Annotated in this window: 98 protein-coding genes, 1 pseudogene and 1 riboswitch (1 of these 100 only partly in view); of the genes and pseudogenes, 78 read left to right on the forward strand and 21 right to left on the reverse strand. The window is 41.0% G+C overall.

Annotation, left to right across the window (positions count from 1 at the left end):
* The first annotated feature begins 80 nt into the window (after positions 1-80).
* The 11 genes from MHH86_RS14615 (at position 81) to MHH86_RS14665 (ending at position 12,610) form a co-directional block, all read left to right on the forward strand.
* Entirely contained in the window at positions 81-1,208 is a 1,128-nt protein-coding gene (locus MHH86_RS14615) for a 5-methyltetrahydropteroyltriglutamate--homocysteine S-methyltransferase (protein WP_076316212.1), read from the forward strand.
* A gap of 165 nt (positions 1,209-1,373) precedes the next feature.
* Positions 1,374-2,096 (forward strand): YebC/PmpR family DNA-binding transcriptional regulator, encoded by a 723-nt coding sequence (locus tag MHH86_RS14620; protein ID WP_036678376.1) that lies wholly within the window; start codon positions 1,374-1,376, stop codon positions 2,094-2,096.
* Between the two features lie 7 nt (positions 2,097-2,103).
* Positions 2,104-2,166, forward strand: a riboswitch (Fluoride riboswitch).
* Between the two features lie 67 nt (positions 2,167-2,233).
* Positions 2,234-3,544 carry a voltage-gated chloride channel family protein gene (locus MHH86_RS14625; protein WP_076213290.1) on the forward strand — a complete coding sequence of 437 codons (1,311 nt, stop codon included), beginning with the start codon at positions 2,234-2,236 and terminating at the stop codon, positions 3,542-3,544.
* A gap of 445 nt (positions 3,545-3,989) precedes the next feature.
* The gene (locus MHH86_RS14630; RefSeq protein ID WP_076316213.1) at positions 3,990-5,555 is read left to right on the forward strand and encodes an ABC-F family ATP-binding cassette domain-containing protein; all 1,566 of its coding nucleotides are present in this window, start codon (positions 3,990-3,992) and stop codon (positions 5,553-5,555) included.
* A gap of 95 nt (positions 5,556-5,650) precedes the next feature.
* Positions 5,651-6,940, forward strand: coding sequence for an amidase (locus MHH86_RS14635; RefSeq protein ID WP_342479756.1), 1,290 nt, complete (start codon positions 5,651-5,653; stop codon positions 6,938-6,940).
* A 16-nt stretch (positions 6,941-6,956) separates the two neighbouring features.
* The gene (locus tag MHH86_RS14640; protein ID WP_076213304.1) at positions 6,957-7,487 is read left to right on the forward strand and encodes a GNAT family N-acetyltransferase; all 531 of its coding nucleotides are present in this window, start codon (positions 6,957-6,959) and stop codon (positions 7,485-7,487) included.
* Positions 7,488-7,598: 111 nt separating this feature from the next.
* Positions 7,599-8,189, forward strand: a complete 591-nt coding sequence (locus MHH86_RS14645; RefSeq protein WP_076316214.1) for a sigma-70 family RNA polymerase sigma factor — start codon at positions 7,599-7,601, stop codon at positions 8,187-8,189.
* Positions 8,167-9,792, forward strand: a complete 1,626-nt coding sequence (locus MHH86_RS14650; protein WP_076316215.1) for a DUF4179 domain-containing protein — start codon at positions 8,167-8,169, stop codon at positions 9,790-9,792. The genes MHH86_RS14645 and MHH86_RS14650 overlap by 23 nt, the downstream gene beginning before the upstream one ends.
* An 89-nt stretch (positions 9,793-9,881) precedes the next feature.
* Positions 9,882-10,109 carry a hypothetical protein gene (locus MHH86_RS14655; RefSeq protein ID WP_036678084.1) on the forward strand — a complete coding sequence of 76 codons (228 nt, stop codon included), beginning with the start codon at positions 9,882-9,884 and terminating at the stop codon, positions 10,107-10,109.
* Positions 10,110-10,238: 129 nt separating this feature from the next.
* Complete coding sequence (locus MHH86_RS14660) at positions 10,239-11,399, forward strand: DHHA1 domain-containing protein (RefSeq protein ID WP_076316216.1); 1,161 nt, start codon at positions 10,239-10,241, stop codon at positions 11,397-11,399.
* A 68-nt stretch (positions 11,400-11,467) separates the two neighbouring features.
* Positions 11,468-12,610 carry a copper amine oxidase N-terminal domain-containing protein gene (locus MHH86_RS14665; protein ID WP_076316217.1) on the forward strand — a complete coding sequence of 381 codons (1,143 nt, stop codon included), beginning with the start codon at positions 11,468-11,470 and terminating at the stop codon, positions 12,608-12,610.
* Between the two features lie 74 nt (positions 12,611-12,684).
* On the opposite strand, the gene MHH86_RS14670 is transcribed toward MHH86_RS14665, so the two are convergent.
* Positions 12,685-13,485 (reverse strand): polysaccharide deacetylase family protein, encoded by an 801-nt coding sequence (locus MHH86_RS14670; RefSeq protein WP_076316218.1) that lies wholly within the window; start codon positions 13,483-13,485, stop codon positions 12,685-12,687.
* 330 nt (positions 13,486-13,815) lie between these two features.
* On the opposite strand from MHH86_RS14670, the gene MHH86_RS14675 reads away from it, so the two are divergent.
* Both MHH86_RS14675 and MHH86_RS14680 read left to right on the forward strand, forming a co-directional pair.
* A complete protein-coding gene (locus MHH86_RS14675; protein ID WP_076316219.1) occupies positions 13,816-15,357 on the forward strand; it encodes an ABC transporter ATP-binding protein in 1,542 nt (513 codons plus the stop codon).
* On the forward strand, positions 15,350-17,113 hold the full coding sequence (locus MHH86_RS14680; protein WP_076316220.1) for an ABC transporter ATP-binding protein: 1,764 nt from the start codon (positions 15,350-15,352) through the stop codon (positions 17,111-17,113). Before MHH86_RS14675 ends, MHH86_RS14680 begins: the two co-directional genes overlap by 8 nt.
* A gap of 26 nt (positions 17,114-17,139) precedes the next feature.
* Here MHH86_RS14680 and MHH86_RS14685 read toward each other — a convergent pair whose 3' ends face one another.
* On the reverse strand, positions 17,140-18,036 hold the full coding sequence (locus MHH86_RS14685; protein ID WP_076316221.1) for a LysR substrate-binding domain-containing protein: 897 nt from the start codon (positions 18,034-18,036) through the stop codon (positions 17,140-17,142).
* A gap of 133 nt (positions 18,037-18,169) precedes the next feature.
* Here MHH86_RS14685 and MHH86_RS14690 point away from each other — a divergent pair, with 133 nt between their 5' ends.
* The 6 genes from MHH86_RS14690 (at position 18,170) to MHH86_RS14715 (ending at position 23,202) form a co-directional block, all read left to right on the forward strand.
* Positions 18,170-19,399 (forward strand): MFS transporter, encoded by a 1,230-nt coding sequence (locus MHH86_RS14690; RefSeq protein ID WP_036678069.1) that lies wholly within the window; start codon positions 18,170-18,172, stop codon positions 19,397-19,399.
* A 55-nt stretch (positions 19,400-19,454) separates the two neighbouring features.
* Positions 19,455-19,856 (forward strand): NUDIX domain-containing protein, encoded by a 402-nt coding sequence (locus MHH86_RS14695; protein WP_036678067.1) that lies wholly within the window; start codon positions 19,455-19,457, stop codon positions 19,854-19,856.
* 190 nt (positions 19,857-20,046) lie between these two features.
* Positions 20,047-20,472, forward strand: coding sequence for a DMT family transporter (locus tag MHH86_RS14700; RefSeq protein WP_036678064.1), 426 nt, complete (start codon positions 20,047-20,049; stop codon positions 20,470-20,472).
* A 40-nt stretch (positions 20,473-20,512) separates the two neighbouring features.
* Entirely contained in the window at positions 20,513-20,971 is a 459-nt protein-coding gene (locus tag MHH86_RS14705) for a DMT family transporter (protein WP_036678062.1), read from the forward strand.
* Between the two features lie 201 nt (positions 20,972-21,172).
* Positions 21,173-22,852, forward strand: coding sequence for a biosynthetic-type acetolactate synthase large subunit (gene ilvB, locus MHH86_RS14710; RefSeq protein WP_038570837.1), 1,680 nt, complete (start codon positions 21,173-21,175; stop codon positions 22,850-22,852).
* A 32-nt stretch (positions 22,853-22,884) separates the two neighbouring features.
* The gene (locus tag MHH86_RS14715; RefSeq protein ID WP_036678055.1) at positions 22,885-23,202 is read left to right on the forward strand and encodes an iron-sulfur cluster biosynthesis family protein; all 318 of its coding nucleotides are present in this window, start codon (positions 22,885-22,887) and stop codon (positions 23,200-23,202) included.
* A gap of 103 nt (positions 23,203-23,305) precedes the next feature.
* On the opposite strand, the gene MHH86_RS14720 is transcribed toward MHH86_RS14715, so the two are convergent.
* A complete protein-coding gene (locus MHH86_RS14720; RefSeq protein ID WP_038570842.1) occupies positions 23,306-23,914 on the reverse strand; it encodes a TetR/AcrR family transcriptional regulator in 609 nt (202 codons plus the stop codon).
* A 258-nt stretch (positions 23,915-24,172) separates the two neighbouring features.
* On the opposite strand from MHH86_RS14720, the gene MHH86_RS14725 reads away from it, so the two are divergent.
* The 8 genes from MHH86_RS14725 to MHH86_RS14760 all read left to right on the forward strand — a co-directional run bounded on the left by MHH86_RS14725 (position 24,173) and on the right by MHH86_RS14760 (position 33,046).
* Complete coding sequence (locus MHH86_RS14725) at positions 24,173-24,940, forward strand: SDR family NAD(P)-dependent oxidoreductase (protein ID WP_076215439.1); 768 nt, start codon at positions 24,173-24,175, stop codon at positions 24,938-24,940.
* Positions 24,941-25,150: 210 nt separating this feature from the next.
* Entirely contained in the window at positions 25,151-25,951 is an 801-nt protein-coding gene (locus MHH86_RS14730; protein ID WP_076099297.1) for a GNAT family N-acetyltransferase, read from the forward strand.
* 35 nt (positions 25,952-25,986) lie between these two features.
* On the forward strand, positions 25,987-26,670 hold the full coding sequence (locus tag MHH86_RS14735) for a response regulator transcription factor (RefSeq protein ID WP_036678046.1): 684 nt from the start codon (positions 25,987-25,989) through the stop codon (positions 26,668-26,670).
* Position 26,671: 1 nt separating this feature from the next.
* Positions 26,672-27,673 carry a HAMP domain-containing sensor histidine kinase gene (locus tag MHH86_RS14740; protein ID WP_038570849.1) on the forward strand — a complete coding sequence of 334 codons (1,002 nt, stop codon included), beginning with the start codon at positions 26,672-26,674 and terminating at the stop codon, positions 27,671-27,673.
* Positions 27,674-27,768: 95 nt separating this feature from the next.
* Positions 27,769-28,452, forward strand: coding sequence for an ABC transporter ATP-binding protein (locus tag MHH86_RS14745; protein ID WP_036678042.1), 684 nt, complete (start codon positions 27,769-27,771; stop codon positions 28,450-28,452).
* Complete coding sequence (locus tag MHH86_RS14750) at positions 28,449-31,052, forward strand: FtsX-like permease family protein (RefSeq protein ID WP_342479757.1); 2,604 nt, start codon at positions 28,449-28,451, stop codon at positions 31,050-31,052. The genes MHH86_RS14745 and MHH86_RS14750 overlap by 4 nt, the downstream gene beginning before the upstream one ends.
* A gap of 144 nt (positions 31,053-31,196) precedes the next feature.
* Positions 31,197-32,591 carry a protoporphyrinogen oxidase gene (locus MHH86_RS14755; RefSeq protein ID WP_342479758.1) on the forward strand — a complete coding sequence of 465 codons (1,395 nt, stop codon included), beginning with the start codon at positions 31,197-31,199 and terminating at the stop codon, positions 32,589-32,591.
* A gap of 188 nt (positions 32,592-32,779) precedes the next feature.
* Positions 32,780-33,046, forward strand: coding sequence for a CD3324 family protein (locus MHH86_RS14760; protein ID WP_038570858.1), 267 nt, complete (start codon positions 32,780-32,782; stop codon positions 33,044-33,046).
* A 384-nt stretch (positions 33,047-33,430) separates the two neighbouring features.
* On the opposite strand, the gene MHH86_RS14765 is transcribed toward MHH86_RS14760, so the two are convergent.
* Positions 33,431-34,234, reverse strand: coding sequence for a DUF2935 domain-containing protein (locus tag MHH86_RS14765; RefSeq protein WP_036678028.1), 804 nt, complete (start codon positions 34,232-34,234; stop codon positions 33,431-33,433).
* Between the two features lie 404 nt (positions 34,235-34,638).
* Here MHH86_RS14765 and MHH86_RS14770 point away from each other — a divergent pair, with 404 nt between their 5' ends.
* Both MHH86_RS14770 and MHH86_RS14775 read left to right on the forward strand, forming a co-directional pair.
* On the forward strand, positions 34,639-35,190 hold the full coding sequence (locus MHH86_RS14770) for a GNAT family N-acetyltransferase (RefSeq protein ID WP_036678025.1): 552 nt from the start codon (positions 34,639-34,641) through the stop codon (positions 35,188-35,190).
* A 20-nt stretch (positions 35,191-35,210) separates the two neighbouring features.
* Complete coding sequence (locus MHH86_RS14775) at positions 35,211-36,050, forward strand: GNAT family N-acetyltransferase (protein ID WP_340940145.1); 840 nt, start codon at positions 35,211-35,213, stop codon at positions 36,048-36,050.
* Positions 36,051-36,097: 47 nt separating this feature from the next.
* On the opposite strand, the gene sleB is transcribed toward MHH86_RS14775, so the two are convergent.
* Positions 36,098-36,691, reverse strand: a complete 594-nt coding sequence (sleB, locus tag MHH86_RS14780) for a spore cortex-lytic enzyme (protein WP_235219404.1) — start codon at positions 36,689-36,691, stop codon at positions 36,098-36,100.
* Between the two features lie 223 nt (positions 36,692-36,914).
* On the opposite strand from sleB, the gene MHH86_RS14785 reads away from it, so the two are divergent.
* Entirely contained in the window at positions 36,915-37,466 is a 552-nt protein-coding gene (locus MHH86_RS14785) for a YdhK family protein (RefSeq protein ID WP_076179849.1), read from the forward strand.
* Between the two features lie 91 nt (positions 37,467-37,557).
* On the opposite strand, the gene MHH86_RS14790 is transcribed toward MHH86_RS14785, so the two are convergent.
* Together MHH86_RS14790 and MHH86_RS14795 are read right to left on the reverse strand one after the other, a co-directional pair.
* The gene (locus tag MHH86_RS14790) at positions 37,558-39,192 is read right to left on the reverse strand and encodes an MDR family MFS transporter (protein ID WP_076179850.1); all 1,635 of its coding nucleotides are present in this window, start codon (positions 39,190-39,192) and stop codon (positions 37,558-37,560) included.
* A 29-nt stretch (positions 39,193-39,221) separates the two neighbouring features.
* Positions 39,222-39,650, reverse strand: coding sequence for a MarR family transcriptional regulator (locus tag MHH86_RS14795; protein WP_036678010.1), 429 nt, complete (start codon positions 39,648-39,650; stop codon positions 39,222-39,224).
* 257 nt (positions 39,651-39,907) lie between these two features.
* On the opposite strand from MHH86_RS14795, the gene MHH86_RS14800 reads away from it, so the two are divergent.
* From MHH86_RS14800 to MHH86_RS14830, 7 genes are all read left to right on the forward strand, one after another.
* Positions 39,908-40,969, forward strand: coding sequence for a MoxR family ATPase (locus MHH86_RS14800; RefSeq protein ID WP_036678009.1), 1,062 nt, complete (start codon positions 39,908-39,910; stop codon positions 40,967-40,969).
* A gap of 2 nt (positions 40,970-40,971) precedes the next feature.
* The gene (locus MHH86_RS14805) at positions 40,972-42,771 is read left to right on the forward strand and encodes a peptidase (protein ID WP_342479759.1); all 1,800 of its coding nucleotides are present in this window, start codon (positions 40,972-40,974) and stop codon (positions 42,769-42,771) included.
* A 40-nt stretch (positions 42,772-42,811) separates the two neighbouring features.
* Entirely contained in the window at positions 42,812-43,270 is a 459-nt protein-coding gene (locus MHH86_RS14810) for an NUDIX hydrolase (protein ID WP_342479784.1), read from the forward strand.
* A 72-nt stretch (positions 43,271-43,342) separates the two neighbouring features.
* Positions 43,343-44,413 (forward strand): stalk domain-containing protein, encoded by a 1,071-nt coding sequence (locus MHH86_RS14815; RefSeq protein WP_052097024.1) that lies wholly within the window; start codon positions 43,343-43,345, stop codon positions 44,411-44,413.
* 171 nt (positions 44,414-44,584) lie between these two features.
* Positions 44,585-46,450 carry an acyltransferase family protein gene (locus MHH86_RS14820; RefSeq protein ID WP_342479760.1) on the forward strand — a complete coding sequence of 622 codons (1,866 nt, stop codon included), beginning with the start codon at positions 44,585-44,587 and terminating at the stop codon, positions 46,448-46,450.
* 90 nt (positions 46,451-46,540) lie between these two features.
* Positions 46,541-47,047 carry a sigma-70 family RNA polymerase sigma factor gene (locus MHH86_RS14825; protein ID WP_038570883.1) on the forward strand — a complete coding sequence of 169 codons (507 nt, stop codon included), beginning with the start codon at positions 46,541-46,543 and terminating at the stop codon, positions 47,045-47,047.
* A gap of 1 nt (position 47,048) precedes the next feature.
* Complete coding sequence (locus MHH86_RS14830; RefSeq protein ID WP_342479761.1) at positions 47,049-47,936, forward strand: RsiV family protein; 888 nt, start codon at positions 47,049-47,051, stop codon at positions 47,934-47,936.
* Between the two features lie 341 nt (positions 47,937-48,277).
* Here MHH86_RS14830 and MHH86_RS14835 read toward each other — a convergent pair whose 3' ends face one another.
* Positions 48,278-48,862, reverse strand: a complete 585-nt coding sequence (locus MHH86_RS14835) for an AAA family ATPase (protein WP_341430435.1) — start codon at positions 48,860-48,862, stop codon at positions 48,278-48,280.
* Between the two features lie 232 nt (positions 48,863-49,094).
* Here MHH86_RS14835 and MHH86_RS14840 point away from each other — a divergent pair, with 232 nt between their 5' ends.
* The gene (locus tag MHH86_RS14840) at positions 49,095-50,651 is read left to right on the forward strand and encodes an ABC-F family ATP-binding cassette domain-containing protein (protein ID WP_036677991.1); all 1,557 of its coding nucleotides are present in this window, start codon (positions 49,095-49,097) and stop codon (positions 50,649-50,651) included.
* Positions 50,652-50,757: 106 nt separating this feature from the next.
* Here MHH86_RS14840 and MHH86_RS14845 read toward each other — a convergent pair whose 3' ends face one another.
* The 3 genes from MHH86_RS14845 to MHH86_RS14855 all read right to left on the reverse strand — a co-directional run bounded on the left by MHH86_RS14845 (position 50,758) and on the right by MHH86_RS14855 (position 53,893).
* Positions 50,758-51,081 carry a DUF5823 family protein gene (locus MHH86_RS14845; protein ID WP_235219403.1) on the reverse strand — a complete coding sequence of 108 codons (324 nt, stop codon included), beginning with the start codon at positions 51,079-51,081 and terminating at the stop codon, positions 50,758-50,760.
* A 44-nt stretch (positions 51,082-51,125) separates the two neighbouring features.
* The gene (locus MHH86_RS14850; protein ID WP_038570889.1) at positions 51,126-51,995 is read right to left on the reverse strand and encodes a helix-turn-helix domain-containing protein; all 870 of its coding nucleotides are present in this window, start codon (positions 51,993-51,995) and stop codon (positions 51,126-51,128) included.
* Between the two features lie 236 nt (positions 51,996-52,231).
* Positions 52,232-53,893, reverse strand: coding sequence for a ribonuclease J (locus MHH86_RS14855; RefSeq protein ID WP_038574458.1), 1,662 nt, complete (start codon positions 53,891-53,893; stop codon positions 52,232-52,234).
* A 129-nt stretch (positions 53,894-54,022) separates the two neighbouring features.
* Here MHH86_RS14855 and MHH86_RS14860 point away from each other — a divergent pair, with 129 nt between their 5' ends.
* From MHH86_RS14860 to MHH86_RS14885, 6 genes are all read left to right on the forward strand, one after another.
* Positions 54,023-54,499 carry a GNAT family N-acetyltransferase gene (locus tag MHH86_RS14860; RefSeq protein ID WP_038570891.1) on the forward strand — a complete coding sequence of 159 codons (477 nt, stop codon included), beginning with the start codon at positions 54,023-54,025 and terminating at the stop codon, positions 54,497-54,499.
* A gap of 116 nt (positions 54,500-54,615) precedes the next feature.
* Positions 54,616-55,149, forward strand: coding sequence for a TetR/AcrR family transcriptional regulator (locus MHH86_RS14865; protein WP_036677976.1), 534 nt, complete (start codon positions 54,616-54,618; stop codon positions 55,147-55,149).
* A gap of 13 nt (positions 55,150-55,162) precedes the next feature.
* Positions 55,163-55,489, forward strand: coding sequence for a multidrug efflux SMR transporter (locus tag MHH86_RS14870; protein ID WP_038570894.1), 327 nt, complete (start codon positions 55,163-55,165; stop codon positions 55,487-55,489).
* Positions 55,490-55,506: 17 nt separating this feature from the next.
* Positions 55,507-55,866: a multidrug efflux SMR transporter gene (locus tag MHH86_RS14875; protein ID WP_038570897.1), complete on the forward strand. Its 360-nt coding sequence runs from the start codon at positions 55,507-55,509 to the stop codon at positions 55,864-55,866.
* 290 nt (positions 55,867-56,156) lie between these two features.
* Positions 56,157-59,615 carry a discoidin domain-containing protein gene (locus tag MHH86_RS14880; RefSeq protein ID WP_342479762.1) on the forward strand — a complete coding sequence of 1,153 codons (3,459 nt, stop codon included), beginning with the start codon at positions 56,157-56,159 and terminating at the stop codon, positions 59,613-59,615.
* A 292-nt stretch (positions 59,616-59,907) separates the two neighbouring features.
* Positions 59,908-60,249, forward strand: coding sequence for a DUF1801 domain-containing protein (locus MHH86_RS14885; protein ID WP_036677965.1), 342 nt, complete (start codon positions 59,908-59,910; stop codon positions 60,247-60,249).
* Between the two features lie 81 nt (positions 60,250-60,330).
* Here MHH86_RS14885 and MHH86_RS14890 read toward each other — a convergent pair whose 3' ends face one another.
* On the reverse strand, positions 60,331-60,753 hold the full coding sequence (locus tag MHH86_RS14890; RefSeq protein ID WP_169744822.1) for a MarR family transcriptional regulator: 423 nt from the start codon (positions 60,751-60,753) through the stop codon (positions 60,331-60,333).
* Between the two features lie 276 nt (positions 60,754-61,029).
* On the opposite strand from MHH86_RS14890, the gene MHH86_RS14895 reads away from it, so the two are divergent.
* Positions 61,030-62,553 (forward strand): MDR family MFS transporter, encoded by a 1,524-nt coding sequence (locus MHH86_RS14895; protein WP_076099282.1) that lies wholly within the window; start codon positions 61,030-61,032, stop codon positions 62,551-62,553.
* Between the two features lie 78 nt (positions 62,554-62,631).
* Here MHH86_RS14895 and MHH86_RS14900 read toward each other — a convergent pair whose 3' ends face one another.
* Positions 62,632-63,717 carry a helix-turn-helix transcriptional regulator gene (locus MHH86_RS14900; RefSeq protein WP_076099281.1) on the reverse strand — a complete coding sequence of 362 codons (1,086 nt, stop codon included), beginning with the start codon at positions 63,715-63,717 and terminating at the stop codon, positions 62,632-62,634.
* Between the two features lie 128 nt (positions 63,718-63,845).
* Here MHH86_RS14900 and MHH86_RS14905 point away from each other — a divergent pair, with 128 nt between their 5' ends.
* The 10 genes from MHH86_RS14905 (at position 63,846) to MHH86_RS14950 (ending at position 75,087) form a co-directional block, all read left to right on the forward strand.
* Complete coding sequence (locus MHH86_RS14905) at positions 63,846-64,925, forward strand: saccharopine dehydrogenase NADP-binding domain-containing protein (protein WP_342479763.1); 1,080 nt, start codon at positions 63,846-63,848, stop codon at positions 64,923-64,925.
* A 35-nt stretch (positions 64,926-64,960) separates the two neighbouring features.
* On the forward strand, positions 64,961-65,527 hold the full coding sequence (gene cysC / locus MHH86_RS14910) for an adenylyl-sulfate kinase (RefSeq protein WP_076134916.1): 567 nt from the start codon (positions 64,961-64,963) through the stop codon (positions 65,525-65,527).
* Positions 65,528-65,694: 167 nt separating this feature from the next.
* Positions 65,695-66,465, forward strand: coding sequence for a flavodoxin family protein (locus tag MHH86_RS14915; protein WP_342479764.1), 771 nt, complete (start codon positions 65,695-65,697; stop codon positions 66,463-66,465).
* 76 nt (positions 66,466-66,541) lie between these two features.
* Positions 66,542-68,926 carry a polyprenyl synthetase family protein gene (locus MHH86_RS14920; RefSeq protein WP_342479765.1) on the forward strand — a complete coding sequence of 795 codons (2,385 nt, stop codon included), beginning with the start codon at positions 66,542-66,544 and terminating at the stop codon, positions 68,924-68,926.
* 166 nt (positions 68,927-69,092) lie between these two features.
* Entirely contained in the window at positions 69,093-69,590 is a 498-nt protein-coding gene (locus MHH86_RS14925; protein ID WP_036678355.1) for an RNA polymerase sigma factor, read from the forward strand.
* 17 nt (positions 69,591-69,607) lie between these two features.
* A complete protein-coding gene (locus MHH86_RS14930; RefSeq protein ID WP_342479766.1) occupies positions 69,608-71,089 on the forward strand; it encodes a DUF4179 domain-containing protein in 1,482 nt (493 codons plus the stop codon).
* A 58-nt stretch (positions 71,090-71,147) separates the two neighbouring features.
* Positions 71,148-71,774 (forward strand): HAD family hydrolase, encoded by a 627-nt coding sequence (locus MHH86_RS14935; RefSeq protein ID WP_342479767.1) that lies wholly within the window; start codon positions 71,148-71,150, stop codon positions 71,772-71,774.
* 222 nt (positions 71,775-71,996) lie between these two features.
* Positions 71,997-73,364, forward strand: coding sequence for a Na+/H+ antiporter NhaC (gene nhaC, locus MHH86_RS14940; RefSeq protein ID WP_036677940.1), 1,368 nt, complete (start codon positions 71,997-71,999; stop codon positions 73,362-73,364).
* 94 nt (positions 73,365-73,458) lie between these two features.
* The gene (locus MHH86_RS14945; protein WP_342479768.1) at positions 73,459-74,679 is read left to right on the forward strand and encodes a GNAT family N-acetyltransferase; all 1,221 of its coding nucleotides are present in this window, start codon (positions 73,459-73,461) and stop codon (positions 74,677-74,679) included.
* An 84-nt stretch (positions 74,680-74,763) separates the two neighbouring features.
* Entirely contained in the window at positions 74,764-75,087 is a 324-nt protein-coding gene (locus tag MHH86_RS14950) for a hypothetical protein (protein ID WP_036677934.1), read from the forward strand.
* A 44-nt stretch (positions 75,088-75,131) separates the two neighbouring features.
* Here MHH86_RS14950 and MHH86_RS14955 read toward each other — a convergent pair.
* Positions 75,132-75,719 (reverse strand): annotated as a pseudogene (locus tag MHH86_RS14955) (TIM barrel protein).
* A gap of 113 nt (positions 75,720-75,832) precedes the next feature.
* The gene (locus tag MHH86_RS14960; RefSeq protein WP_076099276.1) at positions 75,833-76,864 is read right to left on the reverse strand and encodes a M23 family metallopeptidase; all 1,032 of its coding nucleotides are present in this window, start codon (positions 76,862-76,864) and stop codon (positions 75,833-75,835) included.
* 191 nt (positions 76,865-77,055) lie between these two features.
* Here MHH86_RS14960 and MHH86_RS14965 point away from each other — a divergent pair, with 191 nt between their 5' ends.
* From MHH86_RS14965 to MHH86_RS15000, 8 genes are all read left to right on the forward strand, one after another.
* Entirely contained in the window at positions 77,056-77,811 is a 756-nt protein-coding gene (locus MHH86_RS14965) for a response regulator transcription factor (RefSeq protein ID WP_341031650.1), read from the forward strand.
* Positions 77,808-79,559, forward strand: a complete 1,752-nt coding sequence (locus tag MHH86_RS14970; protein WP_342479769.1) for a HAMP domain-containing sensor histidine kinase — start codon at positions 77,808-77,810, stop codon at positions 79,557-79,559. The genes MHH86_RS14965 and MHH86_RS14970 overlap by 4 nt, the downstream gene beginning before the upstream one ends.
* Before the next feature lie 196 nt (positions 79,560-79,755).
* Positions 79,756-80,622: an SDR family oxidoreductase gene (locus MHH86_RS14975; RefSeq protein WP_339825810.1), complete on the forward strand. Its 867-nt coding sequence runs from the start codon at positions 79,756-79,758 to the stop codon at positions 80,620-80,622.
* Between the two features lie 211 nt (positions 80,623-80,833).
* Entirely contained in the window at positions 80,834-81,379 is a 546-nt protein-coding gene (locus MHH86_RS14980; protein WP_036677924.1) for a CueP family metal-binding protein, read from the forward strand.
* Between the two features lie 412 nt (positions 81,380-81,791).
* On the forward strand, positions 81,792-82,304 hold the full coding sequence (locus tag MHH86_RS14985; protein ID WP_076099273.1) for a DinB family protein: 513 nt from the start codon (positions 81,792-81,794) through the stop codon (positions 82,302-82,304).
* A gap of 279 nt (positions 82,305-82,583) precedes the next feature.
* The gene (locus MHH86_RS14990) at positions 82,584-83,492 is read left to right on the forward strand and encodes an NAD(P)/FAD-dependent oxidoreductase (RefSeq protein WP_076144173.1); all 909 of its coding nucleotides are present in this window, start codon (positions 82,584-82,586) and stop codon (positions 83,490-83,492) included.
* Positions 83,493-83,792: 300 nt separating this feature from the next.
* A complete protein-coding gene (locus tag MHH86_RS14995) occupies positions 83,793-85,274 on the forward strand; it encodes an Lsa family ABC-F type ribosomal protection protein (protein ID WP_076144171.1) in 1,482 nt (493 codons plus the stop codon).
* 180 nt (positions 85,275-85,454) lie between these two features.
* Positions 85,455-88,244 (forward strand): glycoside hydrolase family 3 C-terminal domain-containing protein, encoded by a 2,790-nt coding sequence (locus MHH86_RS15000; RefSeq protein WP_342479770.1) that lies wholly within the window; start codon positions 85,455-85,457, stop codon positions 88,242-88,244.
* Positions 88,245-88,333: 89 nt separating this feature from the next.
* On the opposite strand, the gene MHH86_RS15005 is transcribed toward MHH86_RS15000, so the two are convergent.
* Positions 88,334-91,813, reverse strand: a complete 3,480-nt coding sequence (locus MHH86_RS15005) for a sugar-binding domain-containing protein (protein ID WP_342479771.1) — start codon at positions 91,811-91,813, stop codon at positions 88,334-88,336.
* A gap of 470 nt (positions 91,814-92,283) precedes the next feature.
* Between MHH86_RS15005 and spoVB the strand changes: the two genes are divergently transcribed.
* Positions 92,284-93,840 (forward strand): stage V sporulation protein B, encoded by a 1,557-nt coding sequence (gene spoVB, locus MHH86_RS15010; RefSeq protein WP_036677910.1) that lies wholly within the window; start codon positions 92,284-92,286, stop codon positions 93,838-93,840.
* A gap of 948 nt (positions 93,841-94,788) precedes the next feature.
* Here spoVB and shc read toward each other — a convergent pair.
* The gene (shc, locus tag MHH86_RS15015) at positions 94,789-96,681 is read right to left on the reverse strand and encodes a squalene--hopene cyclase (protein ID WP_076144166.1); all 1,893 of its coding nucleotides are present in this window, start codon (positions 96,679-96,681) and stop codon (positions 94,789-94,791) included.
* Between the two features lie 121 nt (positions 96,682-96,802).
* Positions 96,803-97,249, reverse strand: a complete 447-nt coding sequence (locus MHH86_RS15020; RefSeq protein WP_076144165.1) for an OsmC family protein — start codon at positions 97,247-97,249, stop codon at positions 96,803-96,805.
* A gap of 190 nt (positions 97,250-97,439) precedes the next feature.
* Between MHH86_RS15020 and MHH86_RS15025 the strand changes: the two genes are divergently transcribed.
* From MHH86_RS15025 to MHH86_RS15075, 11 genes are all read left to right on the forward strand, one after another.
* Positions 97,440-98,075 carry an SUMF1/EgtB/PvdO family nonheme iron enzyme gene (locus MHH86_RS15025; RefSeq protein ID WP_176462527.1) on the forward strand — a complete coding sequence of 212 codons (636 nt, stop codon included), beginning with the start codon at positions 97,440-97,442 and terminating at the stop codon, positions 98,073-98,075.
* Positions 98,076-98,116: 41 nt separating this feature from the next.
* Positions 98,117-98,446, forward strand: a complete 330-nt coding sequence (locus MHH86_RS15030; protein ID WP_256717299.1) for a 2-keto-3-deoxygluconate kinase — start codon at positions 98,117-98,119, stop codon at positions 98,444-98,446.
* Between the two features lie 220 nt (positions 98,447-98,666).
* Positions 98,667-100,022 (forward strand): extracellular solute-binding protein, encoded by a 1,356-nt coding sequence (locus tag MHH86_RS15035; protein WP_036677903.1) that lies wholly within the window; start codon positions 98,667-98,669, stop codon positions 100,020-100,022.
* Between the two features lie 58 nt (positions 100,023-100,080).
* The gene (locus MHH86_RS15040; RefSeq protein ID WP_036677901.1) at positions 100,081-100,980 is read left to right on the forward strand and encodes a sugar ABC transporter permease; all 900 of its coding nucleotides are present in this window, start codon (positions 100,081-100,083) and stop codon (positions 100,978-100,980) included.
* Entirely contained in the window at positions 100,980-101,819 is an 840-nt protein-coding gene (locus tag MHH86_RS15045) for a carbohydrate ABC transporter permease (RefSeq protein ID WP_076105666.1), read from the forward strand. Before MHH86_RS15040 ends, MHH86_RS15045 begins: the two co-directional genes overlap by 1 nt.
* 104 nt (positions 101,820-101,923) lie before the next feature.
* Entirely contained in the window at positions 101,924-103,690 is a 1,767-nt protein-coding gene (locus MHH86_RS15050) for a sensor histidine kinase (protein WP_076105667.1), read from the forward strand.
* On the forward strand, positions 103,680-105,284 hold the full coding sequence (locus MHH86_RS15055; protein ID WP_076144163.1) for a response regulator: 1,605 nt from the start codon (positions 103,680-103,682) through the stop codon (positions 105,282-105,284). Before MHH86_RS15050 ends, MHH86_RS15055 begins: the two co-directional genes overlap by 11 nt.
* Before the next feature lie 203 nt (positions 105,285-105,487).
* Positions 105,488-105,853: a hypothetical protein gene (locus tag MHH86_RS15060; RefSeq protein ID WP_051490998.1), complete on the forward strand. Its 366-nt coding sequence runs from the start codon at positions 105,488-105,490 to the stop codon at positions 105,851-105,853.
* Positions 105,840-106,325, forward strand: coding sequence for a nitroreductase (locus tag MHH86_RS15065; protein WP_036677894.1), 486 nt, complete (start codon positions 105,840-105,842; stop codon positions 106,323-106,325). Before MHH86_RS15060 ends, MHH86_RS15065 begins: the two co-directional genes overlap by 14 nt.
* Before the next feature lie 18 nt (positions 106,326-106,343).
* Entirely contained in the window at positions 106,344-108,083 is a 1,740-nt protein-coding gene (locus MHH86_RS15070; RefSeq protein ID WP_076144162.1) for an ABC transporter ATP-binding protein, read from the forward strand.
* Positions 108,070-109,935, forward strand: a complete 1,866-nt coding sequence (locus MHH86_RS15075; protein WP_076144160.1) for an ABC transporter ATP-binding protein — start codon at positions 108,070-108,072, stop codon at positions 109,933-109,935. The genes MHH86_RS15070 and MHH86_RS15075 overlap by 14 nt, the downstream gene beginning before the upstream one ends.
* A gap of 238 nt (positions 109,936-110,173) precedes the next feature.
* Here the strand turns inward: MHH86_RS15075 and MHH86_RS15080 are convergent, their stop codons facing one another.
* Positions 110,174-110,719, reverse strand: a complete 546-nt coding sequence (locus MHH86_RS15080; protein ID WP_076144159.1) for a TetR/AcrR family transcriptional regulator — start codon at positions 110,717-110,719, stop codon at positions 110,174-110,176.
* Between the two features lie 168 nt (positions 110,720-110,887).
* Here MHH86_RS15080 and MHH86_RS15085 point away from each other — a divergent pair, with 168 nt between their 5' ends.
* Both MHH86_RS15085 and MHH86_RS15090 read left to right on the forward strand, forming a co-directional pair.
* Complete coding sequence (locus tag MHH86_RS15085; RefSeq protein WP_076144157.1) at positions 110,888-111,634, forward strand: SDR family oxidoreductase; 747 nt, start codon at positions 110,888-110,890, stop codon at positions 111,632-111,634.
* 12 nt (positions 111,635-111,646) lie between these two features.
* Entirely contained in the window at positions 111,647-112,372 is a 726-nt protein-coding gene (locus tag MHH86_RS15090; protein WP_076144156.1) for a RibD family protein, read from the forward strand.
* Between the two features lie 76 nt (positions 112,373-112,448).
* Here the strand turns inward: MHH86_RS15090 and MHH86_RS15095 are convergent, their stop codons facing one another.
* Positions 112,449-113,579, reverse strand: coding sequence for a glycosyltransferase family 61 protein (locus MHH86_RS15095; RefSeq protein WP_081390244.1), 1,131 nt, complete (start codon positions 113,577-113,579; stop codon positions 112,449-112,451).
* 714 nt (positions 113,580-114,293) lie between these two features.
* Entirely contained in the window at positions 114,294-115,157 is an 864-nt protein-coding gene (locus MHH86_RS15100; protein WP_076144153.1) for an AraC family transcriptional regulator, read from the reverse strand.
* A gap of 143 nt (positions 115,158-115,300) precedes the next feature.
* On the opposite strand from MHH86_RS15100, the gene MHH86_RS15105 reads away from it, so the two are divergent.
* Positions 115,301-115,343: the beginning of a glycoside hydrolase family 43 protein gene (locus MHH86_RS15105; protein WP_076144151.1), read on the forward strand. The gene runs 1,454 nt beyond the window's last position; the window shows 43 of its 1,497 coding nt (coding positions 1-43); its start codon is at positions 115,301-115,303; the stop codon falls past the right edge of the window.

The raw sequence follows: 115,343 nt of genomic DNA on the forward strand, positions 1-115,343 counted from the left end.
AGGAGTTACCCTGTCCTGATTGTACAGTGCTATAGTGAATTCAACAGAAAAGCACAGACAATGAAGGAGGACGAACCCCTATGAGTACCATCCAAAAAGGAAATCAAAGAACTGAAGTGCCATTCAGAGTAGATATCGTGGGCAGCTTCTTACGTCCGGAAACGATTAAGAGAGCTCGTGTCCAATATCAAAATAATGAAATCTCCTCTGATGAATTGCGCAAGGTTGAAGATACAGAGATTACCAGAGTCGTGAAAAGACAAAAAGCGGTCGGATTAAAAGGTGTAACGGATGGAGAGTTCCGCCGCTCTTGGTGGCATTTAGATTTTATGTGGGGCCTTGAAGGGGTAACAAAGAAAGTCAGCCCAGTGGGCTACCTGTTTAATGGTGTAGAGACTAGAGCGGAAACTGCAGAATTATCCGGAAAAATCCGTGGGACTAACCATCCGATGATCGCTGACTACAGACAATTGGTTAGCATAGCGGGAAATGATGTAGTAGCTCGCCAAACGATTCCTTCGCCAGCGCAGTTCCTTGCTGAACTTCAGCGCAATCAAAAGACTACTGTAGCGGTTTACAACAACCAGGATGAACTAGTGGCTGATATTGCTGCAGCTTATCGTGAAGTTATTCGCGACTTCTATGAGGCAGGTTGCCGTAATCTGCAATTGGACGACTGCACATGGGGGATGCTCTGTGATAAAGGATATTGGGAAGCTCGTCAAAAAGAGGGTGTAGATGTTAACGAAATCGCTAAGCTATACGCATTTGTAAATAACGAAGCGATAAAAGATCATCCAGCAGATATGGTAATTACGATGCATGTATGCCGTGGGAACTATGCGTCCACTTGGGCAGCATCCGGCGGATACGAGCCTATCGCAGAAGTGTTATTCGGAACGGTGGATGTAGATGGTTTCTATCTGGAGTTCGATACGGATCGGGCCGGAGATTTTGCACCCCTTAGATTTATTAAAGATCAACAAGTGGTTTTAGGTTTGTTCAGTTCGAAGTCAGGTGAGCTTGAGAATAAAGAAGAAATCATAGGACGGATTAAAGAAGCTTCGCAATATGTGGATATCAATCAGTTGTGCCTGAGCCCACAATGTGGTTTTGCCTCTACGGAAGAAGGAAACCATCTGACAGATCAACAACAATGGGACAAACTGCAGTTTATTAAAGGGATTGCAGATGAAATATGGCAGTAATCTATAAAAAATTAGCAGGCTCCTGATTGAATCAGAAGCCTTTTTCTATGCGTATTGTGACAGCTTAGAGGATTAACCTACTACTGCACTTTACTAGAGCTATCGAAGAAGGGTATAATAAGTAACAATTGTTTTTAATTCATGTTGAAAGAGAGCGGGAACAATATGGGTCGTAAGTGGAATAATATTAAAGAAAAGAAAGCTTCCAAAGATGCAAACACAAGTCGTGTTTATGCAAAGTTTGGTGTTGAGATTTATGTAGCAGCAAAGAAGGGTGAACCCGATCCAGAAGCGAACCGGGCTCTGAAAGTTGTATTAGAACGTGCAAAAACTTACAATGTACCAAAAGCGATCATTGACCGTGCGCTTGATAAAGCTAAAGGCAGCGCTGAAGAAAATTATGAAGAGCTTCGTTATGAAGGATTTGGACCTAGCGGTTCAATGATCATCGTTGATGCGCTCACAAATAACGTTAATCGGACAGCTCCATTGATCCGTTCAACCTTCAGTAAGAATGGCGGAAATATGGGTGTCAGCGGATCAGTAGCTTACATGTTTGACTCTACGGCCGTTATAGGTGTGGAAGGTAAAACTGCTGATGAAGTAATTGAAATGATGTTTGATGCAGAACTTGATGTGCGCGATGTGCTGGAAGAGGATGATGCAGTTATTGTTTATGCAGAGCCTGATCAGTTCAATGCAGTGCAAGAAGTATTCAAAAATGCAGGCATCACTGAATTTACTGTTGCTGAGTTAAACATGCTTCCACAAAACTATGTGGCACTCCCAGAAGATGCTCAAGCTCAATTCGAGAAATTGATTGATGCTTTGGAAGACCTGGAAGATGTTCAACAAGTGTATCATAACGTAGATTCAGAAGAAGAATAATTTAAGTTTTATAAAGGGCGATGGAGTTCGCCATAACTGTCTCTCTGAGACTAATGACTCCTACCAGTGTGAGCTTCCCTGGTAGGGGTCTGTTTTATTGTTGAGACTAATTTATTTTGTCCTTAGGAGCTGTCGAGATGAATCCATGGTCTACCCGATGGTTTGAAATCACTAAGAAGCGAAGTTATTTTGCACTTTGGAGTACTTTTATCAAATGGATTGTGCTTGGTAGTGTGGTTGGCATTTTATCCGGCACCGCCTCTGCTTTTTTTCTGAAAAGCTTGGATTACGTTACAGATGTACGTTTAGAGCATCCGTGGCTACTTTATTTGTTGCCTCTTGGGGGAGTACTTGTTAGTTTCTTATATATGCGATATGGCAAGAACAGTTCTAAAGGCAATAACCTCATTCTAGAACAAATTCAGGACGGACAAGAAACCATACCTTTGCGAATGGCTCCATTGGTGTTGTTCGGAACATTAGTAACCCACTTATTCGGTGGATCCGCTGGGCGTGAAGGGACAGCTGTTCAAATGGGCGGAAGCCTTGCGGAATGGTTCGGAAAGCTGATTAAAATCAGTCCTATGGATCGCAAAATATTGTTAATGTGCGGAATTAGCGGTGGTTTTGGATCTATATTCGGCACTCCACTAGCAGGAACTTTGTTTGGTCTAGAGGTAGTAACCATTGGACTTATTAGTCAACAGGCATTACTTCCATGTTTTGTGGCTAGCTTTGTTGGTGATCTGGTCACCACTCGATTGTGGGGCGTTCATCATACACACTATGTAGTGAATGAATTTCCAGCCTTAAGTTTAATGATTATTCTAAAAGTGGTATTGGCCTCTGTAATTTTTGGTCTCGTGAGTATGCTTTTCAGTGAACTGACTCATTTTCTAAAAAGAACCTTCACCGCCATGATAAGCAATCCAATGATAAAAGGTGCAGTAGGTGGATTAATTATCATTGCCTTAGTATTCCTTGTAGGGTCTCGTGATTACTTAGGCCTCGGAATTCCATTAATCAAGGATTCTTTTGAGGGAGATATCTCACCGTTCGCTTTTTTATGGAAGCTGATCTTTACTGCCTTTACCTTAGGAACAGGATTTCAGGGTGGTGAGGTTACTCCGTTATTTGTGATTGGTGCCACACTAGGCAATGCTTTGGCTGAAATATTACATGTGTATGGACCCTTTTTAGGTGCCCTCGGTTTTATTGCTGTCTTCTGTGGAGCTACTAGCACGCCTATCGCTTGCTTTTTAATGGGGATCGAGCTGTTTGGTTCGGAAGGAGCCATATACATGTTTATCGCTTGTGTGGTGAGTTATTTATTCTCCGGACATAGTAGTATTTATACTTCACAGCTTATCGGTGTATCGAAGAGCCAGTTCATTACAATTCCTCAAGGGACTAGGATCGGTACGGTCAAACGCACCCGCAAAAAATAAGAGGACCTCTCGGATGATGGTTGACAAGTAACGGCATGCGTTTTAAACTGTTACCAAACGAAGGGATGGTTCAACATGATTCATGTGGAAACTGAAAAATTATATACCAGAAGCTGCTCCGAACAATCGGATACAAACGATGAAACGTTGTCCGGAGCTTAATCAAAAAGCGAATCGCTTTTTATATCATCGAAAGATAGCTAGGTCATTTTAGTGTGATTATTCATGCTTATTTGATTACGCCATCTTCCGATGTTAATGATTAAGAGGCTGTAGACAATTTTCGTCTACAGCCTTTTGTGTTTATAATGTTCAGTTTCCAAACTGACAATTATCTATTTGTGCCGTCTATTCGTGCACGGATAAGCAGAAGGCTTGCGCCCAAGGGCGCGGTGTCTTCTGCTTTTTTTGTGCTTAAAAACAATTATAGAAAAGAGGAAAGTAAATGAGTTTACTTGAGGTTTCTAATTTATCACATACTTTTGGAGATAAAGTGCTGTATAAACAGGTTTCTTTGGAAGTCTACAAAGGGGAGCATGTAGGTGTGGTGGGTCAGAATGGAACAGGGAAAAGCACATTAATTGGTATTCTGACGGGCGAGGTGATTCCTGATGGTGGAACGATTAAATGGCAGCCCAATATCAAAATAGGCCATCTTGATCAATACGCGGTTATTGATGGGTCAAGTACAGTTCAAAGTTATTTAAGGCGAGCGTTCACTGAATTATACAAAATGGAAGAAAAGATGAATGCACTTTATGCGGAATGTGCAGTTACTGGCAATGAAGTGCTTTTGCAGAAGGCAGCAGACCTTCAACAACGACTCGAGGCGCTCAACTATTATTCTATCGAGAGCAATATCAGTAAAGTGGTTACGGGGCTAGGATTAAACGCAATGGGGATGGACCGTCCTATTGATCAGCTTAGTGGGGGGCAGCGAACCAAAGTTATATTGGCAAAGCTGTTGCTTGAACAACCTGATGTGTTATTGCTCGACGAGCCCACCAATTATCTTGACACCACGCATATTAACTGGCTTGCTGAATATCTGATAGCGTTCGATCAAGCCTTCATTGTGGTCTCTCATAACTATGCTTTTCTCGATAAAATATCAACAAGCATTTGCGATATTGAAGGGGAAACGATTAAGAAATATCATGGCAAATATGCTGATTTTTTGAGACAGAAGGAGCATTTTCGCGAGAGCCATATCCGGCAGTACCATGCACAGCAGAAGAAAATTGAAGCCACTGAGCAATATATCCGGAAAAATGGTGCTGGTGTTAATTCTAGAATTGCCCGTGGCCGTCAGAAGCAGCTGGATCGTATGGAGAGAGTCGCTGCACCGACGTTTGTCACTAAAGCATCTATCCGTTTTCAAGAGCTTCCTGCTAATGCACAAGTAGCGCTTAGAGTAGACCATCTTGTGGTTGGTTACGAGAAGCCGCTGCTGCCAAAATTAAAATTCTCGATTCGAGGAGGACAAAAGATAGTCATTACAGGCTTTAACGGCATCGGAAAATCAACATTGCTGAAAACATTAGTTGGTCAAATCCCCTGTGTTGCCGGGGCTTTCCGCTTTGCCGAACAAGTCTCTATTGGTTACTACGAGCAAGATTTAATTTGGGAAAACGATAACATGACACCTATTGAAATCGTCTCATCGTTTTATCCAAAATTGACTATTAAGGAAATACGTCGTCATCTAGCATTATGTGTTGTAAAAGATAGTCACGTTACACAGCCTATCCGTACACTCAGCGGTGGCGAACAATCTAAAGTTAAGCTGTGTCTTTTATTGCTTACAGCATGTAATTTCTTAATCTTAGATGAGCCCACCAATCACTTAGATGCCGAAACGAAAGATGCTTTACAGAAAGCTTTAATCCAATTTAAAGGTACAGTGATTCTGGTTTCTCATGAGGAGCAATTTTATCAAGGGTGGGTGGATCGTGTAATCAATATTGTGGATGAAAATAGAAATAGAGAACTAAAGTATAGCCATAGATAAGGTTAACTAGTAACATGAAGCTGTTCCAAATTAATACAATCGTCTTCAAATGGCTTCCTGGTTTAAGTGAATATTAAGGAGGGTTCCAATCAGACATGTACATTAATAAATCTTCGTTAGCTCAGTTTGCTCAGGGCAATAAGACCTCAGATGTAACCATGGATAGATATCTTACACAATATTTAGATCTTTACGATAAGGTAGAACCACACGTGCGTGCTTTTGTGCTAGAGGAGAACCGAGCAGATAGAATAAAAAATGAAGTGGCTGGGGTAAGAGAGAAGTATTCAGAAATTCCTAAACCATCGCTATATGGAATACCTGCTGGAATCAAAGATTTAATTCACTTAGATGGGTTGCCTACCCGTGCAGGGTCGAACCTCCCCCCACAAGCTTTGACGAAGTCTGAAGGCAGTTTTATTCAAAAGCTTCGGCAAAAAGGGGTTTGGTTCACCGGCAAAACAGTGACGGAGGAATTTGCTTATGCCGGACCTATCACAACCCGCAATCCTTATCAGCTGGAACATACGCCTGGCGGTTCTAGTGCAGGCTCTGCTGCTGCGGTTGCCGCGGGCATCTGTCCATTTGCGATAGGTACACAAACCTTGCGTTCTGTTATGGCACCTGCTTCATTTTGCGGAGTGGTCGGCTTTAAACCTAGTTATGCGCGTATCCCTATAGATGGTGTCCAATTGATGTCGCCATCTTTTGATACGTTTGGATTTTTCACTCAGGATATGGAGGGTATGGACTTTCTCGCCGCTGAGCTTGTAACGGGATGGAGACCTTTTAAAGAAGCTCGTAAACCTGTACTGGGGATACCCGAAGGTGTATACATGACATTATTGGAGGATGACACCAAGATAACCTTTCAGAAGCAGCTTAAGAAGCTTGAGGAAGCAGGGTTCAGCATAAAAAAAGTTGCGATGCCGTGGGAAGATAGCTTTATCTACGGAGATGCCATGGTGCGGTTTGTACATGGAGAAATGGCGCAAGTCCATGATCCACTATTTGATGTTTATAAAGATCTTTATGATGATACCGTACGGCAGGCTATTTTATCTGGACGAACCATTACTGAGGAAGAACTGGAAGGATATCGTAGCGGACAACTCAAGCTCAGAAATGATCTATTAGATGTGCAGAATTCACAGGGGATTGATCTGTGGGTTTCGCCGGCTCAGGCAGGAACAGCTCCGCTGTGGGGAACACGAACCGGATGGACCGGAATGACGGCCATTTGGTCATATGCTGGAGCGCCTGCGGTGAGTATTCCAGCTGCCACTATAAATAACATGCCATTAGGGTTTCAATGTATCGGGGCATATGGTAGGGATGAAGAGTTAATTTATTGGAGTAAAGATGTTTCTTTAGCGCTTCAGTGATTTTATTGCTGTAGAAATGGAAGGTGTTAAGTTGAACAGTCAAAGTGTTGTGTTTCCTGCGTTGCATACAGAAAGAATTGAATTGCGGATTTTAAATCTAGAGGATGCAAATGTAGTCTTTAGACATTTTTCTGATGAAGAAGTAACTAGATATATGGACATTGAGCCCTGCAAAGATCTAAAAGAAGCTGAAGAGATCATTCAGTATCATTTGGACGATTTGGGTTGTAGATGGGGAATGTTCGAAAAAGCGAATAATGAGTTTATCGGCACCTGCGGATATCATTATTTAAGAAGAGTAGGCAATGAATTTACAGCAGAGGTAGGCTATGATTTATCCAGAGCGTTCTGGGGCAAAGGCTACATGTACGAAGTGATGAAAGAGATTATTGATTTGGGATTCTTGAAATTGGGGTTTACTAGTATTGACGCTACAGTTGAGCCAGAGAATGTTAGATCCTTAATGCTGCTAGAGCGATTAGGGTTTGAGCAGGACGCTGAACTTCGTGATCAATTGTTGTATTTTGTTCTAAAACGTAATCGGTAGATTACACAGTAGGTCTTCGTTTTATTTGAAGATCTACTTTTTTTTGTATAAAGTGAGAGTTTTTTAAATAGGGATCGTCTATAAAGTATCGTGCTTCAAGGAGGCTTCAGGGTGAAGGGACATGTATCGAAAGTTGAAAAAGAGGATGAGAGGCTATGGATCCAAAATATTCTCGATGGACATAAAGAAGACTATTCGTATCTTGTAAATCGATATAAGAATAAAATTTATGGGCTTATGCGAGGAATGGGAGCCAATCATCAAGATGCACAAGACATAACGCAGGAGACGTTTATTAAAGCTTACCGCAAGCTGGCCTCACATGATTTGGATAAGAATTTTGCGGCGTGGCTATATGCTATCGCGACTAATTTACTGAAGGATTTGTGGAAAAAAGACCGACCGACAGCGTGTTTGCCGGACGACAATGCCGAACATTCTCTTTCGGATAATCCAGAAGAAGAATTAATGCGATCTGAGCATCGCACAGAGCTGCTTCACCTGATGCAGAAGCTCCCGTCTAATTATCGTACGGCTTTATTGCTTCGTTATACCAATGATTTAAGCTATGAAGAAATGTGTATGGTTCTAGATGTTCCATTAAGCAAGATTCAAAATGATTTATACCGGGCTAAACAGCGTTTGAAGCAGCTAATTACACTCCAGGAGGTGAAGACCGATGAGGTGCTTAAATTCCTATGAGATCGAAGAATATATTTTAAGCAAATCTATCTTACGAGATCAAGCCGTAGCTGAACATATGGCAACTTGTACGCAATGTAATATGATCTACGAAGCAGAGCTTGAAGAACAAGCAGAATGGTCGCAGGCTATGTATGAAGAGCGCTTACCAGATTCATTTACTGCTCAAGTAATGGCTTCTTTGGAACAAGTAGAGCTAGAGGAATTTACTCCAACACAAAGGAATCGCAAGCATCCGAAGCGCAATAAGTTGCTGAGATTATTTATGGGTGCGGCGTTGTTACTGGTTGTGCTAAGTGCCGTGATCTTATATTCCGTTCCTACACTGGCAGAGACTTTACGTTCTCTTTTTGTAAAAAACAACATGGACATTGGCCTTCTACGAGCACAAGAATTTGGGTTAGTAGAACATCCTAATATTAAGGTGAAGGATAAGGGCTACACTATCAAAATAGATGAAGCGGTGGCAGATCCTACACGGGTAATTGTTGCGTTACAGTTGTTTGGACCGGATGGAAAGCATGATAAAAAACGCTTGGTCCTTAATGATGGGAACAGTATTGCGATTAAGGATGATCAAGGGAAGGTTGTTGGGGAGTTATACGATATAGGATTTACCAGTGACTTTTACTATTTGATCGCTAATTTCACAGAACCTCTGCAAACTGATCGAATTACGGTCGAAGGTCATATTACTGAACTGGGAATTGAACACAAGAACATTCCTACTCTTAAAGGGGATTGGAATTTCAATTTTTCTATGGATATGACAGAAGCGAATAAACAAACGACCTCCATGCCACTAACGGGTAGCTACACCTCCCCGGACGGTTTAACTGTGACCTTGAAAAAATTAACTCATATGGTGCAAGGTGTTCGTTTTGAGTTCGATACTCAATTGAGTGAAGAGGCGTTGACCCGTTCTCCAGGCGAACTATGGAAGCAACAAGGTTTGAAATTCCATTTTGAGGATACAGCAGGAGAAGAGATTCACAGTGTTAATGCTAGAAAGTTTCCTAATAAGAATAGCGTGATGTCCTACTCTAATGTTCCCGGGGAAACAAAGGGACTTATGCACTGGAGCTATACGTTTAAATATTTACCACAGGATACGCCTTATACTTTCGTATTGGATGGATATTTCATCCCAGAGAAGGATGGTTCTAGTGTGCAATTTGAGCCTGCCAAGTTGAAAGAACAGCCGATTCCCTTTGCATTTGACGGGGATGAACTGATGTTAAATGATTTTACAGTGGAATCGTCTCCCGATAACAATGTATCAGCGAAGGAAGGAGTATTACATTTTAGCGGAAGATTGAGAAATGAATTTATAAATAGTGAATGGATATTTAAGACACTAGATGGCAAGGAGTACAAACTCACTGAACAAGGAGCTTTTACTACCAAAGGGGGAGGATGGAAAGATGGTTATATTGAATTTATCGAGTCTCAGTCAAATAATCAAAAGAAATATTTCCAATTCCGTGCCGATGGCCTTACACAAATTCCCGAGCAGCTTCAATTAGTACGCACGATAAACAATCGAATGTATACTAATGTAGACTGGTCCGTTCCTATCATGGAAGCTAGCAAAAAAGAGTAAATATAGTTATTTGGTTTCCGGATTGTACAAGCAAATAAGGGGGAATAAGCATCTCATATACTATCACAATCGAAAAGAGGTGGTAGTTTATGACTGCTGCAGAGAAGAGAAAAATTCAAAGAGCTTTGAACGCATTGCGTAAGCAAAGAGTGATTCTGAAAGAAAGTCTTAAAAGAATTGAAGCCATTCTTTGCAGGTTGCCTATTGGCAGTCGTGAAAGATTTGAATTGTTAGCAGTAAGAGACTCAATAGTAGAAGCGCTTCGACTAAATGCAATTGCCATTAGAAATTTAAAAGATGCTACTTGTTCTTGTTAATTACCCTTATACCAGTTCTACGCAGTTTTTGCGTGGAGCTGGTTTTTTTGAAATAATAAGATTCACACTATCCGTTATGATACTATAAACTTAATATGTCGATAACGTAAAAAAGAGAGGAAACCATTTATGACCAACAAACTATACTACAATTCTACATACCTGACTGATTGGCAAACCCGTGTGACTGAAACCATAGAACGAGAAGATGGTCTTTATGTTCTTTTAGAGGAGACGGCTTTTTATCCGCATGGTGGTGGACAACCCTGTGATCTTGGAGCTATTCAGGGAATTCCTGTACTTGATGTAATCAGTGAGGAAGAGCTTGTACTGCATAAGCTGGAACGTTTACCTAATGAGGAATCGGTAACTTGTCAGATCGATTGGAATAGAAGATTTGACCATATGCAGCAGCATAGTGGCCAGCATTTGCTCTCAGCGGTTTGTCTAGAAAAACATAACTTTATGACCTTAAGCTTTCATTTAGGTGAGGACTATTGCACTATTGATATAGAAGTGCCAGAACTGTCTGCTGATCAACTGTACTCCATAGAGAGAGAAGTTAATCGGCAGATTTACTTAAATCACAATATTCTCAGCTATTTCGTAACAGGGGAAGAGGCTTCACAGCTTAAATTGGTTAAACAGCCAAAAGTGACAGAGAACATCCGGATTGTTGAGATCAAAGATGTTGAATACAACGCTTGTGGGGGGACACATGTGTCCTCAACGGGTGAAATTGGAATGATTAAGCTTTTGAAAGCTGAGAAAATAAAAGCGAACACGCGGATTTATTTTAAATGTGGATATCGTGCTTTAGAGGAATTTAATACCAGTCAGCAAATCCTTGATACACTGTCTTCCAAATTCAAGACAGGCAAAGATGAGATTATTGATCGAATTGAAAAATGGGAAAATGAACAAAAGCTGCTGCAAGCTGAAATTAATCTGCTTAAAGAAAAAAATGATGATTATGTCTTGCAAGAGCTTTTAAATGAGCAAACCGGAAAGATGATCGCACAAGTATTTGAGGATAAATCGCTAAAAGATCTACAGAGCTTAGCTAATAAGCTGACTTCGAAATGTGATCTTCCTGTATTATTAGCTACTTCTGCGGAGAATAAGGTTGTGTTTGCGCAGAATGGGAGCACGGAGATTTCCTGTGGAGCTTTTTTCAAAGCTCATCTAGGCAGCTATAATGGTAAAGGCGGGGGCAGCGATAAACTGGCGCAAGCAGGATTCCCAACTTGGGAGGATGCTTTGGCATTTTATGAGTTTGCTAGAGGGTGAGAAGAAACTTTTTCCATTATCTTCCGTCTAATAACATATGATTATAATGTCGAAGGAGACGGATAGAAATGAATAAATGGAAGGTAACACTAGGGATCTTTGCCGTTTTGATTTTAAGTACTGGATATGGACCGGTATCTGCGCAAGCAGACAAGCAAATTCAATTTAACTATAAAGAAATTGGAATCAGCAGTAAACAATTCATCGCGGAGAATACAACTTTTGTACCCTTGAAATCACTTGCAGATGCTATGGGTTATACGTTATCGTGGGATCAAAAGTCCAAAATGGCCAAGCTGGTACGTCCAGAGCGTGAAGTCATCTTCACCGCGGGTGCTGCAACGTCAAAAGTGAACGGGGCAGCGATGGCATTAACAAAATCTCCGCGTATCATAAAAGGTTCGTTGTACATGCCCTTGGTCTCTGCAGTCAGTGTACTTGGGGGTAAAACCGCGTTTAATAAAACGGATGGGGTTATCCAAATCGTAGATGAACCTAGATTTGTTGCTGCTTCTGTAGAAGGTAGATCCTATTGGATATCTCAAAAAAACGCAAATTTATATTACCGGGCTACGGCAGCTGGGAAACCAGTAATTATTGGCCAACTGCCACTTAAGGAGTCAGCTTACAATCATGGATTTGAGATTAAAAAACTTGGAAATGGCACGGACTTACTTCAATTAACGGACAATCATTATGCAATGTTTTATGATTTCAACAGCATCTATCAGGTACTAGTTCAAGCAGGTACAATAATTAAGCAAATGGATTATCAATATATGATTCCGGCTTATCCACACGCGCCTCAAGTGCCTTCCACTCAGGTGTATATGACCGATGGGAAGAACGTTCAGTATATTACTAAGGATGGCGGTTTGGGCAAGTTGTTTGAGATGGAGAAATTAACCGGGGCAACCGGTGATTTCATAGTGGAGTACGCCGCGGAGGATGTGGCACTCGTTCGCTTATTAGATACAACTCAATTATATATTGTCTACAGCAGTACAGGAGAAATCGTCAATCTCAGTGAACAACTGATTACTAGTGAGGATCGTAAAGAATGGGATAAAGTAAATGATGGCAGAGATCAATACATTCTGAGCAGAATGTTAGGGATGAAAAGCCGTAAGGGGAATGTACTGACATTCACCTATACGCCAATCCTTGAAGAAAAAGCAAAAACAGTGACATATACACTTCAAGCGAAATAATTCGGAAGCACATCAATATAATTAGTACAAAAAAAGAGCGATGTTGAACATCGCTCTTTTTTATGTATTTATGATTATTTCGTTGTCATCATACTTCCACCCTTAATCTGAACGGGTTGATCATTTATAGATACCCAAACATCTATGGCAGAATTGTTGCGGATAATCGTTTTGTCGGCACTTAATTTCAGTGAATACAGGGCAGTGACATAATCATAAATCTCAATATTAGTAGCGTACCAAATATCTGAATGTCCACCTGCTTGTTGGCAAAAAGTTTCGATTAGCTCCCAATTGTTCTGCTGTGCGAACTCATAGCTATGGCCCCAAACATAGCAGAGTCTTAGTTTCTGGGAGGGTCCTTCCATTGTGAATCGCTCCCAAACCTGATGCAGATCTTCAATATGGTGGCAGGTTGGATGCCATTCCATGAAATTAAGAGGCATATCAAATTGTTTAGTAGAGTGAACAGTGCGGCTGTATTCAATTCCAACGGACTGAAGTGGTGCAATTATCTCCTGAAAGTATGTACCGTAGGGGTAGGACATGCCTCGCACTGGATAATCCACCAGCTTTTCCAATCGTTTACGGTCTTCGAACAGCTCTTCAATTACCATCGGTAAAGGAAGACGCTCTAGATGTGGGTGAGTAACGGAATGGGCGGACACTTCATGATTCCTGAGCGAATGCTTAACATCAGCGGGCGATAAGAACCCAGGTGCATTGATCATTGCACTATTTAAATGGAAGGTCCCTTTGATTCCATATTGATCAAAAATACCAGCCAAGCGGATATCGTGTTTCTGGCCGTCATCATAGCTCATAGTGAGCGCCTTAGATAATCCGCCTGGGAATAAGTTGAATTGAAGTTTCATGAATTCACACTCCTATAATTTGGTAATCTCGAAATTACTTCTTCCAATTATAAACAATTAACGTTATAATCAGATTCCACGTTTAAAAATGAAAGAGTTTTCAGTGAAAAATATACACTTAAGGAGAGATGCTATCTGCCTGACTTTCTCTACGTTGTAAAACTACTCTATGTAAAAGACAAAAGAAACTCACTTTTATATTTTATCACTAACCTGCTGAGCCCACCAATTCTATTTGCAGAGCTGTTCATAACGAAATATGTGGTTGACCTCATTCAGAACTTCACGACTAACGCCTACCTACATATCTTACTATTGGTAAGTTCACTGATGTTAATTTTATATCTGGCTGGCATCAATGGTTCTCTTCGAGCCATTTCTGTAACCAATTTAACGGCAACCAGTATTTATGAACTGGAACATAGTATTTTGGCTAAGACCTCTAAATTATCGACGGCTTTATTGGAAGACCCCGCAACAAAAACGATTAGAGAAAAAGCAAAACGGCTTTCCCTGATCGATTTATTAGATCAATGGACCGGAGTGACAATCCACTTTATAACATTAATCGCACTAATCGTAGTTCTATCCTGTTATGGCTTTTATATCCTGGCAGTGTTCATTTTAGTTGTACAAATTCTGCAGCTTTACCTCATGAGATGGATGTCTCGGAAAGTAGAGGCCATTTCAGCGAATCAAACCTCCTCTATACGAATGATTAATTATATCGTTGATTTGCTGGTTAGTAGAAATACCCTCCCGGAAGTAAGAATGTACGGAATGTCCTCCTACTTGGTTACCACAATGAAAGAGCTCTTCAATGGAAATTTCAAACAAATGCACCGAAAAGTTATTTTATCTGAGACCTTAAGCTTCTCCCAAAGTATAATAATGACTTTATTAAACGGGCTTACGATTGCTATTTTAGCAATTACGCTTGGAGGTAGCGGGCAGAGCGCCGGACTTTTCGTATTATTACTTCAGATATCTAGTCAATTATTTATTGTCATTCCTGCACTATCAAGGATGTATTCTGATCTGACCAAAAGTCGCTTGCGCTTCAATGAGTATAGTGCGTATTTGGAACTTGAAGAGCAAGTTCAAAGAGATCCGGAAGATTCCATAAGGAATACCGATGCGATGCAGATCACAATTCAGCAGTTGAATTATCGTTATGCAACCAATGCACAGGACACGCTTAAAAATATAAACATGACCCTCAAACCTGGTGAACGAGTTGCTTTTGTAGGTGAGAATGGTTCAGGAAAATCCACGCTCATCAAGCTAATAGCAGGGTTATATCATCCAACAGCGGGAAACATCCAGTGGTTTAATGGAGAGCAGGAAGTTTTGGCTCATAACGTCACAAAGGGTGTGAGAGTTGTATTTCAGGACTTCACTAAATTACATAGACCAATTCGAGAAAACATAGCCATGGGGAATATTGCTGCCATGTATAACGATTCAAGATTATTAGCTGCGATGAGAAAAGCAGAAGCCGATTCTTATGGTGTTGCGTTGGACACTTTAGTAGGTCCACAGTTTGGGGGGATCGATCTGTCTGGTGGACAATGGCAAAGACTTGCGATTGCACGTGCTTATCTCAACAACGGCTCGCTTACGATTTTTGATGAACCTACTGCAGCCCTCGATCCTTACGCGGAACAGCAGGCGTTTGAAACCTTTATGAAATTAGGAGAGCAGCAGACCTCCATTATTGTGACACATCGGCTATATATGTCCAAATTTGTTGATAGAATTTTTCTGTTTGAGCATGGAGAAATCGTTGAAAGTGGAACACATGAAGAATTAATGAAGTTGGATGGTAAGTACAGGGGAATGTTTAACCGCCAGTCCTCTTTATATGGCTGAGAAAGGAGAGATTCTGCTGAGAAGAGACCTTAAGAATATTTTAACGATACTGGCACGGATGATTGGAAAAAGTCCCGTAATCTCAACAATAACGATCATAGTTCCTATAATCAGTGGATTATTAACTTTTTACTCGTATTCTGTTCAAGTTCATATCATTAATGCAGTAGCTGCTGGTGCGATAACCTTTCTTCCGATTCTATGGTTTGTTTTAATTCATGGGGTACAAGCCTGTTCAGTGAGTATAACCAACATAATGAAAAGTCGAATGAATGCGGAACTAACTCTCGCTTTCCAATCCGAGCTGATAGATATTGCAAACCAAGTTGACTTTGAGGATTTTGATGATGAAGAGTTTGGGAACAAGCTGCAAAGAGCTAAAACAATAGTTGGAGAAGATTTAGAGGGAATTACTGGTTTTTTGCTGTCCAGTGTAGGGAATGTCTCAGGACTTATAAGTATCATCTGGTTATCGGCTACAAGTGGATATTTTTTAGTCACACTGGTGGTGGGTTTAATGATCGTATCTACTTTATCTTTTCGAATGTTTACAGAGATTAAAGTTAGAAGAACAGGGCGAGAGCTTACTTTTGACGGAAGAATGGGAGATTATCTAGCTGTAACTTTGGAAGATCCTAATGCGATTAGGGAAATGCGAATCTATAACTCTATCTCCTATTTTACGGATCTCTGGGCAAAGCTTATGAAAAAGCAGCATGATAAAAGGTATAGTGCCAGGAAATTCGAGATCAAAACAGGGATGATTGTGGCTATGGTTCAGACGAGTGCTATTTTTATCGTATTGATCTATCTGTTAAGTAAAATGGGGGAGTCAAATACAGTTACTGTGGGGACAATCTCAGTGTTATTTCTGGCTTTGTTAACCTGTGGTGGTAAAATCATGAGTTTGACCTGGCCGCTAAGCAAGCTTTACATCAGCAGCAGTAAATTATATGACTTAAATGAAGTGCTTACCTATAAAAATAGAGATTTCCGAAAAAATAATATCAATAACAGCTCTGAAGCTATGCTTCCTATTACCGTTTCAAATGTCTATTTTAAATACGCCAAATCCAGTAAGTATGTTTTATCTAACATCAATATGGTCATAAAGCCCGGTGAGAAAATAGCCATCGTTGGAGAAAATGGAGCAGGAAAGTCTACCTTGATCAAATTGTTATTAGGGCAGTACACTGCTAGTTCTGGATCTATTTACTGGAAAGACCGTCCAGAACCTCAAGGTAAAGTATCCGTCGTTTACCAGCATTCTATTAAATTCGAAATGACACTAAGAGAAAACATCCTGTTGGGTGATGCCAAATCTTCGCCGGACGATGTGAAAATACTAAGTATTCTGGAAAAATGTGAGCTGATGGATTTGTTTTACGAATTAGGGGGACTAGATGTTAGGTTAGGTCAAATGCTTGAAGGAAGCAGGCAGCTATCAGGCGGACAGTGGCAAAAGCTGGCGATTGCGCGTGCGTTATATAATGATGCGGATCTTCTAGTGTTTGACGAACCTACTTCTGCGATTGATCCGAATGCTGAGATGCAGATCTATACACAATTATTAGATATCTGCCAAGATAAAGCTGCCATCTTCATTTCACATAGACTGGGCTGGGCGAAAAATGTTGATACGATCTATGTTATTGATAATGGAAGTATAGCTGAAGTGGGGCAGCATCAAGACTTAATAAATAATAAAGGGATTTATGCAGATATGTACGCTTTGCAATCATCTTGGTATAACTAAAAATGCTTAGCATAGTAGTTTTCACGTTAATTATATTCATGAGGTTTACTAAAAAAATCCACAGCAAATTTCCGGAAATGTATAGCTGCTTGCGATAAAAAGTGCTTTCTGCTCCATGCGATGCCAAAAGAGCGTTGACATAGTGGTTCTGTTATTTTTAATTGAACAATTTCTGTATTTTGACTTCTTCTGCCTAAGGAGAGAGGGAGGGTGAAGGTGATTCCTAGTCCCAGTTCTACTAGGGTTTGAATGGCGCTTACTTCTTCAAGCTCGAACGTAATTTGAGGTTCAAATCCAGCTTGTCGGCAAAATTCATCTGAAATTTCACGGAAATTATATCTAGAAGATAAAGAAATGAAATTCTCACCTGCAGCTTCTATCAAAGAAATACTCTTTCGATTAGCAAAGCGATGATTCTTGGGCACAGTTAAACATAATTCTTCTTCTGCTAAGGTATGCCACTCGATATCTGGTCCAGTAACAGGTGTAGATGATATGCAAAAATCAATCGCTGCACTCTCTAAATCATTTCTCATTTCTAACGCAGAGCCAAGCTGGCGTTGGATAATCCGTACATGCGGATGAAGGGTAAGAAATTCTTTTAGTAAAGTGGGCAATACATACGGGAGTGTGGCCGCAATAGAAATTACACCATGTTCAAGTCCAGCCATATCTGTGAGCTCACGCTGTCCTTCTTCAAGTTCCATAAAAGCTTGCTCGACACGTTGCAGATAGGTTTTGCCGAATTCGTTCAATTTTATATTTCTGCCTTGTCGCTCGAATAAGGGAACACCTAAGTTTTTCTCTAAACGCTGTATGGAATTACTAAGGGAGGGCTGAGATACATTTAATTCTTTTGCGGCCTTAGTCATGTGTTCATGGCGTGCAACTGCCTGGAAATATTGAAGCTGAAGGAATTCCATAACAAAAACCTCACTTTACTTATAACTCTAATGTGATCTATCGATCATATAATATGTATTTTACTTAATTAATTTTCAGTCCTATACTATTGTAACATATAAAAAGTTATAGGTAGGATGGAGAGAGTCTGTTGTGATTAGAGAGAAAATATGGACCCGGAATTTTATTGTTGTTTGCTTAAGTAGTTTTTTTATGTTCCTGACCTTTTACATTCTGGCAACTGCATTCCCGTTATACGTTAAGGAAAGCTTACACGGGAATCAGCAGCAAATGGGGTTAGCGATTACTATCTATGTAATAGGGGGAGTATTGATCCGTCCTTTTTCGGGACAATGGGTCGATAAATTCGGCAAAAAGAAAATGGCGGTTATTGGGCTAACCATATTTCTAATCGCCTGTATTGGTTACTTCGGATCTAATGGAATTGTATTATTCCTGGTAATTCGTTTCCTTCACGGAATGAGTTATGCTGTTGCCTCGACAGCTACTAGTACAATAGCCTCGACGCTAATTCCTTATTCACGTCAAGGAGAAGGCATCGGTTATTTTAGCATGTTTATGAGCATTGCTATGGTCATTGGACCCGCATTGGGTCTTTTTCTCTGGAAAGATGAGAATATTAATGTACTACTGTTAGGCGTGTGTGTGATTGCCGCTCTTTCGCTGTTATTCACGTTAGGTGTTCGGATGCCAAAAGAAGATAAGGCTAACGTTATTGAAGCTGTTAAGGAACCTGCTAAGACGCGAAAAGGGCTTCGCTGGAGAGACGTAATCGAGCCGAAAGCCTTGCCGATATCACTTGTCGGATTTACGCTTGCTTTTTCCTACAGCTCCTTGTCTGGATTTATAGCTTCTTTTACGAAAGAAATTCATCAATCACAGCTTACTGGTTATTTTTTTGTGGCTTTTGCAATTATGATTGTATTGTTTCGCCCGGTTATAGGTAAAGTATTCGATAAATATAATGAGCATATTCTCATCTATCCCGGAATTCTAATCTTCGCAGTTGGATTGCTTAGTTTAAGTCAAGCTCGGTCTGGTTTGATGTTAATGATGTCTGGTGTCATTATGGGAATTGGATATGGTGCACTTATGCCATGTTTCCAGACTCTTGCGCTTAAATTAGCGGCTAAAGATCGTAGAGGTAGTGCGAATGGGACCTTTTTCTTGTTATTTGATTTGGGTTATGGAGCGGGCTCGTATTTCATGGGTTTAATTGCTTCTTATACGGATTACCGAATGATGTATGAGGTTGCGGGGGGAGTAACACTTCTTTCTCTTGCTGCGTACTATTTGCTTCATCATGTACCTCAGGCCAAAGCTAAGCTGCACATACAAAAATCAAATATAGACGTTGTATAAATAGATGGTCTTGGCTGTATGATATAATTATCAGAAAAAATATGGGGAGAACTGTATGACTACTATCATTGATAAAATTGCATGGATTCATATTCAGAATGGACAAGTTTTGTGTGCGCGTTCCACAGGGAAAGATACCTATTATTTGCCTGGAGGAAAAAGAGAAGCTGGAGAAACAGACGAGGAGACGCTCGTGCGCGAAATCGAGGAAGAGATCTCTGTTCGTATTAAACCAGAAACCATCTCCTATTTTGGAACCTTTGAAGCGGAAGCTCACGGTAAAGAGGAAGGCGTAATAGTTAAAATGACATGTTATATCGCGGATTTTGAAGGTTCACTTAGTCCTGCGTCGGAAATTGATGAGTTATCCTGGTTATCTTATAAGGATCGAAATCGTGTTTCAGTCGTTACACAGATCATTTTTGATCAATTGCATGAGCATAAATTACTTTCCTAATCTACAATTTAAAGTTCTGAAAGCCCGTTTTAAGCCTAAGAGATGGCTTGAGGCGGTCTTTTTTTTGAAAACAGACGAAAGGCTTATAGGGTCAACAACATTGTTTATTTTGGTTTAGGACAGATGTCCTTTTTTAAAGGCCTGAATTGCTTTTTAATATGTAAGAGATCGAAGTTGAGGAGAGAGAGAAATGAGAGGAATTATATTTGCGTTTTTAGCGGGGGCTTGTATCACTCTGCAAGGAGTATCTAATGCTCGAATTAGTCAAGATATTGGGACTTGGCAAGCTGCGACAATTACACAGCTAACTGGGTTTATAATGTCCTTATTAATCCTGCTGTTCGTCCGAGATGGCAAATCACAGGGCTTTAAACAGGTAAAACCTTTATATTTGATTGGCGGCGCCTTTGCCGCAGTCATTATTTTCAGTGAGGTAACAGCTATTCAGCAGATTGGTGTAACGTTTACGATATCCACATTGCTGATTGCTCAGCTATGCTTGACCTTCATCATCGATATTAAAGGCTGGTTCGGGATGGAAAAACGAAAGATGAGACTGCCACAATTTATCGGTATCGCGTTAATGATTGCTGGCGTCGTGATCCTGAAATTCTAAATGATCCTGATGGACAATCGATAAATGGAGGAGTGAAGTTATGATTATAGGTTTGATATTAGCGCTTATCGCGGGCTCACTAGTGAGCCTGCAAAATATATTTAATACGAAGGTTAATGAGAAGGTTGGATCTTGGGCTACAACGACATTAGTGTTAGGCATGGGATTTCTGGCTTCTTTTATCATGAGTCTTATCTTTGAAGGCAACCGTATATTTACTTTGCGAAACATGGAGCCCTGGTATTGGATCAGCGGATTGATCGGAGTGGGAGTTGTAATCTGTCTCGTGCAAGGGACCAAGCGGCTTGGACCAACCTATGCGATCTCTATCGTGTTAATCTCTCAGCTTGGATTCGCTTTATTGTGGGATTCCCTCGGCTGGTTAGGGCTTGAGAAGGTTCCTTTCACTTGGAAGCAGTTGGTCGGAGTACTTGTGATTGTTGGCGGTATTCTAGTGTTTAAGCTAGGCGGTGCCCGGGAGACTCAAAAGTCGGCTTAAATCAATCCTCTAAATAGAGCTAATAAATTTGTAAGCGTGGACCCATAGGGTTCATGCTTTTTTTTGTTATGAATAACCTATTCTCGGACGCATGACTGTCAAATTAGAAGTGATGGCAGTCACACGAGAGGAGAAGAAAATCGATTTATACTTTGCCAAAGCAGTAAATCTGGAGCATAGAAGGAAAGGAGAAATTATCTAATGTCGGGAGCAGAATTGTTAGTAGACTTGTTATTGAGGAAGGGTATTTCAACGATTTTTGGTTACCCCGGTGGGGCTGTACTGCCTGTATATGATGCATTGTTCGATTGTGAAGGATTAGAGCATATTTTAGTACGGCATGAACAGGCTGCAGTACATGCCGCAGATGGTTACGCGAGAGCGACAGGAAGTGTAGGCGTTACACTCGTAACTAGTGGTCCTGGAGCCACCAATGCTATAACTGGGATAGCGACAGCTTTTATGGACTCCATTCCACTGATTGTACTAACTGGTCAGGTCCCCACGGATATGATTGGATTAGACAGCTTTCAGGAGGTTGATATTTATGGCATGACCATGTCCATCACGAAGCATAATTACATAGTAATGAATAAGAGTGATCTCCCACGCATCATTGATGAAGCTTTTTATTTGGCAACTACAGGACGTCCTGGCCCAGTTCTTATTGATCTGCCTAAAAATGTTATGATGGACACAACTCCAATAATATACGAAATTCCCGAACAACAATCATTTGTTTCTATTCGTGGATATTCAGTTGCTAATCAGTCTAATGGGAATGACTTGGATACGATGGCGGAGAAACTTCGGAATGCTGCCAGACCCTTACTATTGATCGGCGGGGGATGTGTAGCAGGTGAAACCCCTTCCTTATTGCTTAATTTGGCAGAACGCCTCGATCTTCCAGTTGCTTCTACTCTGATGGGTATAGGGGCGTTTCCATCTGATCATCCATTGCACTTAGGAATGGTAGGTATGCATGGAACGGTGGCCGCGAACCGCGCTATACAAGCAGCTGATGTTCTAGTTTGTCTCGGCGTCAGATTTAGTGATCGTGTAACAGGAAAACGCAGAGCGTTCTCTCCTCATTCGTATAAAATCCAAGTGGACATAGATGAAGCTGAATTTGATAAAAATATAGAGATGGATCTAGCTCTTTGTGATTCTATAACAAACGTATTACAGGAAATGCTTAATCGCTTATCAGATAGAAAGATTCCTGAATGGCATGACCAGATCAATAAATGGAGCAGATGTCCAATTCAACCATTTAGAGATCATCATGAATCGAGATTGACACCTCAAGACGTTATTCGGTACGTTGATCATGCAACTGTCTCCGATGCTATTATTTCCACGGATGTAGGACAACATCAAATCTGGACAGCACATCACTATAATTTTAAAAAGCCGCGTACCTTTCTAACCTCTGGAGGATTGGGTACTATGGGTTACGGGTTTCCTGCAGCTATTGGAGCAGCAGTTGCTTTTCCGGAACGGCAGGTTGTATGTATAAGTGGGGATGGAAGCTTTCAAATGAATATGCAGGAAATCATGACAGCTGTAGATTTGCAGCTCAATGTAAAAGTAGTTATTTTGAAAAATGGTTATTTAGGAATGGTGCGTCAGTGGCAGGAACTATTCTTGAACAAAAGATACTCAGCCGTACAGATTAGTTCACCTGACTTTGCCGCACTCGCTAAATCCTTTGGTGCACAAGGTTATCAAGCCAGCACTAAAGAAGAGGCTAAAGCCATAATCCAACATGCTATGAATACCGAAGGTCCTGCTATTATGGAATTTGATGTCATCGAAGAAACAAATGTCTATCCAATTGTCCCGCCTGGGGCAAGCAACGATGAATCGATTGAAGGGTAGTCTAAATTACAAAATAAGGAGTAGAGTATCTTATGCACATAGAACTAAACGCACTAACAGTAGATAAGTTAAAAGAGAACCTTGGGGAACGGCCAGGTGATTTTAAATTGTTCTTCGATACAGAGGGTTGTGGTTGTAATGGCGTGATCGTAATTCAGATCATTAGTGAACCCTATGCTACAGATATTGAAATTCAGAAAGAGCCTTTTACATTTTTTGTTGATCGTCAACAGGAATCTTTATTTGATGAACAGATGCGACTTGAAGCAGATGCAAATTACCCTACATTTAAATTAAGTAGTGATGCCAGTCTGTTAGGAAATAATATTCGAGTAAAAGATATTCGCTGAGTATAGCACTGCTACACTAAAAAACCAGAGCATTTGAGATCATCTCTCAATGCTCTGGTTTCTTGAATTTTTGTTTCCGTATTAGCTGCTTGCGTTTCGTTTCTTATCCATTTGATTTTTTCATAAACGCTATATGGTCTATTTTGCTGTTAACCAGTGTAATTAACTGTTCTGCCATATAGCTCGCCGAATATTTGAAATTGACTTCAGCCCAGTGCATAATGACACCTACTGTAGCAGACATTTGGTAACTCAACATAATTTCATAATCCACGGGAGCAGCATCAGCTTCTATCTCAATACGCATATCCTCACGCATGGATTCCCGTAAACGGTCGAACAGTTCAACAGTCATTTTCCCTCGTTCCACTGCGGATAAGGCCAAAAACTCAGCTTTATGCCCCTCAATATATTCGAACAATTGCAAAATGGAAGGGAAAACCTCTGTTGCCTCAATACGATCCAATCCCTCATAAGGGTCTATTAGCGCTTCACCTATGCCCTGTAGAAATTCATCATGTATTTCCTTAAGCAAAGCCTCTTTACTCTCAAAATGCTTATAAAAAGTCCCTCGATTGTAATCCGCTCGATTAGTCACGTCCAATATCGTAACTGAATCATAACTATTTTCCAATATTAGTTCAACGAATGCAGATTTCAGAGCTTGGCGTGTTCTTCTGGTTCTTCTGTCTTCATGCTCTTCCTGTATCAAAAAAAACTACCCCCAGCTATGATCTTTTTATCGTTCATTTATAATTCTTACTTTAAAAGTAACAAAAGATCAGCCAATGTTCAAGATTTAGACATAAGTAAACACAGAGATCAGTTCTGTTGGTTAGGCGACATTGATTAAAATTCTGATTATTGAACAGATTAACTAATGGGGTGTACTCTAGTAATAGAGATAGGTTATCTCATCTCCTAAGACTATAATATATAGCCAATTCATAACAAAGGATGCGAATATACAATGAGTGAATCATATGTAAAAACTGCTGTAATTACTGGAGCTGCAGGAGGAATCGGTAAGGAGCTTGCCCGTCGATTGTCTGATCGTAAACTGAATCTTGTACTTGTCGATCTGAATGAAGAAGCGATAAAAAATGTTATCCAAGATTTAGGCTTAAATGAATCTAACTCTTTAGCTGTAGCTGCGGATGTCTCTAATGAAGAAGACGTTCAGAATTATGTTAATAAAGCGGTAGAAAAATTTGGTGCCATTGATTATTTTGCAAACAATGCCGGAATTGAAGGTCCAGCAGGTCAAATCGAAGAGCTTAACGTCAAAGCACTTGATCTTGTATACAACGTCAATGTACGTGGTGTATTTCTTGGACTACACTATGTAATTCCTGTGATGAAAAAACAAAACTCAGGTGCTATTCTGAACACTTCTTCTCTGGCAGGACTCATGGGCGCACCAGGCATGGCCCCTTACATTATGTCTAAGCATGCTGTAATTGGTCTGACTCGCGTAGCTGCAAATGAGCTTGCACCACTTGGCATTCGTGTTAATGCGGTACTGCCAGGAACGATCAATACACAAATGATGCGTAAAATTGAGAATAATTTCAGAAGTGCAGAAGAATACAAGGCAGCTAACGAAGCTGCAACACCAATGGGTCGCTACGGTGAACCGCAAGAAGTTGCCGCTGTGATGAACTTCCTTCTGTCGGATGAGGCTTCATTCGTAACGGGTTCTCTATATACAGTCGACGGTGGTATGATAGGTCAATAATGCAAGCTGATTTCGGTCATTATGGATACTCCAAATAAAGGATTGGGCCTGTGCGTTAAGCATTGGGTTCAATTCTTTTTTATTTAGGATACCCCGATCGGATTTAATAATAAGCAATCTGTTGAATTATCTTATAGAATATACAAAGGGGAATTATTCTTTTAAGTATTGCTCAGTTATTTAGATAAATTGTTGTCGAGGAGTGTTCATATGCTTGAATTATCTCAACAGGATTTTATTGAAGTGAAACCGTTACTTACAGGTGCTCCTATTCATCCTGAAATTCTCTCCATCATCGAGGGAAATAATCCGGGCTGGATTTTTGTAGATCAACTTGTAACACCGAAAAGCGCGTTGGTATGGAGTAAGGGGATGCAAGGATTTTATATTATAGGCGATCACACCAATGAGATATTTATCAAAAGCTTAGATAGTTATGTATCCAGTCATATTGCACCGAGGATGAAAAAGCTTGGGCTGGAGTATTTTGAAGTCTCAGGTCAACACGATGAATGGAATCTGGCATTGATGTTTCCTTCTAGGAAGCTATATCCTTTTGAACAAATGGTGTTCAAGTTATTCCACAAGCCCGCTGAGTCCCTTAATAATGGGATTAGAACTATAAATCTTAAAATACAGGATTGGGAGAACTTAGATTTAAAGCACATGGAATTTGTACATGAGAATATTGATTTATTCTGGTCATCGAAAAAAGGCTTTAAGGCAACAGGCTATGGATATGCTGCTATTGAGGGAGCTGAGATCATTGGTGTATGTTATTCTAGTTTCGTTACTGTGGATACTCATGCTATCGGAATTGAAACCCTCTCCAAGTATCAGAATAGAGGAGTGGGGACCCATTTAGCGGCTTTAGTAGCGGGAGATATACTTGCAAATGGTTTTACACCTTATTGGGACTGTTCATTAGATAATGAAGCTTCCCAAAAGCTAGCTCTTCGTTTAGGATTTCAGCAAATTCATCAATATAAGTGTAGCGCTTTTTCAATATGACGGTTTCGCAAATTATTAGGTTAGGATGAACATATATGAAAATATTGCTCGTAGAGGACGATAGAACCATTGCGTCAGGACTTGAATATTCCTTGCAGCAGGATCATTTTGAAACTATTTTATGTTATGATGCAACCTCTGCTAGGAGGGTGTTGGCGGAGCAGATATCTGAAGTAACACTTTGCATTTTTGATCTCTCTCTACCGGATGGCAGCGGATATGATCTGTGTAAGATCGTGAAGGAGCGGAGCGATATTCCGGTCATCTTTTTAACTGCGATTGATGATGAGGTCAATGTAGTGATGGGACTTGATATGGGAGCAGACGATTACATAACTAAGCCATTTCGGATTCGTGAGCTGTTATCACGCATTAAATCGGTGTTAAGGAGATATAACAAGCAGGCTCAGACCCCGTCTAATTTTGAACTAGAGAATGTACGGATTAATACGCTAGAAGGAAAAGTGTATAAGAACGGCAATGAAGTTCTGCTAACAGCATTAGAATATCGTCTGCTTCTGATATTTGCTAATCATGTGGGACAAGTCCTTTCCAGAAATCAATTGTTAGAGCGGATTTGGGATGTCGCCGGAGAATTTGTAAATGATAATACATTGTCTGTGTATATTAAACGCTTACGGGAAAAGTTAGAGGATAACCCGCAAGAGCCCACCTTAATCAAAACAGTACGCGGTTTAGGGTATAAGGTTGGTGATTAGGATGTTACGTAACAAAGAATTTAGATGGTTATTACTAACGATGTCTACGATCAGCCTTCTGGCGATTATAGTAACGGCATTTATTTCATCAGGGGCGATGGGGATCACGGCGGTAACTTCAGTTCTGCTTATAGGTTGTTGTTTATTATTTACCCGCTGGAGATACCGCGAAATTGAGAAGCTTTCAGGGTATCTACGTCAAATTAGCAGCGGTAATTATTCGCTCGATGTTCGTGATAATCAGGAAGGCGAGCTTAGTATTCTGAAAAATGATATTTATAAGGTGACGTTGATGTTATCGGAGCAGCGTTTGCTGTTGCAAGAGGATAAAATAAAGCTTACCAATGCGATCTCCGACATCTCCCATCAGCTCAAAACACCACTTACCTCCATGACCGTGATGGCAGATTTATTAAGCGACCCTGAACTGAACGTTGAGAAAAGAATGGAATTTACGCGGAAAATCAGTCTTCAGCTCGATCGGATTGGCTGGCTGGTTTCTTCATTATTAAAGTTCTCAAAGATCGATGCCGGAACCATTCAATTTAAAAAAGATTCAATAAAAGTAAAGAGGCTTGTTCAGAAATCTATGGAGCCCATACTGATTCCAATGGATATTAAGGAGCAACGGATCCAAATCGAAGGAGAAGACGCTACCTCATTCATAGGCGATTACAATTGGACAACTGAGGCGATGATTAATATTCTGAAAAACTGTGTAGAGCATACACCTGCTGGGGGAGTGATCACGATTTCTTTTGCAGAAAACACGCTGTTCACGGAAATTGTCATTACTGATAATGGCAAAGGAATTCCTAAGGCAGAGATCCCCTATATTTTCAAACGATTCTACAAGGGGACAAATGCAAACGAAGACAGCATTGGAATTGGACTTGCCTTGGCGCAAAGTATTATCACTGAACAAAACGGAACGATTGATGTGATGAGTGAAGTAGGGAAGGGTACACAATTTCAGATCAAATTTTACAAGCAAGTGATTTAACACTTATAGCTTAGTGACTAGAATGTCACTTAAGAGTCACTGGAGAGTCATTGTAGACAGATATACTGATCTCATCAACAAATGGAGGTCTAACAATGGATATTTTAAAGATTGAACATCTGTCTAAAACATATGGTAAAGGCGAGACTGCAGTAAAGGCTCTGGATGACGTATCGTTTTCAATTAAAAAAGGTGAATTCGTAGCGATTATCGGACCATCCGGCTCAGGAAAATCAACCATTTTGCATTTATTAGGTGGAGTGGATAGACCGACAAGCGGCAAAGTATTTGTAGATAACACGGATATTTACGATTTGAATGAAACACAACTGGCGATCTTTAGACGCAGACAAATTGGTCTGATTTATCAGTTCTATAATCTCATACCGGTGTTGACGGTCGAAGAGAATATCACACTACCGTTACTGCTCGATCAGCATAAGGTGGATAAGAAACAGTTTGCGGATACCGTGAAGGCGTTGAATCTGGACAATCGTTTAAAACATCTGCCGAATCAGCTATCAGGCGGACAGCAGCAGCGGGTATCCATAGGCAGAGCGTTAATTAGTAATCCTGCAATTATGCTGGCAGATGAGCCAACTGGTAATCTAGATAGCAAGAATAGTAGTGAAATTATTGAATTATTAAAAATGTTTAATAAAACGTATAATCAAACACTTATTGTTATTACTCACGATGAACGTATTGCCTTGCAAGCAGATCGGGTCATTACTATTGAAGATGGAAGGATCGCTAAAGATGAGGTGATTCGTCCGTGAATATCGTAAACAAATTAACTATAAGACATTTGAAACAGAATAAGCGAAGAACATTGGTTACTATCATTGGAGTCATTATTTCTGTAGCTATGGTAACGGCTGTCGCGACCTTAGGTTTTTCTTTTATGGAATTAATGAAGAAGCAAAGTATCTCGACAAATGGAGAATGGCATGTCCAATATAGAAATGTTACTAAAGCTCAGCTCAAAGCGATAGAAACAGATGATGCGACAAAAGCACTAGTGATCTCCAACGATCGTGGTTACGCCCCTTTAGAGGGTGGGAAGAATGAGAATAAACCTTATTGGTATATCAAGGAATATAATGCAGCTGGTTTTAAACAATTTCCGATTGAACTGCTGGAAGGTAGACTCCCGAAGACAAACCACGAAGTAGTCATTTCTGAGGAGATTGCAAAGAATGCAAAAGTCACTTACAAGATGGGGGAAACTTTAACGCTTGATGTTGGTGAACGTGTCACTAGCGATGATGAAAATAGTGGCCAACCCCTATCTCAGAATGAACGATTACGGACTGAAGAGGACACCCTGCTTGAAAAGATTATTCATAAAAAAACAATGAACTATACGATTGTGGGAGTGATAAAGCGTCCTACTTGGGAACCAACATGGTCTCCGGGCTATACTGCCTTAAGTTATGTGGATGAAAGCTTGATTGGAGCAGCCGAAAAAACCACAGCGACGGTAGTATTAAACAAGGTGGATAGCTCCATATACAAGCATGCAGAGGAATTGGCAAAAGAAAACAATATCGAGTCGATCTCTTATAATAATAGTCTGCTCCGCTACTATGGTGTGACGAATAACGATGGCTTACGTAACACACTTCTTTCATTGTCAGTGATCATTATGGTTGTGATTATCATTGGTTCCGTTTCATTAATCTATAATGCTTTTGCGATCTCTGTCTCGGAGCGTGCACGTCATTTAGGGATGCTCTCCAGCGTAGGGGCTACAAAGTGGCAGAAGCAGAATTCAGTGTTTTTTGAAGGAATGATTATCGGTTTAATTAGTATCCCCATTGGGATCATTTGCGGAATAGCAGGCATCGGGATCACTTTTATGTTTATCAATTCAATGATTCAAGATGTATTAGGCATAACAGAAAAATTAACGTTAGTTGTTACACCTCTGTCTCTACTAACCGCTTGTTTAGTTTCAATACTGACAATTTTTATATCCACTTATCTTCCAGCCAGAAAGGCTTCAAAGATCTCGGCTATTGATGCGATCAGACAAACAACCGATGTTAGGCTCTCTGGTAAAGCTGTGAAAACATCCAAGTTCGTGCGCAGATTGTTTGGTATTGAAGCAGAAATTGGTTTGAAGAATTTAAAGAGAAATAAACGCAGGTACCAAGCAACCGTGTTCTCACTTGTCATTAGTATCGTTTTGTTTTTATCTGTATCAGCGTTCACTTCTAATATGACAAGGTCGGTAGAACTCTCACAGGATGGGTTGAACTATGATATCCAAGTATATATGGGGACTGAGGACGCTCAAAAAGTGGATCGGTTGACGAAATCGATATCCAAATTACCTAATATAACGGAATATAATGTGACTAGGGAACTTAGTGTGAGTTCATGGATTGATGAAAAAAATATGGCGAAAGAATTGCAAGAGATTGTGCAGGCGGATAAGAGTGTTCTAAAGAACGGGAAATATCCTTACTACATTCAGATTTATGCACTAAATGAACAGAGTTTGAAAACCTATGCAGAAACGGTCGGCACAAATTATGAACAACTAACGAAGCTTGATCAGATGACTGCTATTGTGAATGATACGGTTACTTTTGAGGATGAGAAAGCCAAAAAAATTGTCGAGACCAAAGCTTTTCACTCTGAAGTCGGCCAAAAGCTTGATCTTTTTTATACGGATTGGGATACAAAAAAAGAGACGGATTTATTACCCGTAAAAATTGCCGCTCTAACTGATAAACGTCCCATGGGTGTACATTCAGCAATGGTTGGTGGAATAAACATCATCGTCTCTGAACAAGTCTTCGATAAACTAACAAATGATACGATGAGTAAAGATATTCAAAGTCGGCTTAACTTGAACAGCACAGACCCATTAGCGACACAGCAAGCCATAGAGGAAATGAAAGAGCGTAATATCTATGTTCAAAATGTGTATCAAAATAGACAAAATAGTGAGCAGATGATCATGTTAATGTCTATTTTCACCTATGGTTTTATTGCTTTAATTACTTTAATATCGATTGCGAACATTTTCAATACGATATCAACTAGCATATCCCTTCGAAAAAGAGAGTTTGCGATGCTGAAGTCTGTAGGGATGACGCCAAATGGTTTTAATAAAATGATTAATTACGAAAGTGTTTTTTATGGAATAAAGTCATTACTTTATGGGCTTCCGATTAGTATAGTTATTATGTACTTGATCTATAGATCAATGATGAATAGCTTCTCTTATGGATTCACACTTCCGTGGATGAGTATCTTGTGTGTCATAGCGGCTGTATTTATCATCGTTAGCGCAGCCATGTTATATTCAAGCTCAAAAGTGAAAAAAGAGAACATTATTGATGCATTAAAACAGGAAAATATATAATTATTAGCCCATCATTGCCGCGTTTAACGCGGCTTTTTTGTGTCATATCTGACACGTTGGGATGTAAATTCTTATAAATTCCTATGATATAATGTACACAATTGAATTGATACAGATTATAACCACGAGGTAGGTGTCAACGAATTGAGAACAGTTGTCGTGATTGGCGGGGGAATTACTGGATTGTCTACCGCTTACTATTTACAGAAATCTATAGAGCATAACAAGCTAGATGTAAAAATCATTTTGGTTGAAGCCAGCGATAGACTGGGAGGCAAAATCAGAACACTAAAACAAGAAGACTTCATTATGGAGTCTGGGGCAGATTCTATTGTCACCCGTAAAACGAATGTTGCACCTCTGATTGAAGAGTTGGGTATACAAAATGAGGTTGTATATAACGCGACAGGAATATCCTTTATTTATACAGAAGGTAAACTGAAGCAAATTCCTAAAGATGCAGTCTTTGGCATTCCGCTCAGTATGGAGTCGCTTGCTACAACAGAACTGATCTCAGCTGAAGGAAAGGTTGAAGCACTCAAAGATTTCTACACTCCCAATAATAAGTTTACGAAAAACGATTCCGTGGGTGATTTTCTAGAAGCATTCTTTGGAAAAGAACTTGTCGAGAAGCAAATTTCACCGGTTCTTTCAGGTGTATATTCCGGGAAGCTAAGCGAACTTACAATAGCCTCAACGCTGCCTTATTTGATTGATTATAAGAATGAATACGGCAGTATTATTCAGGGTTTATCCGCTAATAAAGCCAAATTTCAAGGAAATGGCGATAAGAAGTTCATGTCATTCAAGGGAGGTGTATCTGCCTTGATCGATTCTATGGAAGAACATCTTTCTAATTCGGAGATCATCAAAGGGATTCGTGCCGAGAGAATTGAGAAACGTGGAGAGCAGTACCGGGTAACTTTGGCAGATGGACGAATCATAGACTCCGATGTTGTCGTACTTGGAACGATGCATTCTACTGCACAAGCGCTACTTCAAGACGAAGAACTAAATGAAGATTTCAATCAGTTATATAATAGTTCAATGATTAGTGTATATTTAGGATTTAATATCCCTGATAGTCAGTTGCCTGCGAATGGCACAGGGTTCATCACTGCCAACAGCGATGATGTTCTATGTAATGCGTGTACGTGGACAAGTCGCAAGTGGGAGCATACGTCAGGACAACAGCGTTTGCTTGTCAGACTCTTTTATAAGAGCTCAAACCCTCATTATGATTCGTTGATCAAGCTATCTGAAGAGGAACTATTGAAGGTGGCTTTGAAAGATATACAGACCAGTCTCGGGATAACAGGACAGCCAGCTACCTATGATGTGACCAAATGGCATGATGTAATGCCAAATTACCATAAACTTCATCATCAAATTGTAGTATCCTTAGAGAAGAAGATGACAGATAGGTATCCTAATGTTATCCTTGCCGGATGCTCTTATTATGGAGTTGGTATTCCGGATTGTATTGCGAATGGAGAAAAGACAGCTGAGCGTATTTTGGAACAAGTAACTACACAATAAAAAGGAGGGTGTACAATCGTGAGAAGATTAGCGATCAGCTCTATGCAAAGTCTAGACTTATAAACAACGGCGGTTGTTTGTATAGAGCGAAAAATTGAGTTTACCGCTAGTGCAGTGTGCATGGGTTGTTTACAGAATAGACTTTGCTACCTTCAAACTCATTAAAAAGTTTAAGGAGCAGAGCGATTATGAAATATGTAAATGCAGATACGATTTTCCCAAAAGAATTATTAGAGGAAATTCAGAAATATATCAACGGTGGTATGGTTTATATCCCTAAGCCTGAAGAATCACATGTAAAGTGGGGCGAAAAATCAGGGAGCAGAAAATACTTAAGATCTAGAAATATCGAAATCTGTCTAAGATTTGCTGTTGGTGCAACGGTTGACCAGCTTTCAGATGAATATTGCCTTTCTAGAGATAGTATCAAGAAAATTGTTTATTCAAAAAAATAGCTTATCATCCAAAAAAACCACGTTAGAGGAAACTCTGACGTGGTTTTTGGAATTTGATTATAATTTAATCTTAAATACCATAATAGAGCAATAACCATAGTGCATAGTATCAAATATCGACCAAACCTTTTCATTTTCAATCATCCTTATCTATTGATTTTGTATTTACTGGTAGCAATCCCGTATTCCATAAACTTACTATTCCTCCCTGAGTTTTACTATAAAGTGTTTTTTCTCAAATACCAACTACTTTTTGTGCTTAAATCTCTATACATCGATTGGGAATGGATTACTGAATTAAATGAAGTCAAATATAAAGATAGATAGGGCGACAACCTGTATTTTTTGATACAAGTTGTCGCCCTATCCATTAAATATGTAATGCTATACGATTTGTTTATTCATATTCAAAGAGGCTTCAAATGCATCAATTATATACAGGAATCGTTCTGCTTCTCGGAATACATGATCCGCAAGCAATGGATGGATGATGCTCTTTATTCGACATTCCTCAATAAGATCTCGTGCCGTTTTCTTAAAGTCACGGAGAGATTTAACTGAGACTTTATTCTCGTCAAGTTGCTGACTGAGCAGGGGTTTGGTTTGGGATTGAGGACGCATGGAGCTAAGATCAATAGCTTGATACAGCAAAACATCAAAGTCATGGCTGAAATTTCTTGCTTGTTCAACAAGTTGACGTTCAGAGGGGTCCAATAAATGACCAATGAATTTAGCATGGTCTGCCATTATACGTAGGAAGAATACATTTTCATTAATAATTGCGTCTGGTAAAGGATCTAACCTACCCTGATTCAGTTCTTCCAGTCGATTTCGAAAATAGTTGGCTTCCCTACTGACATGATCCACTAATAAGGGGAAGTTCGTTCCGCCTGGAAGCTTACATTGTAGAATTAGACCTAGTATTTTTCTTTTGAACGCCCAGATATGTGAAGCTGCACTATGAACTTCCTCATTAAACTTCCGTATTACTGCTGGATCAGAATCCACAGTAAATCCGAGTGATCTATTCTCTATGGCTTCGAATGTGGCATAGAAATGGTTTGCTTCATTAATTAGTTGCGTGTCTTCACAACGAAACCCTAATTTAAGAAAAAAAGAGTGTTCTTTCATGATTCGTGACCAGAATCGTATTTCATCTAGAGATCTCGAAACAAAAGGATCCGGCATATCTGAGCACACCTCCCATTTTTATACAATTATAATATGCTAGAGGTTTGTACTATATCCGCAGAAGTTAAGGCGAGTCGAGTATATAGAAGTACAGGTACGCTTAACTTAATTATCAAATATAAATGGTGACATTATATAAAAATTAATTCTAATCGAATATGGCATATAACTAGAGCGAGGTCGTAATTATACTGAGAAAAGAAGTAATTATTGAGAAGAAATTGTGGGGGATGATGGAGATTAAGTTTGTTCCTGAACCGTTGAAGATAAAAAGTTATTCTGCCATAATATTTTAACGGAAAGTACTTACAGAGTATACAAAAGATAATGATACAGAATGTTATTTGAGTGATCTCCATTAATATATTCGAAAATTCGATAGAAGGTAGGAAGGTAACGATATGAATATCACAATAACCTTAACTGATAGTGCCTCGAAGTTTATTATTAACAACCTCTACCCACTATACTTACACGATCTATCAGAAATATGGGGGACGATTCCTAATCAATACGGGGTATTCGAGGAGGACGAGACACAGACACTGAAGGAACAGAATAAAGTCTTCGACATTTGGTGGGAGAAAGCTGGCGTTTTGTATCCTTATTTAATAAAAGAAAATGATATTCCAGTAGGGTTTGCATTAGTTGCTACACCGCCTTACACACCGTCTGCTTGTGAATTCTATTTGAATGAATTTTTTATTCTACGGCCCTTCCGTGGTAAGGGAATTGCTGAATATGCAGCTAAGGAAGTCTTTAAGCTTCATTTGGGTAACTGGGAGTTGCAAACAAATCCCACGGGCACAAATGGGAGAGCACAGCATTTTTGGAGGAAAACTTTAAAAGAATACACTGGTGATAGTTATTTAGAGGAATGCGGGAAGTCATATGATGATGAATTAAAGATGATTTTTACATTTAGTAACCAATCAAAATTATCGAATCCATAAAAGGGGATTATTTCGAAGTTATGTTTAAGAATTCATTCCTAAAAGCGAAAGCTTATAAGTATAGTTCTTTGCAATATTTGGATGTTGAAGAGCTGGAACTACAGGCGCCTGAGGATATTCTTATTGATGAACCTGGTGTGTTTATATTATGTAAATCGGTTGATGAGGGTCATAATATTCACTGGGCTGCCGAGTCTACAGAATTATTTAGGACTGCACTAATAGATCTGACCAGTAAGTTTATTCAATTACCTGTGGGTGGAACTCATAGAATGTATATCGAATTTATACATCCAGATCTCATGCCAGTTATGGAGTCTTTGGGGTTCAAGGTAGTTAGTCAATTTATTGATTTCTGGAATGAGGATATCTCAAAGAAGATCACCGATCAAGCAGAATCACCATTCATAAGAAACATTGAGCCTAAAGACTATTTACAGGTTAGTATGATCACCAAAGCATGTATAAATCTTTCAAGAGGTTTCTATGGTGAAGAGTTGGATTTCATACAAACATGGAATGAATCGGATCATTCTTGTATTCTTGTAGCAGAATTGAATAAAAGCATTGTTGGAGTATGTTTATTGAACATCTACGGATTTGAAAATGAAATGGGACCTGTGTTATGGATTAGAGAATTAGCTGTAGATCCGAAATATCATAACCAAGGTATCGGACATAAGTTAGCTGTTGAAGGTATACGCTGGGGGAATAACAATGGTGCTAAGCGGAGTTTTCTAGCAGCAGATAAAGAAAATCGAAATGCGATCAGAATCTATAATAAATTGGGGTATAACCATAAGGACGAAGTAGGGCAGATTAATATGGCTTTAGTGCTTGGAATTGAAGAGCCGATCTAACTATCATAGTTAGATCGGCTTTTGTTGATCTTAGCTATTTGATGCGTTTAACTTGCAAATATATGCTTACCAATTTTTAAGTTTTGCGGACGTGACCAGATCCATGCACTTGTTGCTGTATCCGGATTGAAATAATAGATTGAATGGTTTGTGGGATCCCAACCCCGAACAGCATCAAGAGCAGCTAAATAAGCTGTCTGATTTGGTGTAAGCCAATACTGACCGTCAGATACGGCTGTGAAAGCTCCTTTTTGGAATACAACTTCTTTAATATTATTTGGAAATTGACTTGATTGTATACGATTCATGACTACTGCACCCACTGCAACTTGTCCAACATAAGGCTCACCGCGAGACTCACTGTAGATAACTTTAGCCAAAATATCCATTTCATTAATATTAAGCGTGTGTTTTTTTAAAATATTCCAAGTTTTTGTCCCCGAAATTCCATCAGCGCTTATTCCATAGGCCTTTTGAAATCTAGCAACCGCTGCTTTCGTTTGTGATCCGTATACCCCATCTAAGGGCTCAGTGTAGAAATCAAGGGTTTTTAATCTATATTGTAGATCCCATACATCTCCTGAAGAACTTCCTATGGTTAATACCGGAGCTGCATTAGCAGAACCGATCATAGTAGCCATGCTCACCAGACCCAAAAGAAGCAACAAAGTGAATATTTTAGTCTTCATTATAGTAGCCTCCTTTCAGAAAACATTATAAATATAGTTTAATCATTGAGACAACACTCATTTAATGGAAAATAAATTACTGTTTTACAAACTGTGAATCCTTAGTTCCGTTTGTGATTTTCTGAAATGGGTAAAATAATACTTATAGGCAGATAAAATTTCGGAGGTCTTTTATATGAAAAAGCAATTATTTCTACTAGTCGTCGCAGTTGCTTTCAGCTTAAGTGCTTGTAGTAATGACAATAGCTATGGCAATCAAATGTCTTCTAACGATACACAAATGGAACATAACTCACATTCAAGTTCAGGTGAAGTTCCAAAAGATCTGCGGGTAGCGGAGAATCCTACTTACAAAGTAGGAAGTGAAGCTGTGATCCAAACTGACCATATGGAAGGGATGAAGGGAGCCATTGCGACAATTGTGGGAGCTTATGAGACGACAGCATATAATGTTTCCTATAGACCTACTACAGGAGGTCAGCCGGTCACAAATCATAAGTGGATTATTCATGAAGAAATAAAAGAAGCAGATGATATATCCTATCAACCAGGCTCAGAGGTTATTATGGAATCTGATCATATGAAGGATATGAAGGGTGCAACGGCTCAGATTAACTCCGCAGAAAAAACCATTGTCTATATGATTAATTACAAACCTACTACGGGTGGAGATGAAGTGAAAAATCATAAGTGGGTAACAGAAGATGAGCTTTCACCTGTAAAATAATAGATCAACACAAAAACTGCAACTTACTCAGTTACGCATGAGTACGTTGCAGTTTTTGTTGTTTTATAGTCAGCTTCAAAGTAATTTGCGGTTAGGTTTTATCCACTGCAAGTTTTGAAGATTTCATGTTTGACGGGTCCTGTTCAGCTTCTTCAGGAACTGGCATTTGGTTAGAAGTACGAAGTGGAAGCTCCTTCAGGAAGAAGACAAGCACGAAAGCTACAACAAGCACAATGGTCCCGGTTAAGAACACGGATGACAATGTCTGTCCTAAAGCGTCACGGATCCCCTCAATCATTTGTAAGAAGATAGGCTGTACATCGGTTGGCAGACTAGCTTGAGTCTGTTCAAGCAATGGTTTGTTCATTAATGCCTGTGGATTAGCGAAGGAGAGCATTTGCTCAGCAAGTTTTGGATCTATCTGTGTGAAATCCGGTGCTGATGACGATTGCAGAGCTTCCTTCAAGTTTTTGGTAAGACTATTTGACATAACGGTACCCATGACTGCGATACCGATCGTACCGCCTAAATTACGGAATAATTGTGAGGAGGCCGTTACTACACCCAGTTCGGTGTGTGAAACCGCATTTTGAGTAGCTAGTGAGAATACTGGCATTCCCAATCCTAACCCAAGACCAAACACAATCATACTTAGGACAGCCATCGGTACATTATTCATAAATACCATAATTGTCATACCAGCAATCATAATGGGTATTCCAATTAATGCGTAACGTTTATACTTCCCTTTTTTCGCCATCTTTTGTCCGGTAAGGGCACTGGCTACAACCATAACGATCGACATTGGCATAGTAACATACCCTGCATATGTCGCGGAGATCCCCAGAACACCTTGTACGAAGAAGGAAAGATAGATCATAGCTCCCATCATACCGAAGTTCATAATAAAACCAATAATATTAGATATGGTAACTACGCTATTCTTAAATAGATGAAGCGGAAGAATTGGATTTTTAGCTTTGGATTCGACCAAAATAAAGAGAAGTGCCGAAACGACCGTTCCCGCCAACAGGCCGAGAATTTGCGAAGAACCCCAATCATATTCTGTACCTGCCCAGGTGAAGGCAAGCAGTAGAGGCACTATGGTAGTTGTCATTAGCAAGGAACCTAAATAGTCGATGCTGGTTGACTCCCCGCGTTTGCCTTTAGGAAATAAGGTAAGAATCATCACGAAGGCTACTACACCAAGCGGTAGGAAGATCCAGAACAGCCAATGCCAATCCATATTGTCAATCAAAAAGCCTCCAAGCGTTGGTCCAAGCACACTGGAGAAGCCGAATACTGCCATCATCAACCCCATCCATTTACCACGTTCACGCGGAGGGAATAAGTCACCTACGGCAGTAAATGCGGTGGATTGAATAATACCTGCACCTACCCCTTGAATCCCACGGTAAATGATAAATTGATAAACATCGGAAGATGTACCTGTCAGAAAAGCCCCAACCATAAATAAGAGAATACCTGCTAATAGAAAGGGTTTACGTCCGAACATATCAGATAACTTACCGACAAGAACGGTTGCTATTGTTGATGTTAATAAATAAATGTTAATAGTCCAAGTATAGTAATCCATGCCATCAAGAATTGCGATTATACGCGGCATAGCAGTACTTGTAATTGTCTGATTAATCGCTGCGAACAGCATTGCAGCCATTATTGCTATCATAATACTAAGTTTTCGTTTGCTGGATAAATGTTCCATTCGATTGTTTCCCCGCCACTTTTTAAATTTTATCTCTTGTCTAAATCAGAAATTATTACTGCGAAAATTCTTCTTAAATGCTCAATATCCTCATCGGGCAGTATCTTAAAGTAAGATTCCATAAGTTCTTGATGGCGTTCCTGCACCTCTTTAATCGTTGCTTCTCCTTTCTGCGTAATGGTGATGTGGACAACCCTTCGATCATCTTTGGCGCGTTCCTTATTTACGTAATCTTCAGCGATTAATTGGTCTGTTACGCCTGTAATTGCTGCTGAGGTAATACCCAGAGCTGCAGCAATCTGTGATACGTTTTGTGGACCGTTCTTAGATAAAGTCCTGAGGGTTTTGAACTGTGTAATATTTAAGGGGTAGTCTTGTTTGTTCCAATCTTGGGAGATTCCTTTTAAAAAGGATTTGAACATAGTAGAAATCTGAAGAAAATCTTCATTATTAGCCAAATCACGCCTCCTAAAGTTATGAAATAGGGCGGAATAAGTAATTCCATTAAATTTTAGATAACAACTAAATGATTAACTACTTAATTATTAAAGCGTGAAACAATATATCATCCTTTTTTATATCTCGTCAAGAAAAGGTTTGTTTTTTTCGAATGAAATAGAGTGTTGTTGTTGAAGTTCGTTCCTGAGCTAATGAATTATTTGTTATACTGTGTATAGTTATCTTTATTATTATTTCATTAAAAAGGAGCATTTATTTGAATCTAGCAACTCCTGTAACACCTATTCAACTTATGCAAGTACTTCTAAACGTTTCTGTGATTCGCCCTGTTTTTATCTGGGGGGCGCCTGGTATTGGGAAATCTTCGCTAGTAGAAGCTTTTGCTGATCAGGTGGGTCTTCCTTGTGTGTCACTATTAGGTTCTCAATTAGCACCTGAAGACATCATTGGAGTCCCGCAAATCGTTAACGGTAAGAGCCAATTCTGTCCTCCAAAAATGATTGCTCGGGATGAACCATATTGTTTGTTCCTAGACGAGCTTAATGCCTGTTCTCAAGAGGTGCAAAAAGCTTTTTATAGTCTCATCCACGAACGCCGCATCGGCGATTATCACCTACCTGAGGGCTCTATAGTAATAGGAGCTGGTAACCGTGCACAAGATAGTGCAATTGTTAAACCTATGTCCTCCGCGCTTATCAATCGGATGTTCCATATACAGTTAAATGTATCGTTTCAGAATTGGATCTCTTGGGCATATGAGCATAGCATTCATCCTATGGTTATTGAATATCTGGAATTGCGTCCCGATCATTTGTGGAGTGCACCTCCAAAGACTGAAGAGCCTTTCTCCACGCCACGCTCTTGGCATATGCTTAGTGATGCACTACATGAGTTTGGCGATGATATAAATGTGGATACCGTGGGGATTTTAGCGAATGGTTCACTGACACCTTCTCACGCCACACAATTCAGGGCTTTTTATAAAAATCTAACTGGAAAATATGAACTTAATCAAATTATAGATGGTAAATCCTCATTTCCAACGGCTCCAGAAGATCGGGATCTCCTGTATTTTCTGGCGCAATCCTTGCGTGCCCAGATTATCAAAGAACTCCCTCCGATTAAAGATAACGTACGAGATGGACATCGCCAATTTGCACATACGGTTAAAAAGCTGATTAAAGACCTGTCCGTCATTAGCTTTGAAATTGCACAGCTAGTAGTTGCTAAGCAGGAGCAAAGTGATAATATTCCAGATTGGTTAATGGTTGAAATTGTACGTGATTTACCACGTCTTGCAATAAAAGAGCGGGGGTAAATATGGCTAAAAAAACAACTCCAGATAATCCCGCTTTGAAAAATTTTAATGAAGCATGTTCGTTAATCGCGGATCATCCTATTTTTGCGCCGTTATCTGTTCGAGCTTCGATTATCCATAATGAAAATAGTCCCTATCCTGAAGACGGCTGGGCAATTGTCACTAATAACGGTTATATTTACACTCATCCTAAACGGCGTGGCGAGGTTGCTGAATGGATGTACGTTTTGGCACATTGTTTTCTTCATTTAGGTCTTGGACATTTAAAGATTAAAGAGAATCAAGTGGCGTGGAACGTTGCATGTGATGTGTACATAGCAAAGTTTTTAAATGACTTGAAGCTTGGGAAAATACCCGCAGATATGGAGTCGCGAATTGATCTTACAATTAAAGATGAACAACAGCTTTACGAGCAGTTTATGATAAAAGGAATTCCGGACAACTCCAGATATTTTGGGACTGCGGGTGTTTCAAAACTGGATATGAATGTTAGAGATGCCACCAAAAGATACTGGGGAAAAGCACCGGATTGGGAAGCCTATTTTACTTATGGGTTATCTAATGCTGTGACGAATGCAGTAAGTGTTGCTGGAGGACATGCTAATACTATTAGTGACCCTGCACTTTCTTTAACAGCTCCACAACGGGCAAAACGATGGTTTATGGACAGATATCCTTTATTAGGAGCGCTTGCCGCCGGCTTTGAGATTATAGAAGATCCAGCGATATGTCGGCGATTAGATATTTCCATAGCTGCCATTGACGTTATTGATCGCAAAATATTCATGAACCCTGCAGCTGGACTAAACGATGAGGAGTGTATTTTCGTGATGGCGCATGAGCTTCTGCATGCGGGGCTTCAGCATCACGAGCGATGTCTTGGCCGGGATCATTATCTTTGGAATGTGGCTTGTGACTACGTTATAAATTTATGGCTAGTGGAAATGAGTGTAGGGGAGTATCCGCGAATTGGACTCTTATTAGATCCTGAGCTTAAAGGTTTATCTGCTGAAACGATTTATGATCGTATGGTCGGAGATATCCGCACTTATAAGAAACTGGCAACCTTGAGAGGGAATGGACTCGGTGACATTTTAGATAACGGTTCATCAAGTTTTTGGGATGCGAGAGAAGGACAAACGTTAGATGATTTCTGTAAAAATGCTATGCAACAGGGACTTATGTATCATGAAGAGCAAAGTCGCGGTCTTTTGCCATCAGGCCTAGTTGAAGAGATTAGAGCGCTGGGCCAGCCACCTATTAAATGGGATGTAGAGCTTGCACGGTGGTTTGATCATTATTTTTCACCGCTTGAGAAGACCAGATCTTATTCACGAATTAGCAGACGTCAATCTTCTACGCCTGATATCCCTCGACCACAGTGGGTTCATAGCGGTGCTGCAGATGATGGCCGTACTTTTGGAGTTATTTTAGATACCTCAGGCTCAATGGATAAAAAACTTCTGGCCAAAGCATTAGGGGCTATTTCAAGTTATGCGCAGGCTCGTGATGTTCCTTTTGCACGGATTATCTTTTGTGATGCTTGTCCTTATGATGCAGGTTACATGCCCCCCGAGGCTATCGCGGATCGGGTACAAGTGAAGGGAAGAGGGGGAACGATCTTACAACCAGCTATTGATTTGATTCAACAAGCTGAGGATTTCCCGAAAAAAGGACCGCTTCTAATTATTACAGATGGTTATTGTGACAAGCTGATCCTTAAAAGAGACCATGCTTATATTTTGCCCAAGGGTAATGACTTGCCTTTCTCACCCAAAGGACCTGTATTCAGAATTAATTAGGGCTTAGAATAAATTTAGAGCGAGGTAACAATGGATATGAATCCCCCCCAAACATATTCTTTCAGCAGCTACAGTTGTATTCAATGATCAAGAAGAAATCTTATTAATAAAAGGTCCACGCAGAGGCTGGGAGATGCCAGGCGGACAGGTTGAAGAGGAGGAGTCCCTTATAGAAGCAGCAATCAGGGAAGCCAAAGAAGAATCGGGCATTGATATAGAGATTAATAAGTTCTGCGGAGTTTTTCAAAATGTTGATCGATCTATTTGTACTAACCTATTTCTAGGGAATGCCATCGGCGGCGAACCTGCTACTAGTTCCGAGAGCTTAGAAGTTGGGTTTTTCTCGATAGAACAAGCATTAGAAATGGTCACATGGAAAAACCTCAGACTGCGGCTGGAGTATTGTCTAAATGATGAGGTACAGCCTTTTTACGTAGAGTTACGGGGTACAGAAGTTGAAGAAATTATATTTAAATTAGAAAACCAGCAAACTTTTTAGAGGTCCTCCTGCGTCCTAGCTAATGAGTGTCATCGGAAGGCACTTATAAATAGAGATGGAGGATGACGAGATATGAACAAAAGAACAAAAAATCTATTTAAAATGAGTGCAGTGGGATGTGTAGCCATTATGGGAGTGAGTGCAGCTTCTTTACCGGTTCATGCTATGGTTTCCACACAAGTAACAGCTAATGTTTCTGCGGCTTTACCGTCCAAGATACCAGCCCTTGCTGGCATTAAAGTACAAGAAAAAGTACTTAACACAACAAGTAAATACCTGATTGCAGATTTAAAAGTACCTCAGCTAACAGGAATGCTGGATACTCATTATCAAGATGAACTGAACGATATTATCCTCTCTCATGCTGAAAAGGATCTGGCACAGTGGGAGAAAGACGCTGCAGAAATGGGCAAAAAAGCACAGGCTGATCAAATGGAATTTCATCCTTATACTCTTTACATTACTTATGATCTGAAATCAGATGGAACAGGTTCTCCAGCAGGCGTTATCTCCTTGACTGTTACTACTGAAGGTTCTGAAGGTGGAACAAGCATGCCGCGGATCGATACTTATAATGTGAAAAATATAGCTGAGGCAGAACCTGTTACACTAACGGATCTACTGGGCGCTAACTACAAAGAGAAGCTCGATGCAGACATTCTGGCAGAAATTAAAAAGGATTCAGATAAGTATTTCTTAGAAGAGTACACAGGAACTTCAACTGAGCAGTCGTTCTATATCGATAAAGGTAACTTAGTAATCGTATTCCCTAAATACAGCATTGCACCAGGTTATGTAGGTTCACCAGAGTTTCGGTTCAGCTTAAATCATAGTTCAACGGATACAACCAAGCTAGATTTGAAAAAAGTAGCTACTTTCACGAATAAGAAAGGCGTGCTCATGGTATCGCTTCGTGATGTGGCCAGTCAACTAAACTATGAATTGAAATGGAATCAGTCTACCAAAACCGCTGAATTGATGAAAGGTGCACAGTGGACAAGTGTTACGCTTAACAAAGATTCATACTTCTTCGCAAAAATGACTCCTAAAGCTTTAGGTGCTGCACCTGTTCTACAAGATAACAAAACCTATGTACCTGTTCAATTCGTATCAGAAATTCTACAGGTTGAAGTTCAGAAATAACCTTTTAGAAGTTTGTGAAAGTAGTTAGATTTTTTAAAAACATCCCGCAGGGTAATTCTTGCGCGGGTGTTTTTTTACTTTTGATAACAGAATAGCCAGTTAAAAGAACTTTTTGTGCTACTCCTGCGTCCTGCCTATGAACAACAAATTAAGGGTAAGGACTGAAACAGAATGAATGACAACAAGCGTTATATGCCTGGAATTGATGGACTAAGAGCTTTTTCTGTACTCGCTGTTATAGCCTATCATTTGAATTTGAAATGGGCTGGGGGTGGACTGCTGGGAGTGGGAATCTTTTTTGTGATCTCGGGTTATCTCATCACAGACCAAATCATTAACCAATGGGAGCGTCATCGAAGATTGGACCTTCTGGACTTTTGGATACGTAGAGCACGGAGGTTGCTGCCGGCGACGATAGTCATGCTGATCGTTGTCACCTTATGGCTCTTAATCATAGATCCCACGAGATTAAATGGGCTGACAGGAGATTTCATGTCATCACTATTTTACGTTAATAACTGGTGGTTAATATTTCATGATGTTTCGTACTTCGAAAGCTTTGGACCTCCTTCACCGATCGGACATTTATGGTCACTTTCTATTGAAGAACAGTTTTATATTCTATGGCCGCTGCTGCTCGTATTAGGACTAAAGATCATACCTCGTCGAGGTAAACTTACTGCCTGGATTCTGGCTTGTGCTGCTGTCTCAGCTTTAGCCATGGCTATGTTCTATGTACCGGGCACAGATCCAAGCAGGGTCTATTATGGAACAGATACTCGCATATTTGCACTTCTAGTTGGAGCGGCGCTTGCCGTTGCATGGCCTAGTCAGAAACTTAAAAATACAGTCACAGAAAGATCTCGTTATATGTTTGATATCATTGGTGCTCTGGGACTGCTGGTATTAATGGTGCTAGTTTACCGGATTAACGAATTTGATGAATCACTATATCGTGGTGGATTTTTGATCATCTCTATCATTACTGCAGTAGTGATTGCCGTGCTTGCTCATCCTGCCAGTTCTCTTGGCCGGAAAATAGGCTGCAAACCTTTGCGATGGATAGGTGTACGTTCATATAGCTTATACCTTTGGCATTATCCCGTAATTATTCTTACCAGCCCTAATGGGAATCCAGATGAGAGCGGCGTGCTTCGTATTATCCTTCAGTTAGCAGGAAGTTTTCTACTGGCAGCCTTATCATACAAATATGTGGAGGAGCCGCTCCGGCGGAAATCATTAAGAAACATTTGGAACCATTGGAGTGCGAAACAACGCCGCAGCTACCGCCCAGTCTTTCTTATGACCATGATCTTTTTGATTCTTATTCCGATTGCCTGCAATGGATATTTATCCAATGCTGAATCTGACACGCCTACAATCGAAGTTGCAGATAAGCAGAATGTACAGCAAGAGGGAACAGCGCAAGATCCAATAGATCACAACTCATTGGCACCACCCGTAGAAAAAGATACGACGGATGTTGAGAAGCAAAAACCTGACACTGAAGAGAAACAAGCTGAACCAGAAAGAAACATAGCGGTAACCGAAAAAAATCAAACCGGAAAGAATATTACGGCCATTGGCGATTCTGTCATTTTGGATGCGGCACCATTTTTGGTAGAAAGTCTCCCTGGTATTGTTATCGATGGAAAGGTCGGCAGACAGATGATGCAGGCACAGGAGGTGGTTGATCAGCTTAGAGCACAAGGACGGTTAGGGAAGCGGATGATCATAGAGCTGGGGACGAATGGAGCTTTTAACTCCAAGCAATTACGTAAACTATTAAACTCGTTAAGCGATGCGGAGCAGATTATTTTGGTCAATACACGTGTGCCGAGAAAGTGGGAGCAGACTGTGAATTCCACCCTTTCAAAAGTTTCCAGTGAATTCAGGAATACGACCATAGTAGACTGGTACTCAGCTAGTGAAGGAAAAGACGACTACTTCTACAAAGATGGTGTTCATCTGAAACGTGAGGGTGCCAAGTATTATGCATCAATTCTAATTAAAGCTTTGGAAAAAGAAAATAAATAATTTATTTGGAATCTCCAAACTTTTTTATACTCACCAAACGTCTTACTCCTGTTACAACACCAGATCACAAACAGAGAAGGATAATCGACCATGTTGAATAGGAAAACCGAGAAAATATTGACGCGATGTATCAAAGAAAACAAAGAAAATGTATACCGGCTTGCTTACAGTTATGTGAAAAACAAAGAGGATGCCCTCGACATTGTGCAGGATTCTATTTATAAAGCGATGACACGAATGGATTTGCTAAAGGATCACGATGCCGTGAAAAGCTGGTTTTACAGGATTGTCGTGAATACCTCTTTAGACTTTTTGCGCAGAAACAAGAAGGTTCAGACGATGGAGCCAGAGATAATAGAAACCTATAGTCCGGCTGTTGAGGATAACTATACAGATATGGATTTGAAAAGAACACTGGAAGAGCTGCCGGCGAAATACCGAAGTGTGATCGTGCTTAGATATTTTGAGGATATGAAGATTAATGAAGTGGCTGAAGTTCTTAATGAGAACACCAATACAATAAAGACAAGGCTGTATCAGGCCCTTCAGTTATTGCGAGTGAAGCTGAATGATGAAGCCTTAAAGGAGATAAAGTAAGATGGACGAAAGAATACAAGAATTACATAAAGAGTATACCGATATTCCCATTCCGGATGAACTTGATTTGATTGTAAACCGCTCTATAAAGCAGTCACTTAAAGCCAATAGAAAAAAACACACAACAACTAAGTGGGTGGCTAGTGTTGGCGCGGCCGCAGTTATTTTTCTAGTAGCCATAAACACCAGTACAACCGTAGCTAGTGCATTATCTTCCATCCCAGGCGTTGATCGGATAATAAAAGTGCTAACTATTAAAGAATATGTTGTAGAAGAAGAGAACTACGATGCTAATATCAAAGTTCCAGCCGTTACGGATATGGAGAACAAAGAACTGGAGCTTGGATTGAACAGCAAATATTTAAGTGAGAACAAAGCACTATACGAAAAGTTCCAAGCGGAGATCGAAGCGTTGAAGGAACAAGGTGGGGGCCATTTGGGGCTGGATGTTGGTTATGAAGTGAAAACGGATAATGAGCATATTTTCTCCATTGGCAGATATGTTGAGGAAACCGCTGGTTCATCTTCAATGGAAGTTACTTTTGATACGATAGACAAAGAAAATCAGATCATTATTACATTACCAATGTTATTTAAAGATGATCAATACATTGAGCGCATCAGCGAAAATATTAAAGAACAGATGATTGCTCAAATGAAAGCAGACTCTGAGAAAGTTTACTGGATCCCTGAGTATGGCGATGATGTGCCAACGGATCAGTTTACATCCATTACGAAGGATCAAAGCTTTTATATCAATACCGAAGGTAAGCTTGTGATTGTGTTTAATAAATACGATGTCGCACCGGGTTATATGGGCTCCGTTGAATTTGTGATACCAACCGCGGTGCTTGCTGATGATTTGGTCAGTCAGAAGTATATTCAATAAAGAATTTTGGGAATAACGTCATCTGCGGTCCGAAACTCTGCGCAAAAGTTGATAAATGTGGAACTAGCGTCATCTGAGTCCAAAAGTTTAGCCAAAACTCTTTGTCAAAGCCTTAAACATCGTTTGATGTCATTATTTTACGGGGGACGCAGCAGCTATCGGACTCAGCTGACCCTAAACGCAGCATTATCGCACTTTTGCAATCCTAACGGACCGCATCGTCGCTATTGGCACGAAAAACACTCCCCAAGCACTCTTTTCTAACGAATAGCTGCACTGGGGTCCGAAACTCTGCGCAAAAGCTGATAAAAGCGGAAATAACGTCATCTGGGTCCGAAAGTTTAGACGTAAATAAATCGCTCTACTGCCGCAACGGTAGCATTAATATTCGGGTTAGAATTATCGATCAACGCAATATTTTCAGCCGGGAGCGGCCATGCTACCGTACGGTTGCCAAGAGAAGTGCGGAATTCATTCCAATGCTGGAACTTCCATTCATCTAGTGGTGATTGTCTGTCTTGAATTCGTTCCCGGTACAATTCCTCGTTGGCTAAACCTACCAAGACAACCTTGACTTCAACATCAAGGAGGGAACGTCCGATCCGAACTAACTCATTGCTGATCCAGTCAGGATTGGCCGCCTCTTTGGTGAAGGGACCAACCACAAAAGCATCGACGTCCAAGCCTATATTATCCAGCGCAGCATCCATAGTGATTCGATAACCTAAATCGCGGCATAACCTTTTGTACTCTGCTGAGTCTCTATCTGCCGGATCCAGTCCGTGTAAAGTCATTATGGCGTCGGCAGCAGGCCGTAGCAGAATATCCATATCGAAAAATGGTATTTTGCGCCGCGAAGCAATCGCTTTAGCTAACGTTGTTTTGCCTGCTCCAGCTGGACCAAGAAAAAATACAAGTTTATTCATTTCTAATTCTCCTTAGTTCTCAAGTCAACTCCAAAGTGTATCTATGCATACTATCATATAAAAGATGACGAGCGATCGCCAGCGCAAACCTAATCTCGGCAAGTGACGGTCCACAAAAACTAAAATTGTTCGCAAATTAGCCTGAAAAATGATAATTTTTTGCTTCTCCATTGAGTTTTTAGTTAATCCTGCTTATAATATAGCGAGAAAAATAAGAAAAAGGTGTCCATAAATGAGCATATTAAATGTTGAAGGATTAAGTCATGGCTTTGGGGATCGTGCGATTTTTAAGGATGTTTCATTCCGTCTCCTAAAAGGCGAGCATATCGGATTATTCGGCGCTAACGGCGAAGGAAAATCCACTTTTATGAATATTGTTACAGGCAAACTGCAACCTGATGAGGGTAAAGTCGAATGGTCCAAGCGGGTGCGTGTTGGCTACCTCGATCAGCATGCTGTGTTAACCAAAGGAATGACGATTCAAGACGTACTCAGAAGTGCCTTTCAATACCTGTTTGATCTGGAGCAAGAGATGAATGATATGTACGGCAGAATGGGTGACGTTTCACCTGAAGAGCTGGAAAAGCTGCTTGAAGAAGTAGGTACCATCCAAGATACACTTACAAATCAAGATTTTTACATGATTGATGCGAAAGTACAAGAAACTGCGCGTGGACTAGGGATCACTGACATTGGATTGGATCGTGATGTAGCCGATCTTAGTGGTGGTCAACGTACCAAAATCTTGCTTGCGAAGCTATTGCTTGAAAAACCAGATATTTTGCTCCTCGATGAGCCTACCAACTATCTGGATGAGCAGCATATTGAGTGGCTGAGACGTTATCTTCAAGAGTATGATAATGCCTTTATTCTGATCTCTCACGATATGCCATTCTTGAACAGCGTTATTAACCTGATCTACCATATGGAAAATCAAAAGCTGACCCGCTATGTGGGTGATTATGAGCAATTCCAACAAGTCTACGAAATGAGAAAACAACAGCTTGAATCTGCTTATAATCGTCAAAAGCAAGAAATAGCAGAGCTGAAGGATTTCGTAGCTCGTAATAAAGCCAGCGTGGCAACCCGTAATATGGCAATGTCCAGACAGAAGAAGCTCGACAAGATGGAGATCATCGAGATTGCCAAGGAGAAACCGAAACCACAGTTTAACTTTAAAGAAGGTAAAACTGCGGGCAAGATGATTTTCGAAGCAAAAGAATTGGTTATCGGCTACGATTCTCCATTGTCCAGACCGCTTAATTTGCTGATGGAGCGTGGACAGAAGATCGCGTTGGTTGGGGCAAACGGAATTGGTAAAACAACTTTGCTGCGCAGCATTTTAGGTGAAATCTCTGCATTGTCCGGTTCGGTAGAACGTGGATACCATCAGGAGATTGGCTATTTTGAGCAAGAGATGAAGGAAGGCAATTACAAGACTTGTATTGAGGAAATCTGGGACACGTTCCCGTCTCTGTCACAATTCGAAGTACGTGCTGCCCTTGCTAAATGCGGATTAACTACGAAGCATATTGAGAGTAAGATTGCTGTTCTAAGTGGTGGGGAAAAAGCCAAAGTGCGTCTATGTAAGCTCATTAATAGCGAAACCAATATTCTCGTATTAGATGAGCCGACAAACCACTTGGATATCGATGCCAAAGATGAACTGAAACGCGCTCTAAAAGCATACAAAGGAAGCATTCTTATGATTTCTCACGAACCCGATTTTTATCAGGACATCGTAACAGATATCTGGAATTGCGAAGATTGGACGACGAAAGTATTCTAATTATACGAGTTCAATTAACGAATCTTAAATAGGATACCTTACTTCGATTCTCCGAAGGGTATCCTGTTTTTTTATCCCGAGGCACCATCTGCATTAACTGTGACGATTAAAATTGGCGTCTGAGGCAATGATTCCATCTCTCTGAGAAATCTTGAACAGTAACGCAAAAACACCACTGAGGATGGATAATGTAACTACACAAGGTTACTAGGATACCGATGATCCAGCCTGCAAGATGGGAGACACTTTCAATGCAGATGCCTTTTATAAAATCGACTGATTTATATTTCATCCGTACCTCAAGATAGGCGTAGATGATTACAAATAGCATAAATAGACCACACCAGAGGTAAAAGTATTTTGGCAGATTCCCAGATAACAAATCCGTCAAAAATTGAATGGCCGTCTTCATGATTTCCATAATTAACACAAACAATAGATCACTCCTCAAAACTTTCCGCCGGTAAGCAAACTTTAGGCTTCAAACTTCAGATTCTGCGGTTCCGTCGGAAATTCTTCTGTCCGTGCACGGGAATCAGTGACGGGAACGTCCAGGCCTACTTCTTCAAAGGTGCAGTCATCCAGCCAAATCTTTCCGGATCCGGATAGGAGAATACCTATGTTGATACAATCCGCCTCTGCCGGGATATCCAGCACACAAGCGTAAAAATTCCAGGAAGCAGTTCCTTTAATACTTCTGTACTGCATGTTGTCAAAACCCAGCATATTCTGGAGCTTGTCATCAATACGCATCCATAAGCCGCACCAGTCGCTTACTTCTTCGGTCCGGATAAAGCCGGCAAACCGCATCCGTTTCCCAAGATAATTTTTTGCGTCAAACTGCTGCATTAGAGTACCGAATTCGTTCCCTTCGAGTGGTTCAGTTTCTGCGCATTCCAGTGATACAGAGTTCCTTCCCTTATGGTAAATCTGCATATCTAATGATGCCTTATATTTGCTGGGAGATGTTCCGGTGATGAACCAACCTTTAATTTCGGACATGGTAAATTCCTCTCTTTCCTGAATCAATAGTTTTATCTGTGACCTGTATTGGGCTGGGGGGAGAACATAATGTCCTTTAAAAGCTCTTGTAAAAGCCTCTTGACTATCAAAACCATAAAGAAGTGCAATATCTAGAATGCGTTCTTCGGAATAGAGCAGCAGTTGGGCAGCAGAACTCAACCTACGGGAACGAATGTATTCAGCTACACTTTTGCCGACATATTTCTGAAAGAGCCGATGGAAATGATATTTGGAGAATCCAGCCTCTTTCGCAATTCTGTCCAGATTCAATTCTTCTTCTTCCAAATGGTTCTCAATAAATTCAATACTATTGTGAATCATCTTGTAATACAGCCTGATCACCTCCTTGTTCTGGTCTTAATATACCTCATCTATTTAAAGGGATTTTGATAATTCTTGCTTAGTTGTACTTCAGTATGTAGAAATTTGCACCTGAATCTAATACTATCAGCAGAATATATAAAAGAAGAGTATTAAAACTATAAAACACAAAAAGGCGAATTCTTACTCATAATGGAGTGAGAATCCGCCAATATCTATTTGGATGCATTCCTACATTAAACCTCAATGATGATTGGAAGGATCATTGGACGCCGTTTCGTTTTCTCGTATAGGAACTTACTTAATGATTCTTTGATGGTCTGCTTGATGATATTCCATTGGCCGAGATCAGTTTCGTTCATCTTTTTAAGGGTCGATGTTACATGCTGGTTGATCTCGTCCATTAAATTATCGGAGTTACGGACATAAACGAATCCCCTGGAAATGGTGTCCGGCTCATTTAATAGACGTCCATCGGTTTGGCTCAGTGTAATCACCGTAATCAGTATGCCGTCTGCTGACAGCTGGCGACGATCGCGAAGCACAACATTTCCAATATCACCGATCCCAAGGCCATCCACTAGAATTTGCCCAGCAGTCACTCGACCGGATTGGCGGACAACACCAGACGATGACTCGACGATGTCCCCATTTTTTAGAATAAAGATATTTTCTGGTTTGACGCCTACCGCCTCCGCTAACAAGCTGTGATGATGCAGCATGCGGTATTCACCATGGATCGGAATAAAGTATTCAGGTTTCATTAGAGTCAGCATTAGCTTAAGTTCCTCTTGGCTACCATGCCCTGAGACGTGAAGCTCACTGCGTGAACCATAGATGACTTTAGCACCCAGCATATATAAATTATCGACAATCCTTGAAACATTTCTTTCATTTCCTGGGATGGGATTGGCTGCGAGCAGAACCGTGTCCCCAGCCTGGATCTCCATCAATCGATGGCTTGAGTTCGCTAAGCGTGAGAGGGCGGCCATGGGCTCTCCTTGACTGCCTGTACATAAAACAGTTACCTGAGCCGGAGGAAGCTTAGCAGCTTCTGCAGGTTCGATCAGCATATTGTCCGGAATGTTTAAGTAACCGAGCTCTTGGGCTACTCCGACTACATTAACCATACTTCTGCCGAGTAAGGTCAATTTACGTTCAGTTAAATGAGAAGCATCAATGATCTGCTGTAGACGATGTACATTTGAGGCGAAGGTAGAAATAAAAATTCTACGTTCTGCTTTTAAAAAGGCTTCTTCTATGTGAGCGCCAACAAGCTTCTCAGAAGGGGTGAAGCCAGGGCGCTCAGCATTGGTGCTTTCTGAAAGCAGGATCTTTACACCCTTTTTACCGATATCGGCCATTTTATGTATATCTGGATACTGCTTGTTGACGGGCGTCATGTCAAATTTGAAGTCTCCCGTATGAACTACGGTACCTTCAGGTGTATCGAATACTACGCCAAGGCAATCTGGAATGCTATGATTTGTATTAAAAAATGTTGTAGTAATGGCACCCAGGGTTAAAGTAGATTCTGAATCAATACAATTGAGTTTCGTTTGTCGTAAAATCCCATGTTCCCTAAGTTTATTTTCGATTAATCCTAGGGTTAAACGGGAAGCATATATCGGGATATTCAACTGTTTAAGCAGGTAAGGAATCCCACCGATATGATCCTCATGTCCATGAGTAACCACCAATGCTTGTACCTTATCAATATTATTTAATAAATACGAAACATCAGGAATAATTAGGTCAATTCCTAAAAGACTTTCATCTGGAAATTTAGAGCCGCAATCAATAACGACAATGTCATCTGCGTATTGCAGGATATACATATTTTTACCGATTTCATGAACCCCGCCTAATGCTGCAATCGAGAGCTGCTTAGCTGCCATTTTCATTGAAGCCCCTCCTAAATAAATTTCTCTATATTATGTTTGATTCCCATTATAATTATCCATTCTGAAGGCTGATACAATATAATAACTGAAGAAAGCTAATCGAAAGATAGGAGAACGTTACTCATGAATATCCGACTATTACAAATGAAAGATAATAGCTCCATTGAAAAGGTCATCAGGGACTGCCTAATTGAGTTTGGCGGGAATCGCGCGGGTCTCGCCTGGGAGGATGACAGCCTGCATCATTTATCAGATTATTATAATCATAGTGAGAATCGGGCTTATTGGGTTGTTGAAGAGGGAGGGGAAGTATTGGGAGGTTGTGGAATTGCTCCTTTCGGGAATGATGACAAGATATGTGAGTTGCAAAAAATGTATTTATCTCAGTCGATTAGAGGTAACGGGATAGCCAACGAACTTTTAAATACAGCGCTGGACTTTGCCAAGCTTCATTACAACCAATGTTATTTGGAGACACTGCAAAACATGCACGCAGCCAACCGTTTCTACACAAAAAATGGATTTGAGCTTTTAGAAAAACCACTTGCTGGGTCGGAGCATTTTGCTTGTGATGCTTGGTATATTAAAAATTTAATGTAATTGATTTAAAAATGTTGGAGGCCTGGATTACCAGGCTTTTTTTGCTCTAAGATAATGATTTTTTATTTGACAATAAAACCGTCCAGACGGTATAGTAAATAACAGAGGTGATTATCGTGAACAGTAATTCAAAACGAAGTAGTATTTTATTAGCAGCTTCTATTGTTGTTAAAAATAATGGGGTGGAGAAGCTTACGCTTGAAGCTGTTGCCAAAGAAGCCGGGGTCAGTAAAGGTGGACTGCTGCACCATTTTCCGAATAAGGAAGCTTTAATAAAAAGTATGGTGGAAGAGTTAACAAGCGATTTTTTCAGTAATGTTCAAGAAAGAGTAGCGAATGCATCTAGAGAAACGGGGAAGTGGGGACGAGCGTTTGTTCAGGCGATTGACGACGATCTTAAGGAAGAGCAGGAGATTAGCACAGCGCTTTCGGCTGCTCTTTTTACGAATCCGGATATCCTTAAGAAATTTCAAGATCAATACTCAGTATGGCAAAACAATATAGAGAACGATGGAATAGATCCTGTACGTTCAACGATTGTCAGGCTGGCAGCGGACGGTTTATGGTATTCAGAAATGTTCGGATTAGGAGTTTTAGATAAGGAGTTACGCAGTAAAGTGATTCAAGAATTAATAAACATGACGGAGTAAGGAGGGGCTATTGTTGAATTCATATCTGTTACTGGCAACAGCGATTATCTGCGAGGTATTTGGTAGCTCCATGCTTAAGGTTTCTAACGGGTTTAAAAAGATTTTACCTTCAATAGGAGTCGTACTCGGCATGGGTTCAGCCTTTTATTGTCTTTCTTTAGCGCTTTCAACGATTCCTCTAGGGACGGCTTATGCTATTTGGTCGGGGGTAGGTACGGCTTTAACTGCGTTAATAGGAGTAATCATTTATAAAGAAAAATTCAATCTGAAGAAATTACTCGGTCTGATTCTTATCATTGGTGGAGTAGTCATTATGAAACTTTCTGGTGGATCTCATTAGAGCTTGGAGGAATTATTATGAACAAGAATAAGGGTTTTTTGGTACTAGGGGTAGCTATTATAAGCGAAGTAATAGGTACAACTATGCTGAAAATGTCAGAAGGGTTCACACAAATATTGCCTACTATAGGTGTTATTATTGGTTTTATAATCGCATTTTATAGTTTGTCTATAAGTCTCAGAGTTTTACCTTTAAGCTTAGCTTATGCGATTTGGGCAGGTGTAGGTACAGTTCTAACCGCTATCGTTGGCATAGTAATATGGGGGGATCCATTTAGTGTGCTTACACTTGCAGGCATAGTATTAATAGTTGGAGGTGTAGTTTTATTAAACTCTCCAGATTCAGCTGATGAAAAAGAACTTAAAACCACAAGCTAATCTTTATAAAAAACAAGGGCCTGAGAAATCAGGCCTATATTTGATTGGCGTGATGTTGATAGATTCCATATTTAGGGTAGTTTGGCGATATTGGTATCACATATCTTTTCCGTAGAATTACATCTTATAGCTTGAACTGTTCTTTCTCTATAATGAAAGTGTCTCACATTGAAAGGAGGATCGGTTGTTATTTAATGTGCTCTGAGATGAATTTGAATGTAAACGCTATCATTTGAGCACTCAGATAGGGTGACACGTTAGTGATAATCTACATTAAGAGGAGGATTATAATGCGCAACAAGTATGTCGTATGGTCGCTTGTAGTAACCCTGTTGATTTCAAGTTTATACCTGGCAGCGGGTCCGTTCACATTTGTTAGTGCCTCTGGTGGCGCGAATTTGACGCTGGGCAAAACTGTAACGGCTAGCGGTCAATCACAAACGTACAGTCCAAACAATGTGAAAGACAGCAATCAAGAGACGTATTGGGAAAGCAGCAATAATGCATTTCCGCAATGGATCCAAGTTGATCTCGGTACAGAGACAAGTATTGACCAAATCGTATTGAAGCTGCCAACGGGCTGGGAGACGCGTACGCAAACACTCGCCGTTCAAGGCAGCACAAATGGATCTACATTCACTGACATTGTTGGTTCAGCTGATTATGTGTTCAATCCTTCAGCAGGAGGGAACACCGTTAAGATTGATTTTTCAGCAACCAGCACTCGTTATGTACGCCTGAATGTAACAGGCAATACGGGTTGGCCGGCAGCGCAAGTATCTGAATTCGAAATTTATGGAGCTAGCACACCAACACCGACGCCAACAGCCACACCGACAGCCACACCAAGTCCAACAGCCACACCAACGCCAACTGTCACACCAACGCCAACAGCCATACCGACAGCAACGCCAACGGCTACGCCTGTTGCGGGCAGTAATATCGCGGTTGGCAAATCGATTACCGCATCCTCTAATACGCAATCATTTGTGGCAGCAAATGCTAATGACAACAACACCAACACATACTGGGAAGGTGGCAGTAATCCTAGTTCATTGATACTTGACCTGGGGTCAAACTACAATGTTTCCTCAATCGTTCTAAAGTTAAATCCAACCGCTGCATGGGGAGCACGTACCCAAACGATTCAAGTGCTCGGTCACAATCAAAACACAACGACATTTGGGAATCTGGTGTCAGCACAATCGTATTCGTTTAATCCAGCTTCAGGAAATACAGTAACCATTCCTGTTACCGCAACTGTCAAACGTCTACAGCTTAATATTACTGCCAACTCGGGTGCTCCAGCTGGACAGATCGCCGAATTTGAAGTGTACGGTACTCCAGCTCCGAATCCGGATTTGGTGATTGCTGGCATGTCCTGGTCACCAACGAATCCGGTTGAGTCTAATGCGATTACGCTGAATGCAATCGTAAAGAATATCGGCAATGCCAACTCATCAGCTACTACTGTTAATTTCTATTTGAATAATGAGCTTGTAGGCTCAGCTCCGGTAGGTGTACTAGCAACTGGAGCATCGACAACAGCATCGATGACACTTACCGCAGGAGTTAAGCCTGCCGCAACGTATTCAGTTAGTGCCAAAGTTGATGAAGACAACCTAGTTATCGAACAAAATGAAGCGAATAACAGCTACACGAACCCAGCCTCACTTATTATCGCTCCAGTGTCCAGCTCTGACTTAGTGGGAACTGTTACATGGACGCCAAGTAATCCTGTTGCTAATAACAATGTAACGTTCAATGTAAATCTTAAGAATCAAGGAACCATCACCACTGCAAGTGGTTCACATGGTCTAAGCGTTGTTCTTAAAAACTCTGCGGGTTCCACTATTCAAACCTTTAATGGATCTTATAACGGTGCCTTAGCAGCGGGGGCATCAGTTAATGTTGCGATTCCAGGGACTTGGACAGCGATTAATGGTAACTACACAGTCACCACTACTGTTGAAGTGGATGCTACTGAGATAGCTGCCAAGCAAGCGAATAATGTAAGTGTTTCTAATCTCGTTGTCTATGCTGCGCGTGGTGCAAGCATGCCGTATAGTCGATATGATACCGAGGATGCTACTCTCGGGGGTGGCGCGACATTGAAATCGGCGCCAACCTTTGATCAAGCATTAATCGCTTCTGAAGCTTCTGGCCAGCGTTATATAGCTCTTCCTTCGAATGGTTCGAACTTAGAGTGGACGGTCAGACAGGGTCAAGGCGGCGCAGGTGTAACGATGAGATTTACAATGCCTGACTCTGCAGATGGGATGGGATTGAATGGTTCACTGGATGTGTATGTGAATGGAGCGAAAGTAAAAACAGTTTCCTTAACCTCATACTACAGCTGGCAGTATTTCTCAGGTGATATGCCTGGCGATACACCTAGTGCAGGACGTCCACTATTCCGTTTTGATGAAGTTCACTGGAAGATGGATACACCCCTCCAACCTGGGGACAAGATTCGAATCCAGAAGAACAATGGAGATAGCTTGGAATATGGTGTGGATTTCATTGAAATTGAATCTGTTCCAACAGCAATTGCCCGCCCAGCTAACTCCGTATCTGTAACAGATTACGGTGCTGTGGCAAACGACGGACAAGATGATCTGGCAGCTTTTAAAGCTACTGTAAATGCAGCCGTGGCAAGCGGAAAGTCTATTTATATTCCAGCAGGAACCTTTAATCTTAGCAGTATGTGGGAGATTGGTTCTGCTAGTAATATGATCAATAACCTCACTATTACTGGTGCTGGTCTCTGGCACACCAATATTCAGTTCACCAATCCTAATGCTGCGGGCGGTGGTATTTCACTCCGTATTTCAGGTAGGCTAGATTTCAGTAATGTATATATGAATTCTAATTTGCGCTCACGTTATGGGCAAAATGCAATTTACAAAGGTTTTATGGATAACTTTGGAACCAACTCTATTATCCATGATGTCTGGGTAGAGCATTTTGAATGCGGAATGTGGGTAGGCGACTACGCTCATACACCTGCGATTTATGCTAACGGGCTGGTAGTTGAAAACAGTCGGATTCGGAACAATCTTGCAGACGGCATCAACTTCTCGCAAGGTACTAGCAATTCAATTGTACGCAATAGCAGTGTGCGAAATAATGGTGACGATGGTCTTGCAGTATGGACCAGTAACACAAATGGTGCACCTGCTGGTGTGAATAATACCTTCTCGTATAACACCATTGAGAATAACTGGCGTGCGGCAGCGATTGCTTTCTTTGGAGGAAGTGGTCATAAGGCTGATCATAACTATATCATTGATACAGTTGGTGGTTCCGGCATACGTATGAATACCGTTTTTCCAGGTTATCATTTCCAGAATAATACGGGTGTAGTTTTCTCAGATACAACCATTATTAACAGTGGCACGAGTAAAGATCTTTATGGGGGTGAACGTGGCGCAATTGATCTTGAAGCATCAAATGATGCTATCAAGAACGTTACATTTAACAACATAGACATCATTAATACCCAGCGTGATGCGATTCAATTTGGATATGGTGGTGGATTCGAGAACATCGTGTTCAACAACATCAATATTAACGGTACAGGACTTGATGGAATAACAACTTCACGGTTCTCAGGTCCACATAAAGGTGCAGCTATTTACACCTATACAGGCAATGGTGCGGCAACCTTTAATAACCTGACAACTTCCAACATTGCTTATCCGAATCTGAATTATATTCAGAGCGGTTTTAATCTAACGATTCATTAATTTTATGTACGAGGTTAAGGGAGAAGCTCTTAGGAGCTTTTCCCTTTTTAGCTTGTAACGAGCTGGATATCTCTAATTTGCCAGAAGGATAATGACTACATGAACAAGAAATTAATATATGGGGAATTTAAACTATTAAATTTTTGAAATTCTTTTGCAGATGTGTTGATTTCATCATCTTATGTTCGTCATAGCAGATGCGTCGGATCTCAAAGGACCTCCTGATTTTGTTAAACAACTTACTGCGCTTATTCAGGCAAACCATTTAATTACTTAAAGGGAGAGATGAAAAATGAATCAGGAAGTAATCGATTTTATTGAAGCGCTAAAAGAATCATGGCAGGTGGAGTTGTCCACCTCACTACGTGAGGTTGTTCATCAGGCTATACCGGATGTGCAGGAACGTATTCAGTATAAGAAACCTCATTTTTTGAAAAATGGAAAATACGCTGCGGCCATCTCGACATCAAAAGACGCAGTCAGCTTTGTAATCTTTAATACAACCGAGCTAACGCTTCCAGAGGGAGCATTTGAGGGACCACCTGAAAGGAAAACCTTAAAGCTTCGAAAAGGAGACACATTTGATTCTGCACAGTTGGTCTCTTTAGTTGCTCAAGCTTCAGCTTCTCTTTGATCCATACTTATATTAAAAGGACGATATCTCAAAGTCATTTGACTTCATGGGATATCGTCCTTTTTTGATGATTATACAGTTTTAGTTACTAGTTGTAGTGCTGAGATAATGAATCTGCTCTTCCAGGATGGTACTTGCTTTGCCTAAAAATGTTGTTATCAACTCAAGCTCCTGCTCAGTAAAGGAAGACGCCAGTTTAACCATCTTAGTGTGCAAAGGAAGGTAGGCATTTCCAACCTCGTTATTCTCATATAAAGGGACAATGATCACCTTACGACGGTCATTTGGGTCATGTTCTCTGCGAACAAAGCCGTTTTTTTCAAGTCGATCAACTAATGTGGTAATGCTGCCTGTAGTAAGTCCAGTTAATTTGGATAGCTCGCCGGCGGTGATAGGACCTTTTTCCTGAAGGATATCTATAGATAGAAAATCGTTATTGTATAACCCCAAAGAAGTTGCTACTTTTTGCTGATACAAAACCGTTCGGCTGCCTAGGCCCCGCATGCGTAAAGTTAAGTCTTCCTGCTGAATTGTAACTTGATTGTGTCGATCTCTTGACAAAAGAGGACCCTCCTTTTAAAATGTTTATATCTTGATAGTCAAGATAATTAATAAACAAGATGCTTGATGAACATCTAATTAATTGTCTTGATTTTATCGAATTATTCACTAATTTGCAAAGGGTATAACATCACGTGGTTTGGAATGAAGCCTGTGCACAATCCTTTAACAATTAGAGCAGAACTAAACATTTGGGAAAAGTGGAGGAGAAAAAGGAGCATGGAAAAGAAAAATAAAGTTGGGGTTATTATAGTAGCTCTATTGTTGGCCACCCTTATGGCATCAATGGATAATACTATACTTGCAACCGCAATGGGAACCATTGTAGGTGACCTTGGCGGTTTTGACAAATTGATGTGGGTTACGTCCGCTTATATGATAGCTGAGATGGCGGGTATGCCGATTTTCGGTAAATTATCGGATATGTATGGACGTAAGCGATTTTTTATTTTCGGTATTATTGTCTTTATGATTGGTTCAGCTTTATGTGGTACGGCAAATTCTATTGTCCAGCTTAGTATTTATCGGGCGATTCAGGGTATTGGTGGAGGGGCACTCGTTCCTATCGCATTCACGATTATGTTCGATGTAGTGGCCCCGGAGAAACGGGGGAAAATCGGTGGGTTATTCGGTGCTGCCTATGGTATTTCCAGTATTTTCGGTCCCCTTATTGGCGCTTATATAGCGGATTATATTCATTGGTCTTGGGTCTTTTATATCAATTTACCCATTGGTGTTATTGCATTCTTTATGATCGCTTTCTTCTACAAAGAATCTGTTGAGCATTCCAAAGAGAAAATTGATTATCTTGGGGCTTTTACACTAGTAGCTTCAATTCTTTGTCTCATGTTTGCGATTGAGCTCGGGGGTAAGAAATACGCTTGGGACTCGCCAATGATTCTGGGATTGTTTATGGCTTTTGTTGTGTTTTTAATTGGTTTTATTGTTATCGAACGTCGTGCAGAAGAGCCTATCATTACCTTTGGCATGTTCAAGAATCGTCTCTATTCTACGAGTAATGTTATGGCGATATTTAGCGGAGCGGCATTTATTACAGCCTCGGTGTACATTCCAATTTATATTCAAGGGGTTCTTGGCGGGTCTGCCACAAATTCGGGGCTTGTTCTACTTCCGATGATGATTGGTTCTGTTATCACTGCTGCTGGCGGAGGATTCTTGCTCTCTAAATTTAATTATCGCACGATCATGATTTCTACGTTAGTACTCCTTGTTGCAGGTATTGCTCTGCTTACCACACTAACACCAGACTCCTCCCGGTTTATGGTCACTATTTTTATGTTTCTGGTGGGTCTTGGCATAGGTTCATCATTTTCTGTTCTAAGCAATGCAGCGATTCATGGATTTACAGCAAGACAACGGGGTTCTGCAAGTTCGACACTTAGCTTCACACGGGAGCTGGGAATGACACTTGGTATTACGGTATTTGGTATTATTCAAAGTCACATTTTTTCGAATAAATTAACTTCCATGTTCAGTAAAGGAGGCGCGGCACCAGAAGGTGTTAATCTAAGTGATCCAAGTACAATTTTGACTCCCGACACACGGGCCAAAATTCCCTCTGAGGTTCTTGATAAAATCACCGAAGGATTATCTTCTTCTCTTGTTCATACCTTTGCTTGGGCGATTATTCCATCAGTTATAGCTCTAATGGCAGCATTTGTGATGAGCAGGGAGAAGTTTGATCCTGCTTCTGAGCTGGAAGAATTTACGGCATCGCATTAAGGAAATAAAAGATAAAATAAAAGCCTAAGTCCTTTGTTAATAAAGGCTTGGGCTTTTTTGATAAGAAGCTCGGCGATCCTATTTCTCTGAAATGCTATATCGAGAATGTAAATGCCAGATAAGCTCTCTACGGCTGCTGACACCTGCTTTAGCGAAAATGGATTTTAAATGATCCTGAACCGTGTAAGCAGAAATATGTAACTCAGCAGCCAATTCTTTAGTAGATAATCCACGAATTACTCCTTCAAGTAAATGCTGTTCCCGTTTCGTCAGATCATACGCTTCTGCAATGATAGGAAGCATATCTGCTGGACGTGCAGGCTCGAATGAAATAGCGATTTGCGTCTGACCGTCGTATGCATGAAGCCGGCTAGCCCGGATCACTAGATAAGGTCCTTCTGACATCCGGATACAGGACTTAGCCATCCCCGAAGATTCAGAGGGACTATTGATTGCTTGTGTGCTCACCGCCCGAATTGGACGTGGCAGGATATGGTGATCAATTTTTTCTAATGAACGAAGTTTCTCTAACCAGCGGTCTGCTGTAGGATTGGAGGAGAGGAGCACTAGTTGATCAGAAAGGACAGCAATTCCGGAACCGTAATCTTCTTCCAGCCAAGTCTGATTTCTCTCAGGCAACTCAAGACTGAAAGCCCGCATTCTTGCGGCAATCTCAGGAAGCATTAAGGCTATCCACTCACAATCCTCCCGCGAAAATACAGGCTGACCCGACTTTCTGTAAAGTGTCAGATACCCCCAACACGCATCTCCATGAACAAGTACAGCGCGTAATTCATCCTCAAATCCTGCCGGAGATAGTACCTTTTGATAGCGAGCACTCAAATCTGGCTGCCCTTCGGTTGCTTCATATAAAGTAGCTACGTGCATTTTACTATGAACCATTTGCTCATAGGGATTAATATCGTCTTCACCGTATTCGATCTGGAACAAGTGATGGTGAATGGATTCCACGTTATCTTCTGTAACTGCACCTGTCGAGAGTAGTGTACGTGGATCAACATGGGTACAGCAGGCAGCATCAAAGGGTACAGCATCGCGTAAAATCGACAGTAATGAAGTACGGTAGCTATGTGAAGAATCAGAAACAGCACCTAACCTTATGATTTGTTGTTTAATATGATTAAGTTGTCTTATGGTTTTCATAGGTCAGCCCTCTAGTCATGGAGTATAAAAACAGGTATCCCACATTTATGGGATAGTGAATGTAAACCATATCCGTATAATTGAGAATGGTTCTTAATTATTTCTATTATATAGGATGCGGTGATAAAATGCAGAGAAAAGAAGATATTGTAGTCGTCGGCGGATATGGCCATGTAGGGCGTACCATTTGTGAAATCTTAGAGAAAAAATATCCTGGAAAAGTATATGCTGCAGGGCGAAGCCTTGTAAAAGCAAAGCAATTCAGTCAAACAACTGATGGGAAAATTAAGCCGATGCAGGTGGATATTAATAAACCTTTACCTACTGATAAGTTAGAACGAGTGAAATTAATCATTATGTGCTTAGATCAAACGGATACGGATTTTATAAGAGCTGTGTTTCGAAGCGGTATTCATTATGTGGATGTATCTGCGAACGGTTTGTTTTTGAATGAAATTGAGAAATTCAAGAGAGAGGCTGAAGACAATGGGTCAAGTGCTGTCTTAAGTGTAGGACTTGCTCCCGGCATCACTAATCTCCTGGCCCTTGAAGCAGAGCGGCAGATGGATCAGATCGAGGAGATAGAAATTGCCATTATGCTCGGATTAGGTGATTCTCATGGCAAAGCGGCGCTAGAATGGACAGTCGACAGTTTAGCAGCTAAGTTCGAAGTGAAGCAGGATAATCAACAGGTTGAGGTGGAGAGCTTTACAGACAGAAGGTTGTATCATTTTGGTGATGAGATGGGTAACCGATATGCTTACCGTTTTCCATTCTCAGATCAACAGACACTGAGCAGAACACTGAAATCATCGTCTATCTCTACACGATTTTGTCTTGATTCAGCTGTAGTTACTAAAATACTGGCAATAACGAAAAGAACTGGAGCCGTTCGCTTACTGCAAATAGGCTGGCTGAAGAATTCAATTGTTCGTGTTATGGGGCGGCTGCATTTGGGGGATGATGGGTTCGCTATTAAGGTTGAGGCACGTGGAAGAAATTCAGAAGGTAAATTACTTCATGCGGATTTTTTATTACAAGGAAAGAATCAATCTATCATTACGGCAAAAGTAACAGCGGCAGTAGCAAAACATCTATATGATTCACCACCCCCAGGCGGAGTTTACCATATTGAGCAGATGACTGATATGACGTATATACAGAAGGAATTAGGATCAGCCATTTCTCTCAAGACTGCGGTAAACTAGTATAATATTAATCATATAGAAAGGGGCGTCTTAGAATGAATAGAAAAGATTGGGAGCTGTTGAACGGTCATAAAGCGGGCGTGTTTTGGTTCACAGGATTATCAGGTTCAGGAAAAAGTACACTAGCACAACAAGCTGAAAAAGAATTGTTTAAGCAAGGCATCCGATGTGCTGTGATCGACGGCGACCAGCTAAGAAAAGGTTTGAATATTGATTTAGGCTTTTCAGAAGAGGATCGTAAAGAAAATATGCGGCGCGCAGCCGAAGTAGCATCTATGTTTTTGGATCTAGGCTTTATAGTGCTTGTCCCGATGATTTCACCTTCTTCAGCTGCAAGAGAAGCGATTAGATATCGTTTTCAGTCTGGCGAGTTTGCAGAGATTTATGTGCAATGTTCATTAGAAACCTGCGAACAACGTGATCCTAAAGGGCTGTATAAGAAAGCTAGAAAAGGTGAAATTCGTGAGTTTACAGGTATTGATGCTATTTATGAAGCCCCTGAACTTGCCGAATTGACAGTTAACACAGAGATTTACGATATGGAGAGCAGTGTGAATCTGCTAGTTGATTTTGTTACACATAATTACGCTAAAAAGATATAGAGGGAAGTTAACAGAAGCCTGCTCAAGTAGGGCTTCTTTTTTTTGCATTCTCAAATGGAATTTTATCGCATAAAAGGGATCAAGGTGCTACAATATGAATGAACATAAATAAATTCATTCATATTTATCGGGATTATTCAAAATATGCGATATATGGAGGAGTCCAAATGAAAAAAGTTACTGCATTTATTGGGAATCAGCAAAAGCATGCGACCTTCGAAGCGGTTTGTGAATTTGGTAATAATTTAAAGGCATATGGTGATATTGAATTTGAGTATATTTTTTTAAAAGATTATCGGCTTGAATATTGCCGGGGCTGTAAGCTGTGTTTCAATAAAGGTGAGGAATATTGTCCTTTAAAGGATGAACGCGATGTATTGATGGAGAAAATGATTCATTCTGACGGGGTTATTTTCGCTACCCCTAATTATGCATTTCATGTATCGGCACCGATGAAGAACCTCTTGGATCGGCTTGCCTTTGTATTTCATAGACCTCGTTTCTTCGGAAAAACCTTCACGGCTATTGTCAATCAGGGGATCTTTGGAGGCAACAAAATTGAAAAATATCTTAGTAATATGGGCGAGAATTTCGGATTTCAAGTCACAAAAGGCTGTGTCTTGACTACTTTGGAACCAAGAACAGAAGTTGCGCAGAAAAAAATGACGAGAAAAATTAAGAAAGCCTCCGAAAGATTCTATAAGGACCTCATGTCACCTAAGACTCCGGTTCCTTCATTTTTCAGGTTAATGCTGTTTCGAATGTCACGTACAAGTATAAAAACAATGCTTGATGATCATTCCAGGGATTACCGGTATTACAAAGAACAAGGCTGGTTTGAGTCTGGTTATTATTATCCTGTTTCATTGGGTCCTATAAAAAGGACAGCGGGTCTGATCTTTGACTTTATTGGGAAACGTATGGCGAAGAATTCGTAACCATAAAGACACTTCCCCGTATAAGATATGAACATGACCGACAATTAACCAAAAGAGAAGTTGAGGTAATCCACCTATGAATGTAAATTTAACCGATCATGCCGATTCAGCCTATTCGCTAGCCGAGCAGAGGGCGGCTCAGTATTTTGTTTCACTGCATATGCAGTTCAAAGAAAAAACGTATGTATCTACTCTGACTGAAGATATTCAATTATGGAAAAAACATCATATTCATCGCCGCTCATGGTTGTCCTTTTTCTCTAGAGGGAAGAGGAAACCTGATTCTCAGGATTATCATAAGTATATAGGGTGGCTGAATCTTTCCGGTAAATTGGATGATTATTTAGATCGCAGCGTTTCCTATTTATATATGAGAGATCTGGGCAAAGCCTTGGATTCTCCTGACACACAAAACAGGATTAAGCGAATGGTTGCTGACATTAGATCTCAATTGATCCCAGACGGTTCAACAATGATAAGAGAACAATCGGAATTTATGAGCTTGGCAGGAGTATATCGCTGGGCGCAAAAAGAAGGCGTCGAGACCGCCACCATCTGGGTGATCGACAAGCTAAAGAACGTATCAACCCATATTCCGCAGGAAATGAATGCCGAACAAGCGCAGCGTAAGTTAATTAAGATCATTATCGGGGTCATTCTGCATGTAATGGAGGAAATGGGGGAGAGTACCCCACCTTTGGAACGTTCTAAGAAGCTTAGTGAAGCCATTAGACTTGGTTATTCTTATGGGCTGACTTACCCTTTTATTGATGATCTTCTCGATTCCAGTGTCTTAACGCTTCAAGAAAAAGAGCAATATTCCCTCATGATACGCGACGCTATCCTTACTAGATCTGTGCCTGAGCTTGGAGAATGGACCGGAGAGAACATGGAATTCATTCGATACGTACATTCGGAGCTTAGTGAAGCTTTCCAATATATTAAAAGCTATCAACGTCCAGAAATGCAGAACATATTTTTCGAGCAATCCTTTGTGTTTTTTCAATCTCAGGAGCTGGACCGTGTTAAGGAACTTTCCAACGCTAAATACACCAATGAAGAGCTTTATATCCCCATTATCTTAAAATCCTCTTCTTCCCGTTTAATTGTCCGATCCGTTATTAGTGCTCCTACAGATGATGGATTTGATCAACGTACTTTTTATTATGGTCTTTACAATCAACTGGCTGATGATTTTGCGGATATGTTTGACGATATGAAAGAGGGAGCGGTAACGCCGTATACCTATTTTCTGAAATACCGTGATCAACGTTCAGATTTGATAAACCCTTTTGAATTATACTGGACCGTCATCTCTCATCTAATCCATACCGTATATCACTCCGATGCCAAAACCCGTGAAGTGATTCTAGATCGAGCAATTAACGGTTTGAAGCGTTGTAAAGAACGTGTGGGTACTGAAAAGTATAAAGAGATTATGGAGATCTTTGCTTGGGGTCAACCCGAATTTAATCGTCTCGTGCAGCAAATGGTGTTAAAAGCTGATGATGTGGATTTTTTTGACAAACTACTAAGAGATCAACTGCTTACGAATTTAAAAAACAACAAGCAGGAAAAGGTGGATTTTCACAATACGATTCAAAAGGTTCGTGGTGAAATCAACAATCAATTGCCGATTAATAAACCTGTTGGGACACCAGCTATGAAAGAAATGTTAATTGATGCAGCCAATTATAGTTTAGAGGGTGATGGCAAGCGAATACGACCTATCCTGACTTGGGTTATGGGTGTGAACGAATACGGATTAGACAGCGCAGCAATTGTGCCGCTTTTGAGGTCTTTGGAATATATGCATACTGCATCCTTAATTTTCGATGATCTGCCCTCTCAGGATAATGCCCCCACTCGAAGAGGCCGTTCAACTCTACATGAGGTGTATAATAGCGCTACGGCGGAATTGACAGGACTCTTTCTAATTCAGAAGTCGATTGAGGAACAGGCATCCCTTCATACATTCGATGCTAAATCCGTAATTGCTTTAATGCAATATTCAGCTCAAAAGGCGGAAGATACCTGCATGGGGCAAGCGATGGATTTGAATTCTAAAGGAAAAGCATTGACGCTAGAGCAATTAAATATGATTTGTTTCTATAAGACGGGCATTGCGTTCGAAGCTTCACTAGTTATGCCAGCGATTCTTGCACAGGTTAAGGAGACAGAAATAGAAGCTTTGAAGAAATTCGCTTATCATGCGGGGATTGCTTTTCAGATTAAAGATGATTTACTCGACTTGGAAGGGGATTTACAATTACTAGGTAAGCCGACAGGGCAGGATGTTGAGAATAACAATGCAACGTTTGTATCCATTCTGGGTTCAGAAGGTGCTAGAAAAGAGATGTGGGAGCACTATTGTCTTGCCATGGAGGCGTTAAAAGAGATCCCCCGCAATATCAATTTTTTAAAACATCTATTGAATTATATGGTTAATCGTGATCGATAAATATGAAAATGGAGTGTTGGCATCTTTGCCAGCACTTTTTTATGAAAAAAATCAATCGTTTTTACGTTCAGCTCCGTCTTACTTATAAGAACATCAGAACGATGACTTTATCCTAATACCGACACTGACAAAAAAAGAGGGGGTGTAGTGAGTGGTGGATAGGACGATGGACGAGGTCAGAATGGTTGATTTTGCCCGTATGGATGAGGAAGTTTTCTTTAAACGCCTGTATGTGGAGCATCGGAAAATGTACACCGTCGCTTATAGTTATCTACGAACAGAAGCGGACGCGTTAGAAGTTGTACAAGAGGCTTCATGTCGGGCCTGGATGAAACGTAAGAAGCTTAAAGATGAACAGTCATTTACACCTTGGTTGATTCGAATTACGATCAATTGCTGTATGGATGAACTACGACGAAAAAAACGAGTGATTCCTACGGAGAAGCTAGCAGAGGTTGCAACTCAGGAAATGAAAAGCAACGACCGGATTGATCTGGAACGCGCTATGAACAGGTTAAAGCCCAAATATCGGCATGTGGTACTTCTTAAATATTACAATGACATGACTACAATCGAAATCGCAAAAGTGCTAAAAAAACCAGAAGGTACAATCAAAACCTGGTTACGTGAGGGACTTAAACAGCTTCGTAATGTGCTGAAGTGATATGGGAGGTGAACAGAGTGACAGATAAAGAAGATCGTATTTTGCAGAAAAATGTTGATGAAATGAATCAGAATACTGAAACTTTACAGGAAATGAAAATATATAACGCGATGCGAAAGGGAATTATGGAAGGAAAAAAACGTGAGAAACGCCGTGTTTATACCGCAGGTTTGGGTGTGATTGCAGCTGCAGCCGTAGCCCTATTATTTACATACTCTTCAATCGGATTACCGGCCAAGGAAGTGGCCCAACCTTCAGTTCAAACCGCCAGCCCTAAAAATACAGATGATTTTGCAGCTTATCGCTCATTTTCAAGGTTAGAACCAGCACTTGCAAGTGCTCTGGAACAGAATCTCGTGATGCCGGTGGATCAGAGCGCGGAAAACAAGGGGTACCGAGTGGATGTAACTGGTGCAGTAACAGATGGAAGGAAGGTGTATATTCTATACAGTGTTCAGAACAATACAGACAAAGAAGTTATACATGCGGATTTTGCGCTTCAATATGAAGGCATACAGGAGTCGAATCTACATAAAGGTGCTGCACTAAGTATGCTTGCCAGCGATAACCGAATTCAACCAGGCCAGTCTAAGGATTTTATATACACCACTAGTCTTTCACCAACGATTAAATATCCAAAGGAAGTAAACTATAATGTCATTCTCACTGAAACTTCAGATAAGGCGCTACAATCCAGTAGTAATAAATACCGGACTAATCTGGATGTTGCTTTCGAACTTAATCCTGATATGCTCAAAGCACAGGAAAAAATTCTAAAAACGGATAAAGCGCTGACAGTTGACGGGCAAAAGATTAAAGTGAATCTAGTGCAATATACACCGCTTAGTACCTATGCAGATTTGGAGTATGATCTGAACAATGATAAACAAATTTTCCAATTGATTAATCCAGTTCTGATTAGTACAAATGGGGGTGCTACCGAAAAATTATTTTACCCCGACATCGTCAACTCTGACAATTCTGAAGTCTATTCGGACAACACCAAGTTTACGCTGGTGTTCAGGAACAGCCAGAGCGGCCTAAAGCATCAGCCAGACACCGTTTCATTAAAAACCTTTGGTATCTCGGCAGTCGAAAAAAATAAAATGAAAATTGTTGTCGATCTCAATAAGCAGCAAATCATTGAAGCACCGGGAAGCGGCCTTGAGCTTGTTGCTCCAACGCAAGAGAATTATGCAGATGAAGGAGAGATCTTGTTGCGGCATACAATTACTGATGCCGAATATTTAAAATACTACACTAGACTTGCTGAGACTTTTACTGATGCGGAAGGAAATGTGCATAAAAGAGCAATCAAAACAACTTCGGCAGGAAACTTCGGTGGCTACATGACTTCAAAGGATGGCACAGCCGTGGATGAAATGCGTTATACTTTTGGAAAGGGAGCGAAAGATTATCCTCAACCACTAACGATTACGCTAGAGAAATATATCAATCCGATTATGGATACGCAAGCCGTAGAGTTATTTTCTAAGTAATAGATTAAGCTTAACGATTAATAATCTTGTATTTGTTGTAATCCTATAGGAGGTAGTTATGCGTAAATATAACACTGTAATCTTTGATGTGGATGGAACCTTAATTGATACAGAAATTGCTGTTTTGAGTTCTCTGCAAAAGATGTTAAAGGTGGATCACAACAAAGAGTATGAATTGTCAGAGCTTAATTTTGTGTTAGGTATTCCAGGTTCAGCTTCATTACCGCAACTTGGGATCGAAGATATTCATGAGGGCAATGAGAGATGGAATGTTTTCATGAAAGATTTCTATAATACTATTAACATCTTTGACGGAATTGTAGATGTAATGAGTTCATTACAGTCAAAAGAGATCGTTCAAGGAATTGTGACTTCCAAGACAAGAGATGAGCTAAATGACGATTTCGTTCCATTTGGCTTAACTAAATATTTATCATATACCGTTATCGCAGAAGATACAGCAAAGCATAAGCCACATCCAGACCCCTTGCTAGAATTTATTAGAGTATCAAAAGCAAACCCTGAATCATCTATTTACATAGGGGACACGATTTATGATTATGAATGTGCACGAGATGCTGGTGTCGATTTTGGATTAGCTTTATGGGGATGCAAGCAGCATGAGCATATTCCCGCGAAATATAAATTTGAAACTCCGCAGGATATTTTAAAGCTGCAATTGTAAAGTGAATAGGATGAATATAAAGCAGAGCGGCATTTTGCCCTCTGTTTTTTAATGGAAAAACCTTCATTGTATGTTCTTAACATTGACTCTTCTCTATCTTATCGTTAATATTACCTCTGTGCTTCATTGCCCAAAAGCCTAAAAGCTTAAAAGCTTAAAAGTAAGGAAGCGCCGCATTCTTCGGATTTTATCCCAATCACAATGTTAAGGAGCACTATCGTTATGGACCGTCAGCTTAGTTTTTCAAAAAGTATGATTATCATCGCCTTTATTCTTGCATTTCTTTTTGTATCTATTTTCCTATTAAAAGCAGAACCTCATATCCCGCTTCTCGCAACCACAGTTGGCACAGCAGTCTTATTGGGTTTATTTGGTGTGTCATGGAAAGATATTGAGGCAGCTATCATCAAAGGCATACAAACAGCTATAATGCCCATTCTTATTCTCATGCTAATCGGAATATTGATCGCTGTATGGATGATGAGTGGTACGGTGCCTACACTTTTATTTTATGGTATGGATTATATTAATCCGAACTACTTTGCAGTAAGCGCGTTATATGTCACAATTGTCGTCTCTATGTTTACTGGAAGCTCATTCACCACCGTTAGCACGATTGGTGTAGCTTTGATGGGTATTGCTTTGACGACAGGGATTTCTCCAACACTTGCTGCTGGAGCGATTATTTGTGGAGCTTGTTTTGGTGATAAAATGTCACCTTTATCTGATACTACAAATTTCGCACCTGCAGTGGTAGGTATATCCTTGTTCACACATATTCGTAATATGATGTACACAACGATTCCAGCGCTTATTATAACTACTGTCTTTTTCTTGTTCGCACCAAAAGCCGATGCGATTGATTTATCGTCGATTCAGGGGATTAAGTTTGCTCTACAGGATGGATTTAGTATTCACTGGTTAACGTTGATCTCACCACTTGCCGTTATTATTTGCTCAATCAAACGAATCCCAATCCTTCCTACACTGATGGTTGGCATTGTCACTGGTCTTCTGGTGACCGCTATTATTCAGCAGCAGGCAGAAATCGGTGTCTGGTTCAGTGTGATGCAGAATGGATACGAAAGTACTATTGCCAATGAAACCGTTGCTTCTATCGTTAACCGAGGTGGAATGCAATCAATGATGAGTTCCGTTTCACTTATCTTGATTGCTTTATCATTAGGCGGACTAATACAACATTGTGGTGTCATAGAGGCTTTTTTTCGCAAAATCATTCAACCCCTCAAACGTAAAAGCAGTATCGTGCTTATGAGCGGCGCATCATCCATTGCGGTTAATGGGATGACTGGTGAACAGTATCTTTCTATTTTGTTGCCCGGTCAAATGTTCAAAGATGAATATAATCGCCGAGGCATTCCAGCAAAGACACTATCCCGTACGTTAGAGGATTGTGGAACCCTTGTTAATCCTTTAATTCCTTGGGGAGTTAGCGGTGCTTTTTTCGCTGCTACACTAGGTGTACCGGTAATTGAATATATACCTTATGCCACCCTTCTGTGGTTAAGCCCATTCATCACGTTTGCGTATGCTTTGATCCCGAAGCTGCAAAAGAACTCGTTAGGCTAACCTTCTCTGAAAGAATGTATTTATTGAACGGATATAAAGAATAATAAGAGTGATTTCTGATTTATATCTGGGTAATTCAGCGGGGGTATTGATAGTGAGTCGCAATAAGTTGCAGGATAGAATCAGGTTAGCAAATGTCGAGACTAAACATGCAGAGCAATTTAATAATTTATTACGTTATGTATTTCAAGTGACGAATCGTGATTTACAAATCTTTGGTTGGGAAAATCGTGAAATCACCCAAGCGAAGCTGCCAGTTCTAAAGTATGCTGATGTAGTCGGTTGGTTTGATGGTGATAAATTGATTTCACAGTTAGCAGTATACCCATTTCAAGTAAATATTTTTGGGCGAATTTATGAGATGGGTGGCCTGACGGGTGTTGGAACCTATCCGGAATATGCTAATTTAGGTTTAATGAATAAACTAATGCTGCATGCATTAACTAAAATGCGGGACCGCAAACAATCAATTTCTTATCTATTTCCGTATTCTATTCCGTATTATAGGCGGAAAGGCTGGGAGATCATTACCGATAAAATCTCATTTGAAGTTCCGGATACCCAGCTGCCGAAAACTAAAAAAGTTCCTGGGAACGTGGAGCGGGTAACTATTGAACATCCGGATATCAAGGAGATATATGATCAGTTCTCCATGCAGCATCATGGAGCAATGCTTCGAAATAAGTTGGCTTGGGAAGAATATTTACGCTGGGATCTGGATGAAATGACGGTAGGCATCTATTATAACAATGATGATTTGCCCACAGGGTATCTGTTGTATTGGGTTGCTGAGGAGATCTTTTATATCAAAGAAATGGTTTATATCAACGAAGAAGCTCGGGTGGGATTATGGAACTTTATAAGTGCACATTTTTCGATGATTACTCTTGTCAAAGGGGATATTTATAAAGGGGAGCCGCTTTCCTTCGTTTTAGATGATGGTGACATCAAGGAAACCATTGCTCCTTATTTTATGGCCCGGATAGTGGATGTGCAATTATTTATCGAACAGTATCCGTTTAAAAAACAGGATAAAGAGGGTTGCCTTATCTTCACCTTGAGTGATCCGATGCTGGAATGGAACCGGGGTACATTTACACTTAATGTGGATAAAGATGGAACAGGTGTTTTGCACGCAGGAGGGACTAACCCTTCCTTGTTGATTGACATTCCTACTTTAACCACGATGTTAATGGGCTATAAGCGACCTACCTATTTGGCTAGGATCGGTCGGATCCAGGCAGATGAAGCAACAGTTCAGTTCTTGGAAGGGTTAATCAGGCCAGAACATCCTTATTTCTCTGATTATTTTTAAAAAGCATACTCTAATGAGTGTGCTTTTTTGTTCTTTTATAGTAGAATTGATTCTCGGCAACACTAAATGATATGGGGTGTAAGAATGGCGATTAATTTCACCAAACCAATGATCCAAAGGTTAGAACAAGAAATCATAGAGGTAGAGAGCAAGCTCAAAAACGTGAAGAACAAAAAGGAAAAATCCAAATTCAAAATTAATCAATTAGAACAGGATATGAAATTTAGCAAGTCTCACACAGATTTGAGCAGTAAAATGACGCGAATCAAAAAGCTTAACGATGAAATTAAAAACATGAATCGCCTGCAAGCTGATCTTTCCAAAGAATTAACAGCAAAGAAAAACTCGTTAAAAAAACTCCAGGTAAATGGAACCGCGCCTACTACAATTGATTCCACAAAAGGATAATCGATGATGGTTGCACAGATAAAAAACCGCGTAACTGGCGGTTTTTATTTTTTTACCAGCTCATCTGTATCTCCCCTTAACAAGGAAATCTCATGCTTATAGGGTGCGTTTACATATTTCTTTTCACCGATGGAGGGAGTCTCTAAGAGTTTGGGAATAGCTGGAAGTTATTCAAAAGAGACTCCACATTCACTACCTTTTCCAGCCATAGTTTCTAATGAAACCTGAACATTTCGTTTATCTGTTAGCACTTCGTTTAAGCCTTCCGCGATCCGAGAGATGCCGGCTTGAGAGCCAGGATGTAGGACGATTTGGGTTGAACCCAAAGCTTCTGTTCTTATGATTTCTGATTGAAGAAACTCTATACTATGCTCAAAGACCTGTGCCGAAAGTGTATTTCCTAAGTTAACAATAAATGGAGCGTGTACAATAATATTAGAAATACCGTTATCTCTCATATGAGCATGTCCTGCTTCAATATTCAAAGCTTCAATGGGTTTGCGGCGTGTATTTTGTGGGGCTCCGGTATAAAAAAGGAAGGTGGCCGCTCCATAAGAAGCTGCCTCTTCACTAGCTCGAAGGAGCATTTTTGTTCCGGTCATAGACACATGAGAGCCTAGGAGTAAAGACATCGGGGTTGACACTTCCTTTCCTCAGAATACAGGAAGTTTTTTAGGGAAGATCAAGGTTGTCTTATCTGATCTATTATTTATGAGAGACAACCTTAGCGACCCGGAATTTAGCGCTAATTAGCGGCGAAAATAGTCTCGCCTTGAATTGGTTTTAAATCTTGCTCCCATTTAACTCTGATTGCCCGGGAAGTGAATAGATCAGCTCCATCTGAGATTTGGAAGTGTAGATGGGCCTCGCTCGTATTACCAGAATTACCTGTTAAGCCAATAACCTCCCCTTTTTCGACTTTATCCCCCGGTTTTACAGTAACTGACCCTTGTTTGAGATGCGCCAAATGACTATATTCCCCGCCATGATCAATGACAACTATATTCCCGGTAGCTTGATTCGGATTCATGACCCCAACTGGCTCATTGTCTTTAATGTCATTCACAACCGATACAACGGTGCCGTCCGCTGGAGCGAGAATGTTTTTGCCAAAGGCATAATAGCTTTCATTTCTTAGTGGGTCTCCTTTATAGGAATAGTTATCTTTGGTTTGGATAAAATCGTAAGCGTAACGCTGGATTTCTAACTCATAATGATAATTCACAAGCACATTCTCACCACCCCAAAACACATACCAATCTCCCTCAAACGGCAGTGCGTATTCATGTTTACTTAGTACATTGTCGGTTTCAGGAGAAGGGGTAAGCTCTTGAACTTGAATTAATGTAATCATCCCATCCGGATCAAACATCCCGACAAGCCCCTTATTGCCAGCATCACTAACCCATGTGCGTCGATCAAATCCATTAAGCTGCATGGTCGATGCCTTTTCCAATGTATGGATACCCTTAGTGAATTCTTTTCCTGTCTCTGCTAATTCTGTTTCACTTATTTCATCTTTTAAAGGCTGGTTAAAGCGGGCATACAACTCCTTGTACTTCCCGTCCAGTAGAATCTTTGATAGTTCATCTGGAGCAAATCCACTCAGAATGGCAGCTGTGGCCGGGTTTGTTGTCTGCTCCGCCTTTTCATTAGTGGGCACATCAGCATTCTCTCCTCCACAGGCAGCCATTAATAAAGACAGTGACCCTACAGCCAAGGCAGTTCTTGTATTCAAAATAACTTTATGAATGATTTTTTCAGGTTTTTTGTTCATATATTTCGCCTCCCAGTATTACGATTGTAGCAGTCTAGCCTTAGCTCTTCTGAAATTCTATATTAACACTTACATAATTTACTAGCTATTTAATGAATACGAATTAAGCTTCCGTTAAGATTAGTAAGATTGCTAGCCAAAAAAATCATGCTATGATGATAAAAACGTCTATTGTGAAAGGGAAAATTTATATGAATGAGGCTTCAATTTTATTGGTTGATGATGAGGTATCACTTTTAGACATTATGGAGACAGTGCTGCGTAAGGAAGGCTACGTCAATATAGATACAGTGCAAACAGGTGAAGAAGCAGTAAGTGCCTGTGAATCCAAAAAATATGATTTAATTGTGCTGGATGTAATGCTGCCCGGACGAAGTGGCATCGAAATCTGCCCTTTTATCCGGCAGACGACGGATGCTCCTATTCTTTTTCTGACTGCTCGGACGTCTGATTTCGATAAATTAACGGGCTTTGCTATAGGTGGAGATGATTATATCACTAAGCCCTTTAACCCGCTTGAAGTGGTGGCTCGTATAAGAGCACAGCTGCGGAGATATTTTGCTTCTGCTAACCAACAGGCTACTGGCAAGAGTGTAGAAATAGTCCCCCATAAATCTGCAAATGTATATGATTACGGAAGGTTTAAGCTAGATGAGACAGCGGGAGAACTCCTGGTAGAGGATCAGTCTGTTGCTTGTCCGGCACTTGTATTTCAACTGCTGGTCTTCCTATGCAAACATCCCAATCAGATTTTCAGCAAAAGTGATTTATATGAGAAAGTATGGGGCGATGAAGCACTGAGTGATGATAATACGGTCATGGTTCATATTCATCGAATTAGAGAACGTATCGAAGCAGACCCGTCCGATCCAAAATTTATTGTTAACGTTAGGGGCCTTGGTTATAAGCTGGTGAAGGTAGACCGCCAGGAGTTGTCCATGCCATGAATATCAAACGCCGGTTAACGTTAAGGTTCGTTCTACAGCTAGCTATTACGGGAATGGTTGTTCTCGCTATTGCAGCAGTAACGTTTACTTGGATGCTGTTGCGTTTTCTCGATATCAGTATTACGCGTGATTTTGCGAATGTTGGCTTAGAGCAACTGGTTGAATCCTCCAAAATTGATGAGAAGGGCATTCAATTTTCCCCGAGCTTGCTGGAGCAAGTGAAGAAGAATAAGGGCTGGCTGCAAAACATCGATGAAAATGGAAAAGTTGAAAGTGCCTACAACACTCCAAAAGATGTCCCAATTCAATATGGACCGGGTGAAGTAGTCGCCTATTGGACAGGGACTCAGCCTTTTCCGTATACTCTGGCTGTATGGATTCAAGAGAAAAATGGGAGACAATTCACGCTTCTTTATGGCGCGCCAAATATACTAGATCCTCTGTTAAAAAAAATGAGCGAAGGTACATTTGATGCAGTAGATGGAGATCTGGTTCTGCCTGATTCGATTGAAAGAGAAATTAAATCATCACAGGCTTTTGTTCAACTCATTGATTCATCGGGTACGGAGCTGCTCTCCTATAATAGGCCAAAGATGATTCCCACCAAGTACTCAGTGCCAGAGCTAGCACTACGCACTCTCTACAGTGAACGTTACGGCTATCATGTCCGATCTTCTTTTGATAAACAAACCGGCCAAACATGGATCGTTGGACAACCAAACGTAAAGGGAGCAGATATAGGCCAAAAGGTATGGGTACCTGAAGAGGTTAAAATTGTTATTAAAGGCTCATTTGCAATGCTCGCGGCTTTATTGCTTGCATTTATATTGCTTTCTTTATGGCAAGCTCATAGGTTTGGAGCGCCAATGCTGCATATGCTTGTATGGCTCGATTCCATTGGAAATGCCATATATACAGAGCCTATGGACCGTAAAGGAAATCGTCGTAGTCGAACACACGTAGGTAAATGGAGACGGAGATACCGGGTTTTTTCTGATGTTATGGTATCCATAGAGAAATTATCTGCTAATTTGCAGAGAGATCAAGCGTTGCGGCAACAAACAGAGAATTTGAGGGAAGAATGGATCGCAGGTGTTACACATGATTTAAAAACTCCTTTATCTTCTATAACTGGTTATGCCCATTTACTGGCGGAGCCTTCGTATGATTGGTCGAAAGAGGAAGTTCGCAAGTTTACAAGGACGATGCTGGATAAATCAGCCCATATGGACATGCTTATTAGTGATCTTGCCATGACCTATCGGCTAAAAACAGGGATCAAGCCACCAGAGCTGATGGAGGTGGAATTGAACTTTTGGCTACATCAAGCCCTTGATCAAGCTGCTGCAAATCCCGAATACGGGAAGCAACGAATTATATTTGTGCCGGCACCAAACGAAGTGAGAGCTCGATTGTATACTCCATGGCTAGAGCGGGTGGTCAACAATTTGACTGCGAATGCTTTACTTCATAACCCCTCAGATACGATTTTAACGGTTTCGCTTACTATGAATGATGAGGACAGTGGATTTACTATTCAATTTTCCGATGATGGCGATGGAATGGATGAAGTCACACTTAACCGTCTATTTGAACGTTATTATCGAGGAACGGACACCGTATCTAGCTCCAACGGATCCGGCCTTGGCATGGCGATCTCCAAGGGATTAATCGAATGTATGGAGGGCAGGATTGCTGTTGAGAGTAGCCCTGGACAAGGGACCATTATTAAGTTGATATGGAGCTGATCATAGAACCAGCGTTTTTCCTAACGGAAATGACGGTGGTTTTTTTGTTGTGAATATAGTTTTTTAATTCTTCTGTTTATTATCCAGCCAGAGTTGGGATCATAAATAAGTTGACATCTAAACTGATTGTAACTACAATAGTTACAGGTAGTGATTAAAAATAAATTTATCATCCTAATTTGAGGAGGAAGTAAAAATGAAAATAGCAATAACAGGAGCAACAGGTCAATTCGGATCATTGGTGATAGAAGCTTTACTTAAAACTGTACCCGCAGGTGATCTTGTAGTTAGTGTGCGGAACCCAGAAAAAGCAAGTGATCTTCAGGCGCGTGGAGTAGAAGTCCGTCATGGTGATTTTGATCAACCTGAGACGCTGGAATCAGCATTTGCCGGTGTGGATCGACTATTAATTGTATCCGCAGATGGTGATAATGAAACCCGGATTCGTCAACATAAAGCAGCTGTTGTTGCTGCGGAAAAAGCAGGCGTTGGCTTCATTGCCTACACAAGTGTAGGACAAGCAGACAAGAGTGAACTATTTCTTGCTGAAGTTCACCGCATCACCGAAGAAGCTATTCGCGCAACAGGCATTCCTTACAGCTTCCTCCGTAATAACTGGTATTTGGAGAATGAGATCGGCTCCATTCAAGGCGCTCTAGCAGGTGCCCCATGGGTGACTTCAGCAGGGAACGGTAAAGTTGGCTGGGCTACACGCGGAGATTATGCAGAAGCTGCAGCTAATGTACTGACAGGTGACGGACATGAGAACACAGTGTATGAATTGTCTGGCAAACCTTTAACACAAGAGGAATTGACTGAGATCATAGGCACTGTAATCGGTAAAGAAATCAAAGTAATCCAGGTTGACGACGAGGCTTATGCCAAGACCATGTCGGAGGTGGGTGTCCCAGAAGCTGCGCTTCCAATAGTTGTAGCTATACAACGTGGTATTCGTGAAGGTTGGCTTAATATTGAAAGTAGCGATTTAGAGAAACTGCTGAAACGTTCAGCTACTCCTCTTGCGGATGTCATTCGTGTTATGGTCGGTAATTTACAAGCATAATAATATAAAAGATAAAAGGCTTCCTCGAGGTTGAAAAACCAGTGAGGAGGCCTTTTTTGTGTTGATAGAGGATGAATCAAATACATAACTTTTCACTATTTTGCCTTGTTCATAATTGTGTTAGTTTAGTTTAACTAGTTATACTAAAAGAAATGGAAGATACTCTGAGAGAGTACATAATCTGGCGAATAAGCGAAGGAGATGATTACAAATGAAAAGAAATATCTTGCTGGTATCTGGAGCGGCGGTTGTTGCATTAGGTGCGTATTTGTTATTGGGAGGTATCGACAAGGATACGCCCTCAGCACAAGATACAACCGACATTAAGCAATTAGTGCAAGAATATAGTTCAAGCAGTATGGAAAACCTGTCCGCTTCTATCACTTCTGAGCAACTTATTGTAACCGATAGTAACAATAAAGAGAAAACTTACGACTTGCCTAAAGATGAGTTTTTTGTTTCTATAGCTCCATATGTGGAGAATACGCATCCTTGCGCTACACATAGCTTGACCGGCTGCCAAGGGGAATTAACGGATGATGAGTTTAAAGTATATATCGAAGACAGCGAAGGCAATGTGATTGTGGATAAAGAAATGAAATCGCTATCTAACGGATTTATTGATCTTTGGTTGCCCCGGGACAAAAAATATAACGTAACCATTGAGCAGGACGGAAAAGCAGCAAAATCTGAACTTTCCACTTTTAAGAGTGATAATACATGTGTTACCACTATGCAATTGGCAGAAAGTATCTAAAAAGTTGTAGAGAGAAGACTTGGAAAGCGAATGCTCAGGAGGATGTTTCTTAAGCGATGTCGAATTCGTTATTCATAGTCCAATCTGATCTTCCTTCTGATGTATTCTGTGTCGGACTTTCGCCAAATGTCCATCGTATCGGACTCTATTGCAGCTATTTTAGATTTTCGCAGCATTTTTCAAGCTTATCGGACTGCATAGCTCTTATTGGCTTATAATGGCACAGAATCGGAGTGTTTTTAGGGAAATAGCTGCATCTGGGTCCGATAACCTGGTGAAATGCCATAAATCTTCGAAATAAGAGCCCCACGGTCCGATCCAGCGGAGAGTTAGAAACTGTTTGGGAAAAGGAACAAAAGTATCACACGAATGATCAAAAGAAATTGCTTTACAGAAGAGAGGAGAGAGATGAATGGTTAAAGAGCTGATCATTGGGGATGTTTTGCAGGAGTTGGCTGGTACGCGTCGGATACTGGAGAAGCTGCCTCAGGAGCATATGACATGGAAACCACACTCTAAGTCAATGAGCCTGGGTGGGCTGGCCACACATCTCGTTAACCTTCTGAGCTGGCAATCCGCAATTCTTCTTTACTCGGAGTTTGATTTGGCATCCGTGGCATACCGACGAGAAGCACTGGAGAGTCCCGATGCGGTTCTACAAGAGTTCGACCTGAAAGCTCGTGAAATTGAGGAATTAATTACTGCAAGCAATGTGGAGATGCTCGGCGCCGAGTGGACCTTGCGGAACGGGGAGCAGATCATCCGTCGTCAGACCCGGGCTGCTGCGCTTCGTACCATCGGATTGAATCACATGGTTCACCACCGGGCACAGCTTGGAGTATATTTGCGGCTGCTTGACGTGCCGGTACCTGGTCTTTATGGACCCTCGGCTGATGAATTAGAATTAGCAAACGGGGAAGTTTGATTAGTGAGGAAGCCCTACACTGCCAAGTAAGTTCAAGATATAGCTCTTACCTTATATATTGGAGTATTAAGTTACTTCCAAACATACGGTAATGGGCTTATTTGCTTTTTTCTAGCACTACACTAAATAAAACTCATGGAGGATCGGGAGGTTTGGGTTGACACTTTAGTTAATTTGGAGATATTATAGATTCATTAAATCTATGATGTAACAGATATTTTTTTGATTTAATAATAGATAAAAAGAGTCTTTAATATCTGCATATAGGAGATGATTCATATGATTTACGATTGCATTATTGTTGGTGGTGGACCCGCAGGCTTGAACGCAGCCCTTGTTCTTGGTAGGGCAAGACGAAAAGTAGCTTTAATTGATAATAATCAGCCAAGAAATGCTGTTACCCATGCGTCACATGGTTTTATTACAAGAGACGGGGTTACACCAGCCGAGTTTCGTCGTATTGCGTATGAGGAGGTACTACGTTATCCGTCAGTTGAGCATATCCAGACTGAGATTATTTCGATTAACAAAAATGATTCTGGATTTGCAGTACTTGATTCGTTTGGTCGTCACATTGAAGCTCGCAGATTGATTTTGGCGACTGGGTTAAAGGAGGTCCTTCCTGAGATAGAGGGCCTACGTCCATTATACGGAAAAAGTCTGTTTAATTGCCCGTATTGTGACGGCTGGGAATTACGAGATCAACCCCTTGTCGTTGTTTCCGAAAATCCACATGTTTTTCATATGGCAAAAATGCTGCTCAATTGGAGTAAAGATTTGGTTATCTGCACGAACGGCCAGACATTCCTTTCAGATGAACAGAAAAAAAGTCTTGAGGCCAAGGGGGTTGTAGTCAAAGAATCATTAGTTTCCTCTTTTATGGGTCATGACGGGCAACTTCAGGCGGTTCGTTTTGCGGATGATACTGAGATCATAAGAACGGGAGGGTTTATTGCTCCGAATTTGATCCAAATGGCATCAATCGTAGATCATTTGGCTGTAGAGCGGAATGATTCTGGTGGGTTTAGCACAGATGGTGCGGGGAGAACCTCGATTCCAGGATTATATTCGGCTGGAGATGTTTCTTATTTTATGCCTTCTCAGCTAGTGTTTGCCGCGGCTGACGGGAGTCGGACAGCTATGAGTGTAAATATGGATCTTACAGAAGAAGAATTTGAACTTTTTTAACGAATTATGGGTAGGAAGTTGAAAATAATAAGTATGCATGATAACATAATTACAAATTAATGATCGGAGTTGAAAAGTATAGTGTAGTAATTATTCTTGCGTCCTATGATGAATAAAACAACAACAATGGTTTATTTCGTTTGTTTTATTCTTTGTATGCAAGAAAGTTACTACTTCTTTTCACTCGAAAATATATCCATATCTAACTCCATTTGGGGCTGGATTTGCTGTATTTATTTGAGTCACAAGAAAGTAACTTTCTTGTGGCTTTTATTTTTTAAAATACAGGAGGATTATTTTATGTCATTAATAAATGTCACAAATCTAACCTTTGCCTATGAAGGCAGCTACGATAACATATTTGAGAACGTAAACTTTCAAATCGATACCGATTGGAAATTAGGTTTCACAGGGAGAAATGGTCGAGGAAAGACTACATTTCTTAGCTTATTGCTTGGAAAGCATGAATACAGCGGTAATATTTCTGCTCATGTCAGCTTTGAATATTTCCCTTTTCAGGTGAATAACAAGGAGCTTAACACCATAGATGTGATCAGCGAGATTTTTCCGGATTATATTCATTGGAAGTTAATGCGTGAGCTTTCTTTGCTAAAGGTTTCTGAGGATGTGTTATATCGTCCCTTTGATTCATTGTCTAACGGAGAGCAGACGAAAGTGCTGTTAGCCACATTATTCATTAAGGAAAATAGCTTCCTGTTGATTGATGAACCTACAAATCATTTGGATATGACGGCAAGAAAGCTTGTCAGTGATTACCTCAATTCAAAAAGTGGATATATTCTGGTCTCTCACGACAGATCCTTTCTAGATAATTGTGTGGATCACATCTTATCGATTAATAAAACTAATATAGAGATTCAAAAGGGCAATTTTTCTAGCTGGTGGGAGAATAAAGTCAGACAAGATAACTTTGAGTTAGCAGAAGACGAAAAACTTAGAAGAGATATCAAACGCTTGTCAGCATCATCTAAACGGACAGGTAACTGGTCACATGAGGTGGAAAAAACTAAAAACGGAACTAGAAATTCTGGATCTAAGTTAGATAAAGGTTATGTTGGGCACAAGGCCGCTAAAATGATGAAACGCTCTAAAGCCATCGAGCAAAGACAGCAATCTGCCATCAACGAAAAGTCTAAGCTTCTTAAAAATATTGAAAATTCTGAGAACTTAGAGATTACGCAGCTTGCTTATCATAAACGTCATCTTGCGGAGCTGGACAATGTTTCGGTTTTTTACGGAGAGAAAAGGGTATGTTCAGAAGTAAGCTTTACCATTGAGCAGGGGGAGAGAATAACACTCTCGGGTAAAAATGGTTCCGGGAAATCAAGTATCATCAAATTGATCTGCGGCGAGGATATAGATTATACCGGCACCTTCACTAAGGATAGCCAGCTTATCATTTCCTACGTATCGCAAGACACTTCTGATCTACGGGGCGATTTAACAGATTATGCTAGAGAGAATGGGATAGATGAAAGTCTTTTTAAATCTATTCTGCGAAAGCTTGATTTCTCCAGAATTCAATTTGATAAGGATATTTCCACATACAGTGGCGGCCAAAAGAAAAAAGTCCTGATCGCCAAAAGTCTTAGTGAAAAAGCTCATTTGTATATTTGGGATGAACCGCTTAATTTTATTGATGTTATTTCACGTATGCAAATTGAAGAGCTATTGCTTGAATATACACCAACACTCGTTTTTGTGGAGCATGATCGCGAATTTTGCCATAATGTTGCCACGAAGATCATTGAACTTAGCTGATATTTTTAACATCGATTGAAAATTTCCAACTCTAACAGACCAATATTATTATATTAATAAAGATAATTATTATATATATTACAGTTATCCAATGTACTATAATGGTATAGTTAAACTTTATGATATGTAATTGATGCCTAAAGAAACAACCTATAGAATTGAACAACAGGAGGAAACAAGTTGAGTACACAGAGTGTGGGAATTCCATTAGAAGGTTTTGCAGAATTTAGCCGAACGGTAGCAGCAGAAGGTGCGGTACTGTTGAAAAATGATCATCAGGTGCTTCCGCTTGGTAAAGGTGATAATGTTGCTGTTTTTGGCAGAACTCAAGTGAATTATTATCGCAGTGGTACTGGTTCGGGCGGTAGTGTTCATGTTACTTATACGACCAACCTGCTAGGCGGTCTTCGCAGTAAAAAGAACCTTACGGTCAACGAAGATTTGGCAGCAGTATATGAGAAGTGGATTGCGCAAAATCCATTTGATAATGGTGGCGGCGTTTGGGCTGCAGAGCCATGGAACCAGAAGGAAATGCTTTTATCCGACGAATTGGTAGCAGAGGCTAGAAGAAAATCGAACAAAGCAATCATTGTAATCGGACGTACAGCAGGAGAAGATCAGGATAATGTCGATGGTTCAGGGAGCTACCAACTAACAGCTGATGAAAAGGCGATGCTGAAGCAGGTAACTACATATTTTGAGCAAACGATTGTTGTACTGAACGTCTCTAATATTATTGATATGAGCTGGCTGAACGATGAAAGCTATAAAAATCCGATTTCGTCTGTCATCTACTCTTGGCAGGGGGGAATGGAAGGTGGTAATGCAATTGCGGACGTGCTGGCCGGAGAAGTGACTCCAAGCGGTAAATTAACAGACACGATCGCATATTCCATCAACGATTACCCGTCAACACATAACTACGGCAATGAATTTACAAACCTTTATCAGGAAGATATCTATGTTGGTTATCGCTATTTCGAGACATTTTGCCCAGAAAAGGTTCAATATGAGTTTGGTTATGGAATATCGTATACCAAGTTTAAGCTCGAGCCAGAAGAAGCAAAACTTATTAACAAAGCTGGCGAACTAAATGTTGAAGTCGGCGTAACCGTAACCAATATAGGAACTACCTTTGCTGGAAAAGAGGTCGTTCAGGTCTATTATGAAGCTCCACAAGGAAAATTGGGACAGCCTGCTAAAGCTTTGGCAGCATTCGCAAAAACAAAAGTCCTTCAGCCAGGCGAAGCTCAACGTCTTACTGTGAGTTTTCCTGTTCATTCTATGGCTTCCTATGATGACGCTGGTGTGACAGGGCATGCTTCTGCTTATGTGCTAGAAGAAGGCACGTACCGCGTGTTTGCGGGAACGAGTGTTAAAAAAGTGGAGGAAGTCAAGGTTGAAGGGAATAGCGGCTATGTCGTGGAAACTCTTCAAGTTGTGGAACAGTTACAAGAAGCTCTTGCACCAACGCAAAGCTTTACAAGAATGCAACCTGGCGTTCAAAATGCAGACGGTTCGTATGAACTTCTGTATGTAGAGGTTCCAACACGCAAGATTTCGTTAGCAGAACGGATCGAGAGCAATCTACCAACAACGATCTCCCAGACAGGCAATCAAGGGCATAAATTAAGAGATGTATTTGAACAAAAAGTTAGTATGGAAGCTTTTATTGCCCAGCTTAGTGACGATGACTTGGCTGCCATTGTCCGGGGTGAAGGCATGAGCAGTCCTTTAGTTACACCGGGTACAGCTTCTGCATTTGGAGGAGTAAGTGATAGTCTATATAACTTAGGAATCCCTGTTGCATGTACGGCAGATGGTCCTTCAGGAATTCGTATGGATAGTGGAGCAAAAGCGACTCAGGTTGCGATCGGAACGCTTCTTGCAGCTACTTGGAATGCCGAATTAGTCGAAGAGCTGTATGTGTTAGAAGGACAAGAGTTGGTAAGAAACAACATAGACACCTTGCTTGGACCAGGTCTGAATATTCGTCGCAGCCCGCTTAATGGCCGCAACTTTGAATATTTTTCTGAAGATCCTTTGATCTCTGGGGTGTTTGCCGCTGCATGTACACGTGGGATTATGAAAGGTGGCTCTAATGCCACACTGAAGCATTTTGCCTGCAATAATCAGGAGAAACATCGCAGTAAGGTTGACGCTGTTGTGTCGGAACGTGCGCTTCGCGAGATTTATTTGAAAGGTTTCGAAATTGCTGTGAAGCAGGGTGGGGCAAATTCAATTATGACCTCTTATAACCCTGTTAATGGACATTGGGCCGCTTCAAATTACGATTTGAACACTACAATTCTCCGCGGAGAATGGGGCTTCAAAGGTATTGTCATGACAGACTGGTGGGCCATCATGAATGATGTCGTTAATGGTGGAGCTGCAGACCGGAAATTTACAAATTGGATGGTCCGTGCACAAAATGACCTGTACATGGTTGTAGCTAACTATGGCGCCGAAATTAATGGATGGAATGACAACACCATTGAATCCTTGGAAAATGGATCTTTGACTAGAGGAGAGCTACAACGTTCTGCAATGAATATTTGTGAGTTCATCATACATGCTCCAGTATTCTCGAGAAAACAGCAAATTGTTGAAACGGTTGAGTTCTTTAAGGCTAATCCTTCACTTACTGCAGAACAAGTACAATCCTTATCTCAAAATCCACAGGTTAAGCCAGCCGTTGAAGGATCGACTTTCTTTGAAGTTGGCCAAGCTGGTCAATATCGGATCCTCGTGCATATCATGTCAACAGAGCCTGAGCTGGCTCAAAGTGCATGCAATGTTAATTTGAATGGTCAATTGATGACAACCATTCAAACCAATGGTACAGAAGGTCAATGGATTAGACAAAAGCTTGTGAAAGTAGAACTCGAAGCAGGTCTTTATGAAATGAAACTGGAGTTCATTAAACCAGGTTTACAGATCGACTGGATCGAATTTAATAAAGTCGACTAAGTAGCTCTAAATATAAGTTAAGGAAAAACCCTGTGCTAATGCGCAGGGTTTTCCTTTTGCTAAGCGATTAGTTTAAAGTTGAAACTACCTTATTCTGCTTGGAACTGGAACCACTTAAAGTCAAACTGGCTCCCCGGTAGAAATATAAAGGTGACGGTTTGTGGACCGGTTACTCGCTCCAACACAAATTCTCTTTCGCAATAATCACTTGACTGTGTAAACTCCACAAGCTGTCTCTTTTCACCCTCTGGTCCGCTAAATAGAATATGCAGAGTATTTTTATCGATAGGCGAATGCCCGCATAAGGTTAGTTTAGTGCTTCCAGTCTCACCGAAGTCCATATCTTTAAAGATGAGAGAGACGTTGTTACCAATATTTTTGATTTGTCCATCTGCCAGTGTAAAGGAATCCCCATAAATCTGATTGTATTCCAGAACGTTAAGTTGTTCGTACGCTTTTAAAGGTTTGTTAAACTGAAAGCCCTTGAGATGAATCTTTTTATGAAGAACAATACAAAGGGTGGTGACACCTTTTATTCGCTCAGGTAATGAGTAGGTTTCCTCTTGATATACATTCCATATAGAAGGTTTTTGATAGGTTACCTGTGTCAGCAGAGCTGCGTTTGGAGCATCCGGAGTACCTTTCCATATATCAATCGTATATTTATCGTTATCTAGCGCGAAGATAGGAAGGGTAAGTTCAGTAGCTCCATAATCACCGAAATCGATGTTGTCGAAACAGATCCAGCTTTCACCTTCTCTTGCAGTAGCCACTCCGCGTTCATTCCCATTTGTTAAGTTCCGGCTCGTATTGCTATGATAACCAGCGGAAACAAACTCATAAGGATTCAAAAAGGCAGCTCCCATATCTCGAATATGGAATTCCATAAGCGAGTACAGGCGCACTTGATCTGCACCGTTTTTCGTTGCACACCGTACATAGACGTCTCCGTCTCCCAAAGCCGATATTACTGCTTCATGCCCATTTGCCTCAAGAACGGCTATATTGGCGTCAATGCCGGCAGCATTCGTAACTCGCCATTCAATTTCCTGATAGGTTGCGTTCTCTGGATGAATTTGCACACGAACCGGAAGTGCTCGGGTGTCCTTCGTTAGTTGATTTCCTTGTGGGCATATGATTTCCAGCTTGCGAACGGGAATTTCATCTGATAAATAGTCTTGGGATAACTCGCTCACATCCGATAGTGATTGTGACGAATGCTGATAAAGTACAAGCTCTTCGTCCTTAGAATGATCTAGCTCTCGTGCTTCGGCAGTCAGTGTAAGCTCAGCGGACTGTAAGCCTTGGGAAGATGCACGTACAACGATTTTACCTGGCTCCAATGAAGAGGCAATGACTGCAAGCAATTTTCCACTGAACATCCGGCGACTTGTTCCTTTATATGAATCGTAGTCAGTGCTGTCACCATTATCCAAACCAACAAGACGCCCCGGTCCTTCTACAGAGATTTGGATACGATTATTGGCGTTCTCCACGGGACGTCCTTCTAGATCGAGGGTCGAGATCTCAACAAATACCAAGTCCGATCCGTCAGCAGTGATCTGAGTTTTATCAGGCTTCATGACCACAGTAGTTGAATCTCCGAAAGAAGTTACCGTATCTTCAGCGATCTGTACTCCGTGTTCATCATAAGCGACTGCTCGTAGAGTACCTTCGCTAAATGGGAGCTGCCATTCCCCAAGCAGCTTTTTACCATGTTTATGGTCAATGTTAACCGTGCCCATGGATTGATCATTAAAGAACAATTCGATTTGTGGTGCGTTGGAGCATACTCGCACATCAATAAGCTGCCCTTCAGAGAAATCCCAGTATGGAAAAATATGAATCATCGGGGCGACCTTGTAATCCGTCCATTCTGCTTGATAAATATAATAGGAATCCTTTTTGAATCCCGCGGTATCCAGTTGACCGAAATACGAGTTTTTAGTGAAGTACGGGGTCGGCTCCCCGATATAGTCAAATCCAGTCCAAATAAATTGTCCCGGTGAGTAGGTCGCATCACGATCTGCAATGATGCAAGCTTCTGTGTTCTTGGCACCCCAGCTAGTGGAGCTATTTCCTAAAGCTGAGCATTGTTCATCATCGTCAGACAATACAGACTGAGCAAAAGGGAAGTGATAGATGCCTCTGCTCTGTACAGTAGACGATGTTTCACTGCCATAAATAATCCAGTCTGGATGTTCCTCATGATGCTGATCATAGTATTTTTCGGCATAGTTATACCCTGCGAACTTCACTAGATCTGCGCATTTCTGTGCATTCTCCCAAGGCATATAGTTGGAACCGATAGTAACCACTGCATTTCCTTTAGGGTCATGAACCTGCACCAGATCTCGTAATTCTATGGTTAACTCTTGGCCGCGTTCATCGGCATGGGTGTCGTATATTTCATTTCCGATACTCCACATGAGCATGGAGGGGCGATTTCTATCCCGGCGTACCCAACTGGTAATATCTTGTTTCCACCAATCCGGATAAAATCTGGCGTAGTCAAAAGGAGTTTTACTGCGTTCCCACATATCGAATGCTTCGGAAACTATGAGCACGCCCATCTCATCGGCTAGTTCCATCAATTCAACGGCTGGCATATTGTGGGCCGTACGAATAGCGTTTACGCCCATCTCCTGCAGGAGGATAATCTGTCTTTTTAGAGCTACCTTATTCACCGCAGCCCCCAAACATCCCAAATCATGATGTTGGCATACGCCATGAATCTTCACCTTTCGGCCATTCAAAAAGAAACCTTGTTGGCTGTCAAACTCCATCGTACGGAATCCGAAGGTTTGGACTTCTTCCTCGATCACTTGTTCGTTCTCTAACAGCTCCGTTTTTAGGTTATAACAGTAAGGCTGGTTAATATCCCAGAGCATTGGATTATTGATGGATAAGAGGGCAGAGCTGGATACAGCAGACCCGACTTGTACTGGGATTTCATTTTCTACATGAGAGATACAAGTTCCTGAAGCATCTAGTATACTGTGACGAATTATGTAGTGCTTTGCGCTTTGCAATAGATCATTGCACAATACTTCGGTATCTACCTCAACATTCCAGGCATCCTCTTTTTTGAGAGTAGAGATATAAATACCATCAGGCACAATCTGTGTCCCTGGATACGTCTTCAGCCATACACTCCGATAGATGCCCGCACCGGAATACCAGCGTGAGTTAGGAGACTCATGAACCACTTGAACATAGATTTCGTTGATACCTTCAATAATGTATGGCGTGATATCTAATTCAAAAGTGGAGTATCCATTTTTCCAGACGCCTGCGATATGGCCGTTCACATAGAGAGTGGAGTCCATGTATACGCCTTCAAAACGAAGCGACACACGGCTATTTGGCACGTGCTCATCTATAACTATGCTTTTACGGTACCAGCCTTCTCCGCTTTCATATAGATTATGTGTATCAAAAATTAGCCAGTCATGGGGTAAGGTTACGTCGATCCACTCCGAATCAGCTGCTATCACCGATTCTAAAGTAGACTTAAGCGGCTGTTTGCTGAATAACCAGTCATTATTTAATCTTGTTTTCTGACTCATGAATGAAGTTCTCCTTTATCTTTGAAAAATTTAGAAGTGGTTATTATCGATGTGAATGATTTCCGTAAAGCCTTTTCTATTCTTTTTTATCATATCAAAGATTTTGCAAAAAGACATTCACGATGAAGAGTAAAAAAACCGTTATAACAAAGCTATTGAAATCGCATTCAAAATGATAACATGCCATTGGTAAATTATCTATTTATTTCTTAATATATCTTTTATTGCGGAGGATGAAATTTATACAAAAACAGTACTAATGAGCGATACAGAGGAGTATCTCTGGTCTATGAAAAATGTTTTTGCTACAGAAGATAATGAAAGTGAGGGAAATTGCCTGGTATACCAATCAAGATGTGGCGGCTTATTGCTGATTAAATACTTTACAAATACTTGTCTGCATGTACTTGTGTTTGTTCGAATAAGTTAGAAAGAAGGACAGGACAAACCATAGGTGGAGATGCGTATAAATGGGGATGCGTAAACAAAGTTTTATTCGTGGCACGTTCATATTAACCGTGTCGTCATTTTTCACAAAAGGGCTTGGTTTTTTGAACGGAGTCTTGCTGGCACGTTTTTTGGGAGCAGAGGGAGTAGGGCTGCTTATGATTGCTCATCCACTGCTTCCTTTATTTATTACGCTGACAGAGCTGGGGCTTCCTGTTGCGATTTCAAAGCTTGTATCGGAAGCTGAGGTTAAGCAGGATGAAGCGCGAGTAAAGCGTATTCTCACTGTATCCTTAAGCATTACGGGTACGTTGAGTATTATATTAACTTTAGTGGCTCTATTTGGCTCCAAATGGATCGCATCGATTTTTTTGGCCGATCAGCGGGCGTATTATGCTATGGTTGCTATTACGCCGATCATTCCAATTATTGCGATGTCTGCTGTACTGAAAGGTTATTTTCGTGGAAAACAGAACATGAACCCACTTGCCTTTTCCGATATTATTGAGAATCTGGCGCAAATCATTGTTATTATCGGTGTTGTCAACGTTTTGCTGCCCTACGGTATTGCTTATGCAGCTGCTGGCGCAATGGCTGCCTCCGTTGTTGGAGAAGGTTTTGGTTTGCTCTACTTGTTTGCAGTTTTCAAATGGGCTAATCGAGGTAAGATCAAAACCTCTCCACCACCACCGTCAAGAATTTCACTTAAAGGAGATAGTACGTTAAGAGATTTGCTGCGCATCGGCTTACCGATGACAGGCAGCGGTTTTATTCATTCGCTCTATCATGCCTTTCTACCACTGCTGATTACGAAAAGTCTAGTACTGTTTGGTGTAGGTGTTGAGATGGCAACCAAGCAATTCGGACTTCTGGCGGGTTATGCTCTTCCCATGTTGTTTCTCCCCAGCTTCTTCACACAATCGCTGTCGACTGCATTAATTCCGGCGATCAGCGAAGCAAGTGTGAGCAACAATAGCAAGCTTATGCATAATCGGATGGATATGGCTATGCGATCCGCGCTTATAGTAGGTTTTCCATGTACAATCATCCTGTACCTATGGGCTGTACCCTTAACGACTATGATCTACCATTCGCCAGAAGCGGGCGAGCTGCTAAGGTTAATTGCACCCTTATTTTTTCTTTATTATTTTGGAGCGCCACTGCAAGCAATTTTGCTTGGTTTGGGGAAAGCATCAACCGTTATGTGGAACCATATTCTTACGAATATTTTCGAAGTGATTGCGATCTTTGTTCTTGGTTCTAATATTGGAATCGAAGGGGTGGCCATGGGATTCGGACTGGGACTCTTGCTGCTGACACTGTTGAATTTTTTATCTGTGGCAGGAACGATCGGATTTTATTTTGACTTTCGTATTGTATTTAAGGTGGGAGCAGGAGGAATTGTCATGGCGCTTAGCGGGCTGGCGGCTCACGGAATTCTGGAACGATTGGACCTGGGGCAGATCATTGAACTGTTCGGAGCGTTGCTCGTTTCGTTAATCACCTATGCAGCAACATTGCAGGTAACCCGTGCTTGGGAAAGAGCACCGAAACCACCAACGATTACGCCTGTTTCTTGAATGGTGATCTTTCGGTACCGTGCTCCAAAAAGTAAATCGAGCAATGATGCAACCCTCTGTGTGCCAGTATGGAGGCGGATGAAGGAAATGGGAAGCAGCAATGTGTTTAACTGTATTTTGTACAGCTATAATCGTTCAAAGCAGTTGCGCATTGAAAATAGCTGTATTTCTTACATCTATTCTCATGAGATTAAGGCTTCTAGGTGATTTCTCTTGATTTTAATTGTATAGAATGCAGTTAAAGTCGGAGTTTTTCCCTAGCAATACGGATTAAGTGTATAAAATGCAGTTACTTAATAGCTTCCGTTAAAATCTTGCGCTACAAATATACGGAGTGGGGATATCAGAAGTTACAGTCATAATTTGCTGAGTCAAACCGCCAGTGATCCAAAATATCAGGCAGCGATCCTTGATTATCGGAGATCGCTGCCTGATTCTAATTAGCTTTATGCTAACTATCCTCGATTGACTCAAATGCAAAAATGGAGCTAGCTCATAAGTAATTTAAGTAATTCCTATAGGGCTGATCCAAATGGCAAGTTGGCTTGATAGGTAACATTTTGCGCACACGTATTTGCTATCGGACTCAGCTGACCTTAAGAGCAGATTTAGCTTACAATTGGAATTTTAACGGACACTATCGCAGTTATTACTATGAAAAACACCCGAAATGACTCTCTTTTTAAGGAATAGTTGCACTGGAGTCCTTAATCTAACTCAAAAGCCTACGCAAATAGCGTCTTCTGAGTCCGAAAAGCTCTAAGCTTGATCAAGACTGGGTGATTTAGGTAGGTGCAACGGACAAAAGCATTCATCTCTCGATTCATAACATCAGAGCAACGAGATTCTCCAGTAACGGACGATTGCTGCTCTGGCGATCCAAGCTTTTTCGAGACAGTTAAGAAGTGGAGCAGGACAACGCTAGTTATTACCGAGTATTACCGAGTATTATCCTTGACCGTATTTTTTTCTGTAATGACTCAATGTGAGTAGTGGCCAGATATAGCGGTAACTATGATAATTGGAATAGAAATTACCGGGGAGTCCAGCGCCAGTTGGATAAGAAGTTTTCCAATCCTCTTCATGAATAGACGTGATTAGTCTTTGAATCCCTTTTTCCACCGCTACTGTTGGCTCCGGCTGAACAGCGATGAGTGCATCAAGTGCCCAGGCGGTTTGAGAAGGTGTGCTTTCTCCTAAAGGAACATATTGTAGAAGCCGATCACTGTGACAAGACTCCCCCCAGCCGCCGTCCGAGTTCTGAATGCTTAGGAGCCACTTCACTCCTTTTTGCAACGTATCATGATTTATAGGGAGCCCAACAGCCTGCAGGCCTGTTAATGATGCCCAAGTGCCATAAATATAACAAACACCCCATCTTCCATACCACGAACCATCCTTCTCCTGATGTTGAATCAGCCATTTCGTACCCCGTTTAATGAACTCGTGTTGTGTATTTAAACCAGCGAAGTTTCCGAGAAACTCCAAAGTTCGTCCGGTAAGATCTGCTTCCGAAGGATCAATAGCTGCAGATTTAGCACCATCGATTGCGAGCCATGTGAGCATTTCTTTATTGGTGTTTTTTTCGAATGCCGGCCAGCCACCGTCGTTATTTTGCATCGATAGGACCCAATTCAGTCCACGATTCCATGATTCCAGATATGAAGGGTGAATTGTTGATAAGCTTCGGATGGCTCGCAAGGCTGCCGTTGTATCATCTACGTCCGGATTGATTGTATTAGACTCAGAGAATCCCCATCCACCGGGAACTGTATCCGGATTATGGATGCTCCAATCAGCAGTTTGATGATGCTGTTTATCCAGAAGATAAGCTGCAGCGTGTTTTATTCCTTTGTGATCAACCGGAATTTGAGCCTCTTGTAAAGCATAGGAGATTAACGCTGTATCCCATATTGTAGATGGAGAGTTTTGAATTGTAGTTTTATGATCTGATTGGCATTGCAGCGCGGTGAGACCTTGAATGGCCTTTGTAATTATTGGATGCTGCCGATCATAATCGAGAGCAAGCAGGGCAAAAACCATAAGAATTGTACTGCTGGCATAGCTGTAAAAGGTACCGTCGGATTCGATTCGCTGGAGCATATATTGCTCTGCTTTGTTTTTGGCAGCTTCATGTATGTAGTGTGGACTCCCGAGTAATCTGCTCAAACCCATTTGAATAACATCCTGCAGCTCCTGATATCCACGAGTAGGCGATTCATCTGCATCCAACCGTGTCTCCATAAGATCTGACAGATCAGGAGCATGGGCTGTAGTGATCGAAAATCGCCGATCGGCCATAATGAGCATAGGAGTGAGGTGTACCCTAGAGTAGCCAGAGAATTCGAAATAGTTAATAGGGAAGTAAGACGGAAACAAAAGCACCTCCAGTGGAATCGAAGAAATTGCTAAAGGCCACTTGCTTTGACCCGTTGCGGCGAGAATGACTCTAGTTAAGATACTTGTGACTTTGCCTAATCCACCTTTAGACAGTATATAACGCTTAGCCCGCAGTATTGGCTCGTCTGTTATCTTACTGTACCCAGAGTAGAGCAGGGCATAATAAGCTTCGACCGATGTGGATAAGTTCCCAGCTTCTTCGTCCTTATATAACTGCCAGAAACCCTCTCGCTGTTGTGCGTCAAGAATGCGTTCATGTAGCTGCCGAATGAGGGTTTCATTCTGTCGGTTCAACACCCTAAAGAGAATGATCATATAAGCATCGATCACAATCCCGTTCTCAAAACAAAAATGCCATGAGCCGTCATCCTTCTGCTGTTGTAGCAAGAACGTTGTCAAACGTTCGATTTCTTTATCTACTTTTCTTAGTATATCCGTCATTTTTTGGGTTCCTCCGAAGGCATCATTTTTAACATTATATGAAGTCGGAGAACAGGTCATGAAAAAGAGCTGCTTAGTCGCTTTTACGCAACTTTGCAGCTCTCTTTGCATTATAAAACGGTTAATTTTCAATCACAATACGATGTAGCTTGAGATTAACCGGAGCAGCAATGGTGTCACCTACAGGGCATTTGCTCTCCAGAAATTGTACGAACTGTTCGACCTTCTCAGCAGGGGATGGAGTCTTTATGTAGAATGTATACCGAATATCGGAATAGCCAGGACGTACTTCAGAGCGGTTGAAGAATCCGTCGAGATCCATGTCACCTTCCACATCTACTCTGAAATCTTCTAGCTCCACCTCAAATTTAGAGGCGTAGACCCGAGCTACAATGGATTGGCAGGCACCCAAAGAAGCGAGCAAAGCTTCAACAGGATTCATTCCTGTATCCGTACCCCCTAGACTTGTCGGTTCGTCGATGACCAGCTCGAATTGTCTTACATTAGTAACGACCCTAACGCCGTCTTGCAAATGAGCAGTTGCTTTGAAAGTTTGAACATTTGGCATGTGTTTACACTCCTTCTTGTGGACAAACTAAGGATGATTTAATGTTTCTTATTTTTTATAATTCATAGTATGTTTCTAGGAATTGTATAGATTATAGTTCTATTCTGTATACCCGTCAATACATGATTAAAATAATAGATAGGAGGCAGCTAGAGTGTCAATCGAAATTGAGAGCTATTTGGACTATCCTATGGTTGCAATTCCAGGGGGAGAAATAGAATTAAGAGACGATCGGATAAAGCGTAGATGGAAAGCAGAAATCAAACCGTTTCTTCTTGCACCTTATCCTGTAACTGTGGATCTATACAATGCTATAATTAATAACTCATCTCATGGAGATCTAAAACCGGTTGTGAATATTTCATGGTTTGAAGCCATCTCTTTTTGCAATCTGCTTTCCCAGAAAGCTGGATTTATAGAAGCTTATACTATAGGTGAAGATGGTAAACTCATTACTTGGGATAAGGAATCAAACGGATATCGACTTTCAACAGAAGCAGAGTGGCAATATGCATGTAAAGCAGGAACTTCCGGTTATCAATATGGAGAACTGGATAAAATTGCTTGGTATAATGAAAATTCAGGTGGCGAACTCCACGAAATAGGACAAAAGGAACCCAATGCTTGGGGACTTTATGATATGTTAGGAAATGTATGGGAATGGTGCTGGGATTTATATGATGAACAAGTGTATGGCTCCTATCGAATTTTTCGGGGAGGCAGCTGGGCAGAAGAGGACAGAGGATGTGGAGCCACATGCCGCCGTCGTAGTCATCCAACATTTAGCGTAGATGATCTTGGCTTCCGTCTTGCCCGGTCTTATTAATGGGCCATACATTTGTAATCGGAGTTAGAGGAGGAAATAACATGCGCGAAGGACACATAGATAAGCATGGTTATAACGAGCATCGAGAATACGGAGAGCATGGAGAAATGAATATAAATGGAGTCAAGGTGGGTTCGGAGCATCCTCACAAAAGCGCTCAGACCTTTCGTCGTGCTAGGGCTATCGCATTTTTGGACAAGCTAATGATTAATCGTTCGGCGTTGCAGCAGCAGCTAAAAGAGTCAGAGATTGAATCGGCAAAACAAGTCATTAGTGGTGAACTAAAAGCTACAGAAGCGATCATCGATGAGTTCATTCATATGTTTCAGATTCATGAGATAACTTCTGATAATAGAGAAGATAGAACCTAAGCCACTCAGCTATATAGAGGTGTTCATGCCCTAGGTTTTGATATGAATGAAAAAAGAAGACTTCTGAAGAAATCAGAGGTCTTCTTTATGTGTAGTTAATAAAGAAAAATGTCTAATGTAAAGAGAATACATCATAAAGTAAAACGCTTTCATGTTCACTTGATAAATTGATTTATATAATTAGTCCTGTAAGCAATATAAAAATGGGGGGCGAAAAAGAATGAAAAAAGTCAACAAAAAAAGGATGAACCTAACTCTAACAGTGTTGATGGCTATGTCCATGCTTATCACTGCTTGTGGTGGGAACAACGGGAATAACGTGAATTCCGAGGCTAATGCAAACGCAGGCAATACGGGAAAAACAACTGCGGCGGAAGAGAAGCTCAAGATTACCATGTGGTCTCAATTCGCGGATCCAAATTCTAAAGATGGCGGGTTTGTTGGTTTTTATAAAGCACTTGAGGCAACCAAGGCTAAATTCCCTAATGTAGAAATCGAGCATGTAGGTGTTGGGGGCGAATCTTATAAAACAAAAGTGAAAGCGGCTTCAGCAGCCAATGAACTGCCCGACATTTTTTACACCTGGGGTGGCGGATTCTCTGAGCCATTTATAGCGGGGAACCGGATTCTGTCCATTGATGATCTCGCAAAAGATGGAACGCTGGACCAAATCGTACCAGGTACGACAGACAATTTCGTCTTCGATAGCAAGCTTTACGGTCTGCCGATCAATATAGCTACTGCTCAAATGTACGTTAATAAAGAACTATTTGAGCAAGCAGGAGCAAAAATTCCGGAAACATGGGATGAGCTTGTTGCTGCGATTGAAGCACTAAAAGCAAAAGGTATTCAGCCGATTGCACTTGGGGCTAAAGACAGATGGCCAGCCATGCAATGGAACGCGATTCTAGCCATCCGGATGGCAGGCGTGGATGCTGTAAATGCCGCTTTAACGAAAACAGGATCATTCGACACACCTGAATTCACAGAAGCTGCTGCGAAATACAAACAATTGATTGATGCGGACTCCTTCGGCAAACATTTTGTTGGAACTTCTTATGATGACGCGACAAATATGTTCCTATCAGGCAAAGCAGCTATGATGTTCATGGGTGCTTGGGTCAACGGACAGATTGAAGATGATAACTCTTTGGTCAAAGGTAAAGTGGTACCGATTAAATTTCCAACCATTCCAGGGGGGAAAGGAAATGCTGACGAGTGGTTCGGAGGTTCGGGTGAAACATTCGTGCTCAATGCCGATCTGAAAAACAAGGAAAGAATATGGGAAGTATACAAGTTCTTTATTGAGACCATGTCTAAAGAAGTATTTCTGGCTGGTTCAGGCTCCTCAGCATGGAAAGTTGATGTAGGTGACACTTCTCAAATGAATCCACTGGCTCTGCAAATTGGTGAATTGTCTTCTTCAGCAACAGGTTTCTCCTACTGGTGGGATCAAATGCTGAATGGTAATGACACTGAATCTATGTTCGGCTCGCTGATGAAATTCGTTGCCGGAAAAACAACAGCTGAAGACTACACGAAAGAATTACAGAGCAAGGTCAATCAAGGACAATAATCTGCGTCAGGCGGCGAGAATTGTTCGCCGCCTGATCGATTTAAAGGTGGAGTGAAGCATGCATCAAGTATTCGGAAACAAAAAGGCTATCGCCGTATTTGTTGTTCCTGCTTTGATTTTATACATTCTTGTTGGTTTTTTACCGATCCTTCAGTCCATGTATTACAGTCTGCTGGACTGGGATGGGATTCAACCGGCTAAATTTATCGGTTTAGCTTCTTATAAGGATTTATTTTTTACAGATACGTACGGCATGGATTTTAATCATTCGATACTTAATACGTTGTATCTGGCAGTTCTTTCTGTTTTCATGCAACTTCCGATAGCTCTGGTGCTCGCTCTGGTTCTTGCCAGAGGGGTCTGGGGTGAAAAGCTGTATCGTACTTTGTATTTCATTCCAGTCTTGGTATCCTCCTCTGTCATCGGGGTTATGTTTCTGAAAATCTATCAGCCTGAATATGGCTTGCTGAATACGATACTCAATCAACTAGGCTTGTCCTCCTGGACACATGATTGGTTAACGGAAAGCGGAACAGCACTAATAAGTGTTATGATTCCAATCGTTTGGCAATATATCGGCTACCATATGCTTCTAATGTACGCTGCCATCAAAGGGATACCTGAAGATTTGTACGAGGCTGCAAAAATTGACGGAGCATCAAGTATAAGAACCGCCTTCTCTATTACCATTCCACTTATCTCACCGATCCTGAAGGTATGCGTCATATTTGCTGTTTTGGGATCATTAAAGTTTTTCGATTTAGTCTTCATTATGACCAATGGCTACCCTACACCGGAAACTAGTGTTCCAAGTACATTGATGTATTCATCGATTTTTAATCGCAATATGTATGGGTACGGCAGCGCGATGGCCGTGTTTATGGTTGTGGAATGTCTCTTTTTCTACTTAGTTCTACAAAAACTGATCAGAACCTACGATGATAAGGAGGAGAGCTAATGACAACAACACATAACCGCCGCTGGCCAAAGGTTGTTTTGCAGCTTGCGTTTCTAATCTTCGCCGTTATTCAATTGTATCCGCTCGTGTGGCTTGTATTTTCATCCTTTAAAACAAACATAGAAATTACAGGCTCAAATGTGATGGGCTTGCCTAATGAGTGGCGGTGGGCGAATTACGACTACGCACTTTTTAAGGCGAATATCGCACGTAACTTTTTGAACAGCCTTATGTATACAACGGTAACTGTCATTATTTCTGCTCTGTTATCGGCAATGGTTTCTTTTGCTGTCGCAAGAATGAAGTGGAAGCTTAATAATGTGGTGCTTACTTTCTTTATGCTGGGATTGATGATCCCCGTACATGCTACGCTGCTACCTGTCTTTCAGATGTTAAAAATGACAAGTTTGCTGAATACACCGTGGGCTTTAATCATTCCTTATACCGTTAGTGCACTTCCTACTACAATCTTTATCATGATTGGTTTTTTTAGAGCGCTGCCAGGGGAGTTGGAAGAAGCCAGCGTTGTAGACGGCTGCAATATTTATCAGGTTTTTTTCCGTATTATGCTTCCGCTTGTAAAGCCGGCTATCGTAACCACTTCCATCTTTACTTTTTTATCCGCTTGGAACGAACTGATGTTTGCTAATACGTTCATTAATGATCCTGACTTAGCAACAATTACCGTCGCCATCAATTCGTTTAAAAGTGCCTATGCCACAGAATTCGGACCTATGTTCGCTGGAATGGTTGTGGCTACACTACCCATGATCATTATCTACTTGTTCCTAAGTAACCAAGTCCAAAAAAGCATTATTGCCGGGGCAGTTAAGGGCTAAAGCAATGGGATAGGAATCCTTCGAAAAATGCTATACTAGTATCGTATTGAAGTAGCTATAAATAAAGGTCCGTATTCGCTTAATTGTCGGCCAGGAGGTTACCGATGAGGTTTGCACGTATCCGATCACAAATCGTTTTTTACTACTTGGCCTTATTAGTGGTTTCCATGATTGCAAGCGGTATTATGTACCAACGAATCAATGAGAAATTCACCGAGGAAAAGGTAGGTGAGGTATCGCTTCAAACCTTAAACGCCATGAATTCCGGAATTGAATCACTTCTTGACAGCACGAATAATTATTCCAAGATGATCGTGTCGAACAACACAGTTCAGGAAATTTTGGGCAGTGATCTGGCGGGTAACGACATCGGGATTTTAACTTACAAGCTAGAGGTGGCTCTGTCAGATTTTATGCTCGCAGAGCCCTCTATCTCTTCTGTTTATCTATTCGATAATGCAGGACGTAAGTTTGCGATTGATTTGCAGTCTGCAAAACCGATCAGAACGGATGGGATCGAGTCAGCGGAATGGTACTCCGAGGCGGTCGCCTTGGACGGAAAAGCAATTTGGAGGAAAAATGCCGGAGGTATCTTCAATTTTGAGACGAAGGAACCCCAGCAGGATCCACAATATATTTCTCTGATTCGCATCGTAAACGACATGAACACTTCCAAGAAAATAGGAGTATTAGTCGTGAACATTACCGTTCAGGAGCTGAAAAAAAGCTATGAACGTTCGATCAACGATAATAAACCTGATTTAATGATCGAAACTGGATATGAGACACTCCTTGATTTTACAAGGCCTGAATTATTGACTTATACAAACTCTTCTATGCTTGATGTGCCGCTCGGCAGTAGCAAAATCGTAAAGATCAAAGATCATAATTATCTGATCTCTTCTCTGGTTTCAATGGATCGTGGTTGGAAGTTTACTAGCGCTCAGCCTCTGGGGGAATGGGAAAGCCCCTATCGTCAATTTAATCTAATGCTGTTAATGATTATGTTGTTTAATTTCATTTCTATATTTTTAGGTTCCGTCTGGATTTCTAGATTCATTACAACACCTATTTTACATATGCTGCGATCCATGAAAAAAGTGGAGATTGGAGAGTTCAGTTTGGTTCGGTACGAGGCGAGAACTGATGAACTGAACCAGTTGAAAGATAGGTATAACAATATGATTATGACCATTGAGCAAGCGCTGAAGCGGGAGAAAGAAGAACAGAAATTGATTCGGAAACTCGAATTGGATATTTTGCAGCAGCAAATTAAACCACATTTTTTATATAACACGTTAGAATCAGCTGGCTATTTAACTTTGTCAGGAAATAATAATGAGGCGTACCAGATTATTTCTGAGCTTGCAGCCTTCTATCGTCAGAGTCTTAGTAGGGGCAGTGATGTAGTAACGTTAAGAGAAGAAGTAGAGATCACTAAAAGTTATTTGAGTATACAAAATATTCGCTATCCAGAAATTTTCACAAGTGAAATTGAGGTGCCGGAAGAAGCTGAGTATGTTCGGATACCCAAATTGACGCTTCAGCCGCTTGTAGAAAATGCGCTTTATCATGGTATTCGCCCTTTAGGGGAGTGTGGTAAGATTCGCATCCTTGCCCGAATTCAGGGGAATCGACTGAAGTTAATCGTGGAAGACGATGGTGTGGGCATGAATGAAGACAAACGTCGGGAAATGCAAGCTGAGCCCTATGGGCAAAATGAGTCCAGTTTTGGATTGCGCGGTACTTTGATGCGTCTGAAGCTGTACTATGGGGCGGACATGAATTGTAGTTTGGTCAGTGCACCGGGAGAAGGAACTCGGATTGAATTGGAACTACCGCTTGAGGAGGGGAATAGTCTTGGAGCTTGAACTGCTCAGAGCCATTATTGTGGATGATGAAATTAATGCGAGAAAAATTGTTCCCATTATTATAGATTGGCAAGCGGTTGGTTACAGATTCGTAGGTGAGGCCTCGAATGGAAGCGAAGCGTTAGATCTGATCGAAACGATGAAACCGGATGTAGTATTTACAGATATCAGTATGCCTTTTATGGATGGACTGGAATTAAGCCGGTTGATAAAAGAAAGGTATCCGCTAGTCAAAATTGTGATCATCACTGCACATCCCGAATTCGAATATGCAAAGAGAAGCCTGGACATTGGAGTACAAAATTTTATCTTGAAGCCGCTTCAAGCCGAGGAAGTACGAAGAGTTGCGGTAGATCTTCATGGGAAAATCCGGGAAGAGACAGAGCGGTGGAACGAATATCAGGAACTGAATCGACAGTTAAAAGAAAACGCCGTTCAACTAAAAGAAAAATTTCTAAATGATTTGCTATCAGGCCTCTGGGACCCCGATCAGCTGGACAGCCGGTTCCATTACTTTTTTCCTGACTCAGCGAACAGCCTGTTTTCAATCATGCTCATTGAACTTCAAATTTCCTTAGAAGAAGGGGAGGAACAACGAATCCTGCAGTCTTTGCGTTGTAAGAGGTTTATTGATTATGCGCTTGAAGAGTATGAGGGAATCGAAGTTTTTTTTGATAACAGTCAACGCATTGTCCTTCTTAATAGAAAAGATAATCAGAATCTTACGAAGATTGGAGAGTGGCTTGCCCAATCGCTCCATGAAAAGCTTGAATGCAAAGCTTGCATTGGCGTAGGTAGTACCTGTACGGATTTCAATAGGATCAAAGAATCCTATAAAGAGGCGCTGGAGGCAGTTAGATATGGTAAGTTAAAGGGCAGTAACGCCATCTATTTTTTTAATGATGAAATTCATTTCGGAGGCCGATCCTGGGAAGTTAAGACGAATGAAATTGAGGAAATTTTATTTTTTGTAAAAGCTGGTGTCTTAGACAAGGCTATGCAATCCATCGAGAAAATGTTTCAGGATTTGGAGAAGTCCAAGGCTTTTTCTGTGGAACGAGCTAGGTTGGTTTCCGCCCAATTTGTCTCCACATTAATCAATTCACTCGCTGAAATGGGAGTTATACTAGATAATAATCTTTCTTTCGATATTTCGCCATATAAAAGGATTTTTGAGCTCGATAGCCTGCCAGACATGCAACAGACATTACTTGAACTCACAGAGAAGGTAACCTCTCAAGTAACCCGGGCACGTAGCAAAAAAACCAATAATATTATCCATGAAGTTAAAGAATTTATTCAACAGGAGATGCACATTCCGGAGATGTCTTTATCCTATGTATCGAATAAATTCCACATGAATTCCAGTTACTTTAGCCGGATCTTTAAGCAGGACATAGGGATTAGCTTTACGGATTATCTTCTCAAGTGCAGAATGGAAAAAGCGGTGAAGCTTCTGAATGAAACGGATTGGAAAGCTTATCAAATTGCTGAAAAGGTAGGCATTAAAGATCCATTTTACTTCAGTAACTGTTTTAAAAAAGTAATGGGAGTATCCGTTCAGGAGTATAAGAAAAATAGTTTTTCCCTATAAATCACTCCGTTGAATTTGATAATTTTTCTCTTTAAGCCCGCACTTTATGCGGGTTTTTATTGTTTTTTCAGATATAAAATGAGCAATTATGATGTTACAAAATGGAAAAAGGATCTTGACAGAAATGGATTCTATCGTATACATTTGTATACATGAAGAACGCGTATACAATTGTATACACTACTGCAAAAGGAGGAAATAAAATGCGTGAAGGACATATCGGCAAACGTGGCGGTCATAGGGAGCATGGAGAACACAGAGATCGAGGCTTTATGAAACATGGGATGACAGAACAAATGGATCAACATCCTAAAAGTGCTCAAACTTTTCGCCGTGGCAGAGCCATCGCTTTTTTAGATAAGCTTATGGTTAACCGGGCTACATTACAGCGGCAGTTAAATCAGCCTGAGCTTGAATCGATTAAACAAGTGGTTAGCGGTGAATTAAAAGCAACGGAAGCGATCATTGAAGAGTTTAAACAAATCTTTCAGATTCATGAGATCGCTCCAGAAGATACAACATCAAATGTTAAAAAAGAGGAGAGTAAAGAAAAAGATGAAAATAACTGAGCTCATTAAAACCCGTAGAAGTATAAAACAATTCAAACAGACTCCAATAGGTGAAGAGGAGTTACATTCATGGCTGGAGGCTGCAAGTTACGCTCCTAATCATCGTATGACCGAACCTTGGGAGCTTCTTTTCATCGGACCCAATACTAGAGCGAAATTAAAACATAAGACGGATTTTGGCAACGCACCTGTTGTTTTTGCAGTTCTGTCTAAGCCTGCCGCAACTGCGTTTGAACGCGATGAGAATGTTATGGCTGCTGCTTGTTTCGTACAAAATTTCCTATTAGCTGCACATGAAGCAGGTGTAGGTACGTATTGGGCTTCGCTGGGGGCTTTGCCTCATAATCGTGAGATTCTTAATGTTCAAGAAAATTACGATGTTATTGGGATATTTGGAATGGGTTATCCGGAGGAAATGCCGAATGCGAAACCCAGAACACCGATTAGTTCTAAAATCACGTATTTATCTTAAACAATTGAAGGTGGCGGAATGTGGAAGCTTAAGCATTATTTGAGGCCATATTGGGTGTGGTGTGTGTTGGCACCATTGCTGATGTTGGTCGAAGTGACTATGGATTTACTGCAGCCCACGCTCATGGCGAGCATTGTGGATAAGGGTGTTATGACAAAAGATTTGTCTCATATTTTCTCGACCGGACTGATTATGCTTGGTGTAGCGTTTATCGGTCTAATTGGTGGGGTGGGCTGCACTATTTTTTCGAGTATTGCTTCTCAAAACTTCGGTAATGATTTGCGGATTAGCTTGTTTGAACATATTCAGAAATTTTCTAACAAGAACCTGGATCAATTGAAGACGGGCTCACTGATTACGCGATTAACAAATGATGTGGTGCAGCTGCAAACCTTTGTGCAAATGATTTTGAGGAGTATTCGATCTCCATTGCTATTAGTCGGAAGCTTGGTGATGGCCATCCGGATTAGTCCTATGCTGACCCTCATCCTAGCCGTTGCCGTGCCACTCTTGAGTTTAATATTGTATGGGTTAATCCGACTTTCTTTTCCTTTGTTTCAAAAAATGCAGGTCAAATTAGACGGTGTGAACATAGTGTTGCAGGAAAATTTATCCGGCATCCGTGTAGTCAAAGCATTCGTCCGCGCTAATCATGAACAGAAACGCTTTAATACAGCTAACAAGGATTATACAGAAATTGCGATAAGAGCGGTACGGTTAATGTCATTAAATATGCCGCTAATGATGCTTGTACTAAATGCCAGTATTGTTGCTGTACTATGGTTTGGGGGAGTGCAAAGCTGGAACGGTGGGCTGCCAGTTGGTCAGCTGATCGCTTTTATTAACTATATAACCCAATTGTTGATGTCAATGCTGATGTTAAGCAATATGTTGACCTTCTTCTCACGAGCCAAGGTTTCTGCCGATCGGGAGAATGAAGTATTTTCCACCATTAGTGAGATTACAGAAGTTGCCAACGCTAAAAAAGATGCCATACACAACGGTCGGATCGTATTTGACAATGTATCTTTTGCTTATGATCCTACGGATGAAAATCTAGTGTTAGACGGTATTAATTTCACTGCGGAGCCAGGAGAAACAGTCGCCATTCTTGGTGCCACCGGTACTGGTAAATCATCATTGGTCAGCCTTATTCCCCGGTTTTACGAAGTGTCCTCTGGCGCAATCACAATTGACGGCTCCGACACTCGTATGATTGCTCTGGAAGATTTGCGCAGCAGAATCGGATATGTTATGCAGCAGGCTATTCTGTTCAGCGGTACTATCCGCGATAATATCCGATATGGCAGACCGGATGCCACAGATGAGGATGTGGAAGAAGCAGCAATAGCCGCTGAAGCTCACAATTTCATTTTAGAACTTCCACAGGGTTACGATACAGAGCTCGGCCAGCGTGGCATTAACCTGTCCGGTGGGCAAAAGCAGCGGCTTTCGATTGCACGGGCACTTTTAATTCAGCCAACAATCCTCATTATGGATGACAGCACTAGTGCGCTCGATGCAGCGACAGAGTCACGAATCCGGCAGATGTTAAAAACACGGTTGCGCAGCAGCACGAATATTTTGATAGCTCAGCGTGTCACCTCTGTAATTGACGCTGATCGTATTCTGGTATTAGAAAACGGCCGAATTGCTGTACAAGGTACACATGATGGTCTTATGAATAGCAGTGAAATATACAGAGATATTTGGAGATCACAGATGAAGGGAGAGGAGGTGCCTTATGTCAAAGCTTAATAACGGCATGAACACCACTCCTTTTAATCGATCAGGAGGATTCGGACCGGGACCTGGATCTGGACCGGGATCTGCTCCCGGGCGCGGCGGAGCCGTGCCAATCGTACGCGCTAAGAATCAAGCGAGCACACTCAAACGCATCTGGACTTATTTGAACCGCCAGCGGTTCGGGTTAATCATTGTATATGTATTTACTGTGTTGAATGCAATCCTTTCGTTGATTGGGCCTTATCTAATCGGTAAAGCCATTGACACTGCCGTAATTCCCCACGATTATCAGGGTCTAATTCGCTTTTGTCTACTCCTAATTGGTATTTATGGGCTAAGCAGTGTGGTTGCTTGGGTGCAAGCCTATGTTATGACATCCGTTTCACAAAATACCGTATTCGAGCTGCGTCGTGATTTGTTCAGCAAATATCAACAGCTACCGATTAAGTTTTTTGACACGCAAGCTAACGGAGAACTAATGAGCCGGGCAACCAACGACATAGAGAGCGTATCCAGTACACTTAATCAGAGTGTGACCCAGTTATTAAACAGTTTGATCACACTAAGCGGTTCACTAGTGATCATGTTAATGATGAACGTTCCGTTGACCGTAGTTTCACTGATAACGATCCCTCTTGTGTTATTGTCCAGCCGTAAAATCATAGGTTTAAGTCGAACTTATTTTAAAAATCAGCAACGCCATTTAGGTGAGTTGGGTGGATTTATCGAAGAAACCATCAGCGGACAAAAAGTGGTCAAACAATACAGCAGGGAAGAGACAGAAGTGAAACGGTTCCGCAAAATCAGCGGAGAGCTGAATAAAGTCGGCGTTAAGGCACAAATTGTTTCCGGATTAGTGGGACCGGTTATGAACATGATTAATAACCTTGGATTTGCAATCATTGCCGGGGTGGGTGGCTGGATGGCTTTTCATAACATGGCTACGGTTGGTGTAATCGTTAGCTTCCTTACGTATTCCAAACAGTTCGGACGACCGATCTCCGATCTTGCTAACCAGTACAATCTAATTCAGTCGGCAATTGCTGGTGCGGAGCGAGTGTTTGAAGTCATGGATATGCCATCCGAATACGGTGACGGTGATGAACAAAGTGACGATCTGCCGAGGTTAAAAGGGAATGTTGTTTTCAAAGACGTTTTATTTGCTTACAAGCCGGATTCACCAATTCTGAGTGGGGTTACGTTTGAAGCAAAACCCGGAGAGAAAATTGCGCTTGTTGGCCCAACGGGTGCTGGGAAAACGACCATTGTGAACTTGCTGATCAGATTCTATGATTTGAGCGGCGGCTCCATATTCATTGATGGGCGCGAGATTGGAGAGCTGGATAAAAACGCACTTCGTAGTCAATTGGGAATGGTATTGCAAGACGCGCATGTATTCTCGGGTACGATTCGGGAAAATATTCGTTTTGGCCGTCTTGATGCGACAGACCAAGAGGTAGAGGAAGCGGCAAGATTGGCCAATGCAGATGCCTTTATCAATAGACTGCCGCATGGATATGAGACTATTCTCCATGCGGAAGGCAGTAATTTGAGCCACGGCCAGCGCCAGCTTTTAACGATTGCCCGCGCCATTCTAGCTGATCCAGCTATTTTGATCCTAGATGAGGCAACCAGCAGTGTGGATACGCGTACGGAAATGCATATTCAACAGGCGATGGAAAAGCTAATGAAGGGACGAACAAGCTTTGTGATCGCCCATAGGCTTAGTACCATCCAGGATGCTGATCGTATACTCGTTATTCAGGGTGGCGGAATTGCCGAGCAAGGCAGTCATAAAGAGCTTCTTGCGCTGCAAGGTGTTTATTACGAGCTGTACAATACCCAGTTCAAACGAGCGATTTAAAAGAATCTTTACTTGAACCGATAACATTTGTAAGTAGATGCTTTTATCGGACTCATCTGACCTTAAAGGCGAGATTTTCTGATTTTCAGAATGTTAAAGGACCCCACTGCAGCTATTGGGGTGAAGGAATAGCATCCCAGGGTCCGAAGTCCTTAAAAAGATGTGTAATCTATTGCGTAATTAATGCCCGATAAAAAAGAGCGACGATTCACCTATTATAGGAGAATCGCCGCTCTTTTTATAAATTCCTCTCTAATAACGTTCCGAGTTGTTCAGCCAAGACTTGATGTGCTACAGGTCTTTCATTCTTGAACCACCATTCCACTACCCCTGCATAAGCCGATGCAACAAAACTAATAATAACCTCTTCATTTAACCCTTGGTTTATTCCTGCGGTGACATTTACTTCATGCCGAAACTCATCGAGAAGAAAGCTTAAGAAACGATTTCGAAAATAAGGAGCACCTTTACTCGCTAACATCATAGAGAAGAAAGAAAAATTTTTATCGAAGTATTCCGTCCAGATCAACGTTGCCTCGATAAAATCCAATTCAGACGCCGATTCACAAAGTGCTCTTAGGACCTCTATATGTTCTTCGATAAGTTTATCTAACAAATCATATTTATCCAGATAATGAAGGTAGATCGTTCCCCGGCTTACATTTGCTGTGTCGGAGAGATCCTGTATGGTAATGTCGTCAAAATTTTTCTTAGTCATCAGTTCAATGACGGCCTTTTTAAGCGCATCTTGAGATTTGAGTATTCTTCTATCCACTTTAGACATTCGGGGTTCACCTTACTTTCTAAAAATAATAAACACATTTATAGGATCTGTTTAGTATTGAACAAAACAGACTCATCGTACAATTGAATGTATTCTGTAACTGTTTATAATAATAGATTATAGTCTATTAATAAATCAATATACAATATCGAAAGGGTGTTTTTTTACATGTCAAATATCAAAGATAAAGTCGTAATTATTACAGGTGCTTCTAGTGGGATTGGGGAAGCCGCCGCGAAAGAACTAGCCTCTAAAGGTGCTAAGCTTGTTCTAGCCGCTCGTCGTGAGGAACGTCTTCAAAAGCTTCAAGGAGAAATTGAACAAAGTGGTGGAACAGCCATCTACAAAGTGACAGATGTGACTTCCCAAGCACAAATGGAAGAACTGGCAGCTTATGCACTTAAAGAGTTTGGCAAAATTGATGTATTAGTTAATAATGCGGGAATCATGCCACAAGCTTTTCTTTTTAAGAAAATGGTGGATGAATGGGATCAAATGATTGACGTAAATATCAAAGGGGTTTTATATGCGATTGCAGCTGTTCTCCCATCAATGAGAGAGCAAAAATCTGGTCATATTATTAACTTATCATCGGTTGCTGGCCATAACATTTACCCAGGGGGTACAGTATATTGTGGCACCAAGCATGCGGTTAGAGCAATTTCTGAAGGGCTTCGTCAAGAAGAAGCGATGAGTGGAACCAATATTCGTGTTACCAATGTTTCTCCAGGAGCCGTCAGCAGCGAATTGTTAGATACTACCTCAGATGCAGAGTCAAAAGCTGGCTTGAATGAATTTTACAAAATAGCCATTGATGCAGACAGCATCGCTCGTGCCATCACATTTGCCATTGAGCAACCTTCAGATTTGGCTATCAATGAAATGATTATTCGCCCAACAGTTCAAGTAGGTTAAAAGGGGATCGTTATGGACAGGCCCTATATTATTTGCCATATGCTTATCTCATTGGATGGTAAAACCATCGGAGATTACTTGGATGAAGAACGGACTGCCTATTTTATTGATGAGTACGAAAACATTCATGATCGGTATGGATGTAAAGCTTGGATATGTGGCAGGATTACCATGGAGGAAAATTTTACGTTAGGCAATAAATTAGAATTAGAGCAGAGTAACACTTCAAGCATTCCTAGAACAGAATTTATCGCTCAAAATGATGCCTCAACATATGCAGTAGCTGTAGATCCCTCGGGAAAACTGGGCTGGACCAAAAACTACATTTCAGAAGGAAGTCACAATAGAACAGAGCATCATATCATTGAAGTGCTTACAGAACAGGTATCTGATGCTTATCTAGCTTATCTGAAAAATCTAGGAATCTCATATATATTCGGTGGAAAAGAACGATTGAATTTTTCTGTAGTCGTGAGAAAGCTGAAACAATTATTCTCAATCGATGAATTGATGCTGGAGGGTGGGGGCGTTTTAAACGGCTCTTTCCTGAATGAAGATTTAATTGATGAGTTGAGCTTGGTTATAGTTCCCATCGTAGATGGAGCCTCTAATTCTGTGACCTTATTTGAAATGGATTCATCTATGAAACAACAGCCCTCAGCAAATTTCAGCTTAAAAAGTGTAGAAAAACTTGCGGATGATGGGCTATGGTTGAAGTATGTAACACGGCGTGATTAAATCTATGTTTCTTAAAAAGCGCAAAGCAAAATATGCTTTGCGCTTTTTGAATTCGAGAAAGTAGTAAGCAAGCTTCTCATTCCAAGCCTGCCAGATGCATCGTTTGTTTCAGACGATCTACGTTCACATAGATGTCTTCCAGTCCTGGAAAACGAATCGCAGGATCTGCTACACCTTGCCCGTACACCATATAATATTCGAGATTATTATGGTTGCTGATCATCCAATAGGTTGGAACAACATGCTGGGCATGGAAAATTTCAATGACCTGTGTTCCAGGCTGGCAAAAAGCCAGATTAGCGAGTCCAGCACCATGCGGACCTACGATTACTTTCGCTGAGGCGAATAATTGGATTTGCTGGGCAACCGTCCAGTCTTCTAGACAAATCGGTACGATATTAAATTTCTCTAGGCAGCGGATGACATCATCTTCATTAACCAACCTTCTTGAGCTTGCTTTTTTTCGTGAGATATAAATTCGTTCTGGAGTGACTAGTGTTGTTTCTCTATGCGGTAACAAAAATCTCCGCAGTGTATCCGTGGTCCAAGGAGGATAATGTGAATTCATCATTAAGGAAGGGACAAGTAGCTGGTCAGCCTGAACATATGCTTCTGAATTCGTCCGGATCACCAATGACTCGGATATCCCAAGCATGGCCCACGTTTGTTCGACAAAGGGTCCATACGGATTTGGATTCATGATAATAGAGGAGTAAGTAATTCCACTCGATCGAAGCATCGCTAGCCTAGGGAGCACATCATACATCCAATGAAAATAGTTATGGGCTCCGCAAAATGTTAACACCGCCGCGGTCCCGGCAAAATGTTGAAGCTGAGGATCGTTCCACCGGTGAAACACTGGGTGCTCATCTGCTTCAAGCATCCTGTATTGTTCGGCATCATATTCTTGGGAAAGATCAAAGATCAATTTCCCTTCTGGTGTTAGAAGGGCACCAGATTCTCCCCATACCTTCCCTCTGGAAATGGTGGCTACGTATACGCCAAAGGGCTCTAAACAATAAGGTGTTAGTGCTGGAGCAATACTCGTTTCAATGCTTTTGGGCGCTCTGAACTCAGCCGCCCGTCCGAAGTCAAAAGGAACGACATTCCCAGCTTCCTTTGTACTGTTTTCGTTGTGGGAAGTAAAGTCCCAGATGCTTTGGTAATATCCTTGGGGTGGTACCCCTTGTGCAGAAAATAACATCATGTCACCTCATATTCCCAAGTAGAAGCGCAGAAACCTTATTAAGCTATTTTATGAAATGAAGATTCTTTGGACACAGGCTTACTCGGAAAGAGGTGGATGAACAAAGAAGACTTACGTGAGACTGAGCAGAAACAACTCATCGCACAGAAACAGATCAGATCCAAAAATCTAAATATGTGCGTTAACCTATGAAGAAATTGCGTTTCTGAAAAAGACATATGTTCCATTGTTGGTATGAATTAACTTATTAACTAATAAGCGACGAGCACGCTAACGCTGAATAGATAGTCGATGGATGCGATGTGTACCAACGTTTAACTGCATTTCGTACAACTATATTCCTTCAAATCACTCAGCTCGGGGATATAAGTGTACTTCGTACATCTATTTCCTTGATTTTCTACCCAATAGGTGGATTTGATCGTTTTTAGTTGTATAGAATGCAGTTAAAGTATGAAGGTTCTTTTTGCGTACGGAATAAGTGTATAGAATGCAGTTATCTCCCAGATTCGATTAAGACACAGAACTAAGAGAATACGGAGAGGGCATTCCGATCGGTTACATTCCAAGGTTTGCTATAAGCGATATGCGGACCATTAGTTTGTTTATATTCACTTGCCCATAATCTGATCAGGTAAGCTGGTTAATCCAAAAACACCAGACAGTAATTTTCCAACAATAGGAGAATCGCTGCCTGGTGTTCTTTTTTTACCCTCAAAGCTTGTTCCTATAGACCTTAGGTGACATCCCATAGATTTTGGTGAATTGGCGGGTAAAATAATTGCTATCACTAAACCCGCATTCATGTGAGATTTGGGTGATACTGAGGTTAGAATGCTTTAATAGTCCGCAAGCCCGTTCCAGACGTAAACGATGAAGATAAGCGATCGGGGTTGTCTGATAGTAGGAGCGAAAGATCCTGTTTAAGTGTCTGACTGAAATGTCCGAATGTTTGGCGATCTGATCCAGTGTTAAGGGCTCAAGATAACGATCTTCCATATATGAGAGTGCATTCGCCAAATGCATCAGATGGTTCCCTTGAATCCCTTTTTCCTGTTGGTCATAATGTCTGGACAAATAGACAACCAGTTCCATAAACTTGGAGCCCAGCATGGTCTGATAACCCTGTAGCTTGTTGTGATATTCTTCAATCATGCCCGCTATGAGAAAAGAGACATACTCCAGGTTAGGAATCGGCAAGCTGAGTTTGCTTGTGTAGGAATGTTTATGACGATACAGGGGTTCCAACACAAATAATGCTTGAAAGCCGTTGGATGTCCGCAAATCTGGCCCATCTGTCGATAGCATTTCAGGCTGAAACATAATATTGCAGATCTTGAAATCCTGAGGATCTTTAAAAGCATGCGGGGTCGAACCATTAATTACAAACACATTTCCCTTTTTGATAAAAGACTCCTCAGTATTAACAATATGTGTAGCTGTGCCACTCAATACAATTACGAGCTCTGAAAAGTCCGCATGTCTATGTAAATCGGTGTCTTTGTCGTGATAGCCGTATTGAATAAAAAATGGAAATTGACGATCAGATGTAAACCATTTTAAATAAAATTCACTCAACTCGTTACCCTCCAAAAGCTTGTCTAGATGAATGTCTATATCATGCTATTTTAGGACCGAATAATCAAGGCTTTCTATCCAGCTGAAGCAGTATAATCCTTGACATAGGTTTCAGTGATTAAGATAGAGAAGGAGAATACTACATGAAATATAACAATCCGATTATCCCGGGGTTTTATCCAGATC

The sequence above is a fragment of the Paenibacillus sp. FSL F4-0097 genome (assembly GCF_038593125.1).
Classification (GTDB): Bacteria; Bacillota; Bacilli; order Paenibacillales; family Paenibacillaceae; genus Paenibacillus_AQ; species Paenibacillus_AQ odorifer.

Excerpts from the sequence above, each read along its gene's own strand:
- MHH86_RS14895 (WP_076099282.1), top strand. The coding sequence starts at position 61,030 with ATGGAAAAGAAAAATAAAGTTGGGGTTATTATAGTAGCTCTATTGTTG.
- MHH86_RS14925 (WP_036678355.1), top strand. The coding sequence starts at position 69,093 with ATGGACGAGGTCAGAATGGTTGATTTTGCCCGTATGGATGAGGAAGTT.
- MHH86_RS14855 (WP_038574458.1), bottom strand. The coding sequence starts at position 53,893 with ATGGCAGCTAAGCAGCTCTCGATTGCAGCATTAGGCGGGGTTCATGAA.
- shc (WP_076144166.1), bottom strand. The coding sequence starts at position 96,681 with ATGACGGATATACTAAGAAAAGTAGATAAAGAAATCGAACGTTTGACA.
- MHH86_RS14675 (WP_076316219.1), top strand. The coding sequence starts at position 13,816 with ATGTTAATTTTATATCTGGCTGGCATCAATGGTTCTCTTCGAGCCATT.
- MHH86_RS14665 (WP_076316217.1), top strand. The coding sequence starts at position 11,468 with ATGAATAAATGGAAGGTAACACTAGGGATCTTTGCCGTTTTGATTTTA.
- MHH86_RS14650 (WP_076316215.1), top strand. The coding sequence starts at position 8,167 with ATGAGGTGCTTAAATTCCTATGAGATCGAAGAATATATTTTAAGCAAA.
- MHH86_RS14785 (WP_076179849.1), top strand. The coding sequence starts at position 36,915 with ATGAAAAAGCAATTATTTCTACTAGTCGTCGCAGTTGCTTTCAGCTTA.
- MHH86_RS15025 (WP_176462527.1), top strand. The coding sequence starts at position 97,440 with ATGGTTGCAATTCCAGGGGGAGAAATAGAATTAAGAGACGATCGGATA.
- MHH86_RS15005 (WP_342479771.1), bottom strand. The coding sequence starts at position 91,813 with ATGAGTCAGAAAACAAGATTAAATAATGACTGGTTATTCAGCAAACAG.
- MHH86_RS14830 (WP_342479761.1), top strand. The coding sequence starts at position 47,049 with ATGGACGAAAGAATACAAGAATTACATAAAGAGTATACCGATATTCCC.
- MHH86_RS14700 (WP_036678064.1), top strand. The coding sequence starts at position 20,047 with ATGAGAGGAATTATATTTGCGTTTTTAGCGGGGGCTTGTATCACTCTG.
- MHH86_RS15045 (WP_076105666.1), top strand. The coding sequence starts at position 100,980 with ATGACAACAACACATAACCGCCGCTGGCCAAAGGTTGTTTTGCAGCTT.
- MHH86_RS14880 (WP_342479762.1), top strand. The coding sequence starts at position 56,157 with ATGCGCAACAAGTATGTCGTATGGTCGCTTGTAGTAACCCTGTTGATT.
- MHH86_RS14680 (WP_076316220.1), top strand. The coding sequence starts at position 15,350 with ATGGCTGAGAAAGGAGAGATTCTGCTGAGAAGAGACCTTAAGAATATT.
- MHH86_RS14990 (WP_076144173.1), top strand. The coding sequence starts at position 82,584 with ATGATTTACGATTGCATTATTGTTGGTGGTGGACCCGCAGGCTTGAAC.
- MHH86_RS14630 (WP_076316213.1), top strand. The coding sequence starts at position 3,990 with ATGAGTTTACTTGAGGTTTCTAATTTATCACATACTTTTGGAGATAAA.
- MHH86_RS15030 (WP_256717299.1), top strand. The coding sequence starts at position 98,117 with ATGCGCGAAGGACACATAGATAAGCATGGTTATAACGAGCATCGAGAA.
- MHH86_RS14655 (WP_036678084.1), top strand. The coding sequence starts at position 9,882 with ATGACTGCTGCAGAGAAGAGAAAAATTCAAAGAGCTTTGAACGCATTG.
- sleB (WP_235219404.1), bottom strand. The coding sequence starts at position 36,691 with ATGGCTACTATGATCGGTTCTGCTAATGCAGCTCCGGTATTAACCATA.
- MHH86_RS14935 (WP_342479767.1), top strand. The coding sequence starts at position 71,148 with ATGCGTAAATATAACACTGTAATCTTTGATGTGGATGGAACCTTAATT.
- MHH86_RS14885 (WP_036677965.1), top strand. The coding sequence starts at position 59,908 with ATGAATCAGGAAGTAATCGATTTTATTGAAGCGCTAAAAGAATCATGG.
- MHH86_RS14850 (WP_038570889.1), bottom strand. The coding sequence starts at position 51,995 with ATGATTCACAATAGTATTGAATTTATTGAGAACCATTTGGAAGAAGAA.
- cysC (WP_076134916.1), top strand. The coding sequence starts at position 64,961 with ATGAATAGAAAAGATTGGGAGCTGTTGAACGGTCATAAAGCGGGCGTG.
- MHH86_RS14965 (WP_341031650.1), top strand. The coding sequence starts at position 77,056 with ATGAATGAGGCTTCAATTTTATTGGTTGATGATGAGGTATCACTTTTA.
- MHH86_RS14735 (WP_036678046.1), top strand. The coding sequence starts at position 25,987 with ATGAAAATATTGCTCGTAGAGGACGATAGAACCATTGCGTCAGGACTT.
- MHH86_RS14805 (WP_342479759.1), top strand. The coding sequence starts at position 40,972 with ATGGCTAAAAAAACAACTCCAGATAATCCCGCTTTGAAAAATTTTAAT.
- MHH86_RS14980 (WP_036677924.1), top strand. The coding sequence starts at position 80,834 with ATGAAAAGAAATATCTTGCTGGTATCTGGAGCGGCGGTTGTTGCATTA.
- MHH86_RS15090 (WP_076144156.1), top strand. The coding sequence starts at position 111,647 with ATGGACAGGCCCTATATTATTTGCCATATGCTTATCTCATTGGATGGT.
- MHH86_RS14635 (WP_342479756.1), top strand. The coding sequence starts at position 5,651 with ATGTACATTAATAAATCTTCGTTAGCTCAGTTTGCTCAGGGCAATAAG.
- MHH86_RS14995 (WP_076144171.1), top strand. The coding sequence starts at position 83,793 with ATGTCATTAATAAATGTCACAAATCTAACCTTTGCCTATGAAGGCAGC.
- MHH86_RS14765 (WP_036678028.1), bottom strand. The coding sequence starts at position 34,234 with ATGCCGGATCCTTTTGTTTCGAGATCTCTAGATGAAATACGATTCTGG.
- MHH86_RS14985 (WP_076099273.1), top strand. The coding sequence starts at position 81,792 with ATGGTTAAAGAGCTGATCATTGGGGATGTTTTGCAGGAGTTGGCTGGT.
- MHH86_RS14640 (WP_076213304.1), top strand. The coding sequence starts at position 6,957 with ATGGAAGGTGTTAAGTTGAACAGTCAAAGTGTTGTGTTTCCTGCGTTG.
- MHH86_RS14685 (WP_076316221.1), bottom strand. The coding sequence starts at position 18,036 with ATGGAATTCCTTCAGCTTCAATATTTCCAGGCAGTTGCACGCCATGAA.
- MHH86_RS15040 (WP_036677901.1), top strand. The coding sequence starts at position 100,081 with ATGCATCAAGTATTCGGAAACAAAAAGGCTATCGCCGTATTTGTTGTT.
- MHH86_RS14900 (WP_076099281.1), bottom strand. The coding sequence starts at position 63,717 with ATGAAAACCATAAGACAACTTAATCATATTAAACAACAAATCATAAGG.
- MHH86_RS15080 (WP_076144159.1), bottom strand. The coding sequence starts at position 110,719 with ATGTCTAAAGTGGATAGAAGAATACTCAAATCTCAAGATGCGCTTAAA.
- MHH86_RS15035 (WP_036677903.1), top strand. The coding sequence starts at position 98,667 with ATGAAAAAAGTCAACAAAAAAAGGATGAACCTAACTCTAACAGTGTTG.
- MHH86_RS14915 (WP_342479764.1), top strand. The coding sequence starts at position 65,695 with ATGAAAAAAGTTACTGCATTTATTGGGAATCAGCAAAAGCATGCGACC.
- MHH86_RS14860 (WP_038570891.1), top strand. The coding sequence starts at position 54,023 with ATGAATATCCGACTATTACAAATGAAAGATAATAGCTCCATTGAAAAG.
- MHH86_RS14775 (WP_340940145.1), top strand. The coding sequence starts at position 35,211 with ATGTTTAAGAATTCATTCCTAAAAGCGAAAGCTTATAAGTATAGTTCT.
- MHH86_RS14725 (WP_076215439.1), top strand. The coding sequence starts at position 24,173 with ATGAGTGAATCATATGTAAAAACTGCTGTAATTACTGGAGCTGCAGGA.
- MHH86_RS15065 (WP_036677894.1), top strand. The coding sequence starts at position 105,840 with ATGAAAATAACTGAGCTCATTAAAACCCGTAGAAGTATAAAACAATTC.
- MHH86_RS14705 (WP_036678062.1), top strand. The coding sequence starts at position 20,513 with ATGATTATAGGTTTGATATTAGCGCTTATCGCGGGCTCACTAGTGAGC.
- ilvB (WP_038570837.1), top strand. The coding sequence starts at position 21,173 with ATGTCGGGAGCAGAATTGTTAGTAGACTTGTTATTGAGGAAGGGTATT.
- MHH86_RS14745 (WP_036678042.1), top strand. The coding sequence starts at position 27,769 with ATGGATATTTTAAAGATTGAACATCTGTCTAAAACATATGGTAAAGGC.
- MHH86_RS14835 (WP_341430435.1), bottom strand. The coding sequence starts at position 48,862 with ATGAATAAACTTGTATTTTTTCTTGGTCCAGCTGGAGCAGGCAAAACA.
- MHH86_RS14615 (WP_076316212.1), top strand. The coding sequence starts at position 81 with ATGAGTACCATCCAAAAAGGAAATCAAAGAACTGAAGTGCCATTCAGA.
- MHH86_RS14670 (WP_076316218.1), bottom strand. The coding sequence starts at position 13,485 with ATGAAACTTCAATTCAACTTATTCCCAGGCGGATTATCTAAGGCGCTC.
- MHH86_RS14905 (WP_342479763.1), top strand. The coding sequence starts at position 63,846 with ATGCAGAGAAAAGAAGATATTGTAGTCGTCGGCGGATATGGCCATGTA.
- MHH86_RS14815 (WP_052097024.1), top strand. The coding sequence starts at position 43,343 with ATGAACAAAAGAACAAAAAATCTATTTAAAATGAGTGCAGTGGGATGT.
- MHH86_RS14790 (WP_076179850.1), bottom strand. The coding sequence starts at position 39,192 with ATGGAACATTTATCCAGCAAACGAAAACTTAGTATTATGATAGCAATA.
- MHH86_RS14950 (WP_036677934.1), top strand. The coding sequence starts at position 74,764 with ATGGCGATTAATTTCACCAAACCAATGATCCAAAGGTTAGAACAAGAA.
- MHH86_RS15085 (WP_076144157.1), top strand. The coding sequence starts at position 110,888 with ATGTCAAATATCAAAGATAAAGTCGTAATTATTACAGGTGCTTCTAGT.
- MHH86_RS14770 (WP_036678025.1), top strand. The coding sequence starts at position 34,639 with ATGAATATCACAATAACCTTAACTGATAGTGCCTCGAAGTTTATTATT.
- MHH86_RS15070 (WP_076144162.1), top strand. The coding sequence starts at position 106,344 with ATGTGGAAGCTTAAGCATTATTTGAGGCCATATTGGGTGTGGTGTGTG.
- MHH86_RS14890 (WP_169744822.1), bottom strand. The coding sequence starts at position 60,753 with ATGCGGGGCCTAGGCAGCCGAACGGTTTTGTATCAGCAAAAAGTAGCA.
- spoVB (WP_036677910.1), top strand. The coding sequence starts at position 92,284 with ATGGGGATGCGTAAACAAAGTTTTATTCGTGGCACGTTCATATTAACC.
- MHH86_RS14840 (WP_036677991.1), top strand. The coding sequence starts at position 49,095 with ATGAGCATATTAAATGTTGAAGGATTAAGTCATGGCTTTGGGGATCGT.
- MHH86_RS14820 (WP_342479760.1), top strand. The coding sequence starts at position 44,585 with ATGAATGACAACAAGCGTTATATGCCTGGAATTGATGGACTAAGAGCT.
- MHH86_RS14975 (WP_339825810.1), top strand. The coding sequence starts at position 79,756 with ATGAAAATAGCAATAACAGGAGCAACAGGTCAATTCGGATCATTGGTG.
- MHH86_RS14695 (WP_036678067.1), top strand. The coding sequence starts at position 19,455 with ATGACTACTATCATTGATAAAATTGCATGGATTCATATTCAGAATGGA.
- MHH86_RS14740 (WP_038570849.1), top strand. The coding sequence starts at position 26,672 with ATGTTACGTAACAAAGAATTTAGATGGTTATTACTAACGATGTCTACG.
- MHH86_RS14715 (WP_036678055.1), top strand. The coding sequence starts at position 22,885 with ATGCACATAGAACTAAACGCACTAACAGTAGATAAGTTAAAAGAGAAC.
- MHH86_RS14960 (WP_076099276.1), bottom strand. The coding sequence starts at position 76,864 with ATGAACAAAAAACCTGAAAAAATCATTCATAAAGTTATTTTGAATACA.
- MHH86_RS14920 (WP_342479765.1), top strand. The coding sequence starts at position 66,542 with ATGAATGTAAATTTAACCGATCATGCCGATTCAGCCTATTCGCTAGCC.
- MHH86_RS14875 (WP_038570897.1), top strand. The coding sequence starts at position 55,507 with ATGAACAAGAATAAGGGTTTTTTGGTACTAGGGGTAGCTATTATAAGC.
- MHH86_RS14825 (WP_038570883.1), top strand. The coding sequence starts at position 46,541 with ATGTTGAATAGGAAAACCGAGAAAATATTGACGCGATGTATCAAAGAA.
- MHH86_RS14620 (WP_036678376.1), top strand. The coding sequence starts at position 1,374 with ATGGGTCGTAAGTGGAATAATATTAAAGAAAAGAAAGCTTCCAAAGAT.
- MHH86_RS14730 (WP_076099297.1), top strand. The coding sequence starts at position 25,151 with ATGCTTGAATTATCTCAACAGGATTTTATTGAAGTGAAACCGTTACTT.
- nhaC (WP_036677940.1), top strand. The coding sequence starts at position 71,997 with ATGGACCGTCAGCTTAGTTTTTCAAAAAGTATGATTATCATCGCCTTT.
- MHH86_RS14760 (WP_038570858.1), top strand. The coding sequence starts at position 32,780 with ATGAAATATGTAAATGCAGATACGATTTTCCCAAAAGAATTATTAGAG.
- MHH86_RS15050 (WP_076105667.1), top strand. The coding sequence starts at position 101,924 with ATGAGGTTTGCACGTATCCGATCACAAATCGTTTTTTACTACTTGGCC.
- MHH86_RS14625 (WP_076213290.1), top strand. The coding sequence starts at position 2,234 with ATGAATCCATGGTCTACCCGATGGTTTGAAATCACTAAGAAGCGAAGT.
- MHH86_RS14970 (WP_342479769.1), top strand. The coding sequence starts at position 77,808 with ATGAATATCAAACGCCGGTTAACGTTAAGGTTCGTTCTACAGCTAGCT.
- MHH86_RS15095 (WP_081390244.1), bottom strand. The coding sequence starts at position 113,579 with ATGATGTTATTTTCTGCACAAGGGGTACCACCCCAAGGATATTACCAA.
- MHH86_RS15060 (WP_051490998.1), top strand. The coding sequence starts at position 105,488 with ATGCGTGAAGGACATATCGGCAAACGTGGCGGTCATAGGGAGCATGGA.
- MHH86_RS14660 (WP_076316216.1), top strand. The coding sequence starts at position 10,239 with ATGACCAACAAACTATACTACAATTCTACATACCTGACTGATTGGCAA.
- MHH86_RS15020 (WP_076144165.1), bottom strand. The coding sequence starts at position 97,249 with ATGCCAAATGTTCAAACTTTCAAAGCAACTGCTCATTTGCAAGACGGC.
- MHH86_RS15075 (WP_076144160.1), top strand. The coding sequence starts at position 108,070 with ATGTCAAAGCTTAATAACGGCATGAACACCACTCCTTTTAATCGATCA.